This is a genomic window from Xanthomonas sp. F4 (assembly GCF_011761895.1).
Genome location: NZ_JAASQX010000001.1, coordinates 453,837 through 564,501 on the forward strand (window position 1 = coordinate 453,837; position 110,665 = coordinate 564,501).

106 protein-coding genes, 5 tRNA genes and 1 pseudogene (2 of these 112 only partly in view) are annotated in these 110,665 nt (G+C 68.9%); 58 read left to right on the forward strand and 54 right to left on the reverse strand.

Translation table 11 applies throughout. The annotated features are described in order from the left end of the window. The 4 genes from FHR66_RS01940 to FHR66_RS01955 form a co-directional block, all read right to left on the reverse strand. A protein-coding gene (locus tag FHR66_RS01940) for an efflux RND transporter permease subunit (protein ID WP_160966710.1) crosses the window boundary here: on the reverse strand, window positions 1-580 show its 5' portion. 2,633 nt of this gene lie to the left of the window's left edge; only the first 580 of its 3,213 coding nucleotides appear in the window; its start codon is at window positions 578-580; its stop codon lies off the left edge, out of view. Window positions 581-813: 233 nt separating this feature from the next. Then, window positions 814-2,223 carry a HAMP domain-containing sensor histidine kinase gene (locus FHR66_RS01945; protein WP_160966711.1) on the reverse strand — a complete coding sequence of 470 codons (1,410 nt, stop codon included), beginning with the start codon at window positions 2,221-2,223 and terminating at the stop codon, window positions 814-816. Continuing rightward, on the reverse strand, window positions 2,201-2,884 hold the full coding sequence (locus FHR66_RS01950; RefSeq protein ID WP_160966712.1) for a response regulator transcription factor: 684 nt from the start codon (window positions 2,882-2,884) through the stop codon (window positions 2,201-2,203). Before FHR66_RS01950 ends, FHR66_RS01945 begins: the two co-directional genes overlap by 23 nt. A 109-nt stretch (window positions 2,885-2,993) precedes the next feature. Further along, entirely contained in the window at window positions 2,994-3,710 is a 717-nt protein-coding gene (locus FHR66_RS01955) for an SGNH/GDSL hydrolase family protein (protein WP_160966714.1), read from the reverse strand. A 188-nt stretch (window positions 3,711-3,898) separates the two neighbouring features. On the opposite strand from FHR66_RS01955, the gene FHR66_RS01960 reads away from it, so the two are divergent. The 8 genes from FHR66_RS01960 (at window position 3,899) to FHR66_RS01995 (ending at window position 10,463) form a co-directional block, all read left to right on the forward strand. After that, a complete protein-coding gene (locus FHR66_RS01960; protein WP_010342212.1) occupies window positions 3,899-4,279 on the forward strand; it encodes a diacylglycerol kinase in 381 nt (126 codons plus the stop codon). A gap of 42 nt (window positions 4,280-4,321) precedes the next feature. Then, the gene (locus FHR66_RS01965) at window positions 4,322-5,071 is read left to right on the forward strand and encodes a TerC family protein (protein WP_160966715.1); all 750 of its coding nucleotides are present in this window, start codon (window positions 4,322-4,324) and stop codon (window positions 5,069-5,071) included. 91 nt (window positions 5,072-5,162) lie between these two features. Next, window positions 5,163-5,807, forward strand: a complete 645-nt coding sequence (locus tag FHR66_RS01970; protein ID WP_160966717.1) for a LemA family protein — start codon at window positions 5,163-5,165, stop codon at window positions 5,805-5,807. Window positions 5,808-5,930: 123 nt separating this feature from the next. Further along, window positions 5,931-6,818 (forward strand): TPM domain-containing protein, encoded by an 888-nt coding sequence (locus tag FHR66_RS01975; RefSeq protein ID WP_167087291.1) that lies wholly within the window; start codon window positions 5,931-5,933, stop codon window positions 6,816-6,818. Continuing rightward, window positions 6,818-7,309: a TPM domain-containing protein gene (locus tag FHR66_RS01980; protein ID WP_160970565.1), complete on the forward strand. Its 492-nt coding sequence runs from the start codon at window positions 6,818-6,820 to the stop codon at window positions 7,307-7,309. The genes FHR66_RS01975 and FHR66_RS01980 overlap by 1 nt, the downstream gene beginning before the upstream one ends. A gap of 837 nt (window positions 7,310-8,146) precedes the next feature. Beyond that, a complete protein-coding gene (gene lgt / locus FHR66_RS01985; protein WP_160970567.1) occupies window positions 8,147-9,055 on the forward strand; it encodes a prolipoprotein diacylglyceryl transferase in 909 nt (302 codons plus the stop codon). Beyond that, window positions 9,052-9,846 carry a thymidylate synthase gene (locus FHR66_RS01990; protein WP_160970569.1) on the forward strand — a complete coding sequence of 265 codons (795 nt, stop codon included), beginning with the start codon at window positions 9,052-9,054 and terminating at the stop codon, window positions 9,844-9,846. Before lgt ends, FHR66_RS01990 begins: the two co-directional genes overlap by 4 nt. 80 nt (window positions 9,847-9,926) lie before the next feature. Then, entirely contained in the window at window positions 9,927-10,463 is a 537-nt protein-coding gene (locus FHR66_RS01995) for a dihydrofolate reductase (RefSeq protein WP_160970617.1), read from the forward strand. A gap of 87 nt (window positions 10,464-10,550) precedes the next feature. Here the strand turns inward: FHR66_RS01995 and FHR66_RS02000 are convergent, their stop codons facing one another. The 9 genes from FHR66_RS02000 to FHR66_RS02040 form a co-directional block, all read right to left on the reverse strand. Next, the gene (locus tag FHR66_RS02000) at window positions 10,551-11,471 is read right to left on the reverse strand and encodes a symmetrical bis(5'-nucleosyl)-tetraphosphatase (RefSeq protein ID WP_160970571.1); all 921 of its coding nucleotides are present in this window, start codon (window positions 11,469-11,471) and stop codon (window positions 10,551-10,553) included. Beyond that, window positions 11,471-11,854 carry a Co2+/Mg2+ efflux protein ApaG gene (apaG, locus tag FHR66_RS02005; RefSeq protein ID WP_010340000.1) on the reverse strand — a complete coding sequence of 128 codons (384 nt, stop codon included), beginning with the start codon at window positions 11,852-11,854 and terminating at the stop codon, window positions 11,471-11,473. The genes FHR66_RS02000 and apaG overlap by 1 nt, the downstream gene beginning before the upstream one ends. Window positions 11,855-12,177: 323 nt before the next feature. Further along, window positions 12,178-12,972 (reverse strand): 16S rRNA (adenine(1518)-N(6)/adenine(1519)-N(6))-dimethyltransferase RsmA, encoded by a 795-nt coding sequence (gene rsmA / locus FHR66_RS02010; RefSeq protein ID WP_160970573.1) that lies wholly within the window; start codon window positions 12,970-12,972, stop codon window positions 12,178-12,180. Between the two features lie 126 nt (window positions 12,973-13,098). Beyond that, window positions 13,099-14,076 carry a 4-hydroxythreonine-4-phosphate dehydrogenase PdxA gene (gene pdxA, locus FHR66_RS02015; RefSeq protein ID WP_160970575.1) on the reverse strand — a complete coding sequence of 326 codons (978 nt, stop codon included), beginning with the start codon at window positions 14,074-14,076 and terminating at the stop codon, window positions 13,099-13,101. 3 nt (window positions 14,077-14,079) lie between these two features. Further along, complete coding sequence (locus FHR66_RS02020) at window positions 14,080-15,441, reverse strand: peptidylprolyl isomerase (RefSeq protein WP_167087294.1); 1,362 nt, start codon at window positions 15,439-15,441, stop codon at window positions 14,080-14,082. After that, complete coding sequence (gene lptD, locus FHR66_RS02025; protein WP_160970579.1) at window positions 15,438-17,789, reverse strand: LPS-assembly protein LptD; 2,352 nt, start codon at window positions 17,787-17,789, stop codon at window positions 15,438-15,440. Before lptD ends, FHR66_RS02020 begins: the two co-directional genes overlap by 4 nt. Window positions 17,790-17,984: 195 nt before the next feature. Then, a complete protein-coding gene (locus FHR66_RS02030; RefSeq protein ID WP_160970581.1) occupies window positions 17,985-18,890 on the reverse strand; it encodes a histone deacetylase family protein in 906 nt (301 codons plus the stop codon). 24 nt (window positions 18,891-18,914) lie between these two features. Beyond that, window positions 18,915-19,469: a cob(I)yrinic acid a,c-diamide adenosyltransferase gene (locus FHR66_RS02035; protein ID WP_160970583.1), complete on the reverse strand. Its 555-nt coding sequence runs from the start codon at window positions 19,467-19,469 to the stop codon at window positions 18,915-18,917. Window positions 19,470-19,474: 5 nt separating this feature from the next. Further along, window positions 19,475-20,059 carry a hypothetical protein gene (locus tag FHR66_RS02040; RefSeq protein WP_160970585.1) on the reverse strand — a complete coding sequence of 195 codons (585 nt, stop codon included), beginning with the start codon at window positions 20,057-20,059 and terminating at the stop codon, window positions 19,475-19,477. Between the two features lie 144 nt (window positions 20,060-20,203). Here FHR66_RS02040 and ubiH point away from each other — a divergent pair, with 144 nt between their 5' ends. The 3 genes from ubiH to comJ all read left to right on the forward strand — a co-directional run bounded on the left by ubiH (window position 20,204) and on the right by comJ (window position 23,295). Next, window positions 20,204-21,418: a 2-octaprenyl-6-methoxyphenyl hydroxylase gene (gene ubiH, locus FHR66_RS02045; RefSeq protein ID WP_167087296.1), complete on the forward strand. Its 1,215-nt coding sequence runs from the start codon at window positions 20,204-20,206 to the stop codon at window positions 21,416-21,418. After that, window positions 21,415-22,593 (forward strand): UbiH/UbiF family hydroxylase, encoded by a 1,179-nt coding sequence (locus FHR66_RS02050; protein ID WP_160970589.1) that lies wholly within the window; start codon window positions 21,415-21,417, stop codon window positions 22,591-22,593. Before ubiH ends, FHR66_RS02050 begins: the two co-directional genes overlap by 4 nt. A 219-nt stretch (window positions 22,594-22,812) precedes the next feature. Beyond that, a complete protein-coding gene (comJ, locus tag FHR66_RS02055; RefSeq protein WP_160970591.1) occupies window positions 22,813-23,295 on the forward strand; it encodes a competence protein ComJ in 483 nt (160 codons plus the stop codon). 198 nt (window positions 23,296-23,493) lie between these two features. Here comJ and FHR66_RS02060 read toward each other — a convergent pair whose 3' ends face one another. The 4 genes from FHR66_RS02060 to FHR66_RS02075 all read right to left on the reverse strand — a co-directional run bounded on the left by FHR66_RS02060 (window position 23,494) and on the right by FHR66_RS02075 (window position 26,146). After that, entirely contained in the window at window positions 23,494-23,814 is a 321-nt protein-coding gene (locus FHR66_RS02060) for an EF-hand domain-containing protein (RefSeq protein ID WP_160970593.1), read from the reverse strand. A 185-nt stretch (window positions 23,815-23,999) separates the two neighbouring features. Next, a complete protein-coding gene (locus tag FHR66_RS02065) occupies window positions 24,000-24,395 on the reverse strand; it encodes an EF-hand domain-containing protein (protein WP_160970595.1) in 396 nt (131 codons plus the stop codon). A gap of 47 nt (window positions 24,396-24,442) precedes the next feature. Next, a complete protein-coding gene (locus FHR66_RS02070; protein WP_160970597.1) occupies window positions 24,443-25,165 on the reverse strand; it encodes a hypothetical protein in 723 nt (240 codons plus the stop codon). An 81-nt stretch (window positions 25,166-25,246) separates the two neighbouring features. Further along, window positions 25,247-26,146 carry an SMP-30/gluconolactonase/LRE family protein gene (locus tag FHR66_RS02075; protein ID WP_160970599.1) on the reverse strand — a complete coding sequence of 300 codons (900 nt, stop codon included), beginning with the start codon at window positions 26,144-26,146 and terminating at the stop codon, window positions 25,247-25,249. A gap of 124 nt (window positions 26,147-26,270) precedes the next feature. On the opposite strand from FHR66_RS02075, the gene FHR66_RS02080 reads away from it, so the two are divergent. Further along, window positions 26,271-27,386, forward strand: a complete 1,116-nt coding sequence (locus tag FHR66_RS02080; protein ID WP_160970601.1) for a Gfo/Idh/MocA family protein — start codon at window positions 26,271-26,273, stop codon at window positions 27,384-27,386. Between the two features lie 120 nt (window positions 27,387-27,506). Here FHR66_RS02080 and rlmM read toward each other — a convergent pair whose 3' ends face one another. From rlmM to FHR66_RS02115, 7 genes are all read right to left on the reverse strand, one after another. Continuing rightward, window positions 27,507-28,571, reverse strand: coding sequence for a 23S rRNA (cytidine(2498)-2'-O)-methyltransferase RlmM (rlmM, locus tag FHR66_RS02085; RefSeq protein ID WP_160970603.1), 1,065 nt, complete (start codon window positions 28,569-28,571; stop codon window positions 27,507-27,509). A 22-nt stretch (window positions 28,572-28,593) separates the two neighbouring features. Then, the gene (locus FHR66_RS02090) at window positions 28,594-29,154 is read right to left on the reverse strand and encodes a nucleoside deaminase (protein ID WP_160970605.1); all 561 of its coding nucleotides are present in this window, start codon (window positions 29,152-29,154) and stop codon (window positions 28,594-28,596) included. Then, window positions 29,154-29,561 carry a hypothetical protein gene (locus FHR66_RS02095; protein WP_160970607.1) on the reverse strand — a complete coding sequence of 136 codons (408 nt, stop codon included), beginning with the start codon at window positions 29,559-29,561 and terminating at the stop codon, window positions 29,154-29,156. The genes FHR66_RS02090 and FHR66_RS02095 overlap by 1 nt, the downstream gene beginning before the upstream one ends. 59 nt (window positions 29,562-29,620) lie before the next feature. Then, window positions 29,621-30,001 carry an STN domain-containing protein gene (locus tag FHR66_RS02100; protein ID WP_167087298.1) on the reverse strand — a complete coding sequence of 127 codons (381 nt, stop codon included), beginning with the start codon at window positions 29,999-30,001 and terminating at the stop codon, window positions 29,621-29,623. Between the two features lie 47 nt (window positions 30,002-30,048). Next, window positions 30,049-31,008, reverse strand: a complete 960-nt coding sequence (locus tag FHR66_RS02105) for a DMT family transporter (RefSeq protein ID WP_160970611.1) — start codon at window positions 31,006-31,008, stop codon at window positions 30,049-30,051. A gap of 30 nt (window positions 31,009-31,038) precedes the next feature. After that, on the reverse strand, window positions 31,039-31,815 hold the full coding sequence (locus tag FHR66_RS02110) for a helix-turn-helix transcriptional regulator (RefSeq protein ID WP_160970613.1): 777 nt from the start codon (window positions 31,813-31,815) through the stop codon (window positions 31,039-31,041). Window positions 31,816-32,119: 304 nt separating this feature from the next. Further along, window positions 32,120-33,874, reverse strand: coding sequence for a glutamine--tRNA ligase/YqeY domain fusion protein (locus FHR66_RS02115; RefSeq protein WP_160970615.1), 1,755 nt, complete (start codon window positions 33,872-33,874; stop codon window positions 32,120-32,122). A 250-nt stretch (window positions 33,875-34,124) separates the two neighbouring features. On the opposite strand from FHR66_RS02115, the gene FHR66_RS02120 reads away from it, so the two are divergent. Continuing rightward, window positions 34,125-34,352 carry a putative signal transducing protein gene (locus FHR66_RS02120; protein ID WP_017915895.1) on the forward strand — a complete coding sequence of 76 codons (228 nt, stop codon included), beginning with the start codon at window positions 34,125-34,127 and terminating at the stop codon, window positions 34,350-34,352. A gap of 164 nt (window positions 34,353-34,516) precedes the next feature. Beyond that, complete coding sequence (msrA, locus tag FHR66_RS02125; protein ID WP_160966914.1) at window positions 34,517-35,167, forward strand: peptide-methionine (S)-S-oxide reductase MsrA; 651 nt, start codon at window positions 34,517-34,519, stop codon at window positions 35,165-35,167. Here the strand turns inward: msrA and FHR66_RS02130 are convergent. The 8 genes from FHR66_RS02130 to ahpC form a co-directional block, all read right to left on the reverse strand. Next, on the reverse strand, window positions 35,113-35,853 hold the full coding sequence (locus FHR66_RS02130; RefSeq protein WP_160966916.1) for a hypothetical protein: 741 nt from the start codon (window positions 35,851-35,853) through the stop codon (window positions 35,113-35,115). The genes msrA and FHR66_RS02130 overlap by 55 nt on opposite strands. Window positions 35,854-35,968: 115 nt before the next feature. Then, window positions 35,969-37,201: a hypothetical protein gene (locus FHR66_RS02135; RefSeq protein ID WP_160966918.1), complete on the reverse strand. Its 1,233-nt coding sequence runs from the start codon at window positions 37,199-37,201 to the stop codon at window positions 35,969-35,971. A gap of 175 nt (window positions 37,202-37,376) precedes the next feature. After that, window positions 37,377-37,946: a type 1 glutamine amidotransferase family protein gene (locus tag FHR66_RS02140; protein ID WP_160966920.1), complete on the reverse strand. Its 570-nt coding sequence runs from the start codon at window positions 37,944-37,946 to the stop codon at window positions 37,377-37,379. A gap of 285 nt (window positions 37,947-38,231) precedes the next feature. Further along, window positions 38,232-39,200 carry a transaldolase gene (gene tal / locus FHR66_RS02145; protein ID WP_160966922.1) on the reverse strand — a complete coding sequence of 323 codons (969 nt, stop codon included), beginning with the start codon at window positions 39,198-39,200 and terminating at the stop codon, window positions 38,232-38,234. Between the two features lie 58 nt (window positions 39,201-39,258). Continuing rightward, the gene (rnk, locus tag FHR66_RS02150) at window positions 39,259-39,690 is read right to left on the reverse strand and encodes a nucleoside diphosphate kinase regulator (RefSeq protein WP_167087300.1); all 432 of its coding nucleotides are present in this window, start codon (window positions 39,688-39,690) and stop codon (window positions 39,259-39,261) included. A 112-nt stretch (window positions 39,691-39,802) separates the two neighbouring features. Next, complete coding sequence (locus tag FHR66_RS02155) at window positions 39,803-40,756, reverse strand: LysR substrate-binding domain-containing protein (RefSeq protein ID WP_160966926.1); 954 nt, start codon at window positions 40,754-40,756, stop codon at window positions 39,803-39,805. Window positions 40,757-40,908: 152 nt separating this feature from the next. Next, window positions 40,909-42,501 (reverse strand): alkyl hydroperoxide reductase subunit F, encoded by a 1,593-nt coding sequence (gene ahpF / locus FHR66_RS02160; RefSeq protein WP_160966928.1) that lies wholly within the window; start codon window positions 42,499-42,501, stop codon window positions 40,909-40,911. 160 nt (window positions 42,502-42,661) lie between these two features. After that, on the reverse strand, window positions 42,662-43,228 hold the full coding sequence (gene ahpC / locus FHR66_RS02165) for an alkyl hydroperoxide reductase subunit C (protein ID WP_043093067.1): 567 nt from the start codon (window positions 43,226-43,228) through the stop codon (window positions 42,662-42,664). A gap of 237 nt (window positions 43,229-43,465) precedes the next feature. Here ahpC and prmC point away from each other — a divergent pair, with 237 nt between their 5' ends. From prmC to pip, 4 genes are all read left to right on the forward strand, one after another. Beyond that, on the forward strand, window positions 43,466-44,299 hold the full coding sequence (prmC, locus tag FHR66_RS02170) for a peptide chain release factor N(5)-glutamine methyltransferase (protein WP_160966930.1): 834 nt from the start codon (window positions 43,466-43,468) through the stop codon (window positions 44,297-44,299). Window positions 44,300-44,686: 387 nt separating this feature from the next. After that, window positions 44,687-45,283: a hypothetical protein gene (locus FHR66_RS02175; RefSeq protein WP_237475313.1), complete on the forward strand. Its 597-nt coding sequence runs from the start codon at window positions 44,687-44,689 to the stop codon at window positions 45,281-45,283. Continuing rightward, window positions 45,280-47,643: a hypothetical protein gene (locus FHR66_RS02180; protein WP_160966932.1), complete on the forward strand. Its 2,364-nt coding sequence runs from the start codon at window positions 45,280-45,282 to the stop codon at window positions 47,641-47,643. The genes FHR66_RS02175 and FHR66_RS02180 overlap by 4 nt, the downstream gene beginning before the upstream one ends. Window positions 47,644-47,758: 115 nt before the next feature. Continuing rightward, window positions 47,759-48,700, forward strand: coding sequence for a prolyl aminopeptidase (pip, locus tag FHR66_RS02185; protein WP_160966934.1), 942 nt, complete (start codon window positions 47,759-47,761; stop codon window positions 48,698-48,700). Between the two features lie 122 nt (window positions 48,701-48,822). On the opposite strand, the gene FHR66_RS02190 is transcribed toward pip, so the two are convergent. Continuing rightward, entirely contained in the window at window positions 48,823-49,707 is an 885-nt protein-coding gene (locus FHR66_RS02190; RefSeq protein WP_160966936.1) for a transglutaminase-like domain-containing protein, read from the reverse strand. 406 nt (window positions 49,708-50,113) lie between these two features. Between FHR66_RS02190 and FHR66_RS02195 the strand changes: the two genes are divergently transcribed. Continuing rightward, complete coding sequence (locus tag FHR66_RS02195; protein ID WP_160966938.1) at window positions 50,114-50,785, forward strand: DUF7716 domain-containing protein; 672 nt, start codon at window positions 50,114-50,116, stop codon at window positions 50,783-50,785. 70 nt (window positions 50,786-50,855) lie between these two features. Here FHR66_RS02195 and FHR66_RS02200 read toward each other — a convergent pair whose 3' ends face one another. Continuing rightward, window positions 50,856-51,752 (reverse strand): LysR family transcriptional regulator, encoded by an 897-nt coding sequence (locus FHR66_RS02200; RefSeq protein ID WP_167087302.1) that lies wholly within the window; start codon window positions 51,750-51,752, stop codon window positions 50,856-50,858. Here FHR66_RS02200 and FHR66_RS02205 point away from each other — a divergent pair. After that, a pseudogene (locus FHR66_RS02205) lies at window positions 51,747-52,314 on the forward strand (MFS transporter); the annotation flags it as partial. The gene FHR66_RS02200 and the pseudogene FHR66_RS02205 overlap by 6 nt on opposite strands. A gap of 29 nt (window positions 52,315-52,343) precedes the next feature. Here the strand turns inward: FHR66_RS02205 and FHR66_RS02210 are convergent. From FHR66_RS02210 to FHR66_RS02225, 4 genes are all read right to left on the reverse strand, one after another. Beyond that, complete coding sequence (locus tag FHR66_RS02210; protein ID WP_343160671.1) at window positions 52,344-53,141, reverse strand: N-formylglutamate amidohydrolase; 798 nt, start codon at window positions 53,139-53,141, stop codon at window positions 52,344-52,346. After that, window positions 53,134-53,685 (reverse strand): NUDIX hydrolase, encoded by a 552-nt coding sequence (locus FHR66_RS02215; RefSeq protein WP_160966942.1) that lies wholly within the window; start codon window positions 53,683-53,685, stop codon window positions 53,134-53,136. Before FHR66_RS02215 ends, FHR66_RS02210 begins: the two co-directional genes overlap by 8 nt. Before the next feature lie 263 nt (window positions 53,686-53,948). Continuing rightward, the gene (locus FHR66_RS02220; RefSeq protein ID WP_160966944.1) at window positions 53,949-54,872 is read right to left on the reverse strand and encodes a 5'-3' exonuclease; all 924 of its coding nucleotides are present in this window, start codon (window positions 54,870-54,872) and stop codon (window positions 53,949-53,951) included. Then, window positions 54,869-55,444, reverse strand: coding sequence for a nitroreductase family protein (locus FHR66_RS02225; protein WP_160966946.1), 576 nt, complete (start codon window positions 55,442-55,444; stop codon window positions 54,869-54,871). Before FHR66_RS02225 ends, FHR66_RS02220 begins: the two co-directional genes overlap by 4 nt. 155 nt (window positions 55,445-55,599) lie before the next feature. Here FHR66_RS02225 and FHR66_RS02230 point away from each other — a divergent pair, with 155 nt between their 5' ends. From FHR66_RS02230 to FHR66_RS02240, 3 genes are all read left to right on the forward strand, one after another. Next, window positions 55,600-57,831: a DUF1631 family protein gene (locus tag FHR66_RS02230; RefSeq protein WP_160966948.1), complete on the forward strand. Its 2,232-nt coding sequence runs from the start codon at window positions 55,600-55,602 to the stop codon at window positions 57,829-57,831. A 214-nt stretch (window positions 57,832-58,045) separates the two neighbouring features. Then, entirely contained in the window at window positions 58,046-60,364 is a 2,319-nt protein-coding gene (locus tag FHR66_RS02235) for a DUF1631 domain-containing protein (protein WP_160966950.1), read from the forward strand. 218 nt (window positions 60,365-60,582) lie between these two features. Continuing rightward, window positions 60,583-61,662 (forward strand): NAD(P) transhydrogenase subunit alpha, encoded by a 1,080-nt coding sequence (locus tag FHR66_RS02240; RefSeq protein WP_160966952.1) that lies wholly within the window; start codon window positions 60,583-60,585, stop codon window positions 61,660-61,662. Between the two features lie 300 nt (window positions 61,663-61,962). Here FHR66_RS02240 and FHR66_RS02245 read toward each other — a convergent pair whose 3' ends face one another. Genes FHR66_RS02245 through FHR66_RS02255 form a run of 3 tightly spaced genes read right to left on the reverse strand, consistent with a single transcriptional unit; the run spans window position 61,963 to window position 63,442 of the window. Beyond that, a complete protein-coding gene (locus FHR66_RS02245; RefSeq protein WP_167087304.1) occupies window positions 61,963-62,463 on the reverse strand; it encodes a DUF3106 domain-containing protein in 501 nt (166 codons plus the stop codon). A 5-nt stretch (window positions 62,464-62,468) separates the two neighbouring features. Further along, on the reverse strand, window positions 62,469-62,870 hold the full coding sequence (locus FHR66_RS02250) for a hypothetical protein (RefSeq protein WP_160966956.1): 402 nt from the start codon (window positions 62,868-62,870) through the stop codon (window positions 62,469-62,471). Then, window positions 62,867-63,442 carry an RNA polymerase sigma factor gene (locus FHR66_RS02255; RefSeq protein ID WP_160966958.1) on the reverse strand — a complete coding sequence of 192 codons (576 nt, stop codon included), beginning with the start codon at window positions 63,440-63,442 and terminating at the stop codon, window positions 62,867-62,869. Before FHR66_RS02255 ends, FHR66_RS02250 begins: the two co-directional genes overlap by 4 nt. Window positions 63,443-63,607: 165 nt before the next feature. Here FHR66_RS02255 and FHR66_RS02260 point away from each other — a divergent pair, with 165 nt between their 5' ends. Both FHR66_RS02260 and FHR66_RS02265 read left to right on the forward strand, forming a co-directional pair. Then, complete coding sequence (locus tag FHR66_RS02260) at window positions 63,608-63,919, forward strand: NAD(P) transhydrogenase subunit alpha (RefSeq protein WP_017909519.1); 312 nt, start codon at window positions 63,608-63,610, stop codon at window positions 63,917-63,919. A gap of 134 nt (window positions 63,920-64,053) precedes the next feature. Continuing rightward, window positions 64,054-65,496 (forward strand): NAD(P)(+) transhydrogenase (Re/Si-specific) subunit beta, encoded by a 1,443-nt coding sequence (locus FHR66_RS02265; RefSeq protein ID WP_456361737.1) that lies wholly within the window; start codon window positions 64,054-64,056, stop codon window positions 65,494-65,496. A 280-nt stretch (window positions 65,497-65,776) separates the two neighbouring features. On the opposite strand, the gene FHR66_RS02270 is transcribed toward FHR66_RS02265, so the two are convergent. Next, window positions 65,777-66,196 (reverse strand): hypothetical protein, encoded by a 420-nt coding sequence (locus FHR66_RS02270; RefSeq protein WP_160966960.1) that lies wholly within the window; start codon window positions 66,194-66,196, stop codon window positions 65,777-65,779. A 105-nt stretch (window positions 66,197-66,301) separates the two neighbouring features. On the opposite strand from FHR66_RS02270, the gene sufT reads away from it, so the two are divergent. From sufT to FHR66_RS02285, 3 genes are all read left to right on the forward strand, one after another. Next, window positions 66,302-66,853 carry a putative Fe-S cluster assembly protein SufT gene (sufT, locus tag FHR66_RS02275; protein ID WP_160966962.1) on the forward strand — a complete coding sequence of 184 codons (552 nt, stop codon included), beginning with the start codon at window positions 66,302-66,304 and terminating at the stop codon, window positions 66,851-66,853. 142 nt (window positions 66,854-66,995) lie between these two features. After that, window positions 66,996-68,063 carry a branched-chain amino acid aminotransferase gene (locus tag FHR66_RS02280; protein ID WP_202394665.1) on the forward strand — a complete coding sequence of 356 codons (1,068 nt, stop codon included), beginning with the start codon at window positions 66,996-66,998 and terminating at the stop codon, window positions 68,061-68,063. 595 nt (window positions 68,064-68,658) lie between these two features. Further along, complete coding sequence (locus FHR66_RS02285; RefSeq protein ID WP_160967075.1) at window positions 68,659-70,428, forward strand: S8 family peptidase; 1,770 nt, start codon at window positions 68,659-68,661, stop codon at window positions 70,426-70,428. Between the two features lie 314 nt (window positions 70,429-70,742). Here FHR66_RS02285 and ybaK read toward each other — a convergent pair whose 3' ends face one another. The 4 genes from ybaK to wrbA all read right to left on the reverse strand — a co-directional run bounded on the left by ybaK (window position 70,743) and on the right by wrbA (window position 72,740). Next, window positions 70,743-71,216, reverse strand: a complete 474-nt coding sequence (gene ybaK / locus FHR66_RS02290) for a Cys-tRNA(Pro) deacylase (RefSeq protein ID WP_160966966.1) — start codon at window positions 71,214-71,216, stop codon at window positions 70,743-70,745. A gap of 9 nt (window positions 71,217-71,225) precedes the next feature. Then, a complete protein-coding gene (locus FHR66_RS02295; RefSeq protein WP_017909075.1) occupies window positions 71,226-71,711 on the reverse strand; it encodes an asparaginase domain-containing protein in 486 nt (161 codons plus the stop codon). A 79-nt stretch (window positions 71,712-71,790) separates the two neighbouring features. Then, a complete protein-coding gene (locus tag FHR66_RS02300; RefSeq protein WP_160966968.1) occupies window positions 71,791-72,147 on the reverse strand; it encodes a DUF2069 domain-containing protein in 357 nt (118 codons plus the stop codon). After that, the gene (gene wrbA, locus FHR66_RS02305) at window positions 72,144-72,740 is read right to left on the reverse strand and encodes an NAD(P)H:quinone oxidoreductase (protein ID WP_160966970.1); all 597 of its coding nucleotides are present in this window, start codon (window positions 72,738-72,740) and stop codon (window positions 72,144-72,146) included. The genes FHR66_RS02300 and wrbA overlap by 4 nt, the downstream gene beginning before the upstream one ends. A gap of 76 nt (window positions 72,741-72,816) precedes the next feature. Here wrbA and FHR66_RS02310 point away from each other — a divergent pair, with 76 nt between their 5' ends. Both FHR66_RS02310 and FHR66_RS02315 read left to right on the forward strand, forming a co-directional pair. Beyond that, entirely contained in the window at window positions 72,817-74,091 is a 1,275-nt protein-coding gene (locus tag FHR66_RS02310; RefSeq protein WP_167087655.1) for a YihY family inner membrane protein, read from the forward strand. Then, window positions 74,088-74,729, forward strand: a complete 642-nt coding sequence (locus FHR66_RS02315) for a TlpA family protein disulfide reductase (RefSeq protein WP_317843714.1) — start codon at window positions 74,088-74,090, stop codon at window positions 74,727-74,729. Before FHR66_RS02310 ends, FHR66_RS02315 begins: the two co-directional genes overlap by 4 nt. A 462-nt stretch (window positions 74,730-75,191) precedes the next feature. On the opposite strand, the gene ppk2 is transcribed toward FHR66_RS02315, so the two are convergent. The 8 genes from ppk2 to hemA form a co-directional block, all read right to left on the reverse strand. Then, window positions 75,192-75,980, reverse strand: a complete 789-nt coding sequence (ppk2, locus tag FHR66_RS02320; protein WP_160966972.1) for a polyphosphate kinase 2 — start codon at window positions 75,978-75,980, stop codon at window positions 75,192-75,194. Further along, the gene (locus tag FHR66_RS02325; protein ID WP_160966973.1) at window positions 75,977-76,321 is read right to left on the reverse strand and encodes a helix-turn-helix domain-containing protein; all 345 of its coding nucleotides are present in this window, start codon (window positions 76,319-76,321) and stop codon (window positions 75,977-75,979) included. Before FHR66_RS02325 ends, ppk2 begins: the two co-directional genes overlap by 4 nt. A 13-nt stretch (window positions 76,322-76,334) precedes the next feature. After that, a complete protein-coding gene (gene moaB, locus FHR66_RS02330; protein WP_160966975.1) occupies window positions 76,335-76,853 on the reverse strand; it encodes a molybdenum cofactor biosynthesis protein B in 519 nt (172 codons plus the stop codon). A 202-nt stretch (window positions 76,854-77,055) separates the two neighbouring features. Continuing rightward, complete coding sequence (locus tag FHR66_RS02335; RefSeq protein ID WP_456361721.1) at window positions 77,056-77,655, reverse strand: hypothetical protein; 600 nt, start codon at window positions 77,653-77,655, stop codon at window positions 77,056-77,058. A 301-nt stretch (window positions 77,656-77,956) separates the two neighbouring features. After that, window positions 77,957-79,669 (reverse strand): O-linked N-acetylglucosamine transferase, SPINDLY family protein, encoded by a 1,713-nt coding sequence (locus tag FHR66_RS02340; RefSeq protein WP_160966977.1) that lies wholly within the window; start codon window positions 79,667-79,669, stop codon window positions 77,957-77,959. A gap of 31 nt (window positions 79,670-79,700) precedes the next feature. Then, window positions 79,701-80,153, reverse strand: coding sequence for a GNAT family N-acetyltransferase (locus FHR66_RS02345; protein WP_160966979.1), 453 nt, complete (start codon window positions 80,151-80,153; stop codon window positions 79,701-79,703). Next, entirely contained in the window at window positions 80,150-81,235 is a 1,086-nt protein-coding gene (gene prfA / locus FHR66_RS02350; protein WP_160966981.1) for a peptide chain release factor 1, read from the reverse strand. The genes FHR66_RS02345 and prfA overlap by 4 nt, the downstream gene beginning before the upstream one ends. Then, window positions 81,213-82,496 carry a glutamyl-tRNA reductase gene (gene hemA, locus FHR66_RS02355; protein ID WP_160966983.1) on the reverse strand — a complete coding sequence of 428 codons (1,284 nt, stop codon included), beginning with the start codon at window positions 82,494-82,496 and terminating at the stop codon, window positions 81,213-81,215. Before hemA ends, prfA begins: the two co-directional genes overlap by 23 nt. A gap of 66 nt (window positions 82,497-82,562) precedes the next feature. On the opposite strand from hemA, the gene FHR66_RS02360 reads away from it, so the two are divergent. From FHR66_RS02360 to rplD, 28 genes are all read left to right on the forward strand, one after another. Continuing rightward, the gene (locus tag FHR66_RS02360; protein WP_160966985.1) at window positions 82,563-84,233 is read left to right on the forward strand and encodes a tetratricopeptide repeat protein; all 1,671 of its coding nucleotides are present in this window, start codon (window positions 82,563-82,565) and stop codon (window positions 84,231-84,233) included. Then, window positions 84,230-84,883, forward strand: coding sequence for a lipoprotein insertase outer membrane protein LolB (lolB, locus tag FHR66_RS02365; protein ID WP_160966987.1), 654 nt, complete (start codon window positions 84,230-84,232; stop codon window positions 84,881-84,883). Before FHR66_RS02360 ends, lolB begins: the two co-directional genes overlap by 4 nt. Further along, entirely contained in the window at window positions 84,880-85,794 is a 915-nt protein-coding gene (ispE, locus tag FHR66_RS02370; protein ID WP_160966989.1) for a 4-(cytidine 5'-diphospho)-2-C-methyl-D-erythritol kinase, read from the forward strand. The genes lolB and ispE overlap by 4 nt, the downstream gene beginning before the upstream one ends. Then, a tRNA-Gln gene (locus tag FHR66_RS02375) sits at window positions 85,757-85,833 on the forward strand. The genes ispE and FHR66_RS02375 overlap by 38 nt, the downstream gene beginning before the upstream one ends. 141 nt (window positions 85,834-85,974) lie before the next feature. Further along, complete coding sequence (locus FHR66_RS02380; RefSeq protein WP_160966991.1) at window positions 85,975-86,934, forward strand: ribose-phosphate diphosphokinase; 960 nt, start codon at window positions 85,975-85,977, stop codon at window positions 86,932-86,934. Between the two features lie 163 nt (window positions 86,935-87,097). Then, on the forward strand, window positions 87,098-87,748 hold the full coding sequence (locus tag FHR66_RS02385; protein WP_160959210.1) for a 50S ribosomal protein L25/general stress protein Ctc: 651 nt from the start codon (window positions 87,098-87,100) through the stop codon (window positions 87,746-87,748). A 53-nt stretch (window positions 87,749-87,801) separates the two neighbouring features. Further along, a complete protein-coding gene (gene pth, locus FHR66_RS02390) occupies window positions 87,802-88,386 on the forward strand; it encodes an aminoacyl-tRNA hydrolase (RefSeq protein ID WP_160966993.1) in 585 nt (194 codons plus the stop codon). A gap of 75 nt (window positions 88,387-88,461) precedes the next feature. Further along, a complete protein-coding gene (gene ychF, locus FHR66_RS02395) occupies window positions 88,462-89,553 on the forward strand; it encodes a redox-regulated ATPase YchF (RefSeq protein WP_160959215.1) in 1,092 nt (363 codons plus the stop codon). A gap of 159 nt (window positions 89,554-89,712) precedes the next feature. Next, window positions 89,713-89,798: transfer RNA gene (locus FHR66_RS02400), tRNA-Tyr, on the forward strand. Between the two features lie 32 nt (window positions 89,799-89,830). Then, window positions 89,831-89,904 (forward strand) — tRNA-Gly (locus FHR66_RS02405). A 30-nt stretch (window positions 89,905-89,934) separates the two neighbouring features. Then, window positions 89,935-90,010: transfer RNA gene (locus FHR66_RS02410), tRNA-Thr, on the forward strand. A 45-nt stretch (window positions 90,011-90,055) separates the two neighbouring features. Then, the gene (gene tuf / locus FHR66_RS02415; protein WP_160966994.1) at window positions 90,056-91,246 is read left to right on the forward strand and encodes an elongation factor Tu; all 1,191 of its coding nucleotides are present in this window, start codon (window positions 90,056-90,058) and stop codon (window positions 91,244-91,246) included. 165 nt (window positions 91,247-91,411) lie between these two features. Next, window positions 91,412-91,487 (forward strand) — tRNA-Trp (locus FHR66_RS02420). Between the two features lie 50 nt (window positions 91,488-91,537). Next, on the forward strand, window positions 91,538-91,951 hold the full coding sequence (gene secE / locus FHR66_RS02425) for a preprotein translocase subunit SecE (protein ID WP_160966996.1): 414 nt from the start codon (window positions 91,538-91,540) through the stop codon (window positions 91,949-91,951). Window positions 91,952-91,964: 13 nt separating this feature from the next. Continuing rightward, entirely contained in the window at window positions 91,965-92,522 is a 558-nt protein-coding gene (gene nusG / locus FHR66_RS02430; RefSeq protein ID WP_145699991.1) for a transcription termination/antitermination protein NusG, read from the forward strand. Between the two features lie 200 nt (window positions 92,523-92,722). Next, entirely contained in the window at window positions 92,723-93,151 is a 429-nt protein-coding gene (gene rplK / locus FHR66_RS02435) for a 50S ribosomal protein L11 (RefSeq protein WP_010341342.1), read from the forward strand. 3 nt (window positions 93,152-93,154) lie between these two features. Next, window positions 93,155-93,853, forward strand: a complete 699-nt coding sequence (rplA, locus tag FHR66_RS02440) for a 50S ribosomal protein L1 (RefSeq protein WP_160966997.1) — start codon at window positions 93,155-93,157, stop codon at window positions 93,851-93,853. A 484-nt stretch (window positions 93,854-94,337) separates the two neighbouring features. Next, window positions 94,338-94,880: a 50S ribosomal protein L10 gene (gene rplJ, locus FHR66_RS02450; protein ID WP_010341340.1), complete on the forward strand. Its 543-nt coding sequence runs from the start codon at window positions 94,338-94,340 to the stop codon at window positions 94,878-94,880. A gap of 63 nt (window positions 94,881-94,943) precedes the next feature. Further along, window positions 94,944-95,312, forward strand: coding sequence for a 50S ribosomal protein L7/L12 (gene rplL / locus FHR66_RS02455; protein ID WP_010341338.1), 369 nt, complete (start codon window positions 94,944-94,946; stop codon window positions 95,310-95,312). 293 nt (window positions 95,313-95,605) lie between these two features. Further along, on the forward strand, window positions 95,606-99,757 hold the full coding sequence (rpoB, locus tag FHR66_RS02460) for a DNA-directed RNA polymerase subunit beta (RefSeq protein WP_160966999.1): 4,152 nt from the start codon (window positions 95,606-95,608) through the stop codon (window positions 99,755-99,757). A 130-nt stretch (window positions 99,758-99,887) separates the two neighbouring features. Then, window positions 99,888-104,105, forward strand: coding sequence for a DNA-directed RNA polymerase subunit beta' (rpoC, locus tag FHR66_RS02465; protein WP_160967001.1), 4,218 nt, complete (start codon window positions 99,888-99,890; stop codon window positions 104,103-104,105). 229 nt (window positions 104,106-104,334) lie between these two features. Further along, window positions 104,335-104,712: a 30S ribosomal protein S12 gene (gene rpsL / locus FHR66_RS02470; protein ID WP_160967003.1), complete on the forward strand. Its 378-nt coding sequence runs from the start codon at window positions 104,335-104,337 to the stop codon at window positions 104,710-104,712. A gap of 11 nt (window positions 104,713-104,723) precedes the next feature. Further along, the gene (gene rpsG, locus FHR66_RS02475) at window positions 104,724-105,191 is read left to right on the forward strand and encodes a 30S ribosomal protein S7 (RefSeq protein ID WP_048490049.1); all 468 of its coding nucleotides are present in this window, start codon (window positions 104,724-104,726) and stop codon (window positions 105,189-105,191) included. 140 nt (window positions 105,192-105,331) lie between these two features. Further along, complete coding sequence (fusA, locus tag FHR66_RS02480) at window positions 105,332-107,422, forward strand: elongation factor G (protein WP_160967005.1); 2,091 nt, start codon at window positions 105,332-105,334, stop codon at window positions 107,420-107,422. 90 nt (window positions 107,423-107,512) lie between these two features. Further along, window positions 107,513-108,703, forward strand: coding sequence for an elongation factor Tu (gene tuf, locus FHR66_RS02485; protein ID WP_160966994.1), 1,191 nt, complete (start codon window positions 107,513-107,515; stop codon window positions 108,701-108,703). Window positions 108,704-109,180: 477 nt separating this feature from the next. Next, on the forward strand, window positions 109,181-109,492 hold the full coding sequence (rpsJ, locus tag FHR66_RS02490) for a 30S ribosomal protein S10 (protein ID WP_010341589.1): 312 nt from the start codon (window positions 109,181-109,183) through the stop codon (window positions 109,490-109,492). 11 nt (window positions 109,493-109,503) lie between these two features. Continuing rightward, window positions 109,504-110,154: a 50S ribosomal protein L3 gene (gene rplC / locus FHR66_RS02495; RefSeq protein ID WP_010341590.1), complete on the forward strand. Its 651-nt coding sequence runs from the start codon at window positions 109,504-109,506 to the stop codon at window positions 110,152-110,154. A gap of 12 nt (window positions 110,155-110,166) precedes the next feature. Next, window positions 110,167-110,665, forward strand: partial view of a 50S ribosomal protein L4 gene (gene rplD / locus FHR66_RS02500; RefSeq protein ID WP_048490092.1) — the 5' portion only. Its footprint extends 107 nt past the window's final position; 499 of the gene's 606 nt are visible here — the first part of the coding sequence; its start codon is at window positions 110,167-110,169; its stop codon lies beyond the right edge, outside the window.

Consider the following 110,665-nt stretch of genomic DNA (forward strand, 5'->3'; position numbering starts at 1 on the left):
CCGGCGGATCGATGTCGATCTGCACCTGGCGGGTCTTGCCGCCGAACGGATACGGGATCGCCGCGCCGGCCACCGAGGTGAGCTGCGGACGGATGATGTTGAGGCCGAGGTCGGCCAGGTTCTGCTCGGTGAGCCCCTTGCCGGACAGCGCCAACTGGATGATCGGCACCGTGGAGGCGTTGTAGTTGAGGATCAGCGGCGGCGTGGTGCCTTGCGGCAGCTGCCGCAGCATGGTCTGCGCCACGGCGGTGACCTGCGCGTTGGCGGTGCGGATGTCGACGTTGGGCTGGAAGAAGATCTTGATGATGCCGAAACCCTGGATCGACGTGGCCTCGGTGTGCTCGACATCGTTCACGGTGGTGGTGAGCACGCGTTCGAACGGCGAACTGACGCGGCCGGCCATCTGCTCGGGCGGCAGGCCGTTGTACTGCCAGACCACGGCGATCACCGGGATGCGGATGTCCGGGAAGATGTCGGTGGGCGTGCGCAATGCGGCGAGCGGGCCCACGATCAGGATCAGCAGGGCCAGGACGACGAAGGTATACGGTCGCGTCAGTGCGATCCGGACGAGGCCAATCATGGAGGAGCGGTTCCGTGCGCGAATGTTGCGTCGCGGCGATTTTGCCTGGGGGGTGTTCCCGGGCTTCATTAAGATTTATTTAGACATCCGCCCCAACGCCGCAAACGCTCGATGGTTCAACGACTTGTGTGCTGACCGGGCCGTAAGCCGCACGCCGCCTGTCCGGCGCTGCCACTCCACGCGCGGCGAGACGTGGGCGGATGCGCGCGACCGCGCACCGGGTGCGGGCCGTGTCAGGCAGGGCAGGGTGCACGGCCCGCGGACGGCGCGGCCGCGGCGGGCGGGCAGAGGACCGAGAACACCGCCCCGCGCGCGTCGCCGCCCACCTGCAGCGTATAGCCGTGCAGGCGGACGATGGCGCTGACGATCGCCAGGCCCAGTCCGCAGCCGGGCTTGGCACGCGTCTGGTCGACGCGGTAGAAGCGGCGGAAGATCGTCTGGCGCTCGTCGGGGGCGATGCCGGGGCCGCTATCGGCGATCTCGATGCGCGCGTTGCCGTCCTGGTCGGCGCCTGCCGACAGACGGATCGTCCCGCCGTCGGGCGTGAACTTGATGGCATTGCTGACCAGGTTGGCCAGCGCCTCGAACAGCAGGTGCCGATCACCGTGCACGGCCGGCAGCGGCTCCAGGGCGAGATCGAAAGCCTGGCCGCGATCCTCGGCCAGGGGCGCGTAGAACGCGTGGACCTCATGCAGCAGCGGGGCGAGGTCGATCGTCGAGAAGCAGGCGCTGCGCTGGCGGTCTTCCAGTTCCGACACGCGCAGCAGCGCGCGGAAGCGGGTCAGCACGGTGTCGATCTCGCTCACGCATGCGTCCAGCTGCTCGCCTTCCGGGCGGCCGGCGAACTGCTGCTGCAGCCGGTGCAGGCGCGTGCGCATGCGCGTCAGCGGGGTGCGCAGATCGTGGGCGATGTTGTCGGTGACGCCCTTCACCTCGCCGAGCAGGCGCTCGACCTCGCCCAGCGTCCTGTTCACCGTGGCCGCCAGCAGGTCCACCTCGTCGCCGCGCCGGGACACCGGCAGGCGCACGCTGAGATCGCCACTGTGGATGGGTTGCATGGCCTGCTGGATGGCGCGGATGCGTCGGGCCGGGCCGCGCGCGATGAGCAGGCCGCCGAGCAGGCCCGGCAGCAGGGTCAACGACAGTCCCCACAGCAGTCCGCGGTAGATGATCGCGGTCAGTCCGTCGATGACGGTGCTGGCCTTGACCACGACCAGCCGGCGGCCGTCCGGGAGGTGCCGGGCGATGCCGCGCGCCCGGGTCTGGCCGCTGCGCCCGCTGTCGATCAGCCGGGCGCTGACCACGCCGACGGTGCCATCGGCGGCCATGCCCTTGGGCGCCTCGGCGATGTTGCCGGCGATGCGGCGTCCCTGCGCGTCGAACAGGCCGACCCACATGAAGCCCTGGATGTCGATGGCGTTGGCCTGGCCCACCGTCTCGGCCAGGCGCGCGGGGTCGGTGTGTTCCAGGTAATGGATGCGCGCGACCAGCATCTGGTCGATTACGTGCGAAAGATAGCGGGTGGACTCCCACTGCACGATGCCCAGCAGCACGATGCACCAGATCGCGAACAGCGACCCGTAGATCAGGATCAGCCGCGAGGTGGCCGACCGCCAGGCGTCACTCAGCGGGGGCAAGGACATATCCCGAGCCGCGCATCGTGCGGATCAGCGGCGGCTGGCCGTTGCCGTCGATCTTGCGGCGAAGGCGGCCGATGTGGACGTCGATCACGTTGGTGCCCGGATCGAAATGGAAGCCCCAGACATGCTCGAAGATCATCTGTCGCGTCACCACCTGGCCGGCGTTGCGCATCAGGAATTCGAGCAGGCGGAACTCGGTGGGCAGCAGGGTCAGCGGCTGTCCGTTGCGCAAGGCGTTGTGGCGGACCAGGTCGAGTTCCAGGTCCGCCACGTGCAGGCGGGTTTCGGTCGCGGTCGTGCTGCGATGGCGGCGCACCAGCACTTCGGCGCGCGCGACCAGCTCATCGGGCGAGAACGGCTTGGTCAGGTAATCGTCGCCGCCCGCGCGCAGGCCGCGCACGCGCTCGTCCACCTCGGACAGTGCGCTGATCATCAGCACCGGCGTCTGCACCGAGCGCTTGCGCAGTTCTGAGACCACGTCGATGCCATCCATGCCGGGCAGCATGCGGTCGAGGGTGATGATGTCGTAACCATCGGCCAGCGCGCGCTGCAGGCCGTCGCGTCCGTCGGCGATCCAGTCGGCGCTGAAGCCGTGCGCGCCGAGTTCCGCGACGATGTCGCGGGCGGTCACTTCGTCGTCTTCGATGACCAGGGCCCTGGGCATCCTGGCTTACTCCCTGCCGGAGGCGGCAGAACGCGATCGCCGGCGCGTGCTGGCCGCGCCGGCAGGGTCACGGCCCTCGTGCATGCGCGCCATGCCGCTCATCGTCGTGTCAGGGGCTCAGATACGGCCGCAGGGTGTCGCGCCACAGCGCGTAGCCGGCCGCGTTCATGTGCAACTTGTCCGGGCCGAACAACTCGGCGCGCGGTTGCCCGTCGGCACCGAGCATCGGCGTGTACACGTCGACGAACTGGACCTGCTTGAGGCCGGCGGCGGCCTTGCGGATCAGCGCGTTGGCCTCGGCCATCTTCGGCATCAGCGCCGCACGCGAGGGGCTGGGCTTGATCGACAGGTAGACGATGCGGGTCTTGGGCAGGTCGCGGTGCACGCGGGTCACGAAGGCCACGAAGTCGTCGCGCACCTGCTGCGGGCTGCGGCCGCTGTTGAGGTCGTTGTCGCCGGCGTAGAACACGATCAGGCGCGGCTTGTACGGCACCACGATGCGGTCGGCGTACCAGGTGCTGTCGCGGATCTCCGAGCCGCCGAAGCCACGGTTGAGGGTCTGCACGCCCGGGAAATCCGTGGCCAGCGAGGTCCAGAAGCGGATCGAGGAACTGCCGACGAACAGCACGCCGCCGGGTTTGACCGGATGCGCGGCATCGTCCTTGGCGAAGCGCGCCATGTCCTCTTCCCAGGCCGCATTGGAGACCTGGTCGGGCACGCTGGGTGCCGCGGCTGGGGTGAGTGCGCGCGCCGGCGACACGCCCAGCAGGGACAGGCTGAACAGACTCAGGGCGAGCAGCGGTGCGCGCAGCGGCGAACGGGGCATGACGCCTCCTCGAAGCAAGGGAGCGGCGATGGTGCCGCAGGTGCCGCATGCAGGCAAATCCGCGGCGATGCCGCCGCCGCCGCGGGGCTTGTGGCAAAATTGCGGCCTATCCCGCTGCGCCCTTGCCCATGACCGATTCCTTCCGGCCGTCTTCGTCGCGTCCCCGTTGCCTGGGACGGGGCTGAGCCATGGCCGACCAGTTCGGGCATCTGCCGCGCGGGCCGCGCCGCATGCTGATGGCGGCGCGCTGGTCGTGGCAAGGACTGCGCGCGGCCTGGCTGCACGAGTCCTCGTTCCGCCTGGAGGTATGCCTGTTCCTGATCCTGGCGCCGCTGGCGCTGTGGTTGGGGCAGGGGCCGGTACAGCAGGTGCTGATGATCGGCTCGCTGCTGCTGGTGCTGGCGGTGGAACTGCTCAATTCGGCGATCGAAGCGGTGATCGAGCGCTACGGCCCCGAGCATCACGAGCTGGCCGGCCGCGCCAAGGACATGGGCTCGGCCGCGGTCTTCGTGATGCTGGCCAACGTGGTGCTGTGCTGGGGCCTGATCCTGCTGCCGCGCCTGCTGTGATCGCCGCCCGTTTCTTCTTCTTCTGTTAAAGGATCCGACGCCATGGCCCTCGAGTTTCTCGCCGACCCCAACACCTGGTTGACGCTGTTGACGCTGAGTGCGTTGGAGATCGTGCTGGGCATCGACAACCTGGTGTTCATTTCCATCGCGGTGGGCAAGCTGCCGGAAGCGCAGCGCCCGGCCGCGCGCAAGTTCGGCATCGCCGTGGCCTGCCTGACCCGCATCGCGCTGCTGGTGTCGCTGGCGTTCCTGGCGCGCATGCAGGGCGAGCTGTTCAGCGTGGCCGGCATGGGCATCTCGATCCGCGACCTGGTGCTGATCGTCGGCGGCCTGTTCCTGCTGGTGAAGGGCACCATGGAGATCCGCGAACTGATCACCGGCGGCGAGGACGAAGACCCCACCACCAGCAAGGCCTCGGGCGTGTTCTGGATGGTGATCGCGCAGATCGCGGTGATCGACATCGTGTTCTCGCTGGATTCGGTGATCACCGCGGTGGGCATGGCCCAGCATATCCCGGTGATGATCGCCGCGGTGCTGCTGGCGGTGGCGGTGATGCTGCTGGCGGCCAACCCGCTGGGCCGCTTCATCGACGCCAACCCGACGGTGAAGATGCTGGCGCTGGCCTTCATCCTGATGATCGGCGTGGTGCTGATCCTGGACGGGCTGGACGTGCACGTGCCCAAGCCCTACATCTACGCGGCGATGGGGTTCTCGGTGCTGGTGGAGTGGCTGAACCTGCTGATGCGCCGGCGCGCCGCCGCGCACCAGGTGCCCGGCTCCGGCAAGTGGTGAGCGGCTGAGCGGCTGAGCGGCTGAGCGGCGCAGGCTGCGTTTTCACCGGGCGCGTGGCAAGCTGCGCGCAGTCATTCGCCGGAGTCCTCGCATGCGCCTGTTGTCCCGCTCCCTGTTCCTGGCCGCGCTGGCGGTGTTGCTGTCCGGCTGCGGCTACAACGCGATCCAGCAGAAGGACCAGGCGGTCAAGGCCGGCTGGTCGGAAGTGCTGAACCAGTACAAGCGCCGCGCCGATCTGGTGCCGAACCTGGTCAACACGGTCAAGGGCTATGCCGACCAGGAGCGGCAGGTGCTGACCGACGTGACCAATGCCCGCGCCCGCGTCGGCCAGGTACAGGTCAACGCCGACGACGCCGCCTCGCTGCAGCAGTTCCAGCAGGCGCAGGGCCAGCTGTCCAGCGCGCTGTCGCGGCTGCTGGTGGTCAGCGAGAACTATCCGAACCTGAAATCCGACCAGGCCTTCCGCGACCTGCAGGCGCAGCTGGAAGGCACCGAGAACCGCATCACCGTGGCGCGCGGCCGCTACATCCAGGCGGTGCAGGACTACAACACCTACATCCTGTCCTTCCCGCAGGTGCTCACCGCCAAGCTGTTCGGCTACAAGGAAAAGCCCAACTTCTCGGTGGAGAACGAGGCGCAGATCTCCGAGGCGCCGGCGGTGAACTTCGGCGGCCAGCCGGCGTCCGCGCCGCCGCAGCAACCGCAGCCGCAGCAGCAACCGGCGCCGGCGCACTAAGCGCCGCCGCGGGCGGGCCCGGGCGTGCGTTCCACATCCGTGACGGCTGAGTGCATTGCCGCATCGGCGGCGTCGCGCAGTGCGGCTCGCCGTGTATCTCGCCGGCACGCCGGCGTCTGGCTGGTGCTGCTGTTGGCGCTGCTGCCCTGGCTGGGCTGGGCGCAGGCCGAGGCGCCGATTCCGCTGCTGGACGCGCCGGTGGTCGACACCACCGGCACGCTGACGGCGAACCAGCGCCTGGAGCTGGACCGGCAGGCGGTGCAGTTGCAGCAGCGCAAGGGCAGCCAATTGCAGGTGCTGGTAGTGCCGAGCACCGCGCCAGAGACCATCGAGCAATACACCCAGCGCGTGTTCGACCAGTGGAAACTCGGCCGCAAGGGCGTGGACGACGGCGTCCTGCTGGTGGTGGCCAAGAACGACCGGCGCGTGCGCATCCAGCCCGGCTACGGCCTGGAAGGCGCGATTCCCGACGCCACCGCCAACCGCATCATCCAGGAGTACCTGGTGCCGCGCTTCCGCGCCGGCGACTACAGCGGTGGCATCGCCGAGGCCACCGCGATGCTGGTCAAGCTGATCGACGGCGAAGCGTTGCCGGCGCCGGTCAGTGCGCACGCCTCGGCCTCGCGCGGGAGCGGCCTGGGATTCGGTTTCTTCGCCGGCCTGTTCGCGGCGCTGGTCGCGCAGGTGCTGTTCGCGCGGTTGTCGCGTCCCGTGCGTGGCGTGCTGAGCGGCGTGGTCGGCGGTGGCGTCGGCCTGTTGCTGAGCCTGTCGCTGTTCATCGGTGCGCTGACCGGCGGGATCGGCCTGCTGCTGGGCCTGTTTGTCGGGATCGCGCCGGGCCGCTCGGCTGGCGGCGGCGGTTGGGGCGGCTGGGGCGGCGGAGGTTGGGGAGGCGGCGGCTTCGGCGGTGGCTGGGGCGGCGGTGGCGGTGGAAGTTGGGGCGGCGGCGGAGGCGGCTGGGGTGGTGGCGGTGGCAGTTCCGGAGGCGGTGGCGCCTCGGGGAGTTGGTGATGCGCCTGCTCCGGCACCTGTTCGCGCCGTCCGCCCAGCGTCTGTTCCCCGCGGCCAGCCTGGAACGCATTGGCGCGGCGATCGCCGAGGGCGAGCGCTTGCATCGCGGGCAGGTGATGTTCGCGGTGGAGTCGAGCCTGGCGCCGGCGCAGGTGCTGCGCGGCATGACCCCACGGCTGCGCGCCGAACAGGCCTTCGCGCAGTTGCGCACCTGGGATACCGACGCCAACAACGGCGTGCTGATCTACCTGCTGCTGGCCGATCACCACATCGAGATCGTCGCCGACCGCGGCCTGCGCGGGCGGGTGGACGCGGCGCAGTGGCGCCAGGTCTGCGCGCTGATCGAGCATGACATGCGCGCGGGCCAGCCCGAACAGGCGGTGCTCGCCGGCGTCGGTGCGGTGTCCGCGCTGCTGGCCGCGCACTTCCCGGCGCAGCCGGGTCAGCAGGGCGAAAACGAATTGCCGAATCTGCCGCGGGTGCTGGACTGAGTGTGCTGCGGCAGTGGGTTTGCCCGGCCAGCAGATGAGATGCAGCGTCGGTGCCGGGTTGGGGCCTGATGGCTGCGCTCGTCGCGGCTGAAGCCGCTCCCACAGTGGTGCACCGGCCGTTCCTGCATCTGCGCGATCCGGTGATGTTGTGGGAGGGACTTCAGTCCCGACGCGACAGTGCCGGGCTGGGGCCTGATGGCTGCGCGCGTTGCGGCTGAAGCCGCTCCCACATTGGTGCACCGGCCGTTCCTGCATCTGCGCGATCCGGTGATGTTGTGGGAGGGACTTCAGTCCCGACGCGGGAGTGCCGGGCTGGGGCCTGATGGCTGCGCTCGTCGTGGCTGAAGCCGCTCCCACAGTGGTGCACCGGCCGTTCCTGCATCTGCGCGATCCGGTGATGTTGTGGGAGGGACTTCAGTCCCGACGCGACAGTGCCGAAGTGAACCAGATGGCTCTGCTCGTCGAGGCGATGGCTCGGGGCCACATGGGCCGCTCGCGCAAGGAAGGAGGGGGCACGTGGCGTCTGGGCTGCGCATGTGTCTTGAGGTCGGTCGGTGGCGGGTTCGTGCGCCTGCCAGCAGATGAAGCGTCACCCCGCTGTACCTTCCGCAAATCGCGGCAAGCAGCGGAGTCAGTGGCAGACACGTGCGCCTGCCAGCAGATGAAGCGCCACCCCGCTGTGCCGTCCACAAATCGCGGCAAGCAGCGGAGTCGGTGGCAGACGCGTGCGCCTGCCAGCAGATGAAGCGCCACCCCGCTGTACCGTCCGCAAATCGCGGCAAGCAGCGGAGTCAGTGGCAGAATAGGCACTCTTTGCCCCCCGGCCGACGCTTGCGCATGACCTATCTCCACCAGATCGATCCCATCGCCTTCTCGTTCGGGCCGGTGAAGGTGCATTGGTACGGGCTGATGTATCTGGCCGGCTTCCTCTCGGCCTGGTGGCTGGGCCGTCGTCGCATCCGCGCCGGTCGCCTGCCCGGGGTGAACGAGGATGGTTTCTCCGACCTTCTTTTCTACGCGATGCTCGGCGTGGTGCTGGGCGGGCGCATCGGCTACATGCTGTTCTACGCGCTGTCCGATTTCCTGGCCGACCCGCTGTTGATCTTCAAGGTGTGGGACGGTGGCATGAGCTTCCACGGCGGCTTGTTGGGCGTGCTGGCGGCCTGCCTGTGGTGGACGCGCAAGGCGCGCCTGCATTTCTTCGACACCGTCGATTTCGTCGCGCCGCTGGTGCCCCTGGGCCTGGGCTTCGGCCGGATCGGCAATTTCGTCGGCGGCGAGTTGTGGGGCAAGTTGACCCACGCCGGCTGGGGCGTGATCTTCCCGCACGCGCCGATGCAGGACGGGGTGGCCAACGCGCCGGCGCTGGAGAGCCTGAAGAGCGCCGCGCAATTGCAGCAGCAATACGCCGCGGGCCTGCTGGACCGCTACGCCCGCCATCCGTCGCAGTTGTACGAAGCGGCGCTGGAAGGGCTGGTGATGTTCGTGGTGTTGTGGACGTTCTCGATGAAGCCGCGCGCGCGCTATGCGGTGTCCGGCCTGTTCGCGCTGCTGTATGGCGTGTTCCGCTTCGCGGTGGAGTTCGTGCGCGTGCCGGATGCGCAGCTCGGCTACCTGGCATTCCATTGGCTGACCCGCGGCCAGCAGTTGAGCATTCCGCTGGTCCTGCTCGGCCTGTTCCTGCTGTGGCGCTCGCGCAGCGCGCCGGTACTGCAGCCGGTGCCGCCGCCGGAGGTGACCAAGTGAAGCCGTACCTGGAATTGCTGCAGCACGTGCTGGAGCGCGGCGCGGAGAAAGCCGACCGCACCGGCACCGGCACGCGCAGCGTGTTCGGCTGGCAGATGCGCTTCGACCTCAACGACGGCTTTCCCCTGGTCACCACCAAGAAGCTGCACCTGCGCTCGATCGTGCACGAGCTGCTGTGGTTCCTGAAGGGCGAAACCAACATCGCCTATCTCAAGGACAACAAGGTCAGCATCTGGGACGAGTGGGCCGATGCGCAGGGCGAACTCGGCCCGGTGTACGGCAAGCAGTGGCGGCGCTGGACCGGCGCCGATGGCCGCGAGATCGACCAGATGCAGTGGCTGGTGGACGAGATCAAGCGCAACCCGGATTCGCGGCGGCTGGTGATCAGCGCCTGGAACGTGGCCGAGTTGCCGCAGATGGCGCTGATGCCGTGCCACAGCCTGTTCCAGTTCTACGTGGTCGACGGCAAGCTCAGCTGCCAGCTATATCAGCGCAGCGGCGATATCTTCCTCGGCGTGCCGTTCAACATCGCCAGCTACGCGCTGCTGACCCACATGGTGGCGCAGGCCACCGGCCTGGGCGTGGGCGATTTCGTGCACACGCTCGGCGATGCGCACCTGTATTCCAATCACTTCGCGCAGGCGCGCGAGCAACTGGCGCGCGCGCCGCGGCCGCTGCCGCGGTTGCGGCTGAACCCGGCGGTCACCGATCTGTTCGCCTTCACCTACGACGATATCGCCATCGAGGGCTACGACCCGCATCCGGCGATCAAGGCGCCGGTGGCGGTGTGAGCGGCGGGGAGTCGGGAGTGGGGATTGGGGGTTCGCGTGAAGCAGAGGCAACGGCGGATTCCCGGGCGGCAACGGGTGGCCTGCGGCTCAGCCTGATCGCGGCGCTGGATCGCGCTAATGCGATCGGCCGCGACAACGATCTGCCGTGGCGCTTGCCGGACGATCTGAAGCGGTTCAAGGCACTGACCCTGGGCAAGCCGGTGCTGATGGGGCGTAAGACCGCGCAGTCGCTGGGGCGCGCGCTGCCGGGGCGCCTGAACCTGGTGATGACGCGTTCGGGGCAGGTGCCGTTCGCGGACATGCAGGCGGTGGTGTCGCTGCAGGCGGCGATCGACGCCGCGCGCGAGGCCGGCGCCACGGAGCTGGCAGTGATCGGTGGCGGCGACATCTTCGCCCTGGCCCTGCCGTTGGCCGAGGTGCTGTACCTGACCCATGTCGACACCGTGGTCGACGGCGCCGATGCGTATTTTCCCGCGTTCGATCCGGCGCAGTGGGAGGTGGTGGCGCGGCAGGCGCATCCGGCCGATGCGCGGCACCCGCTGGCCTTCGATTTCGTGGATTACCGGCGCCGGCCTGGCGGCGTAGGGATCCGCTGGCGGATGCCGGTGCTGTCGTAGGAGCGGCTTTAGCCGCGACGGGCGTTACCGGGAAAGCCCATCGCGGCTAAAGCCGCTCCTACGACATTACACGTATCGCCTGAGACCTCACTCCTGCTCGGGCGCAGAGGCAGCGGGCGCCTGTTGTCCACGGTGCGGCGCGCTGCGCCGTCGCGGGGGGCCGCTGCGCGCCGCTGGCGGCGGCCCCTGCACCGGCCGGCCGGGAACCTGCACCACCTGCAAATCCTCGCTGTCCAGGCGCAGGGCGGTGAGCTTGCCGCCCCAGACCGCGCCGGTGTCGATCGCGTGCACGCCCTGGGTGATGGTCAGGCCCAGCGTCGACCAGTGCCCGCAGACGATCTTCAGGTCGCGCTCGACCCGTCCCGGCACTTCGAACCACGGGTACAGACCCTGCGCCTGGGTGCCGGGGGTGCCCTTTTCCTCGATCGCGATGCGTCCGCGCGGGGTGCAGTAACGGGCTCGGGTGAACAGGTTGATGATCGCGCGCGAGCGGTCGTAGCCGGTCAGGCCCGGCGACCAGGCCGGGCGATCGCCGTACATGTTGCGGAACAGCTTGCGGTAGCCGTTGCCGTGCAGTTGCTGCTCGACCTCGCGCGCATGCTTCTCGGCCAGCGCGGTGGTCCACTTCGGCGCCAGGCCGGCGTGGATCATCATCCAGCCGAGTTGGCGGTCGGCGTGCAGCAGCTTCTGCATGCGCAGCCAGGTCAGCAGTTCGTCGCGGTCCTCGGCCAGCACGATGCGCTGCAGGTCCGGATTGACCTTGCGCTGTTCGTCCGGGCTGCGCTCGCCGATCGCCAGCAGCGAGAGGTCGTGGTTGCCCAGCACCACCACGCTGTGTTCGCGCAGCGAGTGCACCAAACGCAGGGTCTCCAGCGACTGCCCGCCGCGGTTGACCAGGTCGCCGCAGAACCACAGCCGGTCCACCGCCGGATCGAAACGGATCTTCTCCAGCAACTGCTGGGTGATGTCGTAGCAACCCTGCAGGTCGCCAATGGCCCAGACCGCCATCAGTGCAGGGTCCGCGGCACGGACAGCACGAATGGCGCGATCGCGGCGATGAAGTGGGTGCCGTCGTCGGCCTCCATGTCGTAGTGGCCGCGCATCGTGCCGTGCTCGGTTTCCAGCACCAGCCCGGAGGTGTAGCGGAAATCCTCGCCCGGGCGCAGCCGCGGCTGTTCGCCGACCACGCCGTCGCCGTCCACGCGTTCGATGCGGCCGTTGCCGTCGGTGATCTCCCAGTGCCGGGCGATCAGCCGCGCGGCGACGCGGCCGCGGTTGTGGATGCGGATCGTGTAGGCGAACGTGTAGCGTCCGTCCTCCGGCGCCGATTGGTCGTCGAGGAATCGGGGCGACACTTCGACCTCGATCCGATAGGGGGCGTCATCGTTCATCCCCACAGTTTAGAGCGTGTTTTGCCGTTTGAGGCAGATGCGTGAGCGGTTCGCGCTGCGAGGCGGGTGGCGCGCCGTGGCGGCCTTGTTCGCGGCCCGGGCGCGCCGCGATGGCCGGCGTCGTGCCGCGGGCGGGCGGCCTGCGGGAACGCGGATCGTGACGTGCAGGGTCTGCGTCGTGCGTCTTGCCACCAAGGGGGACAGGCAGACGTGTGTCGTCGCCACGTCCAGGCCTGCGTTGGCCGGGCCGCTGCAGGCATGTGTGCCATCGCATCATGCTCGTGGGTGCGCCCCGCGAGCACGCGCGGGGCGGCGCAGGAGCGTCAGGCCAGGGGCAGGTTGGCCAGACGCACGAAGTCGGCGACCTCGAGCTGCTCGGCGCGCGCGTCCGGGCGCACGCCCGCGGCCTCGAACTGCGCGGCATCGCAGACGCCGTTCAAGGCGTTGCGCAGGGTCTTGCGGCGCTGGCCGAACGCGGCGCGGACCACGTCGGCGAAGCGTTTCGGATCGGCGATGCCCACCGTCTGCGGCGGTCGCGGCACCAGCCGCACCACCGCCGAATCCACTTTCGGCGGCGGCCGGAACGCGCCCGGTGGCACCACGAACAGCGAGGTCACCTCGCAGTACGCCTGCAACATCACGCTGAGCCGGCCGTAGACCTTGCTGCCGGGGTCGGCGGCCATGCGGTCGACCACTTCCTTCTGCAGCATGAAGTGCATGTCGGCGACCGCCGCGGCGTGGCCCAGCGCATGGAACAGGATCGGCGAGGAAATGTTGTAGGGCAGATTGCCGACCAGGCGGATGCGCGCGCCCTCGGCCAGGGCGGTGAAATCCACCGACAGCACGTCGCGGTTGAGGATGGTCAGTTCGCCGACGCCGGCCGCCGCCGCGGTCAGCGGCGCGATCAGGTCGCGGTCGAACTCGATCACGGTCAGCTGGCCGTGCCGGCGCAGCAGCGGGAAGGTGATCGCGCCCTGGCCGGGGCCGATCTCGACCAGCCGGTCGCCCGGCTTGGGGTCGACCGCGCGCACGATGCTGTCGATGTAGTGGCGGTCGCTGAGGAAGTGTTGGCCGAGGGATTTCTTGGCTGGGGCGCCGAAGCCGGAGGAGGAAGTCATGGCGGGCATTTTATCGGCATGCGTGGGGCGGCGCGCGCTGCAGCGACATAGGAGTGGTTTCAGCCGCGCCCGGCATGACCGTGAGCCTGGTTGCGACAGCGCGCCGAGCGCCGCTCGGACTGGCAGCTAAGCCTGCGTGCGGCGCGCAGCCAGTTGCGCGCACAGCGCGGTGGCGGCGAACAGGCTGGATGGATCGGCCACGCCGCGGCCGGCGAGCTCCAGCGCGGTGCCGTGGTCGACCGCCACGCGCGGATAGGGCAGGCCCAGGGTCAGGTTCACCGCCTGCTCGAAGCCGCTGTACTTGAGTACCGGCAGGCCCTGGTCGTGGTACATCGCCAGCACCGCGTCCACGGTCGCCAGCTTCTGCGGCAGGAAGGCGGTATCGGCCGGCAACGGGCCGAGCAGGCGCATGCCTTCCGCGCGCAGGGCGTCCAGCACCGGCTGCATCACCTGGATCTCTTCAACGCCCAGGTGGCCGTCCTCGCCGGCATGCGGGTTCAGCCCCAGCACGGCGATGGTCGGCGCGGCGATGCCGAACTCATGACGCAGCGCGGCCTCGGTGATGCGCAGGCTGCGTTCCAGCAGGGTCGGGGTGAGCGCATCGGCGACCGCGCGCAGCGGCAGGTGGGTGGTGACCAGGGCCACCCGCACGATGGCGTTGGCCAGCATCATCACCACCTCGCGGCCGGCGTGTTGGGCCAGCAGTTCGGTGGTGCCGGTGTAGGCGATGCCGCCGGCGTTGATCGCGGCCTTGTGCACCGGACCGGTCACCATGCCGGCCAGTTCGCCGCTCAGGCAGGCGTCGGCGGCCTGGGTCAGTGCAGCGATCACTGCGCTGGCATTGGCCGGCTCGGTTGCGCCGAAGCGGCTGGGCACGGCATTGGCGACCGTGCGCAGGCGCAGGTCGCCAGGGGCGAGGGCGGGGCTGGATTCGGGCAGCAGCTGCAGCGGCAGCGACAGCGCCGCCGCAGCGGCGCGCAAGGTCTCGGGATCGGCGAAGGCCAGGAGCTGGCAATCGTGGCGCGGCTGTTGCGCCAGTCGCACGCACAGCTCCGGGCCGATCCCGCCCGGCTCGCCCGGCACCAGCGCGAGCGAGGGGCGCATGGGTCAGGGCTTGGCGGCGGGTGCCGGCGCGGGCGTGGTCGCCGGCGCGGTGGCCGCGTCGGTGTTGCCCACGCGCAGGTCGACGTAGGCTTCGCCGCGCATTTCCTGCAGGAAGCGGTTGTATTCCTCTTCCAGCTTGCGGCGGCCGATGGTCTCGCGGACCTGGGCACGCTGGGTGTCGCTGGTCACGTCGGTCTGACGCTCGCCGACGCGCTGCACGATGTGCCAGCCGGCCTCGGTGCGGAACGGCTGCGACACCTGGCCGTCCTGCAGGCTCGCGACCTGGTGGCCGAAGTCCGGGCCGAACGCGTCGACCGGGAACCAGCCCAGATCGCCGCCCTGGCTGCGACTGTTGGTGTCTTCCGACGCTTCCTTGGCCACGGCCTGGAAGTCGGCGCCGCCGGCGATGCGGGCACGCAGGGTCTCGATCTTGGCCTTGGCGGCCGCGTCGGGCTGCGCATCGTTGACCCGGATCAGGATGTGGCGGGCGTGGTACTCGGTGACCGTCTTCTTTTCCGGGTTGGCCGAGGCGTCGCGCACTTCGACCAGCTTCAGCAACTGGAAGCCGCTGGGGCCGCGCAGCGGGCCGGCGACCTGGCCCGGCTTCATGTCGCGGATCATCTGCGCGAACGCGTTGGGAATCTCGTCCAGGCTGCGCCAGCCCAGGTCGCCGCCTTCCAGCGCGTTGGGGCTGTCGGAGTAGCGCACCGCCGCGGCGTTGAAGTCGATCTCGCCCTTGTCGATCAGGGTCTTGACCCCGTCGATCTTGCCCTGGGCGGTCTTGATCTGCTCGGCGGTGGCGCCTTCCGGCAGGCCGACCAGGATGTGCGCCAGATGGTACTGGGTGCCGGTGGTGGCCTGCTGCGCCAGCGCCGCGTCCACTTCGCTCTCGCTCACGTTGATGCGGCTCTGCGCGAAGCTCTGGCGCAGGCGCTGCACGGTGATTTCGTCGCGCACCGAGTTGCGGAAGTCGGTGTACGACATACCGTCGGCAGCCAGCTTCTTGCGCAGGCCGTCCACGTCGGTGCCGTTCTGCTGGGCGATGCTGGCGATGGCGCGGTTCAGCTCGTCGTCGCCGACACGGATGCCGGTGCTGTTGGCACGCGCGACCTGCAGCTTGACCAGCACCAGGCGCTCGAGCACCTGCCGTTGCAGCACGTTATCCGGCGGCAGCTGCGCCTCGCGGCCGGCATACTGCGCCTTGACGTTGCGCACGGCACGATCCAGCTCGCTCTGCAGGACGACATCCTCGTCGACCACCGCGGCAATGCGGTCCAGCGGTTGGGTTTGTTGCGCGGCGGCCGGAGCGGACACGCCGGCGATCGCCACCAGAGCGGCGAGAAAAACAGAAAGGGTCTTGGTCATGGAATCTGGTTCGGATCGTAAGCGTCCGGATCGGTCGTGGTGTTGCTGGGCGGGACCAAGTACAGGTCGTCGCGGTTGTAGCCGAGGATAGCACGGCGCAGAACGCGGTCCGTGTCCTGGCCCAGGGACGACAGGCCCTTGAGCACGAACTCGATCTGGAATGCGGTATCCAGCGCGCCGGTACGATTGCGCACGTAGCGCCGCGCCAGCGCCCGCACCGCCAGGCAGCAGCTGTCCCACTGCACGCCGAGGATGCTTTCCAGCGGCTTCTTGTCCATCAGCGAGTAGTAATGCCGGCCCACCACGCTCCAGGTCGGGTTGATCGGGTACAGGAACGACACGTCGGCCTGCTCCAGCAGGTCGCGGCGGTAGCGGTAGCCGATGTTGACGATGCCGTCGCCGGGCATCAGATAGCGCGCACGGAAACTGGCCAGGTCCTTGCGCCGGTACTTGGGATCCCACTGATAGGTGGCGCCCAGGTTCCAGCGGTCGTTGATCATGTAGTTGGCGTCGGCCACCCAGGCCGACTTGCCCTGCTCGATGGTGGTGTCGCTGTCCGGCAGGCTGACCCGCGAATCGCTGAAATACAGGATCTGGCCGAGGCTGACCGACAGTTTTTCCTTGCCGTCGTCCTGGCGCAGCAGGCGCGAGCTCAGCGCCATGGTCAGCTGGTTGGCGTCGTTCTGGCGGTCGGCGCCGGTGTAGCGCGAATCGCGGAACAACTGGCCCCAGCTGAAGGTGAACTCGCGGGTGTCGAAGATCGGCAGGTCGTTCTGGTCGCGGTACGGCGTGTACAGGTAGAACAGCCGCGGTTCCAGGGTCTGCAGATAGTTGGTGTTACCCCACTTGGTATCGCGGTCGAAGTACAGGCCCGCATCGACCGTGGCGATCGGCAGGCTGCGCGAGGGCGTGGTGTCGCCGCCGAGCGTGGCTGCCAGGTCCTTGTCCAACTGATAGGCGGTGTAGCGCCAGGCCAGGGTCGGCTTGAGGAACCAGGCGGCGCCGGCCAGCGGCATCGAGATGTAGGGCTTGAGGTCCAGGCGGTTGCCACCGGGGCGCGGCGTGACCACGCCGGTCCGTTCGTAGGTGCCGTCGGTGGTTTTCTGGTGGATGTCGTCGTGCACGAAACGCACGGCTTCGCTGTACAGGCCGGCTTCGAAGTAGTTGCCGAACGTCTGGTCCCAGTTGAAGAAGGCGCGCGGCTGGCGGTTGTACGGCAGCGCGTCCTCGGTCAGGGTGTAGTCGGTCAGCTGCCAGCGGTCGGCCATCACGCCCGCAGTCCAGGTCTCGCCGGTGCCGTAGACGCCGATCGTGCTCTGGATGTTGGACACCGCATTGCCGAGCAGGCGGTTGGAGAAGTCCTCGGTATAGCGCTCGTCGCTGACCCAGGCCACCGAGGCACGCGCCTGCCACTGCGCGTTGATGTTGTGGTAGCCCTGGTAGCTGAAGCGGCCGCGATCCTTGTCGCGCAGCTTGTCGTCGGGCAGGTAGGCGGCCTGCAGCTCGCCCTTGCCGCCGTCGTACAGATAGCGGAATTCGCTGCCCAGCATCAGGCCACGCCGTGCCATGAAGCGCGGATACAGCGTGGCGTCGTAGTTGGGCGCCAGATTCAGGTAGTACGGCTGGGTGTAATCGAAGCCGTTGCGGCTGGACAGGCCGATCGCCGGGAACAGGAAGCCGCTGGTGCGGCGATCGTCGATCGGGAACTTGAACCAGGGCGCGTACAGGATCGGGAAGTTGTAGATCTTCAGGATCGCGTTGCGCGCGGTGCCGAAGCCTTCGTCGTTGTCGACGTCGATCTCAGGCGCGTGCAGCTCCCACACCCGCTGCGAGGGGTCGCAGGTGGTGTAGGTGGAGCGGTGCATCTGTCCCAGCGCGCCCTGCAGGTCGACCGAGTCGGCCTTGCCGTTGCCGCGGCGGGCCAGCAACTGGTAACGGATGTTGGTGATCTTGTGGGTATCGGTGTCCTGATTGCCCTCGGCGCGGTCGGCGATCATGCGGATCGACGAATCCTGGTAGCGCACGTGGCCCTCGGCGATGTAGTTGCCGGTCTCGGTGTCCACCCGCAGGCTGTCGGTGCCCATGAACTGGTCGCCGCGCTTGAGCGCGACGTTACCGGTGTAGTTCGGGATGGTGGTGGTGCCCGACAGCTGGTCGCCTTCGATATTGGTCGGCTGCTGGTCGCGGTTCTGCGCGAGCTTGGGGTCCGGCTGCTGCGCGTCGTCGAACTTGGGCAGGACGTCCGGGGTTGGGCACAGGCCCCAGTTCGGCGGCTTTTCAGCCGCCACGGCCGGCAGGCAGAGGGCGATACTGAACGGAAGAGGGAGCAGGCGGAGGGTTCGGCGCACGCGCGTCAGGTATCGGGCTAAAACGGTCGCTAGCTTGCCCCATCCGGTGCATAGGGGCAATGAAGGCGTCCCGGGGCCGGGGGCCGGGGTTCATCGGTGCCCAGGGCGGGCCCTCGATTCCCGAGCACGCCGCGTCGGGTCTGGCCGGTGGCGCTCAGCCGCGTCGCGGCGTCGCCGGGGCTGGATGACACGCCCTCAGCGCAGCGCGTCGACGTGGGCAACGCTGCCCTCGCGCAGGGCCTGCAGGTCATAGCCGCCTTCCAGCAGGGACACCACCCGGCCACCCGCGTGCCGCTGCGCCACTGTGCGCAGTTCGGCAGTGATCCAGCCGAAGTCCTCGGTTTCCAGCATCAGGTCGGCCAGCGGGTCGCGCATGTGCGCGTCGAAGCCGGCCGAGATCAGCAGCAGCTGCGGCTTGAACGCGTCCAGCAGCGGCAGCATCTGGTCGGCCCAGGTGTTGCGGAAGCGGAAGCCACCGCTGCCCGGCGGCAGCAGTGCGTTGTGCAGGTTGCCGACGCCGCGGTCGTGGACCCCGCCGGTGTGCGGGAACAGCCCGGACTGGTGGGTGCTGAGGTACTGCACCTTCGGCTCGCGCTCGAAGATCGCCTGGGTGCCGTTGCCGTGATGCACGTCGAAATCGACGATGGCGATCCGCTCCAGGCCGTGCGCGTCGCGGGCGTGGGCGGCGGCCACGGCCACGTTGTTGAACAGGCAGAAGCCCATCGCGGTGTCGGCGGTGGCGTGGTGGCCGGGCGGGCGCACCGCGCAAAATGCGGTGTCGCTGGCGCCGTGCATCACCGCGTCCACCGCGGCGACGCCGGCGCCGGCGGCGCGCAGTGCGGCGGCGCGCGAGCCGGGCGAGATCACCGTGTCCACGTCGAGCATCTGCGGGCCGTCGAGGTCGGCCAGGACCCGATCGATCAGGTCGCGCTCATGCACCCGGGCCAGGTCGCCGAGCTTGGCCAGCGGCGCTTCGCGCCATTCCAGCGCGGGAAACGCCTCGTGCAGTGCGGTCGTCACCGCGTCCAGGCGCTCCGGCCGTTCCGGGTGCTCCGGTCCCGGCGCGTGACCCAGGCAGGCAGGATGGGTGTAGATCAGCATGCGCGGCCGCGGCCCGGGCGTCGCTCAGGCCTGGCGCCGGTCGTGGCGCCACAGCACTTCGCCGTGGCCGTCGGCCCGCGCCAGCACCCGCGCCAGCACGAACAGCAGGTCGGAGAGCCGGTTGAGGTAGCGCACCGCTTCCGGGCGCACCGCGTCCTGGCGCGACAGTGCCACCGTCTCGCGCTCGGCGCGGCGCACGATGGTGCGGGCCAGGTGGCAGCGCGCCGCGGCCTCGCCGCCGGCGGGCAGGATGAAGTCCTGCAGCGGCGGCAGGGCGTCGTTATAGCGGTCCAGGTGCCGTTCCAGCGCGTCGATGTCGGCGGCATGGATCGCGGCGTGGCCGGGGATGCACAGCTCGCCGCCGAGGTCGAACAGCTGGTGCTGGATCGCGGTCAGCAGCTGCCGCACGTCCTCGGCCAGCGCGCAGGCCAGGACCACGCCGATCGCCGAGTTGGCCTCGTCCACGGTGCCGTAGGCGGCGACCCGCGCCGAGTCCTTGCCGACCCGGTTGCCGTCGCCCAGGCCGGTGCTGCCGTCGTCGCCGGTGCGGGTATAGATCTTGGAGAGGCGGTTGCCCATCCCGGTCAGTGACCGACCGGCTGGCCGCGCTGGCCCAGTCGCGCCAGCTGCTCGACGCCGACCTGGATCGCCGCGGCCAGCGCTACGTACAGACTGGCGCTGCCCAGGTATGGCAACAGCCAGTCGCTGTAGTTCTGCCACCAGCCGGCCAGGGTCGGGTTCGGCACGCTGCGGCTGACCCAGTAGAAGCTGCCCTGCGCCAGCAGGTGGCACAGCGCCACCGTGACCAGCAGGCTGGCGGCGGCCAGGCCCAGCGCGCGCCAGTCGGCGCCGCGATAGCGCCGCGCCAGCCACGCGCCGCCGGCCCACAGCACGAAGTAGGCCGGGATCAGGCACCAGTAGGCCGGCGACACGCAGTAGTGCTGCCAAAAATCCAGGCCCTGGCCGCGGATGACCAGGTAGTCGACCAGCACCGCCAGCGCCATCAGCAGCGGGAAGGCCCAGCGGGTCCAGCTGCGCAGGTAGAAGCCGCCGACGAAGAACACCGCCCACGACGCGTCCGGGATCGCCCCGAAGTGATTGATACGGGTCGCGGCCAGCAGTGCGGTCAACAGCAGCAGGGCGGGGAGGCGGTGGGCGGAAGGCGTCATGGCGGCGGGCACCGGTGCACGTAAGACCCGGGATTCTACTGGAAGCGTGGCGCGCGCGAGTGCCGCGCGCCGGGGCGGCCTGGGCGGCGCAAGCCGGGCGGCGGCGCTCACCGGGCAGACGGGTGCGGGTCGTATCATGGCCGGATGAGCAAACGACATGACGTAGTGATCGTCGGCGGCGGCCTGGTCGGCGCCAGCCTGGCCATCGCCCTGGATCGGCTGGGGATCGACGTGGGCCTGGTCGAGGCCGCGCCGCCGGGCGCGTTGCCGCCGGTGTTCGACCAGCGCAACCTCAGTTTCGCCGCCGCCACGGTCAACGCGCTGAGCGCGCTCGGGGTGATGCAGCGGCTGCGCGCGCCGACCGGGCCGATCCGCCGCATCCATGTCAGCCGTGCCGGCGATTTCGGCCGGGTGCGGCTGGAAGCCGCCGACTACGGGCGCGAGGCCTTCGGCCAGGTGGTGGTGGCGCGCGACTTCGGCGAGGCGCTGGAGGCCAGCCTGGCGGCGACGGTGCGGCTGACCCGCTACCGCCCGGCGCAGTTCGTGGCCCTGGAGGCCGACGCCGAAGACGGTGCGCGCCGCCTGCGCATCGTGCGCGACGGCAACGAGGAGGTACTGCACACGCGTCTGCTGGTCGGTGCGGACGGCAGCACCAGCGCGGTGCGCGAGGCCTTGGGCATCGCCGCAACGCGACACGATTTCCAGCAGACCCTGTTCGTGGCGCGGGTACGCGGCAGCCGCCAGCCCGACGGCACCGCCTACGAGCGCTTCCGCGACGACGGCCCGACCGCGCTGCTGCCGCGCGGCGACCGCCATTACGGCGCGATCCACGCGGTCGCCGCCGAGGACGCCGCGGCGGTGGCCGCGCTGGACGAGGGCGCCTGGCTGCAGCGGCTGCAGGACGCGCTGGGTTGGCGCGTCGGCCGCCTGCTGGGCAGCGGCGAGCGCAGCGCCTACCCGATCGTGCAGGTGCTGGCCGAGCGGCTGACCGACGCGCGCGCGGTGCTGCTGGGCAATGCCGCGCAAACCTTGCACCCGCTGGGCGCGCAGGGCTTCAACCTGGGCCTGCGCGATGCGCTGACCCTGTCCGAACTGATCGAGCGCGACGGCACCGATCCGGGCGCGCCGGCGCTGCTGCAGCAGTACGCGCAGCGCCGCGAGCAGGATCGCCAGCGCACGGTGACGTTCTCCGGCGGGTTGGCGCGCTTGACCGCCAATCCCACCCCGCTGCTGCGCCCGCTGCGCAGCCTGGGCCTGTTGGCGGCGGCGCAGGCCGCGCCGCTGCAGTCGTTCCTGGTCGGTGGCGCGATGGGCTTCCGCGGCGACGTGCCGCAACTGTGCCGGGAGGCGCGCGCATGAGCCGGCGCGGCGTGCTGGATGTGGTGGTGGTCGGCGGCGGCGTGGTCGGCGCGGCCTGTGCGCTGGCCCTGGCTGCGGAAGGCCTGGCGGTGGCCCTGGTCGAGGGCCGCGAGCCGCCACGCTGGTCGGCCGACACGCCGGACCTGCGCGTGTACGCCTTCGCCCCCGACAACGCGGCCCTGTTGCAGGGCCTGGGCGTGTGGCCGCAGGTGTTGGCGCAGCGCGCCAGCGCGTACCGGCGCATGCGCGTGTGGGATGCCGGCGGCGGTGGCGAGCTGGCCTTCGACGCCGACACCCTGGGCCGCGACCAGCTCGGCTGGATCGTCGAACACACTCTGTTGGTCGAACAGCTGTGGGCGGCGTTGCCGGCGGCCGGCGTGCAGGTGCATTGCCCGGCGCGCGTGGAGGCGCTGGAGCCTTCGGCCGAGCGCGCGCGACTGCGCCTGGACGACGGCAGCCGCCTGGACGCGCGCTTGGCGGTCGCCGCCGACGGCGCCGATTCCACGCTACGCGGGCTGGCCGGTCTGGATGCGCCGGCGCACGACTACGGCCAGCGCGGCGTGGTCGCCTTCGTGCAGACCGAACAGCCGCACCAGGACACCGCCTGGCAGCGTTTCCTGCCGGGCGGGCCGCTGGCGTTCCTGCCGTTCGCCGATGGCCGCAGTTCGATCGTGTGGACCCTGCCCGAGGCCGAGGCGGCGCGGGTGCTGGCACTGGACGACGCGGCGTTCGGCGCCGAACTGACCCAGGCCTTCGGCGCCCGCCTGGGCGCGGCGCGCGCGCTGTCGCCGCGGCTGGGTTTCCCGCTGCGCCGGCAATTGGTGGAGGCCTACCAGCGCGGCCGCCTGCTGGTGCTGGGCGATGCCGCGCACGTGGTGCATCCGCTGGCCGGGCAGGGCGTCAATCTGGGCCTGCGCGACGTCGCCGCGCTGGCGGCGTTGGTGCGGCAGGCGCAGGCGCAGCGGGTCGACTGGGCGGCGCCGCAGCGGCTGGCGCGCTGGGCGCGTGGTCGCCGCAGCGACAACACTGTCGCCGCCTACGGTTTCGATGCGATCAATCGCCTGTTCTCCAACGACGATCTGCACCTGACCCTGCTGCGCGGCCCGTTGCTGGGCCTGGCCGGCAAGCTGCCGTTGTTGATGCACGGTTTCTGGAAGCGCGCTTCCGGCGTGTAAGCGCACGCTCCGGCCGGATGCGGCGGCCGCGGGATCCGACCACGCGCCGAGCGGCGCCCGTACCCTCATCCGCCCCTTCGGGGCACCTTCTCCCGGAGGGAGAAGGAAGAGCCAGCTTCGGCTGGTTGCTTGAGCCTTCTCCCCTCGGGAGAGGGGTTGGGGTGAGGGTAGGGCGCGAAGCGCAGCACGCAGGCCGCGTCCCTGCCATGGAGGATGACGATGCAAGACGCGACACAGACAGTGGATCTGCTGATTTCCCACAGCCAGGTGCAATTGCGCGCCCGCGACTTCGACGAGGCCGCCTGCCGCTGGGGGCCGCGCAACCTGGAGCAGGGAGCGATCCTGCACCGCGACTACGTGGTGTTCGACCCGCTGCCCGAGGACGCGTTCGGCGCGCAGGTGCACCTGGTGCTGGCCACGGCGTTCGCGCCCGACCCACGCGCGCAGCGGCGCATGCAGGTGCCGTTCCGGGTGAATCCGGACGTGCGGGTGCAGGTGGCGTCTGCCGCCGAGGCCTTCGATGTGACACTGGCGCTGCAGCCCGGCGACTACGCGCTGTACTACGAGGTCTGCGAAGGCGTTGACGAAGTGTATTACCGATTCACCCTGGTGCCGGCGACGCAGCCGGTGTCGGCGTCCTATCTGCTGGACGACCCGTGGGGTGGGGCGCAGGATGCGCCGCTGCAGGAAGGGACGCTGTAGCGGTCGTCAGCGCGGCGATCGACGCAGTGGCGATGGCGGCGGCAGCTGCAGTGAATGGTTTGCGCGACGCTTCGACCATCGCGTGACGGATGTCTGCGGCGTTGCCGCTTCAGAAAACAGTCGCGCCGCATGCGGCGGGAAGGCCGCAGGCGGCGCGTGTGGTGGAAAGGATGCGGGTCGTGCGACGCGTGGGTCGCGTCACGTCGACATCCAGCCTTGCAGGTCGGCCTTGCTCAGGCGGCCGTGGTGATGCACGTCGACGGCGTCGAACTCGGCGTACAGCGTGGGATCGGCCTTGGCCTCGGCGCGGCTGATGTAGCCGTCATGGTTGCGGTCGAGCTTGGCGAAGTCGATGTGGTAGTCGCCGACGATCGAGTTTGGTTCGACCGAGGTGACATTGATGATCTGGCCGTTCTGGTGCAGGGTCACTTCGTCCGGCGCCGACTGCGCCATGGCCAGCGCCGGCGCGGCAAGCAGCGCAAACGCGAACGGGACGAGACGAGGAACGATGCGGTTCATGGCACGACTCCTGTTGCTGGGAAGGAGTCAAGAACATAGGCCTGGCCGAATTAATCGACACTAAAAAAATCGGGCATTCGCACGTGCGCGCCGGCGCTGTTTAGCAAGCGTTTCCAATGCGCCCGCAAGGCGGCCGGCGGTGCGCCGGCGCCTGCATGGCGGCGCCGGACGCATGCCGTTTACCGCTACAGCCAGCCGGCCAGTTGCGCGCGGCTGAGGCGGCCGCTGTGGGTGGTGTCCAAGGCATCGAACTCGTCGGCCAGCGACGGGTTGGCCTGCGCTTCGCTGCGGCTGATGTAGCCGTCGTGGTCGGTGTCCAGCGCCTCGAAGTCGATGCGGTAGCTGCCGGCGACGCGGTCGGGCTGGATGCTGCGCACGGTGACCTGCGCTTCGCCGGGCGTCGCCGGCAACTGCACCTGGTGGGTCACCACGCCGTTGCTGAGCGGCTGCGCGCGCACGTTGATCGGCGCATCGCGCAGCGGCTCGGTGGTGGCGCTGGAGGTGGCGGTGAGGTTCTGCGCCGCGGCCGGTGCGGCGCAGGCGCACAGACAGCAGAGCAGGGCGAGGGAACGGCAGGACATGGACACGACGAAACTCCGGGACGACGATGGAATGGCGGCCCCGGCGCTCAGCCGGGGATGAACGGGAACGCGAGCTTCAACAGGCCCTTCAGCCCGCCCTCGGCGGTGCTGGCGACGGCCTTGGCGCCGAGGCTGTTGAGCGCGCGGCGCACATCCTCCCAGCGTAGCTTGCTCACGTCCTTCTTCAACAGGTCGGCGACCTCTTCGGCGGCCGGCGCGAGCTTCTGCAACTCCTGGGTGATCTTCTCCGGGTCCGGCTGCAGGTAGCCCCAGCGCTCGGCGATCTTCAGCAGCGTGTCGAAGCGCACCGCCATCACGTCGCGATTGCGCTCGTACACGGGCATGGCGCCGACGTCGACGATGGCCTGTTCGAAGCGCTGCTGGTCGTCGGGGTGTTCGATGCGGATCGCCAGGAAGCCGTCCTTCTTGCTGCGCTCGCTGACGTGCTTGGCCCCAGCGCGCAGGTTGTCCTCGGTGAGCACCGTGGCGACGATGCGCTCAAGCGCCGCCTCGCCCTCTTCCGGCACCAGCGCGCGCCAACGCGCATAGCCGTCGCGGCGCAGGCCCTTGACCTTGGCGGGGGTCACCCGCAGGCGCATTGCCACCGCGTTGTTGGAATCGCTGCGCGAGATCGCGCCGTCGCGTTCCAGCAACACGAAGATCAGCAGTTCCAGGTCGCGCTTGGTCAGCGACTGGAAGCCCTGCAGCAGGGTCAGGCGCAGGAATTCGTCGGCGAAGCCGGCCGGGTTGTTCAGTTCGATCGGCTGCATGTGCGCGGCCCTCCAGTCAGTGCAGCCAGGATGCCAGGTGGCCATTGCGCGGGCTGAGACGCCGCTGCGATGCGCATCCCATCAGCGTCCGTACTCGCGTCCGGGGCGGTCGCTGCGGAAGGTCTCGATCGCGCCGCGGTCCTGCAGGGTCACGTCGACATCGCGTCCGTCGGCGCCACCGAAGGCCAGGTTGGTGGGCTTGCGGCCCTTGGTCGCGACCTCGTGCAGCAGCGTGCCGTCCGGCGCCAGCACGATCACCTTGCCGGCGTCGTAGCGGGCCACGTACAGGTTGCCGTCGACGTCGCAGCGCATGCCGTCCAGGCCGGCGTCGGCGAAGCTGGCGAACAGTCGCTTGTTCGACACGGCGCCGTCGGCGGCACGGTCGTAGACCCAGATCCGCCGCTGCACGCTCTCGTTGACGTACAGGCGCTTGCCGTCGGGGCTGACCTCGATGCCGTTGGTGGTGCCCATGCCGGTCTCGATCAGGTGCGCGCTGCGGTCGCGGTCGATGCGCCACAGCTGGCCGCCATTGTGCTTCCAGTCCGGGTCGCTGGCGTACAGGGTGCCGTCCGGCGCCATTGCGATGTCGTTGGGCTGGAACGCGCCCGGCAGCGCGGCGTAGACCTCGATGCGCTTGCTGCGCAGGGCGATGCGCAGGATGCGGTGCCGGCCGTAGTCGGCTACATACATGCGCCCGCGGCGGTCGAAGCGGATGCCGTTGCCGATGCTGCCGTCAGGCAGATCCACGAACAGGGTGGCCTGCGCGCGGCCCTCGGCATCGCGCTGGACCCGGCCGATGCTGCCGTCGTGGGCGAAGTTGACCACGTACAGCGCACCATCGGGGCCGGTGGCAGGACCTTCGATCTTGTCGGTGAACACGCCGTCGCCGACCAGGTCGCGGGCCTGGAGCAGGGGCTCCTGCGCGCCGGCCGGGGCAGCCAGCAGCAGGGCGAGGGCGGCGAGCAGTGGGCGGCAGCGCATCGGCGTCTCCGGAAAAGCGGAGGCGGCAGTGTGCCAGAGGCCATGGCGCATCGCGCGATGGGGCTCACAGTGCCGATGCGGCGCATGCGGGTAGGGTGCGAAGACTGTCCGGTTGGAGTCGCGCATGTCACCTTCCTCGCCGAATCGCCGCCGTCTGTTGCTTGCCGGCCTGTCCGCGGCCGGTGCCGGCATGCTGGGACCGATGGGGTGGGCGGCGACGCCATCGCGGCGGCGCAAGCCGCTGGGCGTGGCCCTGGTCGGGCTGGGCGAGTACGCCAGCAGCCGTCTGGCGCCGGGTCTCACTCTGACCAGGCATTGTCGCCTGGCCGGCATCGTCACCGGCTCGCCGCAGAAGATCCCGCAGTGGCAGGCGCGCTATCGCATCCCGGATCGCAACGTCTACAGCTACGACGACCTGGAGCGCATCGCCGACAACCCGGACATCGACGTGGTCTACGTGGTCACGCCGCCGCACCTGCACGCGCCGCTGAGCATCCGCGCCGCCGCCGCCGGCAAGCACGTGTGGTGCGAGAAGCCGATGGCGCTGCATGCCGAGCAGGCGCAGGCGATGATCGAGACCTGCGCGCGCAACAAGGTGCGGCTGAGCATCGGCTACCGCATGCAGCACGAGCCCAATACCCGACGCCTCATCGCCCTGGCCGGCGAACGCCCGTTCGGGGCGATGCGCCGCGTGCGCGCGGAGGCGGGCTACGCCGGCTATGGCGACACCGACCCGGCGCAGCGGCCATGGCGGCTGCGCGCGGAGTATGGCGGCGGCGCGATGTACGACATGGGCGTGTATCCGCTCAACGCGGCGCGCTATACGACCGGCGCCGAGCCGCTGGCGGTCAGCGCGCGGCGTTCCACGCAGCGGCCGGCACTGTTCGACGAGGTCGACGAGCACATGCACTTCACCCTGGAATTCCCGCACGAGGTGACCGCCACCTGCGCGGCCAGCTTCGGCCGCACCATGAACCTGCTGCGCGCCGAGTGCGCGAACGGCTGGTACGAACTGGCGCCGTTCCAGGCCTACGACGGCGTGCGCGGCCGGGCCAGCGACGGCCGCCTGTTCGACGCGCGGGTGCGGCACCAGCAGGCGCTGCAGATGGACGAGGACGCGCTGGCGATCCTGCACGGCACGCCGCTGCGCGTGCCCGGCGAAGAAGGCCTGCGCGACATCCGCATCGTCGAGGCGATCCAGCGTTCGGCGCGTGCGGATGGGGCGCGGATCGTGCTGTAGCGGCGAGCGGAGCCAATGCGCTCTTGGGAGGAGCGGCTTTAGCCGCGATGGGCGTTATCGGGAAAGCCCATCGCGGCTAAAGCCGCTCCTACGAAAAGCCGGATGTGAACGCGCCGCCGCTCAGCCCGGTATCGCCAGCACCGTGATCTCTTCGCGGTCGTGGTAGAGCTGCTTGGCGCGCAGTTGCAGCGGGCGCTCGGCACGCTCGGCGAACAGGTCCAGGCATAGCCGGGTCTCGTCCCAGCGCTTCTTCATCGGCAACTTCAGATTGAAGATCGCGTGCCGGCACCAGCCCTCGCGGAACCAGGTGGCCATGCGCTCGGCGACACGGCGCGGTTGCTCGACCATGTCGCAGACCATCCAGTCCAGTGGTTGCGGCGGTTTCCAGTGGAAGCCGTCGGCGCGCAGGTGGTCGACCAGGCCGCTGTCGAGCACGTGCTGGCGCAGCGGGCCGTTGTCCACGCTGGTCACGTGCAGGTGCTGGCGGGTCAGCACCCAGGTCCAGCCGCCGGGGGCGGCGCCGAGGTCGGCGGCGCGCATGCCCGGGCGCAGCAGCGTCTCGCGCTCCTGCGGTGTCAGCAGCGCCAGCAACGCTTCCTCCAGTTTCAATGCCGAGCGCGAGGGCGCCTCCGGCAACAGCTTCAGGCGCGGAATGCCCAGCGGCCACGGCGCGCTGTCCTCGCTGTCGGCCACCGCGAGCAGGGCGTGGGTGCCGGTCACGAAGCAGACGTGCAGGCGCGGCAGCCGCGGCTGCGGCTTGTCGCTGAGCAGGCCGGCCTTGCGCAGGGCGGGTCGCAGCGCGTTGCCGAAGCTGCGCGCCAGGCCCGACAGCGGCTTGCCGGCGTCCGAGTCCGGATGTTCGACCCACAGGTCGCCGAAGCGCGGCTGCCCGGCCAGCGCCTGCAGGATCGGCGCGATGCGGTCGCTGGCCGGCAGGTCGCGCAGTTCGGCCAGCAGGTGCAGCTTCTGTCGGGCGAAGATCAGCCCGCGCCAGGGCAGCGCCTGCGCCGGCACCGCGGTGTCGGCGAGCAGCAACGCATAGCCGCTGTTGCGCTCGGTGCGCGCGTAGGCGGCCAGCCCGGCCTCGCCGGCGCGGGCGTTGAGCTCGCCCGCCAGTTCGGGTTCGAAGCCGGGCCGGCAGTAGCACAGCAGGCCGTGGACCAGCGGGCCGTTCTCGGGGGACATGGGCAAGCCTTCGCCGGCGGCGTCAGTAGCGGGGGCTGTCGAGTTCGCCGTAGCGGCGCAGCACCGCACAGGCGGCGTCGCGGTGCAGGCCGCGCACCACCTCGATGCCGCGGCGCTGCAGTTCGCCGACCCAGTCCGCCGGCAGCGGACCTTCGTCGAACGGAGTCAGCGCCATCACGTCCTCGGCGCTGGCGCCGATCAGCAGGCGGTCGATGCCGGCCCAGATGGTCGCGCCGTAGCACTGGCAGCACGGCTGCGAGGAGGTGGCCAGGGTCACCGGCGACAGCACCGCGTTCAAGCGCGGGGTCTGCAGGCGCTGCTGGGCCAGCATGTAGGCCATGTTCTCGGCATGCGCGAGCGAGGTGGTCTGCGGCACCACCCGGTTCACGCCGACGGCGATGATGCGGTGGTCCGGGCCGAACACCGCCGCACCGAACGGGCCGCCGCTGCCGGCGTCCACGTTCAGTCGCGACAATTCCACCGCCAGCGCGACCTTGTCGGCGTCGCTGGCGTAGATCGCCTGCGGATCGATCGCCTCGTGGATCCAGGCGGGCAGGGTGAGGTGGACTTGCGCGTAGAGCATCAGCGGACGGGTTCGGCAGGCTGGGGGGCGCGCAGTGTATCGGCTTGGGCGGGGCGCGCGCTGCATTGCCCGGCCACGCAGGAGCAGCCGGCGATGGCGCGCGAGCCGCACACGCTCATGCGCCCGCTGGCCTGGCACTGCGCCATGACCCTCTGTGGATCGGTGGGGCTGTCGCGGTTGACGCACGCCGGCATCGCGCCGCAGCAGTTGCCGACGTTCTTGACGGTGCAGTCGGCATCGGTGCGGCAACTGCTGTCGACCTTGATCGGCAGGCCTGGCGCGGACGCCGTGGGTGCCGGCGCCGGTTCCGACGGTTTGGCGGTTTCGCTGCGCGCGCAGGCGCTGGACAGCAACATGCCGGCGATCAGGCACAGGGAACACAGCAACGACGCGAAATGGCGGGGCATGGCGACCTTCCGTGCGGTGGAGTGCGGCCATGGTAGCAACCCACCGCGCCGCCGCCGGGTCAGCGGCGCACGACGGTCATCGCGTCTGCGCTGTCCTGTGCGATCCGCAACGCGGTGCCGTCCAGTGCCTGGTGCAGCGCCTGGCGGATGCTGACTTGTCCCTTCACCGCGTTGACCGGCAGCGACGCGAGGCTGGGGTCGTGGTAGACGACCATGCAGCCGGTGGCGTGGGCCAGTTGCTGCGCTACCTCATCGAAGCGCCCGGCCGGCAGGTCGTAGGCGTGGTCGGGGACCGCGTCGCACTTGCCGGTCGTTGCCGGTGCGCTGGCGGTGGCGGCTGAATCCGGCGCCGCGCCGGACGAGGCGGGGGAGGAGGCGCAGCCGGCGAGTGCGATGGTCAGGGCGAGGGCGGGGCAGCTACGGCGCAGGACGGTGTGCATGGCGCGATTCCCGTGGGGAGGACCTGCGCCAGTCTAGGCGGCGTGGCTTAACCGGGCTTGGCTTCGTGCGCAGGGGATTGCGGCCGCGCATGCACCAGGGTGCACCACAGCACGCCGCCGAGCAGGCAGGCGATCGCCAGCAGTTCCAGCGGGTTCGGCCAGCGCTGCTCCCACAGGAAGCCGTACAGCAGCGCAAAGACCGTCTCGAACACGATCATCTGCCCGACCAGGGTCAGCGGCAGCAGCCGGCTGGCGTGGTTCCAGCAGGCGTTGCCGATCACCGAGGCGAACAGCGCCAGCACCAGCGCCAGGCCCCAGAAGCGCATCCAGTCGGGGCCGGCATGTGTCGTGTCGGCCAGGGCGAAGGCCGGCAGCGCCAGTACCAGGGCCAGCGCGCCGGTGACCACGCCGGTCAGCAGCGACCAGTCGCGGCCGGACAGGTCCGGGCGTCGCCGCAGCCAGCGCGCGTTCTTGATCGAATAGGCGGTCCAGCACGCCAGCGCGCCGACCGCGCACGCCAACCCGGCCGCGCGCAGGCCGAGGCTGGCCGGAATATGCGGCCGCGCGACGGCCAGGGTCTGTACCGCGACCAGCGCCACCCCGAGCACGCACAGCGCGCAGGGCGCGGCGAGCCGGCGCAACCGCACTGCGCCGGCCGCGCGCGAGCCGATCACGGTGACCGCCGCCGGCAACAGGCCGATGATCAGCGCGGTGGCGGCGCCGCCGGCCCACTGCACCGCGCTGCCCAGCAGCACGTAGTAGACGATGTTGCCGAGCAGGCTCAGGCGCAGCAGCGCCCACCATTCGGCGGCACCCAGCGGCGCGGTCGCGGTGCGCCAGCGCGGCAGCAGCACCAGGGCGGCGATGGCGCCATAGGCCAGGTAGCGCGAGACCGCCAGTTGCAGCGGCGAGAAGGCGCTCAGCAGTTGCGGCACCAGGAACACCAGTCCCCACAGCGCGCCCGCGGCCATGCCGCTGCCGACCCCTGCCCATAGACGTTCGCGCATGCGTTCCGGTTCCGTTGCTGCGGTGTCGGCTCAGCATGCCGCCAGCGGCGGGCGCCGGCTTGTCCCAGACTCCTGTCCTGGTGCTGGACGATGGCGGCGGCGGTAGGCGGCCGGCGTCTGCCCGGTGCTGCGCTTCAATGCGCGGGTCAGCGCGCTCTGGTCGGCATAGCCGCTGTCCTGGGCGATTGTGGCGATCGGCCGAGTACCGTGCGCCAGTTGCTGGCGCACCCAGTCCAGCCGCCGCGCCGCCACCCAGTCCTGCGGCGTGCGCCCGAATGCAGCGCGAAACAGCGCGTGCAGGCGGCTCGGACTCAGGTGCGCCAGCTGCGCCATGCGCCGCACCGGCCAGTCCTGGCCGGGCGCGGCCTCGACGCGTCGGCACAGCGCCTGCAGCCGCTGCCAGCCACGGGGTGCGGTGTCCGCCTGCAGCCAGGCCAGCACGGCTGCGCCGGCGCGAGCATGGGTGAGGTCGAGGTCGGGATACGGCGCCTGCGCGGCGAGCAGGTCCTGCAAGGGCGAGGGCAGGTCGAGAAAGGGCTGTCGCCGCAGGCGTTCCAGCGCATCGTCGCCGAACGCATCGGTGGCGCAATCGACGATCAGGAAGCGGTTTGCGTCCAGCGCGGACTGCGCATGCCGGGTCTGCGGCGCGACCACCGCGGCGCGGAAGCGGTCCAGATAGCCGCCGCGGCCGTCCACTTCCAGTTCCAGCGTGCCGTGCAGCGGCAGCACCAGCTGCACGTGGCCATGCTGATGAGCGGCGCCGTCGCGGCCGTAGCTGCGCAGGCTGAGGGAGGCGGCGGGAGACATGCCCGTTACGCTAGCGCGCGGGTAGTTGTGAGGGGAAGGGCTGAGATTGGGGATTGGGGTTTTTTGCAAGATCCCGATGCGGGCACCGCCGTTGTAGGAGCGGCTTCAGCCGCGACCGGGCATTCGCGGTAACGCCTTGTCGCGGCTGAAGCCGCTCCTACGGACGCGTCGAGCGGGTCGGTTGCGGTGCGCCTGGCGATGTGGCGGCGTACACCGTGCGCCGGTCGTGGCCGGCGCTGACTCATTGCGGGCGATGGCGTGCGCTGACGCGTGCGGCCGTGAGGACCACACGCGCAGCAACGCCTCAGGCGCCGCCCTGGCCGGCGCTCCAGGTATCGCGCAGGGTCACGCTGCGGTTGAACACCGGCGCGTCGGCGCGGTGGTCGTAGCGGTCGGCGACGAAATAGCCGGTGCGCTCGAACTGGAACGCCTGCTCCGGCGCGGCCTGCGCGGCGGCGGGTTCGACGTAGCCGCGCACGCTGCGCTTGGAGTCGGCGTTGAGGTGGTCGCGGTAGGTCTTGCCGTCGGACTCGTCGTCGGGCTTCTCCACCGAGAACAGGCGGTCGTACAGGCGGATCTCCGCCTCCACCGCGTGCGTGGCGCTGACCCAGTGGATGGTGCCCTTGACCTTGCGGTTGGCGCCTTCCATGCCCGGACGCGATTCCGGGTCGAGCCAACCGCGCAGTTCCACGATCTCGCCGGCGGCGTCCTTGATCACCTCGTCGACGCGGGCGATGCCGGCGCCGCGCAGGCGCACTTCGCCGCCCGGCACCAGCCGCTTCCAGCCCTTGGGCGGGACTTCGGCGAAATCCTCGCGCTCGATCCACAGTTCGCGCGAGAACGGCACCTCGCGCGTGCCGAAGCTGTCGTCCTTGGGATGGTTGGAGAAGGTCAACGTCTCGCTGTGGCCTTCCGGCAGGTTGCTCAACACCAGCTTCAGCGGCTCGATCACCGCCATGCGCCGCGCGGCATGCGCGTCCAGGTCTTCGCGCAGGCAGCCTTCCAGCACCGAGAAATCGATCACCGAGTTCTGCTTGCTGATGCCGACGCGGTCGACCAGCAGGCGCAGCGCGGCCGGCGTGTAGCCGCGGCGGCGCAGACCCTGCAGGGTATACATGCGCGGATCGTCCCAGCCGTCGACCAGGCCTTCGGTCACCAGTTGGGTCAGCTTGCGCTTGCTCATCACCGTGTAGTTGATGTTGAGCCGCGAGAACTCGATCTGCCGCGGCTTGCCCGCCTCGCGCGGCAGGCCCTTGTCCAGCAGCGGCTGCAGCAGCTCCGGGTGGCCGGCCAGGTCGACCTTGTCCACGCACCAGTCGTACAGCGGGCGGTGGTCCTCGAACTCCAGCGTGCACAGCGAGTGGGTGATGCCTTCCACCGCATCGCCCAGCGAATGCGCGAAGTCGTACATCGGGTAGATCGGCCAGGCGTTGCCGGTGTTCTGGTGCTCGACGTGCTTGATGCGGTACAGCGCCGGATCGCGCAGGTTGATGTTGCCGCTGCTCATGTCGATCTTGGCGCGCAGGGTGCGCGCACCGTCCGGGAACTCGCCGGCGCGCATGCGCCGGAACAGGTCCAGGTTCTCCTCGACGCTCCGGTTGCGGTACGGCGAGTCGCGGCCGGGCTCGGTGAGGGTGCCGCGGTACTCGCGCACCTGCTCGGCGGAGAGGTCGCAGACGAAGGCGTGGCCGTCGCGGATCAACTTCTCGGCAGCCAGGTAGTACACCTCGAAATAGTCCGAGGCGTGGCGCAACTCGGCCCAGTCGAAGCCCAGCCAGCGCACGTCGTCCTGGATCGCGGCGACGAATTCGGGGTCTTCCTTGGCCGGATTGGTGTCGTCGAAGCGCAGGTTGCAGCGCCCGGCGAACTCGGCGGCGATGCCGAAGTCCAGGCAGATCGCCTTGGCGTGGCCGATGTGCAGGTAGCCGTTGGGCTCGGGCGGGAAGCGGGTGCGGATGGCCGTGTGCTTGCCGCTGGCCAGGTCCTCGCGGACGATCTGGCGGATGAAGTCTTTCTTCTCGGCCGGGGCGGAGGCGTCGGTGGCGGGGGTGTCGGACATGCGCGCGTCAACAAATTGGGTGCGCAACAGTCTACTCGCGTCAACAAAAGTTGACCGTATGTTGACGTTTGTTGACGCAAAAGGGCTTCCGGCGGCTGGTTGCGACCTGTGCTCACGGCGTACTCTGCCGATCTTCCACTGCGAGAACGCGCCATGCCTTTGCTCAGCCTCGTCATCCGCGCCAAGCGCCCGTCCTCGGGCGTGCGCCGCGCCGCGCGTGCGGTCGCCACACACGGCTGAGGGGTCGACCATGCAGATCGCCTACCGCGCCCAGCACCTGATCGATGCGCATCTGGCCAAGCATGCGCTGGAGGACGCCGGCATCACCGCCTTCGTGTTCGGCGAGGCCCTGCTCGGCGGCGCGGGCGAACTGCCGTTCGGCGTGGTCCAGGTCTGCGTGGCCGACGAACTGCTGGAAAAGGCCCAGGAAGTGCTGATGGCCTTAGGCCTGGGCGGGCAGGTGACGCGGGCGATGTAGGTTGGGGGCCGGGATTGGGGATTGGGGATTGGGGATTGGGGATTCGCAAAGGCAGCATCCCGCTTTTGCCAATCCCCAATCCCGATTCCCCAATCCCGGCCTTGAAACGGCCATCAGGCAGCGCCATCCACAAGGCATCGCCGTCGCTGCCAGGAGTCCGTGCCATGTTGGGAATCGGTGCCTTCAAGCAGCGTCTGCCGCGTCCGGGCGAGAGCCTGCCGGGACGCGCGCAGCCGCTGCCGCTGCACAACCGTCACTTCGTCAATGGCCATCCGTTGCGCGACGCCTTCGCCGGGCTGGAGCAGGTGCAGTTCGGTCTGGGCTGTTTCTGGGGCGCCGAACGCAAGTTCTGGTCGCTGCCGGGCGTGTTCAGCACCGCGGTCGGCTACGCCGGCGGCGAGACGCCCAATGCCACCTATCGCGAAGTGTGCTCCGGCCAGACCGGCCACACCGAGGCGGTGCTGGTGGCGTTCGATCCGCAGGCCGTGCGTTTCGAGCAGTTGCTGCAGACCTTCTGGGAGAGCCACGACCCCACCCAGGGCATGCGCCAGGGCAACGACACCGGCACCCAGTACCGCTCGGCGATCTACTGCACCACCCAGGCCCAGTACGACGCCGCGCTGGCCAGCCGCGACGCCTACCAGCAGCACCTGGACGCCGCCGGCTACGGCGCCATCACCACCGAGATCCGCTTCCCGGCGCCGCCGTTCTACTACGCCGAGGACGAGCACCAGCAATATCTGGCCAAGAACCCGGGCGGCTACTGCGGCCTCGGCGGTACCGGGGTGAGCTGTCCGATCGGGCTGGAAGCCTGAGCCTCAACGCGGAGGCTGCGCCGCGGCCGACCGGCGCTCGGCTGCGGCGCGCCTGTACGCTTCGTGCGGGCTGCCCGTGTCCGTCCTTTGCTGGCCGGGAGCGGCTGAAGCCTGGGGTACTTCTGATCGAAGTCGCTTGTGAGCCGGTAAGCAGCTTCCGCACACGCGGAGAGCCATGCCAGAACGGGGGTCAATAGCAACATCGCCAGCGCGATCCCACCGGCAATTTGTTTGGATGGCTCAAAGAGATTGAAGGCGGCAGGTGCAAGCAACCAGGGGGCGAATGCGGCCACGTACAGCGCGATGGCCGCTTTTCGATAGCTTCCGGCTGATTTCCAATTTCCTTTGGGCACGAAGCGCGACTTGTCGTTCGACACGCCAATCATGCCCTTGGCCATCTTGCAGTAAGTCAGCACCCGGACTGCATTGCTTCGCTCCAACGCGATTCTGATGTCGTCGCCGTCGAGATTGCCGCCAATGGCATTGCCGACCGCGATCTGCAAGGCGGCCGCATCCGCATGCCGCCAAGCGCCGCCCAGCGAAAGCGCATAAAGGCGTTGCGTGCGTTTCACGGAGAGACCGAGAAAGCCCGTCCTCCATTTGAGGAAGAACATGGGAAGCGCGCCGGCGGCGGCGATGACGCCGGCGATGTTGCTGTAGCGACCTGCGAACTCGGCGAGTGACATGCTGCGTCTCCGAACTGAATTCGGCTGCATCAAGCCACAGCCCTCTCTCAAAGAGCGAGACCGATCCTCGATGGGCGCGGCGCCGGCGTGCGTCCGGCCGCCCGCCATCATCTGCTTATTTGGTGATGCCCGCGGTGCCCTTGCCGGTGGCGGGCAGCAGCCGTGCCGCGTAGCCGGAAAGCTGCAGGGCCTTGCGCGGCGACAGGTCGGCCTTGAGTCGTGCGATCGCCGCCTCGCCGTCGCGATTGCGGCCGAGCGCGTAGTCGGTCCGTGCCAGTTCCAGCGTCGCGCGCTGGCGAACCGTCAGGTTGCCGAAGGGGTCGAAGAACGAATCCACGCGCGTGCGGTCCTGCACGCCGGTCCAGCCGAACGCCAACGCGGCCGGGGTTTCCTCGGCGAGCCGCGCGTAGCGGCGCCGCGCCTCGGCCGGTGCGATCTGGCCGCGCAGCAGGGCCAGGCGGGTCCGCAACAGCGCCGTTTCGGCGGCCGGCGCCTCGGTCGCGTATGTATCCAGAACGTGCGTCATCCAGGCCCAGTCGACGTTGCCGGTGTCGGCCTGGGCGCCGAGCAGGTTGAAGGCCAGGATCGCCGCGCGCTGCGTCGCGGTGGTGGCGCGCTCGACCGCGTCCGCCGTGGGCCGACCCAGCGTCGACGGCTTTACCAGCGCGATCGCCGGATCGTGCGCGAGGATCGCTTCGAGGTCCGGCTTGTGGAAGTAGCCGACCACCACCAGCACGGTCTTGCCTGGATGCGCCAGCGCCGCGGCGCGGATGCGCTGGGCCTGCAGGAAGGTGCGGTACAGGTACAGGCGCCGTGGCAGGTCCTGGTCGGCGCGCGGCGCCGGGGTCTGCGCCCACTTCTGCACCGCGGCCAGGTTCTCGGCCGCATCCGCCGCGAAGAAGTCGCGTTGCAGGGCGGCCTTGTCGGGGAACGCCAGGAAGCCCTGGAAACCCTGCTCACGGCGGAGTTCCAGCGGGGTGTCCAGATCCATGCCGAAGCCGAGTCTGGCGTCCTCCACCGGCGGCATCCAGTCGATCGGGCACACGGCCACCGCGTGCGTCGCGGCGTAGGGCAGGATCACGCCCTGCACCTCGTAGGTGTACTCGTAGTAATCGCCGCGTGCCGCCTGCTCCGGCGGGCGTTCGATACACACCGCGTCCGGCGCGAGTTGCTCCAGGAATGCCGCGAGCACCCCCGGCTGGTCGCGTTCGGAGACCAGTTGTGCGGCGTGCTCCACGCCCAGGATCGCAACCCGGGTCGGCGTCGGCGTGGCGGACATGCCGGTGGCACTGGCGGTGGCACCGGCAAGCGCCAGCGAAAACAAACAACGCGCCATCCATCCGCGCATGCAGCCTCTCCTGTCGAAGTCGTGGAAGCACCCTGCCGGCGCACCTGGGACAGGCGCCGCGCCATGGCGCGACCGCGACGTCGCGCTCAGCCGCCGATGGCGTACTGCAGGGTGTGGCGACAAGTGTAGTCATGCGGCACGGCCGCCGTCTGCATGACAGGTGGCACTGGTCGCGCTACACGAACTCGGCAGCGAACATCTGCCGCATCTGCGCGATCTGCTCCTCGCGTTCGGGATGCAGCAGGCGCAGGCATTCCTCGGCGAAACTGACCGGGCTGGTGCCCGGGGCGGTGATCAGGCCACCGGCGCTGACCACGCGGCGGTCCTGGTAGTGCGCGCTGCCGGCATAGACGCCGGCGTGCTCGCGCAGGAAGACCTCGGAATTGCTGGTGTGTGGGCGGGTATCGAGCAGGCCGGCATACGCCAGCGCCAGGGTCGCGCCACAGATCGCCGCCACGCCGCGGCCAGCCTCCAGGCGTTGCTGCAACAACCCGCTCAGGCCCGGGATCTCGCCGGCCTGCCAGCGGTCGCTGCCGGGCAGCAGCCACAGGTCGGCGTCCAGCGGCGCCAGGTCCGACAGCGCGTAGGTGGGGTGGAGGTCCAGTCCGCCGATCGAGCCGACCGGCTTGCCGTCGATGCTGGCGATCTGGATCTCGTCGCCGAACCAGGCCCGTGCCGCCGGCAGGATGATGCCGATTTCCCAGTCCGCCACGCCGTCCACCATCACTACCGCGATTGTTGCCATTGCCTTGCCTCTGCACTCGGGCGCGCAGCATAGCCCGGCGAAAGTTGCGGCCGCGCCAACGCGGTGTCGAAAGCATCGTGGGTGAGGTGCATTGCGCCTGCGCCTGTTTTCAGGGTCCCGTGTGCAGTGCGCATTGGTACTCGCGCGGTGCGACCGCCTGCACCGGCGGCATCCGATCGAGAGGGCGGGCGGCAGCGAGCCAGGGATCCGCTTTACCGATTTCCCATTTCCCGTTTCCCCATTCCCGCCCCAAGCGCGGCATCGCCGCGCTTGGGGCGGCGCCGCTCAGCCGACCAGCTTGTGCCGGATCGTGTCGCGCAGGGTCTGCAGGTCCTTGGCGAAGGTGTCGATGCCGCCGGCCAGCTTCTCGGTGGCCATCGGATCGGCGGCCAGATCGGCGGCGAAGCGCTTGGCGTCGATCGGTTCCACCTTGGCGCCGTCGGCCTGGCCGGGCGAGAGCTTGCGCGGCAGCGGGCCATGATCGGCGTCGAGCTTCTCCAGCAGGTCCGGCGAGATGGTCAGGCGGTCGCAGCCGGCCAGTGCCTCGATCTGCGCGGTGGAGCGGAACGAGGCGCCCATCACCACGGTCTGCGAGCCGCGGCGCTTGAACTCGTCGTAGACGCCGCGCACGAACTGCACGCCTGGGTCGTCGTCGATGGTCGCCGGGGTCTGGCCCTTGGCCACGTACCAGTCGAGGATGCGGCCGACGAACGGCGAGATCAGGAACACCCCGGCCTCGGCGCAGGCCAGCGCCTGGGTGCGGTTGAAGATCAGGGTCAGGTTGCAGTCGATGCCGTCCTTCTGCAGCTGCCGCGCGGCCTCGATGCCTTCCCAGGTCGCGGCGACCTTGATCAGGATGCGGTCCTTGGCAATGCCATGTTCGGCGTACATGGCGATGAACTTGTGCGCCTTGGCGATGGTGGCGGCGGTGTCGTGGGCCAGGTCGGCGTCCACTTCGGTGGAGACGCGGCCGGGCACCAGCGCGCTGAGCTTGGCGCCGACGCCGATGGTCAGGCGGTCGGCGATTTCGTCGACCAGGGCGGCGTGGTCGCCATCCTGGCCGCGCGCCCAGGCCAGCGCCTCGTCGATCAGGTCGGCGTAGACCGGCAGGTCCAGCGCCTTCTTCACCAGCGTCGGGTTGGTGGTGCAGTCCACCGGCTTGAGCCGCTTGATCGCGTCGTAGTCGCCGGTATCGGCCACGACCACGGACAACTCGCGCAACTGGGCGAGCTTGGAGGGGGCGGAAGAGGTCATCGGTATCTCTCGGGAACGAGTGGGAAAACGCGTGGAAACAAGGATAGGGCCGCGCACGTTAACGCGCTGCGCGCGCGTTGTCGTCGTCGGCGCGCTGCACCGCGGTCACGCGCAGGCGCAGCGGGCGTCCGCCGGGCGCCTGCCAGTCGATGGACTGGCCTACGGCCAGGCCGAGCAGGGCGCTGCCGACCGGGGCCAGCACCGAGATGCGCGCATGCGCGGCATCGGCTTCGTGCGGATAGACCAGGGTCAGGTGGTGGCGTTCGCCGTGCAGTTCGTCTTCGCACTCCACGCGGGAATGCATGGCGACGATGCCGGGAGGAAGTTGGTCCGGCGCCACGACGGTGGCGCGGTCGAGTTCTGCGCCCAGCGCGAGCGCGGCCGGGTGCTGGTGCAAGGCAGGGGAGTCGAGCAGGGCTTCCAGGCGCGCGAGGTCGCGGCTGGAGACGATCAACGAGGGCGGCAGGCCGCTGTGGTGTTGCGAGGTCATGGACAGGCTCCGGTTTGGTTGGCACAACGAATGGGGGCGGCACCGCGCCGCCCCGTTCCCATTGTGCAAGCAAGCCGGCGCCGATGCGACGCCGCGGCCGGGCCGGCCCTGCTCAGGCCACCTGGCGCGGCGTCTGGTTCGGCAGCGGGGCCTGCGCCGGCAGCGTGAACAGGTTTTCGGGCAGCGCGCCGAACAGGTGCGCCAGTTGCTGCAGGAACGCGCCCATCGCCGAACTGCGCCGCCACAGCATGGCGATGCGCCGGCTTGGGCCGCCGTCGGGCGCGAACGGCAGCAGGCGCAGATTCGGCGGATTGGCCACCGGCGGTTGCACCGCCAGCAACGGCAACAGGGTCACGCCGACGTTGGCGGCGACCATCTGCCGCAGCGTCTCCAGGCTGGTGGCCTGGAACTCGGCCTTCTCCAGTGCGCCGGACAGATGGCACACGTCCAGCGCCTGGTCGCGCAGGCAGTGCCCGTCCTCGAGCAGCAGCAGGCGTTGCGCGTGCAGTTCGTCCATGGTCAGCGGGGTCGGCCGCCGCGCCAGCGGATGCTGCTCGGGCACCGCCAGCACGAACGGTTCCTCGAACAGGAATTCGGCGTGCAATTGCTCGTCGTGCAGCGGCAGCGCCAGCAGCGCCGCGTCCAGCCGGCCCTCGCGCAGACGGGCCAGCAGCACGTCGCTCTTCTCTTCGATCAGCAGCAGTTCCAGCTGCGGGAAGCGCTCGCGGATGCGCGGGATCACGTGCGGCAGCAGGTACGGGCCGAGCGTGGGAAAGATGCCCAGGCGCACGGTGCCGGCTTCCGGATCCTGGCTGCGCCGCGCCGCTTCCTTCATCTGCTCGATCTCGGCGACGATGCCGCGCGCGCGGCTGGCGGCTTCGCGTCCGGCCGGGGTCAGCATGACCTTGCGCGGGGCGCGTTCGACCAGCGGCACGCCCAGTTCGTCCTCGAGCTTCTTGATCTGCGTGGACAGCGTCGGCTGGCTGACGAAGCACGCCGCGGCGGCGCGCCCGAAATGCTTGTGATCGGCCAGCGCCACCAGGTATTTCAGATCACGCAGGTTCATCGGCGGAGTCCTTGAGACGCAGCGGCGGGAGGTGACGCAGGGTCACAGCATAGAGCGTGTGGTGCACGTGACGGCGAGACAGATGGGGTGTGCGCGGTGGAGGTGGCACGCCCTGGCCCCGCGCCGGCAATGCGGCGCGGGACGGGTGCGGATCAGGCCGCTTCGGCGACGCTGCCGCTGGCGACCGGTGCGCTGTGGCGAATCAGGTGGTCGAACGCGCTCAGCGCCGCCTTGGAGCCTTCGCCCATGGCGATGATGATCTGCTTGTACGGCACCGTGGTCGCGTCGCCGGCGGCGAACACGCCCGGCAGCGAGGTCTGGCCGCGGTCGTCGACCACGATCTCGCCGCGCGGCGACAGTGCCACCGTGCCCTGCAGCCATTCGGTGTTCGGCAACAGCCCGATCTGCACGAAGATGCCTTCCAGCGCCACGCGATGCACGTCGCCGCCGACGCGGTCCTTGTACACCAGGCCGGTGACCTTCTGCCCGTCGCCCAGCACCTCGGTGCTCTGCGCGTTGACCAGGATGTCGACGTTGCCCAGGCTGCGCAGCTTGCGCTGCAGGACGTCGTCGGCGCGCAGCTTGCTGTCGAACTCGACCAGGGTGACGTGGCTGACGATGCCGGCCAGGTCGATCGCCGCTTCCACGCCGGAGTTGCCGCCGCCGATCACCGCCACGCGCTTGCCCTTGAACAGCGGGCCGTCGCAGTGCGGGCAATAGGCCACGCCCTTGTTGCGGTACTGGTCTTCGCCGGGCACGTTCATCTGCCGCCAGCGCGCGCCGGTGGACAGGATCACCGTGCGGCTCTTCAGCGAGGCGCCGTTGGCCAGCTTGACCTCGACCAGGCCGTCGGCGCCGGCCGGCACCAGCTGTTCGGCGCGCTGCAGGTTCATGATGTCCACGTCGTACTGGCGCACGTGCTGCTCCAGCGCCGCGGCCATCTTCGGGCCTTCGGTCTCCTGCACGGAGATGAAGTTCTCGATCGCCATGGTGTCCAGCACCTGGCCGCCGAAGCGCTCGGCCGCCACGCCGGTGCGGATGCCCTTGCGCGCGGCATAGATCGCCGCCGCCGCGCCGGCCGGGCCGCCGCCGACCACCAGCACGTCGAACGGCGTCTTGGCCGCGATCGCCGCCGCATCGCGCTTGGCCGCGCCGGTGTCGAGCCGGGCCACGATCTGCTCCAGGGTCATGCGGCCCTGGTCGAACACTTCGCCGTTGAGGTACACGGTCGGCACCGACATGATCTGCCGCGCCTCGACCTCGTCCTGGAACAGCGCGCCGTCGATCGCCACGTGCTGGATGTTCGGGTTCAGCACCGCGGCCAGGTTCAGCGCCTGCACCACGTCCGGGCAGTTCTGGCAGGACAGCGAGAAATAGGTTTCGAAGCGGTACTCGCCGGGCAGGTTGCGCACCTGCTCGATCAGCTCGGCGGTGGCCTTGGACGGGTGGCCGCCGACCTGCAACAGCGCCAGCACCAGCGAGGTGAACTCGTGGCCCATCGGCAGACCGGCGAAGCGCAGGTGGATGTCCTGGCCCGGGCTGTTCAGCGCGAACGAGGGCGCGCGCTCGCCGCTGTCGCGGTGCACGTCCAGGGTGATCTTGTCCGACAGCAGCACCAGGTCCTCGAGCAGGTCGAGCATCTCGCGCGACTTGGCGCCATCGTCCACCGACGCGGTGATGTGGATGGGCCGGACGACCCGCTCCAGGTAGGCCTTCAACTGGGTTTTCAGATCGGCATCCAACATGGCGGACTCCTGACGTTGGGCAAAACGAGGGGGAGGCGAGCTGCCGGAGCAGCGCGCCGCGTATTGGGAGGAGGGATGAACCGCAGCCGGCGCCGGCGGGCGATGCCGGCTGCGGTTCACCCCCACCCCCGCGCTAGGCGGAGATGGGAGCGAGGGCGGCTTAGATCTTGCCGACCAGATCCAGCGACGGCTTCAGGGTCTTCTCGCCTTCCTTCCACTTGGCCGGGCACACCTCGCCCGGGTGCGCGGCGACGAACTGCGCGGCCTTGAGCTTGCGCAGGGTCTCGGTGACGTCGCGGGCGATCGCGTTGTCGTGGATCTCGAGGGTCTTGATCACGCCTTCCGGGTTGATCACGAAGGTGCCGCGCAGGGCCAGGCCTTCTTCCTCGATGTGCACGCCGAAGGCGCGGGTCAGCTGGTGGGTCGGGTCGCCGACCAGCGGGAACTGGGCCTTGCCCACCGCCGGGGAGGTTTCGTGCCACACCTTGTGCGAGAAATGGGTGTCGGTGGTGACGATGTAGACCTCGGCGCCGATCTTCTGGAATTCGGCGTAATGCTCGGCGGCGTCTTCCACTTCGGTCGGGCAGTTGAAGGTGAAGGCGGCCGGCATGAAGATCAGCACCGACCACTTGCCCTTCAGGTCCGCGTCGGTGACTTCGATGAATTCGCCGTTGCGGTAGGCGTTGGCCTTGAACGGCTGGACCTGGGTGTTGATCAAAGACGACATGGAGTTTCCTCGTGGTTGCAATAGGGGTCGGGGGATGGAACGAGCCTCATGATAGGGGGCGCCAATAGATCCCTCAAATCGATTGATGGAATTGAATAGATAGGTTTCTTCTATCGATTCTCAAGCCTGGCTCTTTGCTGCACTGCCGCACGATGGCGCCAGCCACCCTTGGCGCATGGGCGTCGGTCCGTTCTACCACGTTGGCTTTTCCGCGCTCGCTGCGTCATCGTGACAGCGATGAATGCGCCTACCCCCGAGTCCCTGCTGCGCGCGGCCTGCACCCAGGTCGAGCGCGGCGATGCCGAAGCCCTGCTGCTGCACGCCCTGCAGCGCGACCGTGCATGGCTGTTCGCGCACGCCCGCGAGCCGCTGGCGGACGAGGCGGCGGGCCGGTTCCAGGCGCTGCTGGCCCGGCGTGTACAGGGCGAGCCGGTGGCCTACCTGACCGGGCGGCGCGGGTTCTGGACCCTGGACCTGGCGGTCGGACCGGCCACGCTCATCCCACGCGCGGACACCGAGCGGCTGGTGGAATTGGCGCTGGAGCGGCTGGACCTGGCACCGGGCCGCCGCGTCGCCGACCTCGGCACCGGCAGCGGCGCGATCGCCCTGGCCCTGGCCAGCGAGCGGCCGCAGGCGCAGGTGCTGGCCACCGACCTCAGTGCGGCCGCCCTGGCGGTGGCGCAGGCCAATGCGCACGCGCACGGCCTGGACAATGTCACCTTCGCCCACGGCGCCTGGCTGGAACCGCTGGCCGGCCAGCGCTTCGATCTGATCGCCAGCAACCCGCCATACATCGCTGCCGACGACCCGCACCTGCAGCAGGGCGACCTGCGCTACGAACCGGCCAGCGCGCTGGCCTCCGGCCCCGATGGCCTGGACGACCTGCGCCGGATCGTCGCCGATGCGCCGGCGCATCTGCTGCCCGGCGGCTGGCTGTTGCTGGAACACGGCTGGGACCAGGGCCCGGCGGTCCGCGCGCTGCTCGAGGCGGCCGGCTTCGCCGAAGTGGCGACCTACCAGGACCTGGAAGCGCGGGATCGGGTCACGCTGGGGCAGCGCCTGGCGGCGTAAGCCGGCAGCGGTGGATGGAACGCCGCGACGTGCTTGAGCGCGCTCGGTTCGGGCGGTGGCGCGACGTTACTCGTAGACAAAACGTGAGCTGCCGATTCGGCAACGACGCGGCGCATCAACAGCGGGGCCTGTCGGCAGCGCCGTCGCAGACCGGTGCGAGGAATGTCCGTGCCGCCTGAACCTTTCCCAGGCCACGCCTGCCGGCCTGCCTTCGCGCGCAATCGACGCGCCGCGGTACCGTGCTGCACGTTGAATATTGCCTGCAAGACGGTTGGGGCTGTCGCGGTGCATGACCGCTACGAGCGGCGCCGGGGAGGGGGAGGCAGGCTGGAGCGCCATATCGCCATCGCGTTGGCGCGCCTGTCGGCCGCGGCGTAGAGTGCCCGCATGAAAACCCGAATGGCTCTGGCTGCATTCACCCTTTCCATCACCCTGACGGCAGGATGTTCCATGACGCACGGCAGTCCGAAAAACCCCGCGAAGAATCCACACCCGGTCAAGCGCTACGAGGTCATCGCCACGTCGCAGGCTCCCGGGCCGTGGGATTCGATCGAGGGTTACATCGGATATGACGTGGTCAACAAGAAATGCTTGCCAATGGACTCATTCCTCGGCGAGCAGGACGTGCCGAACATTGGCGTTGATATTGAAATGACCCGCATGGACGAGCACACGTGGAAAGGGTATTTCTATCGCGATGCCTTGCAGGACGAGGACTACTACAAACTTGGCGTCTGCCACTGGGACGTGACCAGTGTCGCCATCACGGCGGTCGCCAAGGGCGTCAGGTTCAACTGGAGCCACACGTTGAATACTCTCCTGCGCGATGGCCTGCAGACGAGCTATTTCAAGAAGAGCGTGTACGGCGACCCCGCCGCCGCGCGCCATGGTGCGCAAACCCTGACCGCTGAAGATCCCGACGTCGCCCAGCATCCCGATGCGTACTTTCCCGTCACCGTCGTCGTCAAGGATGTCATCCCATGAGCCACATCGATCAGGTGCGCGCCGACGCTGCCAACGACGCCTATGTCAACCGCTCGCAGCGCGATGTCGAAACGTCCAAGGCCGTTGCCCTGGACGGCAAGGACTACACCGTCTTCGGATATGCGAGCGACCCGATTACCGGCTTTCATGCAACCGCCTATCAAAACGTGGCGGCGCCGCATGACATCGTCATCGCCTATCGCGGCACCGATCCGGCGCTGTTTTCCGGAGCGACCAGCGCGGAAAGACGGGACCATGCGCTGACCACGCTGCAGGACATCGCTGTCGACGCCAAGATGGTGCGCGACAACGTCAATCCGCAAAAAGCCGCCGCCGATGCGTTCACCGCGGAGATGCTCGCCAAGGCGGCCGACCGTGGCATCCCCAGGGACCAGGTCTCGGTCGCCGGCCATTCCCTCGGCGGTGCGCTGGCGGAAATCGAGGCGGCCAGGTACGGGCTGCGCGGCGCCACCTTCAACGCCTACGGCGCGGCACAGCTCACCGGCGGTGCGCCGCAGCCCGGCTGCCAACTCACCAACTACCGCATGGCCGGCGATGTGGTGAGCGCGGCCAGCCCGCACGTCGGCAAGGTGGTATCGCTGGCCAGCCAGGACGACATCCAGAGCCTGCGTGCTGGCCGTTACCTGGACGCGCCGGCCGGCGCGCCGCCCCCGAACGTGCTGATCGCGATGCGCCTGGGCGATCACGGCGGCCAACAACACTTTGGCAGCCAGAGTCCGGGCAACATGCTGGAACCCACCCGCTTCGCAGAGGCGGTGCAGCGCTCTGCGGCGCATGAAGCGGCCATCGCGCAGTTCCAAAGCGATGTCACCCATCACCGCGGGGAACTGTCGCTGGCGCTGCGGCAGATGCAGGCAGGCGATGGCCAGCGCCTGCTGCCCCCCGGGGTCCAGCGGCAAGTGAACGAATACCTGACCTTGCATGCCGAGCAGCCCATTCGAGACGGGATCGAAGGCAACGGTGTCGTGCGGGGCGTGCAACATGGCCTGCAATCCGGCGCCGATGCCGTGCGCGCCGGCGGTCGCTACGTGCAAGCGCTGGACGAGCGCATAGCGATCGTGGCGCGGGAAGGTGGGCGCTTTACCGGACCCTTCATCCCCGTGGCGCCATTTGCCGGACATGTGGTGGGCGAAGCCGCCCGTCTGCACGGGCAGGGTACGGATGCGGCAGCACGTTGGGTGAGCGGCGGGCTCGAGTCGGCCAAAGGCGCCGTGGAGCGAGGCGCACACGCGGCGGCCGAAGCCGTGGTCGAGAAGATCCATGATCCTCGTGTACAGGCGCGCGTTGCCAACGTCGCCAATCACATCGTCGATGCCTACGATGGTGCGCGGGTCGCGGCGCAAACCGCCACGCAGACCTATCAGCTCGGCAAGCAAACAGTCTCCGATGGGATCGATCGCGCCGAACGTGCGGTGACGCAAACCTACGACGCGACCAAGCACGTGGTGACCGAAGGCGCGCAGCAGGTTGGTCGCGCCGCCACCCAGACCTACGACGCCGCGAAGCATGTGGTGACTGAAGGCGCGGAGCAGGTTGGGCGCGCGGCCACTCAAACCTACGGCGCGGCGAAGCATGTGGTCGCAAACGGTGTGGAGCATGTCGAGCGCACGGTCACGCAGACCTACGACGCGTCCAAACACGCAGTGACCGAAGGCGTGGAGCAAGCTGGACGTGCGGCCACCAGTGCCTATGATGCGGCGAAGCAAGCGGCCGACAGCGCCGCGCGGGTGGGTACGCAGGCGTACGAGACCGCAAAGCAGACCGCCACGCAGGGCATCGATGCGGCCAAGCACGCGGCGGGCCAGGCCTACGACACGCTGACCCATCCCGGGCAGTGGTTCCAGCGCAGCGCGCCGGCCAACGCGCCCGCGCAGCCGCACCCGCAGGCCCCTGCCGCGACGCATCCGCATGGCGCGGCGACGACGCCTGCTTCAGGAGCCCACTCGGCACCGTCGGCCGGCCATACGGCCGATCGTGCGCAGAACCTGGGCGCGCTGCCTGCGTCCGATCAGGCCATGTTCGCGCGCATCCGCAAGGACGTGCCGGCGCATATCGACGATGCGCACGTCGCGCAGGCGATGCTCGGCGCCAAGCAGGCCGGCATCGCCGGCGCGGACAAGATCGACCGGGTGCAGGTGGCCGGCGACAAGCTGTGGGTGTCCGGTACCACGCCGGGGTTTCGCGCCGCCACGGACGTGGCGCAGGCGGCGGCACCGATGCACGAGACGGTGCAGCAGACGCAGGCGTTCAACCAGCAGCGCGAGCAACACTTGGCCATGGAAGCGCAGCAGCGGCTACAGGACGCCCCTGGCGGCAGAGGCGCGCCGGCTCTCGGTTAACCCTGCACCGGCCGATCGGCGCTGCGCCAGGTCCGTTCGCGGCCGGCCGTTGCCGGTCAGCGCCGCTCATCGTGGCGCGCGTGGGTAGAATCGCTGTTTTCCCGCAGGAGTCGCCATGCGCACGCTGTATCCCGAGATCGAGCCGTTCGACAGCGGCATGTTGCCGGTGGACGCACGGCATACCCTGTCCTACGAACAGTGCGGCAACCCGCACGGCAAGCCGGTGGTGCTGCTGCACGGCGGTCCGGGCGGCGGCTGCAACGCCAAGATGCGCCGCTTCCACGATCCGGCCAAGTACCGCATCGTACTGTTCGACCAGCGCGGCTCCGGCCGTTCCACGCCGCATGCCGACCTGGTCGACAACACCACCTGGGACCTGGTCGCCGACATCGAGCGGCTGCGCACGCACCTGGGCATCGAGCGCTGGCAGGTGTTCGGCGGCAGTTGGGGCTCGACCCTGGCACTGGCCTACGCGCAGACGCATCCTGAGCGCGTCACCGAGCTGGTGCTGCGTGGCATCTTCATGCTGCGCCGCTGGGAATTGGAGTGGTTCTACCAGGAAGGCGCCAGCCGCCTGTTCCCCGATGCCTGGGAGCACTACATCGCGGCGATCCCGCCGGTGGAGCGCGCCGACCTGATCTCCGCCTTCCACCGACGCCTGACCAGCGACGACGAGGCCACCCGCCTGGCCGCGGCCAAGGCCTGGAGCGTGTGGGAAGGGGCGACCAGTTTCCTGCATGTGGATGCCGATTTCGTCGACAGCCACGAAGACCCGCATTTCGCGCTGGCCTTCGCCCGCATCGAGAACCACTACTTCGTCAACGGCGGTTTCTTCGAGGTCGAGGACCAACTGCTGCGCGACGCGCACCGTATCGCCGACATCCCCGGGGTGATCGTGCACGGCCGCTACGATGTGGTCTGCCCGCTGGCCAACGCCTGGGACCTGGCCAAGGCCTGGCCGAAGGCGACGCTGCAGATCACGCCGGCCTCGGGCCATTCCGCGTTCGAGCCCGAGAACGTCGACGCACTGGTGCGCGCTACCGACGGCTTCGCCTGACGCGGGAACGGCGTGCGCCGGCGCTGGCGCATGCCGTGCCCGGAGGATTCAGGCGCGCATCGTTGCGGGTTTCCGCCGCGCAGGCGCCGCCGTCGCCGGCCATGCCATGCAGCGCAAGCGCACTACAGCGGCAGGCCGGCGTCGTGCAGTGCCGTTGTGCCGGCGGCGCCTGCCACGGCGGGGCGTGGGTCCAGGCGCGCCTGGTCGGTTTCCTCGGTCCACACCACGAACGATTCGAGGGTGTTGTCGCCGAAGGTGTTGCTGATCGCGACGTCGGCGGCGTCGCGGCCGCGCGCGATCAGCACCCGGCCGATGCGCGGCAGGTTGTGGCGCGCATCGAAGGTGTACCAATGCCCATCGAGGAACGCCTCGAACCAGCCGGAAAAGTCCATCGGCGCGTCCGAGGCGGGGACGCCGATGTCGCCCAGATAGCCGGTGCAATAACGCGCCGGGATGTTCATGCAGCGGCACAGCGCGATGGCCGCATGCGCGAAGTCGCGGCACACGCCGCGGCCTTCCTGCAGCGCCTGCGCGGCGCTCTTGGTCGAACGCGCGTGGGCGTAGCCGAATTCGATCTGCGCATGCACGTAGTCGCAGATCGCCTGCACCCGCGCCCAGCCGGTGGGCGCGCTGCCGAACAGCTCCCAGGCCATGCCGCTGAGCAGATCGGTCTCGCAGTAGCGGCTGCCGAGCAGGTACACCAGGGTGTCGTCCGGCAACTGTTCCACCGGCGTCTGCGGCGCGTCGTAGCGGTACTGGTCGGGCAGGCCGCTGTCGCGCACCACCGCGTCGGCGCGCAGGGTCAGTAAGCCGGCCGGGGCCAGCATGCGTGTGCAACTGTTGCCGAACTGGTCGCGGTAGCCGTGCAGCGGGATCGCCGGTTCGGCCTGCAGCGCGGTGGCGACGACGATGTCGGTGCGACGGCTGTCGTGGATATCGAGCATGGCCAGCACCGGGGTCGGCTGCGGGAAGCGGTAGCGGATCTCGTAGCCGAGACGAATGAGCATGGGCGGTCCGGTGCGTGGCGGGACGTCCGGATGTGGACGGCGTAGCCCGAGAGTGCGCAGCGCACGCTCAGGTGGGCGTGAAGGCGCCCACTCGCCTGTTCGGCATCCTCGGCGGGCGTGGGTCCCGGGCTGCGGCGGTGATCGGGCTCTTGGCGGATCGCCAGCGCCAGTTGGGTCGGGCCGCACGCTGCGGCACCGCGATCGCATCGCGGCGCGGTCGGCGCCGGATGTGGTCGGCGGTGGCCAAGCCAGCGAGTGCCTGCCGTCGACCGGGCACCGCGCGTCCACGTGCGGTGCGTCGCCCGGGGGGGGGGGGCAGTGAATGGTCCGGTCTCGGAGCTTCGACGCCAGGCATGCGCACGCCTGACGTAGACTGCGCTGCCGCGCGCTGCCTGCCCGACGACGCATGATTCCGCTGTTGACCTTGCGCCAGACGCTGGACGCCTTTGCCGCCTGCAACGACGACGCTCACGTGCACGAGGCGTTCGGCTGGGTGCATGCCAGCGGCGAGGAACCCCTGCAGGCGCGCTTCTGGTTGCCGCCCGACGAAGCTACCGCGTTCGACGACGCTGGTGCAGCGCCGCCGGCGGCGCGCGCGCTGGGCCTGGCGCCGTACCTGGAGCCGGCAACGTTTGCCGACGTGCTGGACGTGCAGAAGCGGCAATGCCCGTTGTCGACCTTGCAGGACTACGCGCAGGCACTGGCCTACTACGCCGAGTACGACGCATTCCTGCAGGTCGAGGGCGTGGACGAAGCCCTCGGCGAGGCGGACGAGGACGCATGGGAGGCAGCGCGTGCGGCTGGCGTCGGTGCAGGCATCTTTGCCTCGTTCGACCTGGTGCTTGCAAGCTGCCCGCCCGAACACGTGAAGCCGGTGGCGCAGCAGGTCGCGCGCCTGCTGGATTGGCCGATCGGGCAGGCGCTGGCCGCCTGTCGTGCCGGCTCGCTGACAGTAGGCGAGGCACTGGATCGTCGCCGCGCCACGGCGATCGCGACCGACTTCGCCGCACTTGGCGCCCCCTTGCAGGCGCAAGGCTACAAGGCGTTTCCGTGGATGTCGGTGCCGACGCTGAAATAGACGACGGGTTGTGCGCCTGGCGTGCGCCGTCTCTGCCGCGCGTTGCCATGCCATCGGCGGTGGGCGGGCTTCACCAGCTCCCGGCCAGCAGCGCGTCCGTCAACACGTGCAGCTTGGCCGAGCGCTGCCGTGACGGCGGATAGATCAACGACAGCGTGCGGCTGCGGCCTTCGAACGGCTGCAGCACACGTTGCAGTCGTCCGTCGGCCAGTGCATCGGCCACAGCGAAATCCATCACCTGCACGATGCCGATGCCGGCAATGGCGCCTTCGACCAGTGGATCGCCGTGGTCGAACACCATCCGCGCCGGCGGCGCGAATCCGCAGCGTTGTCCGTCCTGCAGGAACTGCCAGTTCGCCAGGCGCCCGCTGCGCGGATTGCGGATGGCCAGGCAGGCGTGATCGCGCAGCGTCTCCAGGTCGGTAGGCGTGCCGTGTGCGGCCAGGTAGGCGGGACTGGCGACGGTCACCCAGCGTAGCGGCCGCAGCGGCCGTGCGACGATGCGCCTGTCGGCGATGGGGCCGGTGCGCAATGCGGCGTCGAAACCTTCCTCGACCAGGTCGACCAGGCGATCGCTGAGCGCGGTCTCCACCCGTAGCTGCGGATGCTGCGCCAGCAATGGGGCCAGCAATGGGGCCAGCAGCGGTACCAGCACCTTGCGGCCGAACATCGACGGCGCGCTGATCTTCAGCGTGCCGGACGGCGTGCAGGAGCGGTCCGCCAGGTGCCGCTCGGCCTCGTCCAGGCCGCTCAGCAACGGCGCCACCTGCTCGACGAACTGGCGTCCGTACGGGGTCAGCCCGACGTTGCGGGTCGTGCGCTGCAACAGCTTGACGCCGAGCGCCGCTTCCAGCCTGCCGATCGCGCGCGACAGGCCCGATTGACTGGCCCCGAGCTGGCCAGCGGCAACGGTGAAACGGCGCGCCTCCGCCACCTGCACCAGCATGCGCACGGCGTTGAGATCCATCTGGCGCTGTACTTTCAGGACGGCTACGACTGGAGTCCGCTGCAGGCCGGGATGGCGTTCCTGCCGCCGACCGTGGTCTGCGCCTTCGGCATCCGCATCGCCGAACGCTTGCTGCAGCGGCGTTCGCCGCGGCAGGGGCTGGCCTGGGGATTCGGCGCAGGTGCGCTGGGCATCGCGGGAGCGACCGTCGCATTGCCGCACGGCGCGGGCTATTGGCCGTTGCTGCCGGGCATTGTCCTGCTCAGCGTGGGGCAGGGCATGAGTTGGACGGCGATGTGGGGGGGGCGGCCAGGGCGTGCCGGCACCGCAGCAGGGGGTGGCCTCGGACATGGCCGCCACCGCGCAGCAGATCGGTGGTGCGGTGGGCCTGGCAGTGCTGGTGATGGTGGCCAATGCGGCGCGCGGCGCGCAACCGGCCGCCAGTGCGGCGGCGCTGGATGGGTTGGCGCGGGCGCAGTACGGAGCTGCGCTGTTCGCGGTCCTGGGTGTGGTCATCGCGTTGTGCCTGCGCTACCCGCGCGGCGCATGCGGTGCAGCGCCCTGCCTGTCGCGCGAGGCATGAGAGATCGCTGAGCTTGCGTTCGCCTCGGCTTACTCCAGCGTCAGCAACTGCGGCTGCAAGGCGCTGAAGATCCGCGCCAGCCGCTGCGCCCAGGCCTGCTGGCCGGCGGCGTCGGCGATCAGGTCCTGGCGGATTTCGAGTTCCACATGCGGCAGGCCGCGGCCTTCGCCGTGCACGGGCACCGCGTAGTCGCTGCTGTCGCTGACCGCGTACGGCGCGTTGTCGCCGACCAGCAGGTCGTCTTCCTCGCGTAGCGCCTGCAGCAGCGCGTGGGCGAAGCGGGTGTCGCGGTGGTAGAGCACGCCGGCATGCCAGGGCCGCGGCACGCCATCCAGCGCCGGAGTGAAGCTGTGCATCATCACCAGCATGGTGGGTCGCGCGGCGGCACGGCGTGCGTCCAGCTCGGCGGCGATGCGTGCGTGGTAGGGCGCATGCACGGCGTCGATGCGCTGCTGCCGCTGCGCCGCCGTCAGTGCGGCGTTGCCCGGCACCACGGTGCGGTCGCTGACGGACGGGATCAGCGTCGGCGAGGCGAGCGGGCGGTTGCAGTCGATCAGCAGCCTCGAATAGGTCTGTTCGATCGCCCAGGCGTCGAGCAACGCGGACAGTGCACGGGTGGTGCCGGCGATGCCGATGTCCCAACCGATGTGCCGGTCCAGCTCCGCCTGCGCCAGGCCGAGGCCGTGCAGCGCGCGTGGCACCGCCTGGCCGGCGTGGTCGGCCAGCAGCACGAACGGGGACGTGCCGTGCGGGCGGTGGACGCTGAATACCGCCGGGTCGTCGGCGCCCAGTAGCGCTGGCAGGGCGGACGCGTGCGGCTCAGACACGCGGCGTGCCGTCCAAGTGGTGTTCGATCATCCACAGCCCGGCCCACAGCTTCGCGTCCAGCTCGTAGCCTTCGCCCATCTTCTGCACCAGCCACGCGGCGGCGCGGGTGCGCGGCACCGAATGCACGGTGATGTCCTCGCTGGCGTCGCCACCGCCGTTGCCGACCTTGCGCAGGCCGCTGGCGCGCACGAAGGCGATCTTTTCGTTGCTGGCCCCGGACGAGGTCGGGCCGATCAGCAGCACCTCGGCGTGGTCGGCGGTCCAGCCGGTTTCCTCTTCCAGTTCGCGCACCGCCGACACCTCGATGGATTCGCCGGCATCGATGTCGCCGACCAGCCCGGCCGGCATCTCGATGGTGCGCGCCTGCAGCGGCACGCGGAACTGTTCGACGAACAGCACCTCGTCGTCCGGCGTGACCGCCACGATGATCGCGGCCAGGCCGCCGGCATGCACGCGTTCGGAGTACTCCCAGGTGCCGCGCACGACCATGCGCTGGTACTTGCCTTCGTAGACGACGCGGGGCGGGGAATCGTGGCGGGGCATGGGCGGCTCGCAGGTAGCGGAGGAAGAAGGCGCGGTCGCGCGCGGCGCGGTCCGGCGATGTGGTGCAGTGTAGAGCGTGCGATGTCGTTTTGATGTGCGCCACGCGGCCTGCGGTTGGCGGGTGCGACGCGGCGCCGGCGTCGCGTGGTTCGCCGGGGCGTAGCGGCCAAGGCCAGACCTTGCACAACCGGTGCATCTGACCTTGAAGGGCGCGCCGGCCTCGATTCGGCAGTGTTGTCGGGTCGCAGCGGCGAGGCCGTCGCTCAGCCGGCCGCAAACTCCAGGCCGGCCGCCTGCAACAGTCGGCGCCTGGTCAGCGGCCCGAAGCGCAGCGCCTCGCACAGGCCCTGCAGCATGTCGGCATCGGCCACGCCACGGGCGAAACCCGGCGCGGCGGTGTGCAGGGGCGCGTCCAGGGCGATGGTGGTCAGCTGCCGCCACAGCAGCGCGTGCTCGCGCTGTTCGCGCAGGCGCACGGCCATCTGCGCAGCGCCGCGCAGGCGCAGGAACGCCACTTCGTCGACCCGCGCCAGCAGTGTGTCGAGGTCGCCGAAATGCGCCAGCAGGATCGCCGCGGACTTGGCGCCGATGCCGGTAACGCCGGGGATGTTGTCGATCGCATCGCCGGTCAGCGCCAGGTAGTCGGCGATCTGGTGCGCATGCACGCCGTGGCGCGCCTTGACTCCGGCCGCGCCCCAGCGCTGGCCGCGGCCGTAGTCCCACTGTTCGTCGAACTCCAGCAGCAACTGCGACAGGTCCTTGTCGGCCGAGACGATCACGCCATGGAAGCCGTCGCCGCGTGCGCTGTGCAGGGCGCTGCCGATCAGGTCGTCGGCCTCGTAGTCGTGGTGCGCCAGCACGCCCAGGCCCAGGGCCGCGCACAGTGCCTTGCAGTGCGCGAACTGGCGGCGCAGCGCATCCGGCGCCGGCGCGCGGTTGGCCTTGTAGGCCGCGTACAGGCGATGCCGGAAGCAGCTGTCCAGCGCTTCGTCGAAGGCGATCACGATGTGCTGCGGGCGTTCGCGCTCGAGCAGGTCGAGCAGGAAGCGGGCGAAGCCGTGCACCGCGTTGGTCGGCCAGCCCTGCGCGTCCTGGAACTCGTCGGGAATCGAATGCCAGGCGCGGAACACGTACAGGCTGGCGTCGACCAGGTACAGCGGCCGCGACAGGGGCAGCCCTGCGTTCACGGCGTCCAGTCGCTGAGCAGCACGCGCGGATCCGGCCGCTCGCGCTCCGGTACGTCGAGGCGGGCGGTGCCGATGTGGATGAAGCCGGCGACGTGCTCGTGGTCGGCCAGGCCGAGCCGCGAGGTCACCGTTTCGTCATACGCCATCCAGCCGGTCAGCCATTGCGCGCCGAAGCCGTAGGCCTGCGCCGCCTGCAGCAACGCGAAGCACACCGAACCGGCGGTGAGCCACTGTTCGATTTCCGGCACCTTGTGCCCGCGTTGCAGGCAGGTGATCACCGCGATCACGACGGGCGCATGGGCGAAGCGCTCGCGGTCCTTCTCCACCGCCGCTGGCGAGGCGCCGGGGTCGCGCTCCCGGGTGCGCTCGGCAAGGATGTCGCCCAGCGCCTGGCGCGCCGGGCCGGCGATGCGCAGGAAGCGGAACGGCACCAGCTTTCCGTGATCGGGGACACGGACCGCCGACCGCAGCATGGCCAGCAGCGTGTCCGCGTCCGGTCCCGGCTCGCCGAGCTGCTTGGATGGCACTGAACGGCGCGCATCCAGCGCTTGCAGCGAATGAATTGTGCGCATAGTCTCGATTCCGTGGGTCGGGCGCGAAATTATAGTCGGGCGCTCGCAGGCGGCAGCGGATGCCGCGGTTACACGGACAATCGCGTTGTGTTGCTGATCTGCCGCTAGCTTCCGAATTGACGTCGGTCTCACTGCTGCCTGCGTATCACACTGCCATGACCCTTGCTGAATACGCTGAAGAGTTGTCGCCCAGCCGCAACACGGATCTGCTCGAGCAGGTCCGGGATGTGGTGTCGGTGCCGCTCGCCGGCGCCTTCGGCGAGGTGCTGGACGTGCTGGCCGAAGCGCTGTTCCGCATGGCCGAGCGCGCCGGGCCGACCCAGAACGACTATTTCGAGGCGATCCAGTTGCTGCGCCAGCAGCGCGAGCCGATCGCCGCGCGTTTCCGCGCGCACCTGGCCCAGGCCTGGCAGGCGCTGGAGGCCGGCCGCCCGCTGTCAGTGGAACGCAGCCTGGCGCGCGAGCGTGGCGACCTCAGCCTGGTCTCGGAACAGGAGCTGGACGTGCGCCTGGCGGTGCGCAACCTGGCTGGCGCGATCCAGCACCGCTGGCGGCCGGAACTGATGCGGCTGAACCGGTTTCTCGGCTTCATCGCCGGCGGCCAGCGCATCGATGCCGACAACAACCCGTTCGGCCCCGAGCACGTGGGCGCGGCGGTGTACGCGGCGCTGCACGGGCTGGTGCTGGCGCCGCAGGTGCAACTGGCGATCGTCAAGATCTGCGAGGAGGAACTGCAGGAGCGCGTCGGCGAGCTGTACGCGCAACTGGAGCAGCGCCTGAACGAGGTCGCGCGCGCCCGCGCGCTGCCCAGTGGGCGTCCACGCCGCCGCGCCATCCCGCGCCTGGGCGCCAGCGACAACGAGGCGGCGCCGGACTGGATCAGCCGCTTCTTCGAGAACTGGGACACCGCCGCACCGCTGACCGCCGCGCAGCGCCGCGCCGCGCGCGCGCTGGACGCGCACGCTCGCAACGAGCAGGAGGTGCTGCCGCCGGCGTTGCGGGCGCTGCTGCACGAGGCGCAGCCGGAGGCGGGCCCGGGCGAGGGGCGGCGCTGTCTGTCGCCGCGCGAACTGCTGTCGGTGCTGTCGTTGTTGCAGACCATGCCGTTGGCCGGATTCGCCGCCGTCTGCGAGCACGGCGGCCCGCTGGCGCAGGGCCTGCGCCGGCAGATCGCCGGTGTCGGCGCCTCGCTTGGCCTGGACCCGGCGGGCACCTGCCTGGATCCGGCCGATGCGGACACGCTGGATCTGGTCGGCCTGCTGTTCGACGTCATGCTCGAGGAATGCGTGCTGCAGCCGCCGCAGCGCGAACTGCTGGGGCAGATGCTGGTGCCCATGGCCAAGGTGGCCTTGATCGACGGGCGCCTGTTCGTGCGCGACGGGCATCCGGCCCGGCGCCTGCTCAACCTGCTGGCCGACGCTTGCGACGGCAATGCCGGCAGCACCGGCCCGGAACAGGCGTTGCTGGCGCAGGCACAGGCGGCGGTGGAACGGGTGGTGCGCGATTTCGACGAGCACCTGTCGGTGTTCCTGGCGCTGGAGGCCGAGTTCGGCAGCGCCTATGAGCAGTACCGACGCCGGGTGGAGATCGCCGAGCGCCGCGCAGCCGAACTGCAGCGGGCCGAGGAGCGCCGCGAGGTCGCCCGGCAGCGTGCCGCGCAGGCCGTGCACGAGCTGTTGCAGCAGGCCGGCGACGACCTGACCCTGCCGCCGCCGATCGAGGCCTTCCTGCGCCAGTCCTGGTGCCAGTACGTGCAGCAGTCGGCGCTGCGCGACGACGGCCAGGGCAGCGTGCTTGCCGCGGCGCTGGCGCTGGGCGATGCGGTGCTGGCGCAGTGTCGTCAGGCGCAGTCGGGCGCAGCGCCAGTGGGAGGCTGGCTGCAGCCGCAGCGCGCCGAGCTGACCCGGCTGTGGACCAGCGTCGGCCTGGACGCGGCGGCAGCCGAGGCCGCCTGGCAGTCCCTGCACATGGCGCTGGACGACCTGGCGCACGCGCGGCCGCTGCAGGCCGCGTTGCCCGTCGCCAGCGTGGAGTTGCCGGAACCGCCCGCCGCCGAGCCGGTGCCGGCGTTGCCGGAGCCGGCCCAGCCCACCGATTTCGATCACATCACCGCCGATTACTTCCGCACCCTGCCGATGGGCACGTGGCTGGACTTCGTCGACCGCGAAGGCCGCGTACAACCCGGCAAGCTGACCTGGGTGAGCCCGATTTCGGCGCGGCTGCTGTTCGTCAACCGCCGCGGCGGGCGGCTGTGCGTCGCCTCGGCCGAGGCGCTGGCGGTGATGGCGCGGCTGGATCGGCTGCGCCTGCATCGCGACGACGACGCCTTCTACAGCGCCATGCAGGGCGTGGTCGACCGCCTGGAACGGGTGGCGGCCGCGGCCTGAGCGTGTGCGTATTCAGGCCGCGATGCACGCGGGGTTACGCCGTCAAGCACTACGATTCTGCTCGGGGTCACGTTCTGGAGCGAGAAATGCGTAGCCCATCACGGTCGATATTCAGCTACCTTGCCTACCATGCAGGAGCGGAAACAGGGGCCGCGTCTGTTCGTCCTCCACCACTCTTTCATCTGGCGCCGTCCATGGCGCGGAGCCGTTGCGCATGAGTTTCAGCCCCAGCCCGCACGCACACCCGGCGCGTGACCCGCGCCTGTTGACGCAGGCGCGCGAGGGCATGCTGCCGGTGCTGGGCCAGGCCTTCGCCGAGGCGCTGGCGCATTTCGATGACGTGCTGTTCGACCGCGCCGAGAGCGCCGGCGCGTCGCAGTTGCTGTTCCTGGACGGCATGCGCGAACTGCGCCGTCGCCGCGACGAGATCGCCGCGCGCTTCCGCGCGCAGTTGCACACCGCCTGGGAGGCGCTGGAGGCCGGCACGCCGCTGTCGGCCGAAGTCGCGCTGGCCGGCTATGGGCAGGGCCTGAGCCTGATCTCCGAACACGAACTGGAATCGCGGCTGGCGGTGCGCAACCTGGCCAGCGTGCTGCTGCGCGAGTGGAAGCCGGTGCTGACCCGCATCGACCGGCGCCTGGGCTGGATCGCCGGCGGCCTGGAACTGGATGCGGACACCAATCCGATCGGCCCCGAACACATCGGCGTGGCCGTGCATGCCGCCTTCTCCACCAGCGACCTGGCCCCGGAAGTGCGGCTGGTGCTGATCAAGCTGTGCGAGCGCGACTTCACCGCCGGCGTCGGCAAGCTCTACCAGGACCTGGACGACAACCTCGCCCAGGCCGGGGTGATGCCGGAGATCTCGCGGCCGCGGCCGCCACCGCCGCCGCGGCGCGCGCCGCCGCCGGAGCCGCGCCCGTCGCGCGAGGCCGGCGCGGCCGCCGATGCCGGCGTCGGTGCCGAGCTTGGCGACGACGAAGAACACTACGCACCGGCCTGGGCCAACCGCTTCGTCAACCGCTGGGCCGAGCGCCGCGGCGGCCTGCAGGCCGGCGAGCGCTACGACGACGGTGAGGCGCGCCTGCCCGGCGGCAGCCAGGGCGTGTTGCTGGAAGCGCTGCACGAGCTGCTGCAGCAGACCCGCAACGCGCGCGAAAGCGCCACCTCCGCGGCGACCGCGGCGGTCGGCCAGCAGCGGCCGCTGAGCCAGCGCGAGATGATGTCGGTGCTGTCGCTGCTGCAGGCCACGCCCAGTGCCACGCTGCGTGCGGCGATCGGCGACGACAGCGAGTCGCTGGCGCAGCGGCTCAAGAGCGAGGTGCTGTCCAACGCCACCCAATTCGGTGTGGACCCGGCGCATGCGCGGCTGGATCCGGTCGACGAAGACGCGATCGATCTGGTCGGCATGCTGTTCGACGTGATGCTCGACGAGCGCGACCTGGAGGGCCGCTCGCGCGAACTGATCGGCCGGCTGGTGGTGCCCTTCGTCAAGGTCGCGCTGCTGGACCGGCGCATGTTCGTACAGAAGACCCATCCGGCGCGGCGCCTGCTGAACTCGTTGGCCGAGGCTTGCGAGGGCAACACCGGCGAGAGCCAGGCCGAGCGCGTGCTGATGGGCAAGGTCGAGGAGATCATCGACCGGCTGGTGGCCGATTTCAACGAGAACCTGGCGATCTTCCTGACCCTGGAAGAGGAGTTCCGCGATTTCCTGGTGCAGCACCGCCGCCGCATCGAGATCGCCGAGCGCCGTGCCGCCGAAACCCAGCGCGGCCAGGAGAAACTGGAACTGGCGCGGCAGCGCGCCGAGGCCGAACTGCAGGTGCGCCTGCAGGGCCGGCAACTACCGCAGGCGCTGCAGGACTTCCTGCGCCAGCCGTGGCAACACCATCTGACCATGGCGATGCTGCGCGAAGGCGAGGGCGGCCCCGGCGTGCGCGATGCGCTGGCGCTGGCCGACGGCCTGCTCGAGGAAGCCGCCGAGGCGCAGCGGCACATCGTCGGCAAGCCCTGGCTACAGGCCTGGCAGGGGGCGCTGCAGCGGGTCTTCGCCAGCGTTGGCTTGCATGCCGAAGCCGCGACGGCGGCGATCGATGCGCTGCACGACACGCTGCAGGCGGTGGCCGAACTGCGCCCGGAACTGGAGCGGCCGCTGCCGGAACTGCCGCAGGTGGCGCTGCCGCAGCCGCCGGTGCAGGAGGCGCAGCCGGTGGAGGTGGCGCCGCCGCAGACCATGGACGATTTCGACAATGCCGACGCCGACCGCTTCCGCGCGATGCCCATCGGCACCTGGCTGGATTTCGTCGACCGCGACGGCAAGATGCAGGCCGGCAAGCTGTCGTGGGTGAGCCCGATCTCGTCGCGGTTGCTGTTCGTCAATCGGCGCGGCGTGCGCTTCTGCGTTGCCTCGCCGGAAGAACTGGCGGTGATGGTGCGGCTGGGCCGGCTGCGCGCGCACGTCGACGACGGTGCCTTCGACAGCGCCATGCAGGGCGTCATCGATCGCCTCGATCCGCACAGCGCGACCTTGCACTGAGCGGGCCGTCGCGGGGGCGTGGATGAGCGCTGCCGTGGCGTCAAACGTGGTCACGCGTTGCTTGGCTTGTACCGATTGCGGCGCGTGGGTCCGCGCTATCGGGCGCGCGTCGCCAGCGTGCCTGTCCACGGATGCCCGCCTAGTGGGCGCTTCGCCGCCACCTGGCGTGCGGACCCTGTAGGATCGGCGCGGACGACGGGCAAGGCACGGGGAATCGCATGGCAGTGCAGGTGCTGGTGGTGAAGGAGTCGGCGCAGGGCGAACGCCGTGTGGCGGCCACGCCGGAGACGGTCAAGAAACTGGTCGCCCTGGGCGCGCAGGTGCGGGTCGAACCGCAGGCCGGCGTGTCGGCCGGCTTCGTCGATGCGGCCTATCTGGCTGCCGGCGCCAGCCTGGCCGATGCCGCCAGCCCGGCGCAGGCGGATCTGGTGCTGTGCGTGCAGCCGCTGCCGGCGCTGGCGCTGGAGCAGCTCAAGGAGGGCGCCGGCGTGGTCGGCATCCTGCAGCCGCAGGCCGATCCGACGCGCGCGGCGGCGCTGCAGGCGCGGCAACTGGTCGCCTTCCCGCTGGAACGGCTGCCGCGCACCACCCGCGCGCAGGCGATGGACGTACTCAGCTCGCAGGCCGGCATGGCCGGCTACAAGGCGACCCTGATCGCCGCGCAGCTGGCGCCGCGCTTCTTCCCGATGCTGACCACCGCGGCCGGCACCATCCGCCCGTCCAAGGTGCTGATCGTCGGTGCCGGTGTGGCCGGCCTGCAGGCCATCGCCACCGCCAAGCGCCTGGGTGCGCAGGTGGAGGGCTTCGACGTGCGCCCGGAAACCCGCGAGCAGATCGAATCGCTGGGCGGCAAGTTCCTCGACCTCGGGGTCAGCGCCGCCGGCGAGGGCGGCTACGCGCGGCAACTCACCGACGACGAGCGTGCGGAGCAGCAGCGGCGCCTGGCCGAGCACCTGAAGGGTATCGACGTGGTGGTGTGCACCGCCGCGGTGCCGGGGCGGCCGGCGCCGAAGATCCTCAGCGCGGCGATGGTCGCCGGCATGAAGCCTGGCAGCGTGGTGGTGGACCTGGCCGCCGAGACCGGCGGCAACTGCGAACTGACCCGGCCGGGCGAGACCATCGAACACGCCGGCGTGACCATCGCCGGTCCGCTGGACCTGGCCAGCATGGGCGCGGTGCATGCCAGCGAGATGTACGCGCGCAACGTCTACAACTTCGTCGCGCTGTTCCTGAAGGACGGCGCGATCGCCTACGACTGGAATGACGAACTGCTGGCGAAGACGCGCTGGACGGCGTGAGCTGGCTTTGTGGGTTGTTGAGCCGGTGAGAGGGGGGCTGAATTCCAGGCGCCTACTACACCGGGCGAATTGGCAGGCGTCATTGCAGGCCACTTGATCCAGCACCTCGCGGGCTGCTTTTCCCATGTAGGAGCGGCTTCAGCCGCGACGGGCGTTCCCGGGAACGCCGTCGCGGCTGAAGCCGCTCCTACAGGTTGTCCTGCGACGGTCTCCCTGGAAGCCATCACCCAACACGTACCGCAAGGCACCGCGCGACGTGCGCATCAACCTCGACCGGCGCGGAGGGAAAGCGCCGTCCGCTTACCTGGCAGACTCCGCCGGCGGCACGCTGTCCGGGCCGGCATTGGCGCGGATCCAGGCGGCGCGTTGCGCCGGCGTCATCGCTTCCCAGCGGTCGCGCAGCGCCTTGCGCTGGTCCGGCGGCAGCGCGCGCATGCGGTCGAACAGCACCCGCGCCTCTTCGCGCTGCTGCGGGGTCATGTCCTCATAGCGGCGGGCGCCCTTGCGCGCGCGATCGCGTTGCTCCGGGGTCATCGACTGCCAGCGCTGCGCGTGCTCGAACATGCGCCGGCGTTGCTGTGGGGCATCGTTCCAGCGCTGGCGCAGGGGGGCGATCAGCAGTTCGCGCTGCTGCGGGCTGAGATGCTCCCAGTCGGGCAGTGGCGGGCCGGCATCGTCGTCGCGATCGGCTGCGGACGGCGGTGGCGGCGGCCCCGGCGGGGGCGGGGCCGCGAACACGGCCGGGACGGCGCTGCCTGCCAGCAGCGCCAGCGCCAGGGAAAGACGGATCAAGCGAGTCATCGGGTTCATTCCATTGCCAGCGAGGTATCAGAGCCCAGCCACAGGTACAGGTCGGGATTTTCGTCCAGCATCGCGGTCGCGGCCTGGTCGGTGTCGGTGCTCGCGCCGGCGCGCGCCGACGTGGTCGCGGCCGCGGTGGTGTCGGTGGTCACGCTGGCGGTGCTGGTCGGCACCGAGGGTGCCGGGCGCAGCAGCAGGTGCACGCCCAGCGCCGCACCGAGCAGCGCCGGTACCGCTGCCAGCAGCCAGCCCCAGCGCCAGCCCGGCGCCGTGTGCGCCTGGCTGGCCTGCTGGCGTGCGGCGCGTAGCCGCGCCAGGGTCGGGGCGGGCAGGGCCTGCAAACCCGCCTGGTGGACGGCACGCAGGCGCGCATCGAAGTCCGCGGAGCGGGTGGGATCGGATGTCATCGGACGTCCTCCAGATGTTTCTGCAGCGCCTCGCGGGCGCGCGATAGATGGGTTTTCACCGACCCTTCCGAGCAGCCCATCGCGCGTGCGGTGGTGGCTACGTCCAGCTCTTCCAGCACGCGCAGGGTGAAGGCCTCGCGCTGCCGCGCCGGTAGCGCGCGCAGGGCGGTCACCAGGCGTGCATGGGTCTGGCGGCGCTCGTGCTGCTCGGACGGATTGGGGCCATCGTCGGCCCAGTCCGGCGGGCTGTCCGAATCGCGCTCGCTGTTGGGTGCCCAGAAGCGCAGGCGGAAGTTGCGGCGGCGCTGCAGGTCGATGATGCGCCGGCGCAGGATGCTCCAGAACAGCGGCGTCCATTCCTGCGCCGGGCGCTCGCGATAGGCCAGCAGCTTGATCATCGCGTCCTGCACCGCGTCCAGCGCGTCCTCGCGCTGGCGCAGGCCGGCTTCGGCGAAGCGGAATGCGCGCGGCCCGATCTCGGCCAGGAACGCATCCAGCGACGCCGGCAACGGGCGCTGTTCGGGATCGGCATCGGTCGACGGCGGTGCGAGGGCGGGCGTGCTCACCAGCACAGCTTAGCTTCCTGGCAGGGGGATGCCGTGGTAAACGCGCCATGGCGGTCGCGGTTGACCGGCCGGCGCCGCGCGTCTTTGCGCCACCGCATGGCGGCATCGCACAGCGGTTCAGCACGCGGTTATGATGCGGCGGACGGGCGCGGCGCCCGGGAGAACGGTGCGATGAGCGACGGGTTCGTGGCCTTGTACATCTTCATGCTGGCGGCCATCGCCGGGCATGTGATCATCTCGCGGGTGCCGGTGATCCTGCACACCCCGCTGATGTCCGGTTCCAACTTCATCCACGGCATCGTCCTGATCGGCGCGATGGTGGTCCTGGGCCATGCCGACACCACCCTGGAAAAAGCCATCGGCTTCGTCGCGGTGCTGCTCGGCGCCGGCAACGCGGCAGGCGGCTACGTGGTGACCGAGCGCATGCTGGACATGTTCAAGTCCAGCAAGCCGGACGCCTCCAAGACCAAGGCGAAGGATTGAATGCGCGGCCCCTGCGCATCGTCGCGGCGCTGGTCGCCGTCGCCCTGCTCGTGCTGCTGCTCGGCATCGCGTCGGGCGTTCTCTCCCACTTGCTGCCGCTCGGGCAGATGTCCTTTTTCGGAGCACGCCTGCTGATGGAACTGTTGCCGATCCTGATCAAGAGCAGCTATCTGGTCGCCGCCACCCTGTTCCTGCTCGGCCTGCAGCGCATGGCCTCGCCCAGGACCGCGCGCAGCGGTATCCGCTGGGCCGGCTTCGGCATGCTGCTGGCGACCGCCGCCACCTTTCTGCTGCCGGGCCTGCACAACCTGCCGCTGATCGTGCCGGCGATCGCGCTCGGCACCGCCGCGGCGTGGATCTCGGCCAAGAAGGTGGCGATCACCGACATGCCGCAGATGGTGGCGCTGTACAACGGCATGGGCGGCGGCTCGGCGGCGGCGATCGGCGCGGTGGAACTGCTGCGCTTCTCGTTCCTGATGCGCCGCGATACCACCCACTGGAGCGAGGCCGCGATCGCCGCGCTGGCCGCACGCCAGCCGGATGCGACCACGCTTGCATTGGCGGTGATCGGTTCGGCGATCGGTGCGGTGTCGCTGTCCGGCTCGATCGTCGCCTGGGCCAAGCTCGACGGGCGCCTGGACAAGCGCGTCACGTTCCCCGGGCAGCAGGCGTTCAACCTGCTGGTGTGCGTGGCGATGCTGGGCGTGGGCGCGTGGGCCGCGATCAGCCTGAGTCCGCTGGCGATCGTACTGTTCTTCGTGCTGGCGCTGGCCCTGGGCGTGCTGATGACGCTGCCGATCGGCGGCGCCGACATGCCGGTGGTGATCTCGCTGTACAACGCCTTCACCGGCCTGGCGGTGGCGTTCGAGGGCTACGTGCTCGGCAACGAGGCGCTGATCATCGCCGGCATGATGGTCGGCGCGGCCGGCATCCTGCTGACCCGGCTGATGGCCAAGGCGATGAACCGGCCGATCCGCGGCGTACTGTTCTCCAACTTCGGCGGCGGTGGTCAGACGCAGGCGATCGCCGGCAGCCAGAAGCCGATCGAGGCCGGCGACGTGGCGGCGATGATGGCCTACGCCGAGCGCGTGGTGATCGTGCCGGGCTACGGCATGGCGGTGGCGCAGGCGCAGCACAAGATCTGGGAACTGGCGCAGCGGCTGATCGAACGCGGGGTCAAGGTCAAGTTCGCGATCCACCCGGTGGCCGGGCGCATGCCCGGGCACATGAACGTGCTGCTGGCCGAAGCCGGCGTGCCCTACGACCTGATCGCCGACATGGACGACATCAATCCCGAGTTCGCCAGCACCGACGTGTCGCTGGTGATCGGCGCCAACGACGTGGTCAATCCGGTGGCCAAGACCGACCCGGCCAGCCCGATCTACGGCATGCCGATCCTGGACGTGGTCAATTCCAGGAACGTCATCGTCATCAAGCGCGGCAAGGGCACCGGCTTCGCCGGCATCGAGAACGCGCTGTTCTATGCCGACAACACCCGCATGCTCTACGGTGACGGCGCCGAGGCGGCCGGTGCCCTGGTCAGCGAACTGAAGGCGCTGGACGGCGGCGGGCATTGAGTGCCGCGGGCGCGACAGTGAGGCAGGGACGGCGCTCTGGGACCTCTCCTGCTGTCGCGTTCAAGGAAGTTTCGGACAGCGATCGCAGGTGCGCTCGCAGGAGCCGTAGGAGCGGCTTTAGCCGCGAGGGGCGTTACCGGTAACGCCCCTCGCGGCTAAAGCCGCTCCTACAAATGCCAACGTCGTGCGTGGCGAAAACAGGGAGGATGAGAGAGGCCTGACGCCGCGGCCAGCCGGCTTGCCTCGCTCGTAGGCGCGGTGTCTACCGCGACCCGCCGCTTCAGCGCGCGCTGAAGTACGCGGTGACCACGCCGATGCCCAGCCACAGCAGATCGCTGGGGCTATTGGCCAGCATCGTCAGGGTCCAGGCGTACTGGGCGCCCATCTTCAGCGACGAATCCCACACGTTCAGGCCCAGCCCCGCGCCCATCTGCGCGGCGGCGATGCCCCAGTTGGCGGCGACGATCACCAGTACCGTGGCGAGCATCGCCACCGCGATGCGCAGCGGGCCGCGCGGCAGGTTGCCCAGGCGCAGCATCCAGGCGCTCTCCAGCGCCACCACCACGGCCATCCAGCCGGCCTGGCGACCCAGCGACAGCGCCACCAGCAACCAGGCGATCAGTGCGGTGAAACAGCCCATGGCGAGCAGCAGGGGCCACAGCCAGTGCGAGGGCCTGGCCGGCGTGGAGGAAGGCGGCATTCGATGTTCCCGGAGAAGGCGTACAGGATACTTCCGGCGCGCGCCCCGCGCACTCGGATAAACTGCACGACTTGCACCGGCGGGGCTCGTCCCCATATCGCCCCCATGTACTCACGCAGCAGTGAACCTGTCCAATTCGAACGCGATTGCGCGGCGGTGATGGTGCCGCAGGGCGACGTGGTGACCCTGCCGGCCGGCAGCTATGGCTATATCACCCAGGCCCTGGGCGGCAGCTACACGGTGTTCGTGGAGGGCAACCTGTTCCGCATCGCCGGCAAGGACGGCGACGCCATCGGCAAGGAGCCGCCGCCGGGGCTGGAACTGCCCGACGATGCCGGCGACGAGCAGGTCGAAGCGCTGATCTGGCAGCAGCTGCGCACCTGCTTCGACCCGGAGATCCCGTTCAACATCGTCGATCTGGGTCTGATCTACGACGTGACCATGCACGCGCGCGAGGATGGCCAGCGCACCGTCGAGGTCAAGATGACCCTGACCGCGCCGGGCTGCGGCATGGGCGAGATCCTGGTCGACGACGTGCGCAGCAAGCTGGAAATGATCCCGACCATCGCAGAGGCCGACGTCGAGCTGGTGTTCGATCCGCCATGGGGCCGGCATATGATGTCCGAGGCCGCGCGCCTGGAAACCGGCATGCTCTGACCCCCGCGCGACGCCCCGCGCGTCGTGCCGGAGCCCGGATCGGGCGCCGCCGCTGTGGCCGCCATGCCCGGCGGCCCTGGCCATCCCTCGACTACCACAGGAATTCCCGGTGTCCGCTACCGAGCCGTCCACGCAGTTCCGCCTGATCCCGTCCACCGCCGCGCGCAGCGCCGAGGCGCGCGCGCAGATCCTCGCCGCGCCGGGCTTCGGCAACTACTTCACCGACCACATGGTCGCCATCGAATGGAGCCGCGAGCAGGGCTGGCACGACGCGCAAGTGCGAGCCTATGGCCCGCTGGCGCTGGACCCGGCCGCCTCGGTGCTGCACTACGGCCAGGAGATCTTCGAAGGCATCAAGGCCTATCGCCACGCCGACGGCTCGATCTGGACCTTCCGCCCGGAGGCCAACGGCAAGCGCCTGCAGCGCTCGGCGCAGCGCCTGGCGCTGCCGGAGCTGCCGGTGGAGCTGTTCGTGGAATCGCTGCGGCAGCTGATCGCGGTCGATGCGGCCTGGGTGCCGTCGGCGCCGGAGACCAGCCTGTATTTCCGTCCGTTCATGATCGCCAACGAGGCGTTCCTGGGCGTGCGCGCGGCGCAGAAGGCCGGCTACTACGTCATCGCCAGCCCGGCGGGCGCCTATTTCGCCAAGGGCGTGGCGCCGGTGGCGATCTGGCTGTCCACCGACTACGCGCGCGCCGCCAAGGGCGGCACCGGTGCGGCCAAGTGCGGCGGCAACTACGCCGCCTCGCTGCTGCCGCAGCAGCAGGCGCAGGCGCAGGGCTGCTCGCAGGTGCTGTTCCTCGACCCGGTCGAGGGCAAGTACATCGAGGAACTGGGCGGCATGAACGTGTTCCTGGTGATGCGCGACGGCAGCCTGGTCACCCCGGCGCTGTCGGGCAGCATCCTGGAAGGCATCACCCGCGACAGCATCCTGCAACTGGCCCGCGACCGCGGCATGCAGGTGGTGGAGCGCCAGGTGAGCATCGACGAGTGGCGCGACGGCGTGGCCTCCGGCGAGATCGCCGAGGTGTTCGCCTGCGGCACCGCCGCGGTGGTGACCCCGATCGGCCAGCTCAAGGGCAAGGACTTCGCCGTCGGCGACCTGACCGCCCCGGCCGGCCCGGTGACGCTGTCGCTGCGCCAGGAACTGACCGACATCCAGTACGGCCGCGTGGCCGATCGCCACGGCTGGCTGGTGCGGCTGGGCTGAGCCCCGCCCCCCGACGCCGGGGGCCATCGGCCGCCCTGGCGTGCGGGTTTCGCGCCCCAGGCGCAGGGTGTCCGGCGATGGCGTCCACCATCGCGCGCGGCATCCGCGCTGGTGGCGCGGCGCCTGAGGCGTCGGTGCCCCGTCCATGCGCCCGACGCGCTCCTGTCCTCTCCAACGGAGGAGTCCGCGCGCTGGACATTTCGTGTCCATCACGGTGCGGCGAGGTGTCCTGCCGACCCTCCCGGCCTGTCTGTATCTGTTGTCTCTTTTTCTTGCCGAGACGTCGCGCGAGTGCCAAAAGGCTGCCCTGAATTTGCCAAATTTGGCGTCTTGGCATGCTGCACTGCAGCAAAAATGAGGTGAGAATCACTTTATTACATCGAATCCCATTGCATTTCATGGTTTTGTACAACGGATTTCCGTCACAGCCCGCTCCATACGCACTTGTACTGAGCTAGGTTCGATGAATGGTCGGCAACACAGGGGTCGACCGGGCTCGCAATGCATGCCGGGTTCAGGTTAAGGCCGGGCCGGTGCAGCGCGGAACACCGCCGTCAGGCGGCTACTCAACCGAAAGGAAGTCCGAATGTCCGAAATGTCGCATCGTGGTTCGCGCCAGCGTCCGTGGCTGGTGGTGCTGGGCGCCTCTGCTCTCACCTCGCTGCTGCTGGCCACCCCAGCATTTGCCGGTGACGTGAACCTCTCCGGCCTGTCTTCCGAACCGACCGTGCAACGCTTCATCGTCAAGACCCGCGACGCCGCGCCGGTCAGCATCTCCAGCGCCTCCGCGGCCGCTGCCGCGCCCTCGGCGGCGCTGCGCGCGACGCTGCAATCGGCCGCCGCCGCGCTGCCGGCCAAGAACGGCCGCGCGCTCGGCCTGACCAGCCTGCGCCGCCTGGCGGTGGGGCCGGAAGTGGTCAAGGCCAGCCGTCCGCTGGACCGTGCCGAGGCCGAGACGCTGATGCGGCAGATCGCCGCCGACCCGAACGTCGAGTACGTCGAGGTCGACCAGCGCATGACCATCGCCCTGACCCCGAACGATCCGCGCCTGGGCGACCAGTGGGCCTTCGGCACCAGCAATGCCGGCATCAACGTGCGCTCGGCCTGGGACAAGGCCACCGGCGACGGCGTGGTCGTGGCGGTCATCGACACCGGCATCACCAGCCACCCCGATCTCAACGCCAACGTCCTGCAGGGCTACGACTTCATCAGCGATGCGGATGCCGCACGCGACGGCAACGGCCGCGACAGCGACCCGTCCGACGAAGGCGACTGGGCCGCCGCCGGCGAGTGCTACTCCGGTTCGCCGGCCTCCAATTCCAGCTGGCACGGCACCCACGTCGCCGGCACCATCGCCGCGGTCACCAACAACGGCACCGGCGTGGCCGGCACCGCGTTCAAGGCCAAGATCCTGCCGGTGCGCGTGCTCGGCAAGTGCGGCGGCTACACCTCCGACATCGCCGATGCGATCACCTGGGCCTCCGGCGGCACCGTCAGCGGCGTGCCGGCCAACCAGAACCCGGCCGAAGTGATCAACATGTCGCTGGGCGGCAGCGGCACCTGCTCGAGTACCTACCAGAACGCCATCAACGGCGCGGTCGGCCGCGGCACCACGGTGGTGGTGGCGGCGGGCAACAGCTCGACCAACGTGTCCAGCTCGGTGCCGGCCAACTGCAACAACGTGATCGCGGTGGCGGCCACCACCTCGTCGCGGGCCAAGGCCAGCTACTCGAACTACGGCGCGGGCATCGACATCTCCGCGCCGGGCTCGAACATCCTGTCCACCCTCAACGACGGCACCACCACCCCGGGCAACCCGAGCTATGCCTCGTACAACGGCACCTCGATGGCGACCCCCCACGTGGCCGGCGTGGTTGCGCTGATGCAGTCGGTGGCGCCGACTGCGCTGACCCCGGCGCAGGTGGAAAGCACCATCAAGAACACCGCCGCCAGCTTCTCCTGCTCGCAGGGGTGCGGCGCCGGCCTGCTCGATGCCAACGCGGCGGTCACCGCGGCGCAGAACGGCGGCAGCGGCGGCGGCGGTGGTGGCGGCAGCAGCAACGAGTTGCAGGACGGCGTGGCGGTCACCAACCTCAGCGCCAACAGCGGCTCTTCGTTGAACTACACGGTCAAGGTGCCGTCCGGTGCCAGCAGCCTGGTGGTCACCACCTCCGGCGGCAGCGGCGATGCCGACCTGTACGTGCGCTTCGGCAGCGCGCCGACCGATTCGGCCTACGACTGCCGTCCGTACAAGAACGGCAACAACGAGAGCTGCACCTTCAACTCCCCGCAGGCCGGCACCTACTACGTGCGGGTGAAGGCGTACAGCACGTTCTCCGGGCTCAGCCTGAAGGCCGACTACTGAGGCATCCGTCGCGGCGGCCGCCATGGCCGCCGCGCACCTCCCGGTGCCGGATCGCAGCGCTCGGCAGGACGCCGATGCTGCCACTCTCGGTCGCCCCGCGCTTCGGCGCGGGGCTTTTTTATGGGCGCAGGGGCTCGCTGTCGCGTGGCGTGCCACCGCGCTACGCCATGTCAGCCATCGCTGCACTTGTCGTGCGGATCCGGCCGCTGGCACGACGGCGTGGGCTTCGGTGCGTGCCAATGCCACGGACAGGACGCTGCCCGGCACGGCGATCGGCGGGAGCACGCTCTACGCCATTCGCTCCTGCGTCGCCATCATTCGCACAGATCGCAGGCACGCGCCTGCAGCGCATCGAGGATCTGCGCGGCGTCCATCTCCAGCAGCAGGCCGCGCTGCCCGGCGTTGAACCACACGCTGCCCGCGCCCAATGCCGATTGCTCCACCAGCACCGGCGCCGGCCGCTGTTGGCCCAGCGGGCTGATGCCGCCGACCTTGTAGCCGGTGCGGCGCTCGGCCTCGGCCGCCTCCATCATCCGCGCCGCCTTGCCGCCCGCGGCCGCGGCCAGTTTCTTCAACTGCACCCGGCGATCGGACGGGACCACCACGCAGACCGCGCGCGTATCGACCCAGGCCATCAGGCTCTTCAGCACCCGCTCCGGCGGCAGGCCCAGCGCCTGCGCGGCCTGCAGGCCCTTGGCGCCGGCTTCGGCGGCGTAGTCGTAGGGATGCAGCCGGTAGACGATGCCGGCCGCGTCCAACGCCTTGGTTGCGCGCGTCGCCTTGGACATCGCGGTCGCTCAGGCGGCTTCGAAGCGGTTGGCCGCCACGTTCTTGCGTACCTTCTGCGGGTCCCAGATGCGCCCATTCATGGCGATGTAGACGCCGGCCGGCAGCGACTGCACCGCGCCGACCGCGCAACCGATGTTGAACTCGGCGTCGGAACCGCGGAAGCGCGCCGGGTTCAGCGCGCCGGTCATCACGATGGTCTTGCCCTCGATCGCCTGCAGCACCTTGCCGGTCTGCACCATCGAGTCGGTGCCGTGGGTGATCAGCACATGCCGCGCGGACTGTGCGGCGATGGTGGCGCGGATCAGCTCGCGGTCCTCGTCGGTGATGTGCAGCGAATCCTTGCGGATGATCGGGATCACGGTGAAGCGGAAGGTCACGCCCAGTTCCTTGAGGATCTGGCCGATCTGCGGGTCGCCGATCTGGTAGTCGGACTTGTCGTCGAAGTAGATCTTGTCGATCGTGCCGCCGGTGGTGACGATCAGGAGTTCTTCCATTGGCGTTCCTAGAAGCATGTCGGGACGCGGCCGTGGCCGCGCAGGCCGTCCATGATACCGGGCGCGGCGGGATGGCCGCTCAGTCGCGCCCGGCGGCGCCGCGACGGCGGGCGAAACGCGCGCGGATGCCCGGCGCGCTGGACAGGCCCACCACCAGCAGCGCCAGCAGCAGTTCGGCCCAGCCGTAGCCGCGCTGCGGCGGGTGGCTCCAGGCGGTCATCACCCCATGGCTGAACCACAGCAGCGCGCCCACGCCGCTCCAGAACCGCGCCAGCGCCGAGCCGCGCAGCACGCCCACGGCGAGCAGCAGCGGCGGCAGCGCGAACACCAGCAGGGCGGCGAGACGGTGGCGATCGTCGTGGAACCAGGCCGCGAACAGCGCCGCCAGCGCCAGCAGCGTCACCCCCAGCGCCACCCGCAGGCGCCCCCCGCTCATGGTGCCGCCAGTCGCTGCGCGATGTCGGCCAGGCGCCGGCCGAGCGCGCGCGCCAGTTGCGCTTCTTCCTCGCTGGGTTGCGGATCGTCGTCGGCACCAGCGACGTGGCTGGCCCCGTACGGCGTGCCGCCGCTGCGGGTGCTGCTGAGCAGCGGTTCGGTGTAGGGAATGCCGACGATCAGGCAGCCGTGGTGCAGCAGCGGCAGATGCATCGACAGCAGGGTGGCTTCCTGGCCGCCGTGCAGCGACGCGGTCGAGGTGAACACCGCCGCCGGCTTGCCGGCGAGGGTGGCGCTGGCCCAGTCGGCGCCGAGCCCGTCGATGAAGTGCTTGACCGGCGCGGCCATGTTGCCGAAGCGGGTCGGGCTGCCCAGCGCCAGGCCCACGCAGTCGCGCAGGTCGCTGGCATCCACGTACGGCGCGCCGCTGTCGGGCACCGGCGGTGCGCTGGTCTGGGTGACCGCGGCCACCGGCGGCACGGTGCGCAGGCGCGCGGCCATGCCCGGCACCTCGCCGACGCCGCGCGCGATCTGCCGCGCCAGGCGCGCCACCGAGCCGCCGCGGCTGTAGTACAGGACCAGAATCTCGGCCATGCGGCCCTCTCGTGGATCGAAACGACCGCCAGTATCGACGATGCCGGCGTCCATGCGCATCGGGTACCCTTGCCCGATGCAGCCGCTGGACACCGTCAATCTCTGGGCCGATCGCCTGCGCGACCGCGCGCGCATGCGCAGCTTCGCCGGCTTCCTGTGGCGGCGCTTCATCGACGACCGCCTGTTCCAGGCCGCGGCCTCGCTGGCCTACACCACCATCTTCGCCCTAGTGCCGCTGGCGGTGGTGGTGTTCGGGGTGCTGTCGGCGTTCCCGGTGTTCGACAAGTGGAGCGACCAGCTCAGCGACTACATCTTCTCCAACTTCGTGCCGGCCGCGGCGCGCTCGGTGGAGGCCTACCTGCGCCAGTTCTCGGCCAGCGCCGGGCAACTGACCACCGCCGGCGTGGTCGCGCTGGTGGTCTCGCTGCTGATCACCCTCAACAGCGTCGAGCAGACCTTCAACCAGATCTGGCGGGTGGTGTCGGCGCGGCCGCAGCTGACCCGCTTCCTGGTGTACTGGACCGTGCTGACCCTCGGCGCGCTGCTGGCCGCGGCATCGCTGGCGGTGTCGGCACGGTTCTTCGCGCTGCCGCTGTTCAAGACCAGCGAGGGCCGGCTGCTGGCGCAGGTGGTGCTGAGCGTGGCGCCGGTGCTGATCGAGTTCGTCTGCATCACCCTGGTGTACAGGGTGGTGCCGCACCACACGGTCAAGCTGCGCCACGCGGTGCCGGGCGCGCTGCTGGCGGTGCTGCTGCTGGAACTGGTGAAGTGGGGGTTGAGCCTGTACCTGGGCAGCTTCCAGTCGTACCAGCGCATCTACGGCACGGTCGCGTTCGTGCCGATCTTCCTGTTGTGGATCTACCTGAGCTGGATCGCGATCCTGCTCGGTGCCTCGGTGTCGTCCTCGATCGCCGCGTTCCGCTACCAGCCGGCCTCGATGCGCCTGCCGGCCGGCTACGAGATCTATGGCCTGCTGCGCCTGCTCGGGCGCTTCGCGCAGGCGCGCAAGCAGGGCTGCGGGCTGCAGGAGGACCAGATCCTGCAGTTGGAGCCGATGCTGACCGACTCGTTGATGCAGCAACTGCTGTGCGAGCTGGAACGCATCCGCCTGCTCCGCCGTACCGAGCAGGGCGACTGGTTGCTGGCCCGCGACCTGAGCGACCTGCCGGTGGCCGAGCTGTACGAGAATTGCCAGCTGCGCATCCCCGTCGTCGAGACCTATTTGCCGTGCCGCGACGACGCCCTGGGCCAGGCGGCGTGCCGCGCGCTGGACGAACTGCGCCTGCCGCTGCGCGACGTGCTCAAGCGTCGCGTCGGCGACCTCTATACCGAGATCGGAGACCTTGCATGACCGCCATGCGCCTGTTGTTCCCGCTGTTCGCCGCCGCCGCCTTGCTGGCCGGGTGCGACCGCCAGCCCACGCCCAAGCCGGCCGACGGCACCGCGACCACCGCGCCATCCTCCGCGCCCAAGCCGCCGCCCGCTCCGCCAGCGCCGGAGGCCCCCGCCGCCCCGGCAGCCGGACCGTCCGTGGTGCAGGAGACCCGCTCCGAGCCGACCCTGAAGATGAAGGCGGTGGACGGTCGCGAGTACGACCTGGCCGCGCATCGCGGGCAGTGGGTGGTGGTGAATTTCTGGGCCACCTGGTGCGCGCCGTGCCTGAAGGAGATGCCGGAGCTGTCGGCCCTGCACGTCATGCGCGACAACATCGAGGTGGTGGGCCTGGCCTACGAGGACATCGAGCCGGCGGAGATGCAGGCGTTCCTGAAGCAGCATCCGGTCGCCTATCCGATCGTCATCGTCGACACCTATGCGCCGCCGGCGGACTTCGCCACCCCGCGCGGGCTGCCGATGACTTACCTGATCGCGCCCGATGGCAAGGTCGCCAAGCAGTTCCTGGGGCCGGTCAACGCGAAGGACATCGAAAGCGCGATCGCCGCTGCCGGTGGCCCGGCACCCGGTCAGGGCAAGGGGAAGGCGGCGGGGTGAGGGTGTCGGTTGGCTGTGCGGCGTGGTCGTCGCCTGGGACTGGGCCTTCGGGATTGGGGACTGGGATGCGCGCTTGCGTGCGTGCGGAGGCGCCATCAGGTCGCCATCAGATCGCGGTCGAATCGCTGTAGGAGCGGCTTCAGCCGCGACCCGGAAGGCTGACCGATGGTGGTGACGCGGCTAAACCCGACCCCCTATCCGATGCGTCCGGAATGAAGCGCAGTCGTTGTGGGAGGGACTTCAGTCCCGACGCCTTGCGCGACGGGAGGATGGGATGGCTTCGCTCGTCGCGGCTGAAGCCGCTCCTACGATGGCCTCTGCTCGCACACCACTAAACAGGCGCCTGTCCCCCTTAAAAGCGGCTTCAGCCGCGACGCACTATCCCTGTGGGTGGGCGCGCCAAGCGAGGCGATGTCGGAAGGCCACGGCTGCGCGCCGCAGGCCTCGCTCAATCCCCATTCCCTAATCCCCACTCCCGGCCTCATACGACGGAATCGGCTGCAGCAGCCCGAACTTTTCCTTGTGCAGCTTGTGCTTCAGCGGCGGCAGGTCCAGGTCCGGTTCGTGCAGGCGGGTTTCCGGCAACTGATCGAGCAGGTGCCGGATCAGGGTCAGACGGCCGCGCTTCTGGTCGTTGAAGTCGACCAGGGTCCACGGCGCATAGTCGCGATGCGTGGCCTCCAGCATCGCTTCGCGGGCGCGGGTGTAGTCGGCGTACTGGCTGCGCGACTTCAGGTCCACCGGCGACAGCTTCCAGCCCTTCAGCGGGTCGTGCAGGCGCTCGGCGAAACGCTTTTCCTGCTGCGCCTGGTCCACGCACAGCCAGTACTTGAACAGGCGGATGCCATCGTCCACCAGCAGCCGCTCGAACAGCGGGGTCTGGCGCAGGAAGGCGTGGTACTCGGCATCGCTGCAGTAGCCCATGACCCGCTCCACGCCGGCGCGGTTGTACCAGCTGCGGTCCATCAGCACGATCTCGCCGGCGGCCGGCAGGTGCGCGATGTGGCGCTGGAAATACCACTGCGTGGCTTCGCGGTCGGTCGGCTTGGGCAGGGCCACCACCCGGCACTGGCGCGGGTTCAGGTGTTCGGCGATGGCCTGGATCGCACCACCCTTGCCGGCGGTGTCGCGGCCTTCGAACAGCACCAGCACACGCTCGCCGCTGTGCTGCACGGCCTGCGCCATCGCCATCAGTTCCAACTGCAGCGGCTGCATCAGGGCCTTGTACTGCTTGCGCTTCAGATGACTCATTTGCTGCTCCGCTTGCGGGTGCCGGTGCCGGCCATGCTGCGCGCCACTTCCAGCAGCGCGCCTTGCTGGCGGGTGTCGAGGGCGCGGTAGGCCTGCAGCAAGTCGTGTTCGCCGCGGGTGCGCGCCGGGTCCAGCTGGCTGGCCAGTTCGCCGAGCAGGGCGCCGGCGGGGACGCCGAAGGTGCGCGCCAGCGCAGTGAGCTGGGCGCGCCCGGGCAACTTCTCGCCGGCCATCCAGGCCTTGACCGTGGCCGCACCGGCGCGTGGGATGGCCGCGGCGATGTCCGCGGCGCTCATGCCGCTGGCTTTGGCCAGCAGGCGCAACGTGGTGTCCAGGGACATGCGGGAGTCCAGGTCATTCCTTCAGCCGCGGGCGCAGCGTGGCCAGATTGCAGGGGCGGGTGCGGGCATCCAGCTGCGCGACGATGATCCGTTCCCAGGCCGTGCGGCAGGCCGAGGTGGAGCCGGGCAGGCAGAACAGGAAGGTGGCATTGGCCAGGCCGGCGAAGGCGCGCGACTGCAGCGAGGAGGTGCCGATCTCCTCGACACTGATCGCGCGGAACAGCTCGCCGAAGCCTGGCATCTGCTTGTCCAGCAACGGCAGCAGGGCCTCGGGCGTGGAATCGCGGCCGGTGAAGCCGGTGCCGCCGGTGACCAGGATGCCATCCACCCCGGGATCGGCGATCCAGGCCGAGACCGTGGCGCGCATCCGGTAGCGATCGTCCGGCAGCAGCTCCCGCGCGTGCAGGCGATGGCCGACGCCGCTGAGGGCGGCGACCAGGTAGTCGCCGGAACTGTCCTGGTCGAGGCTGCGCGTGTCCGAGACGGTCAGCACGCACAGGTTCAAGGCAATGAAGTCGGCGTTTGCGCTCATGCCGGCAGCCTAGCCGCTCGCCCGGCCGGCGTATAGCCTGCCCGCGCCACCGCTTCAGCTACGGTGCTTCCAGGGCCATTGCTTGCTGGATGGAGACCGGCCCGCGCCCAATAAGGCAGGCCGCGTGGCGTGTCGGCCTTGCTTGAGCCCGATCCCGGCGCCTAAGCGCGATCGAGCCGCTTCATGCGGAGGATCGGGTATTTCACGCCAGGGCCAGCGTGCGCGGCCGGAAGCGATGGACGCTGGCAGTACGATCGGCCGCCAGCGGCAGGCGCTCGGGCTCGCGCTGCAGCGCGCGTCGCTGCGCGTCGGCGCCGTGCCACTCGGTGCATTCGAGCAGGGTGCGGCCGTCGTCGGACAGGTACAGCTGCGCGGCGATCAATCCCCGCAGCGCATGCGCGCCATCCTGCAGGGCGGCGAAGGCAGCGTCGGCGCGGCGCTGCGCCTGCGCCGCATCGCGTGTCGGGACGCGTGTGACCACCACGCAGGACGCTTCCCGGTGCGGATCGGACACGCCGCTGCGGATGCGCCGGTAGCGCCGCAGCGTCCGCCGCAGCGCCGGCAGGCGTGCGCGCAGCAGTTCATGCAGTTCGGGTGCCGCGTCGCAGCAGCAGCGTGCGTACAGCAGATCGGGGGCGTCGCCGAGGGATTCCATCCAGGTCAGGGCGTGCAGGCGGTGGTCGCACAAGCCGCGCACGCATTCGAGCAGGGCGGTCCGGTCGGGCATGGACGCCTCGGCGAGCAGCATGCTGCGTGTGGGCGCGGGGGAGGAGGGCGTGGGCGTGGGGAACGACAGCGACATCGCGGGATCTGCACAGGGAGCGTGCGCGCAGTGTCGGACCTCAAGTTTGCTTGAGGTCAAGTGTTGTAGGCGATCCGCTGACATGCACAGGCCGTACTCGCTGATTGTCTGTGACGCTTCGGTGCGATCTGCAGCGATGGATCGTCCTCATCGCGGGGTGCGTCGTGGCGTTGCGCGCAAGAAGAGACCGAATGATGCGATGCAAAGGTTCCATCAGCGACGTCGATGGCAACAAGTGACGCGCCGTCGCGCCTCACGCATGTTCATGCGCGCCGCGCGGCTGCCGCGCATCCCGATTCAATCAGGCCGACGCCGCGCCTTGCCAGCCGTGGCGTGCCGCAGTGTCGCGCAGCAGCGCGGCGAAGTCGGAGGCGAAACCTTGCATGTCGAACAGCCCGCTGTCCGCGCGCCGCGCGTGCAACCGCTCGCGCAGCGCCTGCAGTGCAGCAGGATCGCGACCCAGGCGCACCGCGGTGGCGACGAACGCCGCGTCGTCGGCGGCATTCATTTCGTCCAGGCCGAGATGATGGTTGAGGCTGCCGGCCACGCGCGCGGCGAAGGTGCTGCCGGGGCAGGTCAGCACCGGGCAGCCGGCCCACAAGGCATCGGAGGCGGTGGTGTGGGCGTTGTACGGATGGGTGTCCAGGAACAGGTCGGCGTGCCGGTAGCGCGCCAGATAGTCCGGATGCGCCAGTTTGGGCATGAAGCGCAGACGCGTCGGTTCCACGCCGGCCGCCGCAGCGGCCGCACGCAGTCGGTCATCGGCCTGGCCCGGGCCGGACAGCAGCCACAGCACGCTGTCCGGCACCTGTCGCAGCACCTCCAGCATCCGCGCCAGGCTGCGCGGGCCGAGCTTGTAGCTGTTGTTGAAGCAGCAGAACACGGTGCCGTGCTCGGGCAGGCCGCAGTCGCGGCGCGCCGGTGGGGTGCCGACATGGCGGGTGTCGTCGGAGGGCTGGAAGGCGCGCGGCAGCCGCAGCACCCGCTCGCTGTAGTGCGCGGCCAGGGTGGGCGGCAACGCATAGGCATCGCCGACCACGTAGTCGATCCACGGCGCGCCGGAGGTGCCGGGGTAGGCCAGCCAGTTCAACTGCACCGGTGCCGGGCGCAGCGCCAGCACCTCGGGCGTGCCGCCGCCGCCCCAGCCGCGCAGATCGAACAGCAGGTCGATGCCGGCGTCGCGGATGCGCTGGGCGATCTGCCGATGCGGCTGCCCGGCCACGGCGTGCCAGGCATGCGCGGCCGCCTGCAGGCGCGCGCCGATCGCGCTGCGATCGTCGTGGTTGAGCGCGAACAGGTGTACCTGCAGGTCGGGGTGCGCCCGCAGGCGCTCGAACAGGGCGACGGTCAGCAGGCCGGTGGGATGTGCGCCGAAGCCGTTGGACAGGAACCCAATGCGCAGCGCGCCATCACTGCGCACCTGCGTGGCGGGCAGCGGCGCGAGGGCGCGCGCCAGCGCCTGGGCGCGGTTGCGCGCGCAGCGCAACTGCTCGTCCGCGCCCGCGTCCTCGTTGAGGAAGGCGAACGGTTCGATGGTCGGATGCCCCTGCCGCACCGCGCTGCGCACCTGTTGCGACAGCGCGTCCAGCCCGCGCCAGTCGCACAGCTTGCGGCGCCAGTTCAGCAGGTAGGCGGCGATCGACGGTTCCTGCGGCAGCAAGGCATGCGCGTGCGCATAGGCCTGCGCCGCGGCTTCCGCCTCGCCGTTGTCTTCCAGTGCGTGGCCCAGCCAGACCGCGATGCCCGGGTGCTGCGGCGCCTGTTGCAGCGCTGCGCGCAGGGCCTGCGCGGCCTCGGCATGGCGACCCTGGGTCCAGCGCACCCGGCCCAGCCGCGCCAGCGCCTCCGGATGCCCCGGACGCAGCTGCAGTGCGCGCACGGCAGCCTGTTCGCCCGCGGCAACCGCGCCGGCACCGAGTTCGGCGTCGGCGAGCATCACCCAGGCCAGGAAATCCTGCGGATCGCGTTGCACCGCGGCCTGCAGGTGCAGGCGTTCGTCGGCGCCGCCGTTCATGCGGCCGTGATCGACCGCAGTCCGCGCACGCTCATGGCACCAGCGCCTTGGCGTAGTGCTGCGCGCTCAGGTCCTGCTGCCAGCCGCAGGCGCGGTACAGGGCCTGCGCGGAGAGATTGTCCTGCGCCGTCTCCAGCACGATGCGCACCGCGCCATCGTCCGCGGCGTGGCCTTCGGCGGCGTGCAGCAGCGCCTGCGCCACGCCGTGGCGGCGGTGCGCAGGCGTGACGTACAGATCGTTGAGGATCCACAGCCGTGCCGCCCGCACCGAAGAGAAGGACGGATACAACTGCACGAAGCCGGCGGCCTGCGCATCGCGCTCGGCCAGCAGCACCACCGACTCGGCGCGGGCCAGGCGCGCAGCCAGGAAGGCGTGCGCGGTCGCCGCATCCGGGGCCTGCCCGTAGAACTGCCGGTAGGCATCGAACAGCGCTGCCAGCGCCGGCAGGTCGTGCGCATCGGACTGGCGCACGCGCACGCTCATGGGCTGTCGCTCAGGCGCGCGAGTTCGTCGACCTGGTGCTCGTGGCTCAGGCGCCCGATCAGTGCATCGAGGTCGCCCTCGATCACGTTCGGCAGGTCGTACAGGGTCAGGCCCTCGACGCGGTGGTCGGTGATCCGGCCCTGCGGGAAGTTGTAGGTGCGGATGCGCTGGCTGCGGTCGCCACTGCCGACCTGCAACTTGCGGTCCTGCGCCTCGGCCGCGGCCTGCTTGCTGCGCTCGGCCTCCAGCAACTGCGCCTTGAGCCGTTTCATCGCCTTGTCGCGGTTGGCGTGCTGGCTGCGCTCGGTCTGGCACTCGACCACCACGCCGCTGGGGACATGGGTGATGCGGATCGCCGACTCGGTCTTGTTGACGTGCTGGCCGCCGGCGCCGGAAGAGCGGAAGGTATCGATCTTCAGGTCGGCCGGGTTGATCGCGATCTCCTCCACGTCGTCGGCCTCGGGGATGATCGCCACCGTCGCCGCGGAGGTGTGGATGCGGCCCTGCGACTCGGTCGCCGGCACGCGCTGCACGCGGTGCGTGCCGGATTCGAATTTCAGCTTGGAGTAAGCGCCACGGCCGACGATGCGCGCCACGATCTCCTTGTAGCCGCCGTGCTCGCCTGGGCTGTCCGATTCCACTTCCACCTTCCAGCCCTGGCGCTCGGCGTAGCGCGCGTACATGCGGAACAGGTCGCCGGCGAAGATCGCCGCCTCGTCGCCGCCGGTGCCGGCACGCACTTCCAGGAACAGGTTGCCGTCGTCGCGCGGATCCCGCGGCACCAGCAGCAGTGCCAGTTCCGCATCCAGTTCGGCCAGGCGCGCCTGCGCGGCGCCGATTTCCTCCTCGGCCAGTTCGCGCAGTTCCGGATCGGCGCGCATCGTCTCGGCCGAGGCCAGGTCGGCCTTGGCCGCGGCCTCGGCCGCCAGCGCGGCGGCGACCGGCTCCAGTTGCGCGAACTCGCGCGAGTAGTCGCGGAAGCGCGCGTTGTCGCTCACCACCTCGGGGTCGGACAGCAGGCGTTCGAGTTCTTCGCGACGCTCGGCCAGCGCCTCCAGCTTACGGCGCAGGGTCGGTGTCATCGGTCTTCAGAATGGGGTGGAAATAGCCCGGCTTCTCCGGGAACAGGCGCTCGGCGGCGCGGGCCAGGTCGGCGTCGCCGCGCAGCGCCGCCTCGCGCAGGGCCGCGGTGGGCGGATGCAGCAGGCGGTTGGTCAGGGTGTTGGCGAGGAACTCCAGCACCTCGTCGGCGGGCTTGCCGTGCGCCAGTTGTTGCCGCGCCTTGGCCAGCACGTCGTCGCGGGTGCTGTCGCCATGCGCGCGCAGGCGCTTGAGCGGCGCCTGGCGGGTGCTGGCCTGCAGCGCTTCCATGTAGCGCACGACCTGCAGGTCGATGATCGCCTCGGCCGCCTCGGCGGCCTCGCGGCGGCCGCGTCGGTTGTCCTCGACCGCGCGTTCCAGGTCGTCGACGGTGTACAGGTAGGCGTCGGCCAAGTCGGCCACGCCGGCCTCGATGTCGCGCGGCACTGCCAGGTCGAACAGCAGCATCGGCTTGTGCTTGCGTGCGCGCAGCGCCTGTTCGACCTGCGCCCGGGTCACCACCGGCTCGCGCGCGGCGGTGGCCGAGAACACCACGTCGGCCTCGTGCAGGTGACGCTCCAGCTCGCTCAGCGGCAGCGCCACGCCGCCGTGGCGGCTGGCCAGTTCCTGTGCGTGGGCGAGGGTGCGGTTGGCGATCAGCAGGCGTCGCACGCGACCCTCGCTGAGATGCTTGGCGGCCAGCTCGATGGTCTCGCCGGCGCCGACCAGCAGCACGGTGGATTCGCTGAGCCGGGCGAAGGAGCTTTGCGCCAGGCGCACCGCGGTGGAGGCGACCGAGACCGGATTGGCGCCGACCCGGGTGTCGGTGCGCGCGCGCTTGGCTACCGAGAAGGTCTGCTGGAACAGCCGGTCCAGGCGGCTGCCCATCGCCCCGTGCTCGCGTGCCAGCGACCAGGCGTCCTTCACTTGGCCGAGGATCTGCGGCTCGCCCAGCACCATCGAGTCCAGCCCGGTGGCGACCCGGAACAGGTGCCGCACCGCGTCCGCATCCTGGTGCTGGTACAGATAGCCGTGCAGGCCGGCGGCGTGCGAATCCAGCCAGTCGGCCAGGTGCTGTGCATCGCCGGCAATGGCGTACAGCTCGGTGCGATTGCACGTGGACAGCAGCGCCGCTTCGGTGACGTCGGGCAGCGCACGCAGCGATTGCAGCGCGCGCGGCAATGCGTCGCCGGCGAATGCCACCCGTTCGCGCAGGTCGACCGGCGCGGTCTGGTGGTTCAATCCGAGCACCCACAACGTCATCTGTTCAGTTGCTTGCGATAAGCTGCTGGCCATTCAGGGCCCCATTTTACGGCCCGGCCGCTTCCGATGCCCGCACTGATTCGCATCCGTACCTTTCTGCTGCTGTCCGCAATCGCCGCCGTGGCCGCACCGGCCGCGGCCAAGGCGCCGAGCCCCGCCCAGGACGTGATGACCCCGGTCCTGGCCGGCGAGTTCGCCCTGCAGGCCGGGCAACTGGCCGACGCCTCGCGCTGGTACCTGCAGGCCGCCAACGACAGCCCCGGCGACGCCGGTCTGGCCGAACGTGCCACCCGCATCGCGATGCTGGCCAACGACAGCGCCGCCGCCACCCAGGCCCTGGCGCTGTGGCGGCAGCGCGCGCCCGAGTCGCTGGCCATGCGCAGCGCCGAGGCTTCGCTGGCCCTGCGCAACGGCAATCTGCGCCAGGCGCGCAGCCTGCTGGTGGCCTTGCTGCGCGACAAGGATCCGCGCGGCTGGCGCTTCGCCCTGATCGCGCTGGTCAGCGGCAACCGCGATCCGGAGGTGGCGGCCAAGGCCCTGGACCAGTTGCTCGACGCCAACGCCATCCCCGACCAGCTCGAGGCCTGGCAGGAGTTCGGGCGTTTGGCGCTGCGCCTGGACCAGCCCAAGCTGGCCGAGCGCATCGTCGACCAACTGGTCAAGCGCTTCCCGCAGGAGCCGCGCGTGGCGCTGCTGCACGCCACGCAGCTGCAGCAGGCGGGCAAGACCGAGCAGGCGCGCGCGCTGCTGGAGGGCGTGGAGCCCAAGGTGTCGGGCGATCCGGAGCTGCGCACCGCGCTGGCCTATGCCTACGACGCCATCGGCGACACCGCTGCCGCGGCGCGGGTGCTGGCGCTGGGGCCGCAGACCACCCAGAACTATGGCCTGCGCGCCTCGATGCTGGCCAAGCTGCAGGACAACGCCGCCTTGACCGCGCTGTACGACGAACTGCGCAAGGGCGCCGACCGGCCCGATCCGGAGCGACGCCTGCTGCTCGGCAAGATCGCCGAATTCCTCAAGCGCAACCAGGAGGCGGTGGACTGGTATCACGGCGTGCCGGGCGGCCCGCTGCGCAGCGAGGCGCGGCTGCGCGCGGCCGGCGCGCTGTACGCGCTGGGCCAGAAGGACGCGGCCTTCGCCGAGGCGCGCGCGCTGCAGGACGATGCCGAGGCCGACGATGCCGCGCGCCGCGACGCCTATGTGCTGGAGGCGGAACTGCGCCAGCGCAGCGGCGACGACGCCGGCGAGCTGCAGGTGTTCGAGCGTGGCCTGGCCGCGTATCCGGACGACAACGCCCTGCTGTACGCGCGCGGCTTGTCCTGGGAGCGCCGCGACCGCATCGACCGCGCCGAGGCCGATCTGCGCAAGATCCTGGTCACCGACCCGGAGAATGTGGCGGCACTGAACGCGCTCGGCTATACCCTGGCCGACCGCACCAAGCGCTATCGCGAGGCGCTGCAGCTGATCGACCGCGCCCGCACCGCCGATCCGGACAATGCCGCGATCATCGACAGCTACGGCTGGGTGCTGTACCGGCTCGGCAAGACCCAGGAGGCGCTGGTGCAGCTGCGTCGCGCCTGGAGCCAGGTGAAGGATCCGGAGATCGCCGCGCACATCGGCCAGGTGCTGTGGGAGCAGGGCAAGCACGAGGAGGCCAACAAGTACTTCGACGAGGCGCGCAAGCTCGATCCTGACAATCGCGCGCTGCGCCGCGCCCTGGAACAGGTGAACCCGTGAGGCCTGGCTTGCGCGCCGCGTGGGCGCTGGCCGCCGGGCTGCTGCTGGGCGGCTGCAGCGCGCTGCCCACCCGCACCCCGGCGCCAGTCGCAGTCGCCACGCCCGATGCCGCCGCGCAGCAGGCCGAGGCCGCGCGCGCGCAGTGGCTGCAGGTGCATCCGGACTGGTCGTTCCAGGGACGGGTCGCGATCAGCAACGGCCGCAATGGCGGCAGCGGCCGCATCGACTGGAAGCAGCAGCATCGCCAGTACGAGGTGCAGCTCAGTGCGCCGGTGACCCGGCAGAGCTGGCGCCTGATCGGCGACAGCCACTCCGAGGCCGGGCGCCTGGAAGGCATGGAGGGCGGGCCGCGCGAAGGCGAAAACGCCGAACAGCTGCTGCTGGAAGCGACCGGCTGGGAAATCCCGGTCAATCTGCTGCCGCAGTGGGTGCGCGGGCAGGTGGCGTGGGATACCGAAGCGCCCGAACACGTGGACTACGATGCCCAGGGGCGGCCGCGCACCTTGCGGCAGATGGGCTGGGACATCGAGTTCCAGGAGTGGTACCCGCCCAGCGACGGCCAGCCGGCCCTGCCGCGGCGCATCGAGGCGCGCAACGGCGACGCCAAGGTGCGCTTGCTGGTGGATCACTGGGACATTCCGGCGCCATGAGCGCGGCCATCGACGGGGGCTGGTCGTCCTGGCCTGCCCCGGCGAAGCTGAACCTGTTTCTGCAGATCACCGGCCGCCGAGCGGACGGCTACCACCAGTTGCAGACCGTGTTCCGCCTGCTGGACTGGGGCGATACGGTGCACCTGCGGCCGCGCGCGGACGGGGTGGTGGCGCGGATCGGCCCCTCCGTGGCCGGGGTCGCCGAGGCCGACGACCTGCTGGTGCGCGCCGCGCGGCTTCTGCAAAAAGCGGCGAATGTCGTCCAAGGTGTGGATATCCGCGTCGAAAAGCGCATTCCGGCGGGCGGCGGCTTCGGCGGTGGCTCGTCCGATGCGGCGACCGCACTGGTGGCGCTGAACGCGCTGTGGGGCGCCGGGCTGGACGAGGACGCCCTGGCCGGCCTCGGCCTGTCGCTGGGTGCGGATGTGCCGGTGTTCGTGCGCGGGCGCGACGCCTGGGCCGAGGGGGTGGGCGAGCAATTGACCGCCCTGGCGCTGCCGCCGGCCTGGTATGTGCTCGCCGATCCGGGGGTGCACGTGCCCACCGCGGCGCTGTTCCAGTCCCCCGATTTGACGCGGGATGCTGCGCCCGCGAAAATAGCGGACTTCGTTTCAGGTTTCCTGCTCGGTAACGCGTTCGAGCCGGTCCTGCTTCGCCGCGAACCGGTCGTCCAGGCCACGTTCCAGGCGCTGGCGCGGATCGGTACGCCACGCCTGACCGGGTCGGGGAGCGGTTGTTTCGTCGAGTTCGCCGATCGCGCTGCCGCCGTGCGCGCGCTGGCGGACTTGCCGGACGGGATGCGCGCCTGGGTGGCAGGCGGCGTCCCGCGTTCGCCGCTGCTCGACGCGCTGGAGGCTTGGCACAGGTTTACGCAGGGGCGTCGCCAAGAGGCCCAAGGCACCAGGTTTTGATCCTGGCATTCGTAGGTTCGAATCCTACCGCCCCTGCCATTTGGGTATGCAGATCCCTCTGCAAACGCCTGCACATCCCTGTGCGGGGATTCAACGGGAAAGGCATCGCTTTTCCTCGCTTTTTCGATTCGTCCGGTTTTCGTCGCCACACGCTCTTTGCAGCCACCCGAGAGACCCCTCATGCAAGACCAACGCAACCTGCTGGTGTTCTCCGGCAACGCCAACAAGCCCCTGGCCAAAAGCATCTGCCGCGAACTGGGCGTGCGCCCCGGCAAGGCGATGGTCTCCAGCTTCTCCGACGGTGAAGTGCAGGTGGAGATCGAGGAGAACGTGCGCCGGCAGGAAGTGTTCGTGATCCAGCCGACCTGCGCGCCCAGCGCAGAGAACCTGATGGAACTGCTGGTGATCATCGATGCGCTCAAGCGCGCCAGCGCCGCCAGCGTCACCGCGGTGGTGCCGTACTTCGGCTACTCGCGGCAGGACCGGCGCATGCGCTCCTCGCGCGTGCCGATCACCGCCAAGGTCGCCGCCAAGATGTTCAGCGCGGTCAACGCCGACCGCGTGCTGACCGTGGACCTGCACGCCGACCAGATCCAGGGCTTCTTCGACATCCCGGTCGACAACGTCTACGCCTCGCCGCTGCTGCTGGCCGACATCTGGCGCGCCTACGGCACCGACAACCTGATCGTGGTGTCTCCGGACGTGGGTGGCGTGGTGCGCGCCCGCGCGGTGGCCAAGCGCCTGGACGATGCGGACCTGGCGATCATCGACAAGCGCCGCCCGCGCGCCAACGTGTCCACGGTGATGAACATCATCGGCGACGTCGAGGGCAAGACCTGCGTGCTGGTCGATGACATCGTCGACACCGCCGGCACCCTGTGCGCGGCCGCGGCCGCGCTGAAGGAGCGCGGCGCGCTGAAGGTCGCCGCGTACTGCACGCATCCGGTGCTGTCCGGCCCCGCGGTGAGCAACATCACCAATTCGCAGCTGGACGAGCTGGTCGTCACCGACACCATCCCGCTGTCGGAGGCTGCCCGCGCCTGCGGCAAGATCCGCCAGCTCAGCGTCGCCGAGCTGTTGGCCGAAACCATTCGCCGCATCGCCTTCGGCGAGTCGGTGAGCTCGTTGTACGTCGATTAAGGGCAGGGATTGGGGATTCGGGATTGGGGATTCGCAGAAGCGGCGCCGTTGCGAATCCCCAATCCCGAATCTCCAATCCCGGCTTCTCCCAGACTCTTCTGGTCGCGGAAGAGTCATCAAAACCGCCGTGAGGCGGTTCATTCAACCAAGGTAGTAAACGCAAATGGCAACCACGCATGAAATCAAGGTTCAGCGCCGCGAAGTCGAGGGCAAGGGTGCGAGCCGCCGCCTCCGTCGCGACGGCCTGATCCCGGCGATCGTCTACGGTGGCGATCTGAAGCCGGTCAACATCCAGCTCGACCACAACGAAGTCTGGCTGGCCAGCCAGAACGACTGGTTCTATTCGTCCATCCTCAGCCTGAGCCTGAACGGCGACGTGCAGAAGGTGCTGCTGCGCGATATGCAGCGTCACCCGTTCAAGCAGCTGATCATGCACATCGATTTCCAGCGCGTGAACGACAACGAGGCGCTGCACGCGTCGGTGCCGCTGCACTTCCTCAACGAGGACGTGTCCCCGGCCGGCAAGTCGGCCGAAGTGGTCGTGACCCACGAGCTGAACGAAATCCAGGTCGTGTGCCTGCCGAAGGACCTGCCGGAGTTCGTCGAAGTCGACCTGTCGGCGCTGTCGGTCGGCGACGTGATCCACCTGTCCGACCTGAAGCTGCCGGCCGGCGTCGAGCTGCCGGAACTGAAGCTGGGCAAGGAGCACGACGTGGCGGTGGTCATCGCCAAGCACGGCCGTGTCGAGGAAGAGCCGGAAGCCACCGACGCGGCGGCTGCCGCTGCCGAGCCGGCCAAGAAGGACGGCAAGTAATCGCCTGCGCGGCGTCCGGGCTTCGGTCCGGACGCTGCGGCGATGCATTGCGCATGACTGGTCTGCGTCTGATCGTCGGCCTGGGCAATCCCGGTGCCGAACACGCGAACACCCGGCACAACGCCGGGTTTCGTTTTGTCGACGCGTTGGCCGAGCGGGCCGGCGCGCGCTGGAGCGTGGACGCCAAGCTGTTCGGCGAGACCGCCAAGATCGAGGTTGCGGGGCAGGCGGTGTGGCTGCTGAAGCCGGCCACCTTCATGAATCTCAGCGGCAAGTCGGTGACGGCCGCATTGCGCTTCTGGAAGATCGAACCGGCGCAGGCGCTGCTGGCACACGACGAACTGGACCTGGCGCCGGGCACGGCGCGGCTCAAGTTCGACGGCGGCCACGGCGGCCAGAACGGACTGCGCGATACCATTCGCCTGCTCGGGCATGCCGGCTTCCACCGCCTGCGCATCGGCATCGGCCATCCCGGCCACAAGGACAAGGTGGTGCCGTGGGTGCTGGGACGCGCCGGCAAGGACGACCAAGTCCTCATCGACCGCGCCATCGACGACGCCATCGACGTGCTGCCGCTGGCCGTGCAGGGCGACTTCAACGAGGCGATGAAGCGGTTGCATACGAACAGGGATGCGTGATTGGGGATTGGGGATTCGCGGCCGCGCGGCTGGGCGAATCTCCAATCCCGAATCCCAAATCCCGGAAACTGAAACATGGGCATCAAATGCGGCATCGTCGGCCTGCCCAACGTCGGCAAGTCGACCCTGTTCAATGCGCTGACCAAGGCGGGCATCGCTGCGGCCAATTTTCCGTTCTGCACCATCGAGCCGAACGTGGGCGTGGTGCCGGTGCCGGATCCGCGTCTGAACGCGCTGGCGGCGATCATCAATCCGCAGAAGGTCGTGCCGACCGCGGTCGAGTTCGTCGACATCGCCGGCCTGGTCGCCGGTGCGGCCAGTGGTGAGGGCCTGGGCAACAAGTTCCTGGCGCATATCCGCGAAGTCGATGCGATCACCCACGTGGTGCGCTGCTTCGAGCATGGCGACATCATCCACGTGAACAACAAGGTCGACCCGGTCTCCGACATCGAGACCATCGACACCGAGTTGGCCCTGGCCGACCTGGACAGCGTGGAGAAGGCGCTCAACCGTGCCGAGCGTTCGGCCAAGGGTGGCGACAAGGACGCGGCGGCACGCAAGCCGGTGCTGGCCAAGCTGCAGGCCGCGCTGGCCGAGGGCAAGGCCGGGCGCAACGCCGGCCTGGACGAGGAAGAGAAGGCGCTGGTGCGCGATCTGTTCCTGCTCACCCTCAAGCCGGTGATGTACATCGCCAACGTGCTGGAAGACGGGTTCGAGAACAATCCGCACCTGGATGCGGTGCGTGCGCATGCCGCCGCCGAGGGCGCCGAGGTGGTGCCGGTGTCGGCGGCGATCGAGGAAGAGCTGTCGCAGCTGGACGACGCCGACCGCGATGCGTTCCTGGCCGATCTGGGCCTGAACGAGCCGGGCCTGAACCGGGTGATCCGCGCCGGCTACACCCTGCTGGGGCTGCAGACCTACTTCACCGCCGGAGTGAAGGAAGTGCGCGCCTGGACGGTCAAGGCCGGGTCGACCGCGCCGCAGGCCGCGGCGGTGATCCACACCGACTTCGAGAAGGGCTTCATCCGCGCCGAAACCATCGCCTACGACGACTTCATCAAGTACAAGGGCGAGGCCGGTGCCAAGGAAGCCGGGCGCCTGCGCCTGGAGGGCAAGGAATACCGCGTGCAGGAAGGCGATATCCTGCATTTCCGCTTCAACGTCTGATGCGCGCGCGTGTCCTGGCCGGGCGCGCGCGAGCAACGACGATTTCCTGCGATATCGCGTCAAAATACTGTTGACAAGGCGGGGATGTCAGGGAAGAATAGCGGGCTGTTTCACCCCTCTCTGATTTCGGCTTCGCAGCCGGGTTCGAGTGGGTAAGTTGGAGGGATACCCAAGCGGCCAACGGGGGCAGACTGTAAATCTGCTGGCTTACGCCTTCGGTGGTTCGAATCCACCTCCCTCCACCAGTTATTTTGTTGTGGCAGTGCGGCATCCCGTAGCGGGAGTAGTTCAACGGTAGAACCTCAGCCTTCCAAGCTGATGGTGCGGGTTCGATTCCCGTCTCCCGCTCCATTGAACGCGCTTGTGTCACAATAGAACAACGCTCACGTAGCTCAGTCGGTAGAGCACCTCCTTGGTAAGGAGGAGGTCGAAGGTTCGATTCCTTTCGTGAGCACCATATTCAGTCGTCAAATCTTTCTACGATCACCGAGAAGAAGCAGCCATGGCCAAGGGTAAGTTCGAGCGCACCAAGCCGCACGTCAACGTCGGCACCATCGGTCACGTCGACCACGGCAAGACCACGCTGACCGCGGCGCTGACCAAGATCGGCGCAGAGCGCTTCGGCGGCGAGTTCAAGGCGTATGACGCGATCGACGCGGCGCCGGAAGAGAAGGCGCGCGGCATCACGATCTCGACCGCCCACGTGGAATACGAATCCCCGACGCGCCACTACGCGCACGTGGATTGCCCGGGTCACGCGGACTACGTCAAGAACATGATCACCGGTGCGGCGCAGATGGACGGCGCGATCCTGGTGTGCTCGGCCGCTGACGGCCCGATGCCGCAGACCCGCGAGCACATCCTGCTGTCGCGTCAGGTCGGCGTGCCGCACATCGTGGTGTTCCTGAACAAGGCCGACATGGTCGACGACGCCGAGCTGCTCGAGCTGGTCGAGATGGAAGTGCGCGAGCTGCTGAGCAAGTACGACTTCCCGGGCGACGACACCCCGATCATCCACGGTTCGGCCCGTCTGGCGCTGGAAGGCGACCAGAGTGAGATTGGCGTGCCGGCGATCCTGAAGCTGGTGGATGCGCTGGACTCGTTCATCCCGGAGCCGCAGCGCGACGTGGACAAGCCGTTCCTGATGCCGGTGGAAGACGTGTTCTCGATCTCGGGCCGCGGCACCGTGGTGACCGGCCGTATCGAGCGCGGCATCATCAAGGTGGGCGACGAAATCGAAATCGTCGGCATCCGTGCGACGCAGAAGACCACCGTGACCGGCGTGGAAATGTTCCGCAAGCTGCTGGACCAGGGCCAGGCGGGCGACAACGCGGGCCTGCTGCTGCGCGGCACCAAGCGTGACGACGTGGAGCGCGGCCAGGTGCTGTGCAAGCCGGGTTCGATCAAGCCGCACACCGACTTCGAAGCCGAGGTGTACGTGCTGTCGAAGGACGAGGGCGGTCGTCATACCCCGTTCTTCAAGGGCTACCGTCCGCAGTTCTACTTCCGCACCACCGATATCACTGGCGCGTGCCAGCTGCCGGAAGGCGTGGAAATGGTGATGCCGGGCGACAACGTCAAGATGGTGGTGACGCTGATCAACCCGGTGGCGATGGACGAAGGCCTGCGCTTCGCGATCCGCGAAGGTGGCCGGACCGTCGGCGCCGGCGTGGTGGCCAAGATCATCAAGTAATGCCCTCCGGCGGCCTCGGTCGCCGGGCTCGACGGCAGGACGGCGGCCTCGGCCGCCGGAATCCGACGAGGTGCAGGCGGCTCCGGCCGCCGGGTTCAGCGAAGGGCGGGCCGGAACCTTCGGTCCGCCTTCGCCGTCTCAGGGAAGTGCAGTCGTTCTTACTACACGCCAGTAGCTCAATTGGCAGAGCAGCGGTCTCCAAAACCGCAGGTTGGGGGTTCGAGTCCCTCCTGGCGTGCCAATCTGCCGCTCCCTATCCAGTGACCTCGGTCGCATAGCAGCAAGAGTCGGATGAACAGCAAGATCGAGCATTCCAAAGGCCCCGCCGCGTCTTCTGGCGGCGATATCGTCAAGTACGTCATCGCAGCGCTGCTGGTGATCGCGGGCCTGTTCGTCTGGTTCTGGTTCGGTGAGCCGAGCCGTGCGGCACAACTGGGGAGCTGGTCCGGTCCGCTGCGCGCACTGGCGGTGATCGCGGGTCTGGCTGCGGGCGCGGCGGTATTCCTGATGACCGCCAAGGGTCGCGAAGGCCGCGAGTTCCTGTCCGAATCCCGTTTCGAACTGCGCAAAGTGGTGTGGCCGACCCGTCAGGAAGCCATTCGCACCACCTGGGTGGTGATCGTGGTGGTGATCATTCTGAGTCTGCTGCTGGGCGGGTTCGATTTCCTGATCCAGAAGCTGATGCAGTGGTTCGTGAGCCGTTGAGGAGAGTGCAGCAGTGAAGCGTTGGTATGTCGTTCACGCCTATTCAGGCTTCGAGAAGTCCGTGGCCCAAGCGCTGCGCGACCGTATTGTGCGTGACGAGATGCAGGAGCGCTTCGGCGACGTGCTGGTCCCCACCGAGGAAGTGATCGAGATGCGCTCCGGCCAGAAGCGCCGTTCCGAGCGCAAGTTCTTCCCGGGCTACGTGCTGGTGCAGATCGAGACCCACGAAGAGGGCGGCATTCCGCGCATCGACAACGAAAGCTGGCACCTGGTCAAGGAAACGCCGAAGGTGATGGGCTTCATCGGCGGCACCGCCGACCGTCCGTTGCCGATCCGCGACGAAGAGGCCGATGCGATCCTGCAGCGCGTTCAGGATGGCGTGGAGAAGCCGCGTCCGAAGGTGTTGTTCGAGCCGGGCCAGATGGTCCGGGTCACCGACGGCCCGTTCAACGACTTCAACGGCGTGGTCGAGGAAGTCAACTACGAGAAGAGCCGCCTGCGTGTTGCGGTGCTGATCTTCGGCCGTTCCACCCCGGTGGAACTGGAATTCGGCCAGGTCGAGAAGGCCTGAGCCCGCCCCGGCGCGGCTGCGCCGGGCGCCAAAATCTCTGCTATACTGCGCGGCTCCCTGTCCAGGCAAGCCGCCGGGCAGAACGGAAGCCGCCGCGAGGCGGCTTTCTGCGCACTTCAAAAACGTGATGGCGGGACACGTGATTTTCCCGTCGCGATGGGGAGCCTGCGGTTTAGGCGCTAGCACCCGGAGACACTAAAATGGCAAAGAAAGTCGTCGGTTACATCAAGCTGCAGGTGAAGGCCGGTCAGGCCAACCCCTCGCCGCCGGTCGGTCCTGCGCTGGGTCAGCGCGGCCTGAACATCATGGAATTCTGCAAGGCGTTCAATGCCGCCACGCAGAAGCTGGAGCCGGGCCTGCCGACTCCCGTCATCATCACGGCCTACTCGGACCGTACCTTCACCTTCGTCACCAAGAGCACCCCGGCCAGCGTGCTGCTGAAGAAGGCCGCGGGCGTCAGCTCCGGCTCCAAGCGCCCGAACACCGAGAAGGTGGGCAAGGTGACCCGCAAGCAGCTCGAAGAGATCGCCAAGGCGAAGGAAGCCGACCTGACGGCGGCCGAGCTGGAAGCGGCGGTACGCACGATTGCGGGTTCTGCCCGCAGCATGGGCCTGACGGTGGAGGGTTAAGCAATGGCACAGACCAAGCGACAGAAAGCGATCCGTGCTGCGGTGCAGCCGGGCAAGGCGTATTCGATCGACGAAGCGCTGAAGATCGTCAAGACCACCAGCAAGGCCAAGTTCGTCGAAGCCGTCGACGTGGCCGTGCGCCTGGGCGTGGACGCGAAGAAGTCCGACCAGCAGGTGCGCGGTTCCACCGTGCTGCCGGCCGGTACCGGCAAGAGCGTGCGCGTGGCGGTGTTCGCCCCCGCCGGCGCCAAGGCCGATGAGGCGCTGGCCGCCGGTGCCGAAGCCGTCGGCATGGACGACCTGGCCGAGAAGATGCAGGGCGGCGACCTGAACTACGACGTGGTCATCGCCACCCCGGACGCGATGCGCGTCGTCGGCAAGCTGGGCACCCTGCTGGGCCCGCGCGGCCTGATGCCGAACCCCAAGGTCGGCACCGTGTCCGCCAACCCGGCCGAAGCGGTCAAGAACGCCAAGTCGGGCCAGGTGCGCTACCGCACCGACAAGGCCGGCATCATCCACTGCACCATCGGCAAGGCCAGCTTCGAAGACGACGCGCTGAAGAGCAACCTGCAGGCGCTGCTGCTGGACCTGGTCAAGGCCAAGCCGGCGACCTCGAAGGGCACCTACCTGCAGAAGATCTCGGTGAGCTCGACCATGGGTCCGGGCGTCACCGTCGATCAGGCGTCGCTGTCCCTGAAGTAATCGCAACACGGCGCCGCCCGCGAGGTGCGGCGCCGGTTTCACCCTTTTGAAGGCGTCGCCAGGGGCAACCCGACGCGAAGCCGTCAAAGACCGCAGGCGCGGTCTGCGCACACCGACGACGGGCACGGAAGCTCGCAATGGCAAGGAGTCGCCGTCGGTACAGCGGGATCGCTTAATCCAGTCCCCTCGGGGACGCGCCGGCGTAGATGGTGCCGCCTTTCTGGAGTTTTTCTGGTGCAGGCCAACCCGGGGTTCCGGGCGCGCTCACTCCAGGTCTGGAACGGCCACCAACTGGGATGCCATGCGGCATCCCCGGCATCCAGGAAGGAGGCCGCCCAGGACCGCAAGCGGCAGGAGCCGCGAGCGGAGTAAGTTTGAAGCAGGGATTCGGGATTCGGGATTGGGGATTGGCAAGAGCGGCGGTATCGCTCCTGACGCATCCCAGGTCGCGCATTTCAACTCCCGGCTTTAACGGAGGAGTGCAATGGCTCTCAATCTGTCCCAGAAGCAAGAAGTCGTCGCCGAACTGGCCGACGTCGCCGCGAAGGCCCACTCCTTGGTTGCTGCCGAGTACGCCGGCATCACGGTCTCGCAAATGACCGCGATGCGCAAGAAGGCGCGCGAAACCGGTGTGTACTTGCGTGTTGTCAAGAACACCCTGGCCGCGCGTGCCGTTGCCGGTACCGAATACGAGTGCGTCCAGGACGCGCTGGTCGGTCCGCTGCTGTATGCGTTCTCGACGGAAGAACCCGGCGCTGCCGGTCGTCTGATCAAGGAATTCGCCAAGGGTAACGACAAGCTGCAGGCCAAGGTCGTGTCGCTGGGTGGTCAGCTGTATCCGGCCGCTCATCTCGAGGTGTTGGCGTCGCTGCCGACCCGCGAGCAGGCGCTGGCCATGCTGGCACGCGTCCTGGCCGAGCCGGCGAGCATGTTCGCCCGTGCGGTCAAGGCTGTGGGCGACAAGCAGGGTGGCGGCGACGCCGCTCCCGCCGACGCCGAAGCGGAAGCCCCGGCCGAAACGGCTTAAGTTCGCGACACCTGAAACGGTTCACTAGAACCTCATCCAGAAAAAATTCCAAAGGTAATCACAATGTCCCTGTCTAACGAGCAGATCGTCGACGCAATCGCCGAAAAGACCCTCATGGAAGTGATGGAGCTGGTCAAGGCCATCGAAGACAAGTTCGGCGTCTCCGCCGCCGCCCCGGTCGCCGCTGCCGGTCCGGCCGTGGCCGCCGCGCCGGTCGAAGAGCAGACCGAGTTCAACGTCATCCTGATCGACGCCGGCGCCAAGAAGGTCGACGTCATCAAGGCCGTCCGCGCCATCACCGGCCTGGGCCTGAAGGAAGCCAAGGACCTCACCGAGGCCGGCGGCGTGCTGAAGGAAGCCGTGTCGAAGGAAGACGCCGACAAGTTCAAGAAGGACCTGGAAGCCGCTGGCGCGAAGGTCGAAGTCAAGTAAGCAGTCCCTTGCATCGCCAGCCGTTCAAGGCGATGCACTGAAGGCTGGGGGCGAAAGCCCCCGGCCTTTGGCCGTTGTTGCAATGCCGGGATTGGATATTCGGCATCGGAGATTCGCAGGGTCGTCGACCCATCCCGAATCCCCTCATCCCCAATCTCGTTCTCATCGAGTTGGTAGTTGGAAGTAGCGGGAGAAGGCGTGCTGGTGCCGGCAATACCAGCGACTTCCAACTGACAATTTATGTTCACTCAGGGCCGCGGACGCGTGGCCCGCATCAGCCAAGGTGATACCTCATGACGTCTTATTCGTTCACCGAAAAGAAGCGTATCCGCAAGGACTTCGGCAAGCAGCGCTCGATCCTCGAAGTGCCGTTCCTGCTCGCCATCCAGGTGGATTCCTACCGCGAGTTCCTGCAGGAGAACACCGACCCGAACAAGCGTTCGGACCACGGCCTGCACGCGGCCCTGAAATCGGTGTTCCCGATCTCCAGCTACAGCGGCAACGCGGCGCTGGAGTACGTCGGCTACAAGCTCGGCGAACCGGTGTTCGACGAGCGTGAATGCCGCCAGCGCGGCATGAGCTACGGCGCGCCGCTGCGCGTGACCGTGCGCCTGGTGATCTACGATCGCGAGTCCTCGACCAAGGCGATCAAGTACGTCAAGGAGCAGGAGGTCTACCTCGGCGAGATCCCGCTGATGACCGACAACGGCACCTTCATCGTCAACGGCACCGAGCGCGTCATCGTCTCGCAGCTGCACCGCTCGCCGGGCGTGTTCTTCGACCACGACCGCGGCAAGACCCACAGCTCGGGCAAGCTGCTGTACAGCGCCCGCATCATTCCGTACCGCGGCTCCTGGCTGGACTTCGAGTTCGACCCGAAGGACGCGCTGTTCACCCGTATCGACCGCCGCCGCAAGCTGCCGGTGTCGATCCTGCTGCGCGCGCTCGGCTACTCGAACGAGGAGATGCTGTCCGAGTTCTTCGAGATCAACACCTTCCACATCGACCCGAAGGAAGGCGTGCAGCTGGAACTGGTGCCTGAGCGCCTGCGCGGCGAGACCCTGAACTTCGACCTGGCCGACGGCGACAAGGTCATCGTCGAAGCCGGCAAGCGCATCACCGCGCGCCACGTCAAGCAGCTCGAGGCCTCCGGCATCGCCGCGCTGGCCGTGCCCGACGAGTACCTGGTCGGCCGCATCCTGTCGCACGACGTGGTCGATGCCTCGACCGGCGAACTGCTGGCCAGCGCCAACGACGAGATCAGCGAAGATCAGCTGACCGCGTTCCGCAAGGCCGGCGTCGACGCCGTGGGCACGCTGTGGGTCAACGACCTGGATCGCGGTCCGTACCTGTCCAACACCCTGCGCATCGATCCGACCAAGACCCAGCTCGAGGCCCTGGTCGAGATCTACCGCATGATGCGTCCGGGCGAGCCGCCGACCAAGGACGCCGCGCAGAACCTGTTCCACAACCTGTTCTTCACCTTCGAGCGCTACGACCTGTCCACGGTTGGCCGCATGAAGTTCAACCGCCGTGTCGGCCGCAAGGAAGTCACCGGCGAGTCGGTGCTGTACGACAAGAAGTACTTCGGCGAGCGCAACGACGAGGAGTCCAAGCGCCTGGTCGCCGAGCACGCCGACAGCTCCGACATCCTGGACGTGATCAAGGTCCTGACCGAGATCCGCAACGGCCGCGGCGTGGTCGACGACATCGACCACCTGGGCAACCGTCGCGTGCGTTCGGTCGGCGAAATGGCCGAGAACGTGTTCCGCGTGGGCCTGGTCCGCGTCGAGCGCGCGGTCAAGGAGCGCCTGTCGATGGCCGAGTCCGAAGGTCTGACCCCGCAGGAGCTGATCAACGCCAAGCCGGTGGCCGCCGCGATCAAGGAGTTCTTCGGCTCCTCGCAGCTGTCGCAGTTCATGGACCAGAACAACCCGCTGTCGGAAGTGACGCACAAGCGTCGCGTCTCCGCGCTGGGTCCGGGCGGTCTGACCCGCGAGCGCGCTGGCTTCGAAGTGCGCGACGTGCATCCGACCCACTACGGCCGCGTCTGCACCATCGAAACCCCGGAAGGCCCGAACATCGGCCTGATCAACTCGCTGGCGGTGTATGCCCGCACCAACCAGTACGGCTTCCTGGAGACGCCGTACCGTAAGGTCGTGGACGGCCAGATCACCGACGAAGTCGAATACCTGTCGGCGATCGAAGAGAACGAGTACGTCATCGCGCAGGCCAACGCGCTGCACGACGCCAAGAGCCGCCTGACCGAGCAGTTCGTGCCGTGCCGTTACCAGGGCGAGTCGCTGCTGAAGCCGCCGGCGGAAGTGCACTTCATGGACGTGTCGCCGATGCAGACCGTGTCGATCGCGGCCGCGCTGGTGCCGTTCCTGGAGCACGATGACGCCAACCGCGCGCTGATGGGCGCGAACATGCAGCGCCAGGCCGTGCCGACGCTGCGTGCGCAGAAGCCGCTGGTCGGCACCGGCATCGAGCGTGCGGTGGCGCGCGACTCGGGCGTGACCGTGAACGCCCGCCGTGGCGGCGTGATCGAGCAGATCGACGCCGGCCGCATCGTGGTCAAGGTCAACGAGGCCGAGATCGGCGGCGGCACCGACGCCGGCGTCGACATCTACAACCTGATCAAGTACACCCGCTCCAACCAGAACACCTGCATCAACCAGCGTCCGCTGGTGAACGTGGGCGACGTGATCGCGCGCGGCGACGTGCTGGCCGACGGTCCCTCGACCGACATCGGCGAGCTGGCCCTGGGCCAGAACATGCTGATCGCGTTCATGCCGTGGAACGGCTACAACTTCGAAGACTCCATCCTGCTCTCCGAGCGCGTGGTGGAAGAGGATCGCTACACCACGATCCACATCGAAGAGCTGACCTGTGTGGCGCGCGACACCAAGCTGGGGCCGGAGGAAATCTCCGCCGACATCCCCAACGTGTCCGAGCAGGCGCTGAACCGTCTGGACGAGAGCGGCGTGGTGTACATCGGTGCGGAAGTGCGCGCCGGCGACATCATGGTCGGCAAGGTCACGCCGAAGGGCGAGAGCCAGCTGACCCCGGAAGAGAAGCTGCTGCGCGCGATCTTCGGCGAGAAGGCCTCGGACGTGAAGGACAGCTCGCTGCGCGTGCCGCCGGGCATGGACGGCACCGTCATCGATGTGCAGGTGTTCACCCGCGACGGCATCGAGAAGGACAAGCGCGCCCGCCAGATCGAGGAAAACGAGATCAAGCGGGTCAAGAAGGACTTCGACGACCAGTTCCGTATCCTGGAAAGCGCGATCTATGCGCGTCTGCGTGGCCAGCTGATCGGCAAGGTCGCCAACGGCGGTCCGAACCTGAAGAAGGGCGACACCATCAGCGACGCCTACCTGGACGGCCTGAAGAAGTCCGACTGGTTCGCGCTGCGCATGAAGGACGAGGACGCCTCCGAGGCGATCGAACGCGCGCAGAAGCAGATCCAGGCGCACGAGAAGGAGTTCGAGCGTCGCTTCGCCGACAAGCGCGGCAAGATCACCGCCGGCGACGACCTCGCCCCGGGCGTGCTGAAGATGGTCAAGGTGTTCCTGGCGGTGAAGCGCCGCATCCAGCCCGGCGACAAGATGGCCGGTCGCCACGGCAACAAGGGTGTCGTGTCGATGATCCAGCCGATCGAGGACATGCCGTACATGGCCAACGGCGAGACCGTGGACATCGTGCTGAACCCGCTGGGCGTGCCGTCGCGTATGAACATCGGTCAGGTGCTGGAAGTGCACCTGGGCTGGGCCGCCAAGGGCCTGGGTCGCAAGATCCAGAACATGCTCGAGGCTCAGACCAAGGTCGCCGACCTGCGCAAGTTCCTGGCGCAGATCTACAACCACGACCAGAAGCTGGGCGAGGACCGCGTGGACCTGGACCAGTTCAGCGACGCGGAGCTGCTGTCGTTGTCGAAGAACCTGACCGACGGCGTGCCGATGGCCACCCCTGTGTTCGACGGTGCGACCGAGGCCGAGATCAAGCACATGCTCGAACTCGCCGACCTGCCGATCAGCGGCCAGACCCAGCTGTACGACGGCCGCACCGGCGAGGCGTTCGATCGTCACACCACGGTCGGCTACATGCACATGCTGAAGCTGAACCACCTGGTCGACGACAAGATGCACGCGCGCTCCACCGGCCCGTACTCGCTGGTCACCCAGCAGCCGCTGGGCGGCAAGGCGCAGTTCGGCGGCCAGCGCTTCGGCGAAATGGAAGTCTGGGCGCTGGAAGCCTACGGCGCGGCCTACACCCTGCAGGAAATGCTGACGGTGAAGTCCGACGACGTGCAGGGTCGTAACCAGATGTACAAGAACATCGTCGACGGTGAGCACGAGATGGTCGCCGGCATGCCGGAGTCCTTCAACGTGCTGGTGAAGGAAATCCGCTCGCTGGCGATCAACATGGAACTGGAAGACTGAGGGCAGGGAATGAGGAGTCGGGACTAGGAAACCGCACGGGCGTGTGCCGACAGGCCGCCCGCGTTTCCTGTCCCGACTCTCCGCTTCCAACGATTCCCTATTCGCTATTCCCGATTCCCGGAGAAATCAAATGAAAGACCTGCTCAACCTCTTCAACCAGCAGCGCCAGACGCTGGACTTCGACGCGATCAAGATCGCGCTGGCCTCGCCGGACCTGATCCGTTCGTGGTCCTTCGGCGAAGTGAAGAAGCCGGAAACCATCAACTACCGGACCTTCAAGCCCGAGCGCGACGGCCTGTTCTGCGCCGCCATCTTCGGCCCGATCAAGGATTACGAGTGCCTGTGCGGCAAGTACAAGCGCATGAAGCACCGTGGCGTGGTCTGCGAGAAGTGCGGCACCGAAGTGACCCTGGCCAAGGTGCGTCGCGAGCGCATGGGCCACATCGACCTGGCTTCGCCGGTCGCGCACATCTGGTTCCTGAAGTCGCTGCCGTCGCGCATCGGCCTGATGCTGGACATGACCCTGCGTGACATCGAGCGCGTGCTGTACTTCGAAGCCTACGTGGTGACCGAGCCGGGCCTGACCGCCCTGGAGCGCCGCCAGCTGCTGACCGAAGAGCAATACCTGACCGCGCGCCAGGAGCACGGCGACGACTTCGACGCCGCCATGGGCGCCGAGGCGGTGTACGAACTGCTGCGCACCATCGACCTGCAGTCGGAAATGACCCGCCTGCGCGAAGAGATCGCCAGCACCGGTTCGGAAACCAAGCTCAAGCGCCTGACCAAGCGCATCAAGCTGATCGAGGCCTTCATCGAGTCCGGCAACCGTCCGGAGTGGATGGTGATGACCGTGCTGCCGGTGCTGCCGCCGGATCTGCGTCCGCTGGTGCCGCTGGACGGCGGCCGCTTCGCGACCTCCGATCTGAACGACCTGTACCGCCGCGTCATCAACCGCAACAACCGCCTGCGCCGCCTGCTCGAGCTGAACGCGCCGGACATCATCGTGCGCAACGAAAAGCGCATGCTGCAGGAATCTGTCGATGCGCTGCTGGACAACGGCCGCCGCGGCCGTGCCATCACCGGCACCAACAAGCGTCCGCTGAAGTCGCTGGCCGACATGATCAAGGGCAAGCAGGGCCGGTTCCGTCAGAACCTGCTCGGCAAGCGCGTGGACTACTCCGGCCGTTCGGTGATCGTGGTCGGCCCGACCCTGCGTCTGCACGAGTGCGGCCTGCCGAAGAAGATGGCGCTGGAACTGTTCAAGCCGTTCGTGTTCGCCAAGCTGCAGCGTCGCGGCCTGGCCACCACCATCAAGGCCGCCAAGAAGCTGGTCGAGCGCGAAGAAGCCGAAGTCTGGGACATCCTGGAAGAGGTGATCCGCGAGCACCCGGTGCTGCTGAACCGTGCGCCGACCCTGCACCGTCTGGGCATCCAGGCGTTCGAGCCGGTGCTGATCGAAGGCAAGGCGATCCAGCTGCACCCGCTGGTCTGCACCGCGTTCAACGCCGACTTCGACGGTGACCAGATGGCCGTGCACGTGCCGCTGTCGCTGGAAGCGCAGCTGGAAGCGCGCGCGCTGATGATGTCCACCAACAACATCCTGTCGCCGGCCAACGGCGAGCCGATCATCGTGCCGTCGCAGGACGTGGTGCTGGGCCTGTACTACATGAGCCGCGCCCTGGAGAACAAGAAGGGCGAGGGCATGGTGTTCGCCAACATCGCCGAAGTGAAGCGCGCCTACGACAACCGTGCGGTCGAACTGCACGCCAAGGTCAAGGTCCGCATCACCGAGACGGTGATCGACGAAGAAGGCAACCGCAGCAAGAAGACCTCGATCGTGGACACCACGATCGGGCGCGCGCTGCTGGCCGAGATCCTGCCGGAAGGCCTGCCGTTCGCGCTGGCCAACACCGAGCTGACCAAGAAGAACATCAGCCGCCTGATCAACTCCAGCTACCGCCAGCTGGGTCTGAAGGACAGCGTCGTGTTCGCCGACAAGCTGATGTACACCGGCTTCGCCTACGCGACCCGCGCCGGCGTGTCGATCGGCATCGACGACATGCTGATCCCGTCGGAAAAGAAGGGCATCCTCGGCGAAGCCGAGCAGGAAGTGCTGGAAATCCAGGAGCAGTACCAGTCCGGTCTGGTCACTGCCGGCGAGCGCTACAACAAGGTCGTGGACATCTGGTCGCGCACCAACGAGCGCATCGCCAAGGCGATGATGGACACCATCGGCACCGAGAAGGTGGTCAACGCCAAGGGCGAGACCATCGACCAGAAGTCGATGAACTCGCTGTACATCATGGCCGACTCCGGCGCGCGTGGTTCGCAGGCGCAGATCCGTCAGCTGGCCGGCATGCGCGGCCTGATGGCCCGCCCGGACGGCTCGATCATCGAGACGCCGATCAAGGCGAACTTCCGCGAAGGCCTGAACGTGCAGGAGTACTTCAACTCCACCCACGGTGCCCGTAAGGGTCTGGCCGATACCGCGCTGAAGACCGCCAACTCCGGTTACCTGACCCGTCGCCTGGTCGACGTGGCGCAGGACGTGGTGATCACCGAGCCGGATTGCGGCACCACCGACGGCCTGACCATGACCCCGATCGTGGAAGGCGGCGACGTGGTCGAGCCGTTGCGCGACCGCGTGCTCGGCCGCGTGGTGGCCGAGGACGTGTTCCTGCCGGGCAACGACGAGGATCCGATCGTCACCCGCAACACCCTGCTCGACGAGCAGTGGGTGGCCAAGCTGGAAGAGGCCGGCGTGCAGTCGGTCAAGGTCCGCTCGACCATCACCTGCGAATCGGCGTTCGGCGTGTGCGCACGCTGCTACGGCCGCGACCTGGCCCGTGGCCACCTGGTCAACATCGGCGAAGCGGTGGGCGTCATCGCCGCGCAGTCGATCGGCGAGCCGGGTACCCAGCTGACCATGCGTACCTTCCACATCGGCGGCGCGGCTTCGCGTGCGGCGGCGGTGGACAACATCACGGTCAAGACCACCGGTTCGATCAAGTTCAACAACTTGAAGTCGGTCGAGCACGCCAACGGTTCGCTGGTGGCGGTGTCGCGTTCGGGCGAACTGTCGGTGCTCGACGGCCACGGCCGCGAGCGCGAGCGCTACAAGTTGCCGTACGGCGCCACCATCACCGCCAAGGACGGCGACGCCGTCAAGGCCGGCCAGTCGGTGGCGAACTGGGATCCGCATAACCACCCGATCGTGTCGGAAGTGGCCGGTTTCATCCGCTTCATCGACTTCATCGATGGCGTCACCGTCATCGAGAAGACCGACGAACTGACCGGCCTGGCCTCGCGCGAAATCACCGATCCGAAGCGTCGCGGCACCCAGGCCAAGGACCTGCGCCCGATCGTGCGCATCGTCGACGCCAAGGGCAACGACCTGACCATCCCGGGCACCGATCTGCCGGCGCAGTACCTGCTGCCGCCGCGCTCGATCGTCAACCTGCAGGATGGCGCCGCGGTCGGCGTCGGCGACGTGGTCGCGAAGATCCCGCAGGAAGCGTCCAAGACGCGCGACATCACCGGTGGTCTGCCGCGCGTGGCGGATCTGTTCGAAGCGCGCAAGCCGAAGGATCCGGCGATCCTGGCCGAGCGCTCGGGCATCATCAGCTTCGGCAAGGACACCAAGGGCAAGCAGCGCCTGATCATCAAGGACACCGATGGGTCGGAGCACGAAGAGCTGATCCCGAAGTACCGCCAGATCATCGTGTTCGAAGGCGAGCACGTGGCCAAGGGCGAAACCGTGGTGGACGGCGAGCCGAGCCCGCAGGACATCCTGCGTCTGCTGGGCGTCGAGCCGCTGGCCGCGTACCTGGTCAAGGAAATCCAGGACGTGTACCGCCTGCAGGGCGTGAAGATCAACGACAAGCACATCGAGGTCATCACCCGGCAGATGCTGCGCAAGGTCGAGATCACCGACCAGGGCAACAGCAAGTTCCTCAATGGCGAGCAGGCCGAGCGCCAGCGCGTCATCGAGGAGAACGCCCGCCTGGCGGCCCGCAACGAACTGCCGGCCAAGTACGACCCGGTGCTGCTTGGCATCACCAAGGCCTCGCTGGCGACCGAGTCGTTCATCTCGGCCGCGTCGTTCCAGGAGACCACCCGCGTGCTCACCGAGGCGGCGGTCCGCGGCACCAGCGACACGCTGCGCGGTCTGAAGGAAAACGTGATCGTGGGCCGTCTGATCCCGGCCGGTACCGGCCTGGCGTACCACAGCCTGCGCCGCCGCAATGCCAGCGGCCTGACCGAGTCGGAAATGCAGACCCTGTCCGGCGGCAGCGCCGAGCCGGCGGTCGAAGCTCCCGCGCCGACGGCTGCCGGCAGCGAAGAGTAAGCAGCAAGCCGGACCGGTCCCGTCCGCGGGACCGTCGTTCCAAGTGAAAGGGGGCGCAGCGGACGCGCCCCGTATTCCGACCCCGGATGGGTCAGCAAGTAAAAATTCCGTTGTGTTGACGGCGCTTTGACTTGCCCGCTATACTTTCCTGTCTCGGCAGGCCGTCCTTCGGCCTGCCTTCGTTTTCACGCATCCAGGCCCGACGGCCTCAATCAGAAGAATCTACCTGATGGCGACGATCAACCAGCTGGTCCGCAAGCCGCGGCAGGCGACCACCTACAAGAGCGCCTCTCCGGCGCTGGACAAGTGCCCGCAGCGCCGTGGCGTCTGCACGCGCGTGTACACCACCACCCCGAAGAAGCCGAACTCGGCCCTGCGTAAGGTCGCCAAGGTGCGCCTGACCAACCAGGAAGAGGTCATCAGCTACATCGGCGGCGAAGGCCACAACCTGCAGGAGCACTCCGTGGTCCTGATCCGCGGCGGTCGCGTCAAGGATCTGCCGGGCGTGCGCTACCACACCGTGCGCGGTTCGCTCGATGCCGCCGGCGTCGCCAAGCGTCGCCAGGGTCGTTCCAAGTACGGCGCCAAGCGTCCGAAGAAGAGCTAAGGGAAGCACACATGTCACGTAAAGGTAATACGCCGCAGCGCGCCGTTCTCCCGGATCCCAAGCACGGGAGCGAAACCATCGCCCGCTTCATCAACATGGTGATGCTGAGCGGCAAGAAGTCGGTCGCCGAAAAGATCGTGTACGGCGCGATGGACGTCATCGGCGAGAAGAACCCCAATGCGGTCGAGCTGGTGCAGAAGGCGCTGGACAACGTCGCTCCGGCGGTCGAAGTCAAGTCGCGCCGCGTCGGCGGTGCCACCTACCAGGTGCCGGTCGAGGTGCGTTCCTCCCGTCGCATGGCGCTGGCGATGCGCTGGCTGATCGACTCGGCGCGCAAGCGCGGCGAGAACTCGATGCCGCGCAAGCTGGCGGCCGAGCTGGTCGACGCCTCGGAAAACCGTGGTGGCGCCATCAAGAAGCGTGAAGAGACTCACCGCATGGCGGAAGCGAACAAGGCGTTCGCGCACTACCGCTGGTGACCTTCCGGGCCTTGGAAACGGGGCCCGTCAGCACTATCTAGAAGTGCTGCTAGCTGCGCCGTCGCGCGCGGCACAAATCCGAAGGCCGCCGCAAGGCGGCGTTCGGCCATCCGAAATCCAAGAAATTTGAGAGGCTCCCTGTGGCCCGTACCACTCCCATCGAGCGTTACCGCAACTTCGGCATCATGGCCCACATCGATGCCGGCAAGACCACCACCTCCGAACGCATCCTGTTCTACACCGGCGTCAGCCACAAGATCGGCGAGGTGCATGACGGTGCCGCGACGATGGACTGGATGGAGCAGGAGCAGGAGCGTGGCATCACCATCACCTCCGCGGCCACCACGGCGTTCTGGAGCGGCATGGACAAGTCGCTGCCGCAGCACCGCTTCAACATCATCGATACCCCCGGGCACGTCGACTTCACCATCGAAGTCGAGCGTTCGCTGCGCGTGCTCGATGGCGCGGTGTTCGTGCTGTGTGCGGTCGGTGGCGTGCAGCCGCAGTCCGAGACCGTGTGGCGTCAGGCCAACAAGTACGCGGTGCCGCGCCTTGCGTTCGTCAACAAGATGGACCGCACCGGTGCCAACTTCGACAAGGTGGTCGAGCAGCTGAAGTCGCGCCTGGGTGCGTACCCGGTGCCGATGCAGGTGCCGATCGGCGCCGAAGACGGCTTCGAGGGCGTGGTCGACCTGATCAAGATGAAGGCGGTCCATTGGGATACCGCTTCGCAGGGCACCGTGTTCGAGTACCGTGAGATCCCCGCGCACCTGGCCGACAAGGCCACCGAAGCGCGTGCGTTCATGGTCGAGGCCGCCGCCGAAGCCAACGAAGACCTGATGGACAAGTACCTCAACGAGGGCGACCTGTCCGAGGCCGAGATCGTCAATGGCCTGCGCGAGCGCACCCTGAAGGTGGAAGTGGTGCCGGTGTACTGCGGTACCGCGTTCAAGAACAAGGGCGTGCAGGCGATGCTCGACGGCGTGATCCAGCTGCTGCCGTCGCCCAGCGATCGTCCGCCGGTCAAGGGCATCGACGAGGACGACAAGGAAGACAGCCGTCCGGCCACCGACACCGCGCCGTTCTCGGCGCTGGCGTTCAAGATCATGACCGACCCGTTCGTCGGCTCGCTGACCTTCTTCCGCGTCTACTCCGGCACGCTGAACTCCGGCGACCAGGTGTACAACCCGGTCAAGTCGAAGAAGGAGCGCGTGGGTCGCATCCTGCAGATGCACTCCAACAACCGCGAAGAGATCAAGGAAGTGCGCGCGGGCGACATCGCCGCGGCGGTGGGCCTGAAGGACGTCACCACCGGCGACACGCTGTGCGCGCAGGACAACATCATCATCCTGGAGCGCATGGTGTTCCCGGAGCCGGTGATCTCGATGGCGGTCGAGCCGAAGACCAAGTCGGACCAGGAAAAGATGGGCATCGCGCTGAGCCGTCTGGCGCAGGAAGATCCCTCGTTCCGCGTCAACACCGACGAGGAATCCGGCCAGACCATCATCCGCGGCATGGGCGAGTTGCACCTGGAAATCATGGTCGACCGCATGAAGCGCGAGTTCAACGTCGAAGCCAACGTCGGCAAGCCGCAGGTGGCCTACCGCGAGACCATCCGCAAGGCGGTCAAGCAGGAAGGCAAGTTCGTGCGTCAGTCCGGCGGTAAGGGCCAGTACGGTCATGTCGTGCTCGAGATCGAGCCGCAGGAGCGTGGCCTGGGCTACACCTTCGAGAACGCGATCGTCGGCGGCGTGGTGCCGAAGGAATACATCCCGGCGGTGGACAAGGGCATCCAGGAAGCGGTGGCCAACGGCGTGATGGCCGGCTACCCGATCGTGGACGTCAAGGTGCGCCTGATCGACGGTTCGTACCATGACGTCGACTCCTCGGAAATGGCGTTCAAGATCGCCGGCTCGATGGGCTTCAAGGAAGGCTTCAACAAGGCCAACCCGGTGCTGCTGGAGCCGATCATGAAGGTCGAGGTGGTGACGCCGGAAGACTACCTGGGCGATGTGATGGGCGACGTCAGCCGTCGTCGCGGCATCCTGCAGGGCCAGGACGACAGCCCGTCGGGCAAGGTGATCAACGCGATGGTGCCGCTGGGCGAAATGTTCGGCTACGCCACCACGCTGCGCTCGATGTCGCAGGGTCGCGCCACGTTCTCGATGGAGTTCGACCACTACGCTGAAGCGCCGGCCAACATCGCCGAAGCGGTCATCAAGAAGAGCTGAGATTAGAGCGACGGGATGCGTGCGGCGGACCAGGTCCGCGCCGCATCCCGCTCTCTGTTCCCCCAATACGAATCACGAGGTAGAGAAGACATGGCAAAGGGTAAGTTCGAGCGCACCAAGCCGCACGTCAACGTCGGCACCATCGGTCACGTCGACCACGGCAAGACCACGCTGACCGCGGCGCTGACCAAGATCGGCGCAGAGCGCTTCGGCGGCGAGTTCAAGGCGTACGACGCGATCGACGCGGCGCCGGAAGAGAAGGCGCGCGGCATCACGATCTCGACCGCCCACGTGGAATACGAATCCCCGACGCGCCACTACGCGCACGTGGATTGCCCGGGTCACGCGGACTACGTCAAGAACATGATCACCGGTGCGGCGCAGATGGACGGCGCGATCCTGGTGTGCTCGGCCGCTGACGGCCCGATGCCGCAGACCCGCGAGCACATCCTGCTGTCGCGTCAGGTCGGCGTGCCGCACATCGTGGTGTTCCTGAACAAGGCCGACATGGTCGACGACGCCGAGCTGCTCGAGCTGGTCGAGATGGAAGTGCGCGAGCTGCTGAGCAAGTACGACTTCCCGGGCGACGACACCCCGATCATCCATGGTTCGGCCCGCCTGGCGCTGGAAGGCGACCAGAGCGAGATCGGCGTGCCGGCGATCCTGAAGCTGGTGGACGCGCTGGACTCGTTCATCCCGGAGCCGCAGCGCGACGTGGACAAGCCGTTCCTGATGCCGGTGGAAGACGTGTTCTCGATCTCGGGCCGCGGCACCGTGGTGACCGGTCGTATCGAGCGCGGCATCATCAAGGTGGGCGACGAAATCGAAATCGTCGGCATCCGTGCGACGCAGAAGACCACCGTGACCGGCGTGGAAATGTTCCGCAAGCTGCTGGACCAGGGCCAGGCGGGCGACAACGCGGGCCTGCTGCTGCGCGGCACCAAGCGTGACGACGTGGAGCGCGGCCAGGTGCTGTGCAAGCCGGGTTCGATCAAGCCGCACACCGACTTCGAAGCCGAAGTGTACGTGCTGTCGAAGGACGAGGGCGGCCGTCACACCCCGTTCTTCAAGGGCTACCGTCCGCAGTTCTACTTCCGCACCACCGATATCACTGGCGCGTGCCAGCTGCCGGAAGGCGTGGAGATGGTGATGCCGGGCGACAACGTCAAGATGGTGGTGACGCTGATCAACCCGGTGGCGATGGACGAAGGCCTGCGCTTCGCGATCCGCGAAGGTGGCCGGACCGTCGGCGCCGGCGTGGTGGCCAAGATCATCAAGTAATGCCCTCCGGCGGCGAAAGCCGCCGGTTGGCCTCGCCGGCGACTACGGTCGCCGGCATCGCGAAGGGTCGGCGCCAGCCGGCCCTTCGTCGTTTCCGGGCATGCGAACGTTCTGGCGATTTGTTGCCGGGAGGTGTTGCGGAGGCGTGAAGTCGTCGCTATAATGCGCGGCTCGGCGTTCCTGGGTAGGGCGCCGGTAAGACAGCGAAAAGAGAGGCAGGATGCCGCTCGTGTTCGCAGGACCGGGAAGGTCGCGTCGCATGGAGCACTCAACAACCCCGAGTTGTTGACGCTGCTCTAGCTGCGCATTATACTTTTCCGTCTGGGCAGGCCGGGTCGACTGGTCTGCCCCAGTTTTTGGGGCGGAAGGAATGCCCCCGCCGAGCCGGATGCTCTGCGGTACGACTATCAGGAAACAACCGGGGCAGGTATCCCAGAGGCCTTGCCCGTCGCTCTTTTAACGAAGGAACCCACCGTCATGGCGGACCAAAAGATCCGGATTCGGCTGAAGGCGTTCGATCATCGTTTGATCGACCGTTCGGCCAGCGAGATCGTCGAGACGGCCAAGCGGACCGGCGCGCAAGTGCGTGGCCCGATCCCGCTGCCGACCAAGATCGAACGCTACACCATCCTCGTTTCCCCGCACGTCGACAAGGACGCGCGTGACCAGTACGAGACCCGCACGCACAAGCGCGTGCTCGACATCGTCGACCCCAACGACAAGACCGTGGACGCGCTGATGAAGCTCGAGCTCGCGGCTGGCGTCGATGTCCAGATCAAGTTGACCTGAGGACTACGACCATGACGAAGAAGTATTCGTTGGGCTTCGTGGGCCGCAAGGCCGGCATGAGCCGCGTCTTCACCGAAGACGGCCGCTCCATCCCGGTCACCCTGATCGAAGCGACCCCGAACCGCATCACCCAACTCAAGACCGTCGAAGCCGACGGCTACAGCGCCGTGCAGATCACCGTGGGCGCCCGCCGCGCCGCGCTGGTCAACAAGCCGGCGTCCGGCCATTTCGCCAAGGCGAAGGTCGAAGCGGGTCGTGGCCTGTGGGAGTTCCGCGTCGAGGACGCGCAGCTGGGCGAGTTCGCCGTCGGCGGCGAAATCAAGGCGGACATCTTCGCCGTCGGCCAGAAGGTCGACGTCCAGGGCGTCACCAAGGGTAAGGGCTTCCAGGGCACCATCAAGCGGCACAACTTCCGCATGGGCGATGCCACCCACGGTAACTCGCTGTCGCATCGCGCGCCGGGTTCGCTGGGTCAGCGCCAGACCCCGGGTCGCGTTTTCCCGGGCAAGAAGATGTCCGGCCACATGGGCGCGGTGCAGCAGAGCACGCAGAATCTGGAAGTGGTCAAGGTCGACGTCGAGCGTGGCCTGATCGCCATTCGCGGCGCTGTGCCTGGCGCTGCCGGTGGCGACGTGATCGTGCGTCCGGCTAGCAAGGCATAAGGAGAGATGACGATGGAACTCGTTATCACGGGTAGCAACAACAAGGTCTCGGTCTCCGACGCCGTGTTCGGCCGCGATTTCAGCGAGGATCTGGTTCACCAGGTCGTCGTCGCTTATCGCAACGCCGGCCGCGCCGGCACCAAGGCGCAGAAGACGCGTTCGGAAGTCAACGGCACCACCAAGAAGTCGAAGAAGCAGAAGGGCGGTGGCGCTCGCCACGGCGCGCTGACCGCTCCGATCTTCGTCGGCGGTGGCGTGACCTTCGCGGCCAAGCCGCGCAGCTTCGAGCAGAAGGTCAACCGCAAGATGTACCGCGCGGCCATCTGTGCGATCCTCTCGGAACTGAACCGCCAGGGCCGCCTGATGGTCGTCGACGCGTTCGACGTCGAGGCCAGCAAGACCAAGGGCCTGATCGAGAAGCTGAAGGGTCTGGAAGTGGGCAAGCGCCCGCTGATCGTGACCGAAGAAGCGTCCGAGCATCTGTACCTGTCCGCCCGCAACCTTCCCTACG

Bases quoted from the DNA above. Each gene is read 5' to 3' on its own strand.
- FHR66_RS01945 (WP_160966711.1), bottom strand. From the start codon at position 2,223: ATGTCCTTGCCCCCGCTGAGTGACGCCTGGCGGTCGGCCACCTCGCGG.
- FHR66_RS01950 (WP_160966712.1), bottom strand. From the start codon at position 2,884: ATGCCCAGGGCCCTGGTCATCGAAGACGACGAAGTGACCGCCCGCGAC.
- FHR66_RS01955 (WP_160966714.1), bottom strand. From the start codon at position 3,710: ATGCCCCGTTCGCCGCTGCGCGCACCGCTGCTCGCCCTGAGTCTGTTC.
- FHR66_RS01960 (WP_010342212.1), top strand. From the start codon at position 3,899: ATGGCCGACCAGTTCGGGCATCTGCCGCGCGGGCCGCGCCGCATGCTG.
- FHR66_RS01965 (WP_160966715.1), top strand. From the start codon at position 4,322: ATGGCCCTCGAGTTTCTCGCCGACCCCAACACCTGGTTGACGCTGTTG.
- FHR66_RS01970 (WP_160966717.1), top strand. From the start codon at position 5,163: ATGCGCCTGTTGTCCCGCTCCCTGTTCCTGGCCGCGCTGGCGGTGTTG.
- FHR66_RS01980 (WP_160970565.1), top strand. From the start codon at position 6,818: ATGCGCCTGCTCCGGCACCTGTTCGCGCCGTCCGCCCAGCGTCTGTTC.
- lgt (WP_160970567.1), top strand. From the start codon at position 8,147: ATGACCTATCTCCACCAGATCGATCCCATCGCCTTCTCGTTCGGGCCG.
- FHR66_RS02000 (WP_160970571.1), bottom strand. From the start codon at position 11,471: ATGGCGGTCTGGGCCATTGGCGACCTGCAGGGTTGCTACGACATCACC.
- apaG (WP_010340000.1), bottom strand. From the start codon at position 11,854: ATGAACGATGACGCCCCCTATCGGATCGAGGTCGAAGTGTCGCCCCGA.
- rsmA (WP_160970573.1), bottom strand. From the start codon at position 12,972: ATGACTTCCTCCTCCGGCTTCGGCGCCCCAGCCAAGAAATCCCTCGGC.
- pdxA (WP_160970575.1), bottom strand. From the start codon at position 14,076: ATGCGCCCCTCGCTCGCGCTGGTGCCGGGCGAGCCGGGCGGGATCGGC.
- FHR66_RS02020 (WP_167087294.1), bottom strand. From the start codon at position 15,441: ATGACCAAGACCCTTTCTGTTTTTCTCGCCGCTCTGGTGGCGATCGCC.
- FHR66_RS02030 (WP_160970581.1), bottom strand. From the start codon at position 18,890: ATGCTGATCTACACCCATCCTGCCTGCCTGGGTCACGCGCCGGGACCG.
- FHR66_RS02035 (WP_160970583.1), bottom strand. From the start codon at position 19,469: ATGGGCAACCGCCTCTCCAAGATCTATACCCGCACCGGCGACGACGGC.
- FHR66_RS02040 (WP_160970585.1), bottom strand. From the start codon at position 20,059: ATGACGCCTTCCGCCCACCGCCTCCCCGCCCTGCTGCTGTTGACCGCA.
- ubiH (WP_167087296.1), top strand. From the start codon at position 20,204: ATGAGCAAACGACATGACGTAGTGATCGTCGGCGGCGGCCTGGTCGGC.
- FHR66_RS02050 (WP_160970589.1), top strand. From the start codon at position 21,415: ATGAGCCGGCGCGGCGTGCTGGATGTGGTGGTGGTCGGCGGCGGCGTG.
- comJ (WP_160970591.1), top strand. From the start codon at position 22,813: ATGCAAGACGCGACACAGACAGTGGATCTGCTGATTTCCCACAGCCAG.
- FHR66_RS02060 (WP_160970593.1), bottom strand. From the start codon at position 23,814: ATGAACCGCATCGTTCCTCGTCTCGTCCCGTTCGCGTTTGCGCTGCTT.
- FHR66_RS02065 (WP_160970595.1), bottom strand. From the start codon at position 24,395: ATGTCCTGCCGTTCCCTCGCCCTGCTCTGCTGTCTGTGCGCCTGCGCC.
- FHR66_RS02070 (WP_160970597.1), bottom strand. From the start codon at position 25,165: ATGCAGCCGATCGAACTGAACAACCCGGCCGGCTTCGCCGACGAATTC.
- FHR66_RS02075 (WP_160970599.1), bottom strand. From the start codon at position 26,146: ATGCGCTGCCGCCCACTGCTCGCCGCCCTCGCCCTGCTGCTGGCTGCC.
- FHR66_RS02080 (WP_160970601.1), top strand. From the start codon at position 26,271: ATGTCACCTTCCTCGCCGAATCGCCGCCGTCTGTTGCTTGCCGGCCTG.
- rlmM (WP_160970603.1), bottom strand. From the start codon at position 28,571: ATGTCCCCCGAGAACGGCCCGCTGGTCCACGGCCTGCTGTGCTACTGC.
- FHR66_RS02090 (WP_160970605.1), bottom strand. From the start codon at position 29,154: ATGCTCTACGCGCAAGTCCACCTCACCCTGCCCGCCTGGATCCACGAG.
- FHR66_RS02095 (WP_160970607.1), bottom strand. From the start codon at position 29,561: ATGCCCCGCCATTTCGCGTCGTTGCTGTGTTCCCTGTGCCTGATCGCC.
- FHR66_RS02100 (WP_167087298.1), bottom strand. From the start codon at position 30,001: ATGCACACCGTCCTGCGCCGTAGCTGCCCCGCCCTCGCCCTGACCATC.
- FHR66_RS02105 (WP_160970611.1), bottom strand. From the start codon at position 31,008: ATGCGCGAACGTCTATGGGCAGGGGTCGGCAGCGGCATGGCCGCGGGC.
- FHR66_RS02110 (WP_160970613.1), bottom strand. From the start codon at position 31,815: ATGTCTCCCGCCGCCTCCCTCAGCCTGCGCAGCTACGGCCGCGACGGC.
- FHR66_RS02115 (WP_160970615.1), bottom strand. From the start codon at position 33,874: ATGTCCGACACCCCCGCCACCGACGCCTCCGCCCCGGCCGAGAAGAAA.
- FHR66_RS02120 (WP_017915895.1), top strand. From the start codon at position 34,125: ATGCAGATCGCCTACCGCGCCCAGCACCTGATCGATGCGCATCTGGCC.
- msrA (WP_160966914.1), top strand. From the start codon at position 34,517: ATGTTGGGAATCGGTGCCTTCAAGCAGCGTCTGCCGCGTCCGGGCGAG.
- FHR66_RS02130 (WP_160966916.1), bottom strand. From the start codon at position 35,853: ATGTCACTCGCCGAGTTCGCAGGTCGCTACAGCAACATCGCCGGCGTC.
- FHR66_RS02135 (WP_160966918.1), bottom strand. From the start codon at position 37,201: ATGCGCGGATGGATGGCGCGTTGTTTGTTTTCGCTGGCGCTTGCCGGT.
- FHR66_RS02140 (WP_160966920.1), bottom strand. From the start codon at position 37,946: ATGGCAACAATCGCGGTAGTGATGGTGGACGGCGTGGCGGACTGGGAA.
- tal (WP_160966922.1), bottom strand. From the start codon at position 39,200: ATGACCTCTTCCGCCCCCTCCAAGCTCGCCCAGTTGCGCGAGTTGTCC.
- rnk (WP_167087300.1), bottom strand. From the start codon at position 39,690: ATGACCTCGCAACACCACAGCGGCCTGCCGCCCTCGTTGATCGTCTCC.
- FHR66_RS02155 (WP_160966926.1), bottom strand. From the start codon at position 40,756: ATGAACCTGCGTGATCTGAAATACCTGGTGGCGCTGGCCGATCACAAG.
- ahpF (WP_160966928.1), bottom strand. From the start codon at position 42,501: ATGTTGGATGCCGATCTGAAAACCCAGTTGAAGGCCTACCTGGAGCGG.
- ahpC (WP_043093067.1), bottom strand. From the start codon at position 43,228: ATGTCGTCTTTGATCAACACCCAGGTCCAGCCGTTCAAGGCCAACGCC.
- prmC (WP_160966930.1), top strand. From the start codon at position 43,466: ATGAATGCGCCTACCCCCGAGTCCCTGCTGCGCGCGGCCTGCACCCAG.
- FHR66_RS02175 (WP_237475313.1), top strand. From the start codon at position 44,687: ATGAAAACCCGAATGGCTCTGGCTGCATTCACCCTTTCCATCACCCTG.
- FHR66_RS02180 (WP_160966932.1), top strand. From the start codon at position 45,280: ATGAGCCACATCGATCAGGTGCGCGCCGACGCTGCCAACGACGCCTAT.
- pip (WP_160966934.1), top strand. From the start codon at position 47,759: ATGCGCACGCTGTATCCCGAGATCGAGCCGTTCGACAGCGGCATGTTG.
- FHR66_RS02190 (WP_160966936.1), bottom strand. From the start codon at position 49,707: ATGCTCATTCGTCTCGGCTACGAGATCCGCTACCGCTTCCCGCAGCCG.
- FHR66_RS02195 (WP_160966938.1), top strand. From the start codon at position 50,114: ATGATTCCGCTGTTGACCTTGCGCCAGACGCTGGACGCCTTTGCCGCC.
- FHR66_RS02200 (WP_167087302.1), bottom strand. From the start codon at position 51,752: ATGGATCTCAACGCCGTGCGCATGCTGGTGCAGGTGGCGGAGGCGCGC.
- FHR66_RS02215 (WP_160966942.1), bottom strand. From the start codon at position 53,685: ATGCCCCGCCACGATTCCCCGCCCCGCGTCGTCTACGAAGGCAAGTAC.
- FHR66_RS02225 (WP_160966946.1), bottom strand. From the start codon at position 55,444: ATGCGCACAATTCATTCGCTGCAAGCGCTGGATGCGCGCCGTTCAGTG.
- FHR66_RS02230 (WP_160966948.1), top strand. From the start codon at position 55,600: ATGACCCTTGCTGAATACGCTGAAGAGTTGTCGCCCAGCCGCAACACG.
- FHR66_RS02235 (WP_160966950.1), top strand. From the start codon at position 58,046: ATGAGTTTCAGCCCCAGCCCGCACGCACACCCGGCGCGTGACCCGCGC.
- FHR66_RS02240 (WP_160966952.1), top strand. From the start codon at position 60,583: ATGGCAGTGCAGGTGCTGGTGGTGAAGGAGTCGGCGCAGGGCGAACGC.
- FHR66_RS02245 (WP_167087304.1), bottom strand. From the start codon at position 62,463: ATGACTCGCTTGATCCGTCTTTCCCTGGCGCTGGCGCTGCTGGCAGGC.
- FHR66_RS02250 (WP_160966956.1), bottom strand. From the start codon at position 62,870: ATGACATCCGATCCCACCCGCTCCGCGGACTTCGATGCGCGCCTGCGT.
- FHR66_RS02260 (WP_017909519.1), top strand. From the start codon at position 63,608: ATGAGCGACGGGTTCGTGGCCTTGTACATCTTCATGCTGGCGGCCATC.
- FHR66_RS02265 (WP_456361737.1), top strand. From the start codon at position 64,054: ATGGAACTGTTGCCGATCCTGATCAAGAGCAGCTATCTGGTCGCCGCC.
- FHR66_RS02270 (WP_160966960.1), bottom strand. From the start codon at position 66,196: ATGCCGCCTTCCTCCACGCCGGCCAGGCCCTCGCACTGGCTGTGGCCC.
- sufT (WP_160966962.1), top strand. From the start codon at position 66,302: ATGTACTCACGCAGCAGTGAACCTGTCCAATTCGAACGCGATTGCGCG.
- FHR66_RS02285 (WP_160967075.1), top strand. From the start codon at position 68,659: ATGTCGCATCGTGGTTCGCGCCAGCGTCCGTGGCTGGTGGTGCTGGGC.
- ybaK (WP_160966966.1), bottom strand. From the start codon at position 71,216: ATGTCCAAGGCGACGCGCGCAACCAAGGCGTTGGACGCGGCCGGCATC.
- FHR66_RS02295 (WP_017909075.1), bottom strand. From the start codon at position 71,711: ATGGAAGAACTCCTGATCGTCACCACCGGCGGCACGATCGACAAGATC.
- FHR66_RS02300 (WP_160966968.1), bottom strand. From the start codon at position 72,147: ATGAGCGGGGGGCGCCTGCGGGTGGCGCTGGGGGTGACGCTGCTGGCG.
- wrbA (WP_160966970.1), bottom strand. From the start codon at position 72,740: ATGGCCGAGATTCTGGTCCTGTACTACAGCCGCGGCGGCTCGGTGGCG.
- FHR66_RS02310 (WP_167087655.1), top strand. From the start codon at position 72,817: ATGCAGCCGCTGGACACCGTCAATCTCTGGGCCGATCGCCTGCGCGAC.
- FHR66_RS02315 (WP_317843714.1), top strand. From the start codon at position 74,088: ATGACCGCCATGCGCCTGTTGTTCCCGCTGTTCGCCGCCGCCGCCTTG.
- ppk2 (WP_160966972.1), bottom strand. From the start codon at position 75,980: ATGAGTCATCTGAAGCGCAAGCAGTACAAGGCCCTGATGCAGCCGCTG.
- FHR66_RS02325 (WP_160966973.1), bottom strand. From the start codon at position 76,321: ATGTCCCTGGACACCACGTTGCGCCTGCTGGCCAAAGCCAGCGGCATG.
- moaB (WP_160966975.1), bottom strand. From the start codon at position 76,853: ATGAGCGCAAACGCCGACTTCATTGCCTTGAACCTGTGCGTGCTGACC.
- FHR66_RS02335 (WP_456361721.1), bottom strand. From the start codon at position 77,655: ATGTCGCTGTCGTTCCCCACGCCCACGCCCTCCTCCCCCGCGCCCACA.
- FHR66_RS02340 (WP_160966977.1), bottom strand. From the start codon at position 79,669: ATGAACGGCGGCGCCGACGAACGCCTGCACCTGCAGGCCGCGGTGCAA.
- FHR66_RS02345 (WP_160966979.1), bottom strand. From the start codon at position 80,153: ATGAGCGTGCGCGTGCGCCAGTCCGATGCGCACGACCTGCCGGCGCTG.
- prfA (WP_160966981.1), bottom strand. From the start codon at position 81,235: ATGACACCGACCCTGCGCCGTAAGCTGGAGGCGCTGGCCGAGCGTCGC.
- hemA (WP_160966983.1), bottom strand. From the start codon at position 82,496: ATGACGTTGTGGGTGCTCGGATTGAACCACCAGACCGCGCCGGTCGAC.
- FHR66_RS02360 (WP_160966985.1), top strand. From the start codon at position 82,563: ATGCCCGCACTGATTCGCATCCGTACCTTTCTGCTGCTGTCCGCAATC.
- ispE (WP_160966989.1), top strand. From the start codon at position 84,880: ATGAGCGCGGCCATCGACGGGGGCTGGTCGTCCTGGCCTGCCCCGGCG.
- FHR66_RS02380 (WP_160966991.1), top strand. From the start codon at position 85,975: ATGCAAGACCAACGCAACCTGCTGGTGTTCTCCGGCAACGCCAACAAG.
- FHR66_RS02385 (WP_160959210.1), top strand. From the start codon at position 87,098: ATGGCAACCACGCATGAAATCAAGGTTCAGCGCCGCGAAGTCGAGGGC.
- pth (WP_160966993.1), top strand. From the start codon at position 87,802: ATGACTGGTCTGCGTCTGATCGTCGGCCTGGGCAATCCCGGTGCCGAA.
- ychF (WP_160959215.1), top strand. From the start codon at position 88,462: ATGGGCATCAAATGCGGCATCGTCGGCCTGCCCAACGTCGGCAAGTCG.
- tuf (WP_160966994.1), top strand. From the start codon at position 90,056: ATGGCCAAGGGTAAGTTCGAGCGCACCAAGCCGCACGTCAACGTCGGC.
- secE (WP_160966996.1), top strand. From the start codon at position 91,538: ATGAACAGCAAGATCGAGCATTCCAAAGGCCCCGCCGCGTCTTCTGGC.
- rplK (WP_010341342.1), top strand. From the start codon at position 92,723: ATGGCAAAGAAAGTCGTCGGTTACATCAAGCTGCAGGTGAAGGCCGGT.
- rplA (WP_160966997.1), top strand. From the start codon at position 93,155: ATGGCACAGACCAAGCGACAGAAAGCGATCCGTGCTGCGGTGCAGCCG.
- rplJ (WP_010341340.1), top strand. From the start codon at position 94,338: ATGGCTCTCAATCTGTCCCAGAAGCAAGAAGTCGTCGCCGAACTGGCC.
- rplL (WP_010341338.1), top strand. From the start codon at position 94,944: ATGTCCCTGTCTAACGAGCAGATCGTCGACGCAATCGCCGAAAAGACC.
- rpoB (WP_160966999.1), top strand. From the start codon at position 95,606: ATGACGTCTTATTCGTTCACCGAAAAGAAGCGTATCCGCAAGGACTTC.
- rpoC (WP_160967001.1), top strand. From the start codon at position 99,888: ATGAAAGACCTGCTCAACCTCTTCAACCAGCAGCGCCAGACGCTGGAC.
- rpsL (WP_160967003.1), top strand. From the start codon at position 104,335: ATGGCGACGATCAACCAGCTGGTCCGCAAGCCGCGGCAGGCGACCACC.
- rpsG (WP_048490049.1), top strand. From the start codon at position 104,724: ATGTCACGTAAAGGTAATACGCCGCAGCGCGCCGTTCTCCCGGATCCC.
- tuf (WP_160966994.1), top strand. From the start codon at position 107,513: ATGGCAAAGGGTAAGTTCGAGCGCACCAAGCCGCACGTCAACGTCGGC.
- rpsJ (WP_010341589.1), top strand. From the start codon at position 109,181: ATGGCGGACCAAAAGATCCGGATTCGGCTGAAGGCGTTCGATCATCGT.
- rplC (WP_010341590.1), top strand. From the start codon at position 109,504: ATGACGAAGAAGTATTCGTTGGGCTTCGTGGGCCGCAAGGCCGGCATG.